The following is a 113,391-nucleotide window of genomic DNA, read 5'->3' as shown; positions in this document are numbered from 1 at the left end:
CGGCAAGTAAGTACACCGGACGGGGCTCCAGCAAAAGTAGAGTACCCACTACTCGTGACCCGCAAGCCCCCCGAACCTTGAATGGAACCATCGCCGGATCAGCGGCGGTGGTTCCGCAAGTTCTGGGGGTTTTTCCGTGTTTGGTGTATTCAGCAAAGGTGTCACCCGCAAGGCCCGGCCATGAGCCCGGGTATGGAGTCCGTCGCCGCGTTCAGCGTCTCAATGCCTGGCCAGATCCTCCTGGCCCTGGGGCAGGCCATCGTGGTGGTCTGCGTCTGCTTCGACATGGTCCGCGAACTGTCCGTCCCAAGGTCGCACCGCCGCTATGTGGCCAGCACCGTGTTCCGGACCCTGGCCATTCCGTCCATCGTCGCCAATGCCTTGACTGTCTTCGTCGCCCTGGTGATGTCGTCCTGGGTGGACGTGGTGATGGGCATGTTCGTCCTGGTGGCCATCGTTTTCCGGTTCCACTACAACCAGGATGAGGACAATTGGTGGAAAGGCAAGGGCAAGAAGCTGGCCCGCTGGGCCCGCCGGCAGTTCGCCGGCCGGACGTCCACCGCCCCGGCCCTGGGGTAACGCCGCCAAAGCTCCGGGAGCCCCGCGCCGGCACCTGCGCGCCGGGCTCCCGTATCAAAAGTCAGCCGTTGATGACCTGCGGTACGCCGAGCGACTTGAGGCCTTCGACGCCGAATTCAACGCCATAGCCGGACTGCTTGGCTCCGCCGAATGGGATGCGGGGGTCCACGGCGCCGTGCCGGTTGATCCAGACGGTACCGGCCTGGATCCGGGCGGCCACGTTGCGGGCGGCGGCCAGGTCCTGGGACCAGACCGAGGCGCCGAGGCCGACGTCGAGCCCGTTCGCCATGTCCACTGCCTCATCCACGGTGCTGTAGCGGATGATGGGCAGGGCCGGGCCGAACTGTTCTTCCGCGACCAGCGGGTTGTCGTTGTCGATGTCCGCCACCAGGGTGGTGGGGTAGAAGTATCCGGGCTGGTCCGTGTCCGGGTTCCCGCCCAGCAGGACACGTGCGCCGGAAGCCTTCGCCGCCTCCACGAGGTTCGCGACGACGTCGTACTGCGCCTTGTTCTGCAAGGGGCCCAGTACGTTGTTCTCGTCCAGGCCGTTCCCCATCGGCATCGCCTTCGCAACCACTGCAAGTTCTTCGCAGACGGCATCGTAAATGTCGTCGTGGACGTAGAGCCGCTTGAGGGCGGCGCAGGTCTGGCCGGTGTTGATGAACGCGCCCCAGAAGATGTCCTGGGCGATGGCCTTGGGGTCGGCGTCGGGCAGCACGATGCCGGCGTCGTTGCCACCCAGTTCCAGGGTGAGCCGCTTGACGGTGTCCGCGGAGGACTTGATGATGGCGCGGCCGGTGGCGGTGGAGCCGGTGAACATGATCTTGCCGATCGCCGGGTGTTCGGCCAGCCGGGCGCCGACCTCGCGGCCGCCGGAGACCACCGTCAGGATTCCTTCGGGCAGTTCTTCGTTGATGACCTTGACCAGCGCCAGGACGGAGAGCGGCGTGTATTCGGAGGGCTTCACCACGATGGCATTGCCCATGCGCAGGGCAGGGGCCAGCTGCCAGACGGTGATCATCATGGGCCAGTTCCAGGGCCCGATGGCGCCGACGACGCCGATGGGGCGGTAATGCAGTTCGGCGCGGGTTTCGCCGTCGTCCACGATGGTTTCCGGCTCCAGCGGCGTGGTGGCGGCGGTCCTTAGCCACGCCACGCAGGCGCCCACCTCGAACCGGGCGTTGGGGCCGTTCAACGGTTTGCCCTGCTCCCGGGAGAGCAGCCGGGCCAGTTCCTCCGCGGAGCGTTCGACGGCGTCGGCTGCTTTGAGGAGCGCGGCGGACCGGGCGTGGTGGCCCAGCGCCGCCCAGGCCGGCTGGGCGGCGACGGCTGCGGCCACAGCATTCTCCAGGTAGTCGAGGTCGTGGATGGGGGCTTCGCCCACGGCTTCCCCGGTGGCCGGGTCAAGGATGGTCCGGCCGGTGCCGTCACCGGAGGCAATGGACGCGAGGAGCGCATCGTAGGTTTCCAAGGGGTACTCCACTTCGAGTAGTCAAGGGCGCCAGCCGGGCGGCGTAGCGGGTTACTTCCAGTGTGGGTCAGGGCCGGTCCGCGACTCTTGTCTTTGTGCGCAAGACCCTTGGCATGGAGGGAACGGGATGAAACTACGCAGGCTTATTGTGAACTTGTCAGATTAACTCTAGAATCGGTGTCAGGCCGGCGCCGCCTCGAAAAACGCCGGGCAACTCCTCCCCGGATCCAGGCAAACGACCCCTCCAACCACCCCAGCAGCGGATACCACGGCTCTTACCGCGCCACCGCCGCTCAGGTGTCCGGGTTGCGCGCCGTCGCCCCCCACAAGCAGGAGAACATCATGACTTTAGAGGCCGAGCGCACTGAAGCCCCCGCACCAGCAGCTGCCGCTACCTCCCGAGGGGGCAGCTACGTTACGTTGCCCGCCGGCTCGGAAGTGCCGCCGCATACGGAGGGCAGCTACGTCACCCTGCCCGTTGGTCAGGAAGCGTCACCGGAGCTGAGGGGCAGCTACGTCTCGCTGCCCGGAGCCCTTCCCGGAAACGGCAGCAGGGCCCAGGGCACTTACGTAACACTTCCCGCGGCAGGCGAGGGAAACTAACGCCAGCTGCGCCCCCGTTGACCTGCCTGGGGGGCACCTGCAACGGATCAGGGTGGCAGGTGCCCTTCCCGGCTGTCAGCCTGCGTGGGGGTCGGCGATGCCGATGTATTGGGTGGTGGTGTATTCGGTGATGCCTTCGGATCCGCCTTCGCGTCCGAGGCCTGATTGTTTGACGCCGCCGAAGGGTGCTGCGGCGTTGGAGATGATGCCGGCGTTGAACCCGACCATGCCGAATTCGATCTGCTCTGCGACGCGGAGGAGCCGGTTGAAATCCTTGCTGTAGAGGTAGGACGCGAGCCCGTATTCGGTGTTGTTGGCGAGTGCGATGGCGTCTTGTTCGGTGGTGAAGGTGGTGATGGGGGCGACGGGCCCGAAGATTTCCTGGCCCAGGATCGCGGCGTTGTTGGGGACGTTGGCCAGGACGGTGGGCTGGTAGAAGTACCCGGGCCCGTCCACAGGGGCGCCGCCGGTGACCGCGGTCGCTCCGGCGTCGATGGCGGCGGTGACCAGGGCGTGGACGTCGTCCCGGGCGCCGGCATCAATGAGCGGGCCGACCTTGGTGTCCGGGTCGGTGCCGTGGCCGGTGGTGAGGGATGCCATGGCTTTGGCGAATTTGGTGGTGAACTCGGCCGCGACGGTTTCGTGGACGAGGAAGCGGTTGGCTGCGGTGCAGGCTTCGCCCATGTTCCGCATCTTCGCGGCCATCGCGCCGTCGACGGCGGCGTCGAGGTCGGCGTCTTCGAAGACGATGAAGGGGGCGTTCCCGCCGAGCTCCATGGAGGTCCGCAGCACGTTCTGCGCGGCATCGGCCATCAGGCGTTTGCCGACCGGGGTGGAGCCGGTGAAGGAGACTTTCCGGAGCCGGGAGTCCTTGAGCAGCGGCCCGGAGATCCCGGACGCGGAGGAGGAGGCGACGACGTTCAGCACGCCCGCGGGCAGGCCCGCGTCGAGCATGGTCTGCGCGAAGTACTGGGCCGTCAATGGTGTGAGTTTGGCGGGTTTGAGGACCATGGTGCAGCCGGCGGCGATGGCGGGGGCTACTTTGCGGGTGGCCATGGCGAGGGGGAAGTTCCACGGGGTGATGAGCAGGCAGGGTCCGACGGGTTTGTGCTGGACCAGGATCTTGTTCTTACCCTCGGGGGTGGTGAGGTAGCGGCCATAGTCGCGGACGGTTTCCTCGGCGAACCAGCGCAGGAATTCCGCACCGTAGGTCACCTCGCCGCGGGCTTCGGCCAAGGGTTTGCCCATTTCCAGGGTCATCAGCAACGCGAAGTCCTCCGCCCGCTCCGTCACCAGGTCAAAGGCCCGGCGCAGGATCTCCGCCCGCACCCTGGGCGCGGTCCGCGCCCAGGAGGCCTGGGCGGCGTCGGCCGCGTCCAACGCGGCAACAGCGTCCGCGCTCGTAGCGGAGGCGAGGGTGGCGAGCACCTCCCCGGTGGCCGGATCATGCACATCGAACGTACCGCCGTCGGACGCGCCCACCCACTCACCATCGATCAACAAACCCGTCGGCACCGACGCCAGCAGGGAAGCCTCACGCTCAGCGGAAACGGCAGGGGGCAGCGCAGAAGTTACTGTCATGGGGAGTCCTTAAGGGTCAGTAGCTGGCGGGGGTGTCGCCCGCGGAAGGCTGAATGTACTTGGCGGCGAGGGCTTCGGAGCCGCGGGCCAGGAGGGCGACGTCCGCGCCCACCAGGATGAAACCGGCGCCGTGGTCGAGGTAGTGCCGGGCGGTGTCCGGGTTGAAGGCGTTGACGCCGGCGGGCTTCCCGGCTGCTTTGGCCGCGGCCAGGCAGTGTTCGACGGCGGCGCGCACCTCGGGGTGTTCCTGCTGTCCCAGTAGGCCCATCGAGGCGGCGAGGTCGGACGGCCCGACGAACACAGCGTCCACGCCGTCGACTTTGAGGATGTCCTCCACGGCCTCGACGGCGGCGGTGGATTCGATCTGGACGGTGACGCTGATGGTGTCGTTGGCGCGGGCCAGGTAGTCCGGGACCCGGTTCCAGCGTGCGGCGCGGGCCAGGGCGGACCCTACCCCGCGGACGCCCTGCGGCGGGTAGCGGGTGGCCGCCACGGCTGCTTCGGCTTCGGCCAGCGAGTTGACCATGGGGATCAGCAGGTTCTGCACGCCAAGGTCCAGGTACTGCTTGATCACCACGGTGTCGTTCACGGGGGGCCGGACCATGGCGTGGACGGGGTAGCCGTGGACTGCCTGGAGTTGGGCGAGGATGGATTCGAGCCCGTTGGGGCTGTGTTCGGCGTCAATCAGCAGCCAGTCCAAGCCGGAGCCGGCGCAGAGCTCGGCGATCAGCGGGCTGCCGGAGCACACCCACATCCCGGCGAGCGGACGGTCCGCCTGGGCCAAGGCGGAGCGGAAGGTGTCCTCTACTCGAAACGGCATGTCACGCTCCCCAGGGGGCCATAGTCGGCGTGGACGGTGTCGCCCTTGTAGACCCACATGGGGCGGGTGAAGGACCCGGCCAGGATGATGTCCCCGGCTTTGAGTGAATCGCCGTGCGCGGCGATCTTGTTGGCCAGCCAGTGGACGCCGTTGGCGGGGTGGTCCAGGACGCCGGCGGCCACGCCGGTTTCCTCCACGGTCTGGTTCTTGTAGAGGATGGCGGAGACCCAGCGGAGGTCCACGGCGTCCGGCTTCACCGGGTTGCCGCCGATGACCATGGCGCCCATGGCGGCGTTGTCCGAGATGGTGTCCACGATGGTCCGGCCCTCCATCTCGATCCTGGAGTCCAGGATTTCGAGGGCCGGAACCACGTAGTCGGTGGCCTTCAGGACATCGAAGATGGTCACCCCGGGGCCCTTGAGCCCGTCCTTGAGCACGAACGCGAGTTCCACCTCCACCCGCGGGTGCGTGTACTTGTCCCACTCCACGGAGCAGCCGGTCTCCAGCACCATGTCATCGAAGATCGCGCCGTAGTCCGGTTCGGTGATGCCGGTGGCGGCCTGCATGGCCTTGGACGTGAGGCCGATCTTGCGCCCCACCAGGGTCCGGCCGGCGTCCTCGTTGCGGCGCCGCCACAGCTGCTGCACCGCGTAGGAGTCCTCCACCGTCATCTCCGGGTAGCGGGCGGTCAGGCGGGGGACAGGGGTGCGGGTCCGGCCTGCTTCCACCAGCTCGTCCGCGATGGCCTCAATCGTCGTCGGCTCCAGCATGGTTAGACCTGGACTCCCAGCTTGAAACCGGTCCGGTCGCCTTCCGGGGCGCCGTCCTTGCGGGTGTAGGAGAAGCCGTCGGCGCCCACGGTCACGGCCATCTCGGACTTTTCTTCCCGGACGATGACCGGTTGGGGGTTGCCGTCCAGGTCCAGGACCAGGGAGGCCTCGGTGTACCAGGACGGGACCACGGGGTTGCCCCACCAGTCGCGGCGCTGGTTGTCGTGGACGTCCCAGGTGATGGTGGGGTTGTCAGGGTCCCCGGTGTAGTAGTCCTGGGTGTAGATCTCGATGCGGTGGCCGTCCGGGTCCAGGATGTAGAGGTAGAAGGCGTTGGACACGCCGTGCCGGCCGGGGCCGCGTTCGATCCGGTCGCTGATGCGCAGGGCGCCCATTTTGTCGCAAATCTGAATGATGTTGTGCTTCTCGTGGGTGGCGAACGCGACGTGGTGCATGCGGGGGCCGTTGCCGCCGGTCAGGGCGGTGTCGTGCACGGTCTGCTTGCGGTGCATCCACGCGGCGTAGGTGACGCCGTCGGAGTCCTTGATGTCCTCGGAGACGCGGAAGCCCAGGTCCTCCAGGTACTTGCGGCCCTTGGGGACGTCCGGGGTCACCTGGTTGAAGTGGTCAAGGCGGACCAGTTCGCCGGCGGAGTAGAGGTCGTAGCGCTGGGTGAGGCGCTCCACGTGCTCCACGTCGTAGAAGAACTCGTAGGGGAAGCCCAGCGGGTCCTCCACGCGGACGGAATCCCCGACGCCCTTGGTGAAGCCTTCCTTGCGGCGTTCCACCCGGCAGCCGAGTTCCTTGTAGTAGGCCTCGGCGGCGTCCACCTCGGCGGGGGACTTCACGCGGTAGGCGAAGGCGGCGACGGCGGCGACGGGCCCTTTGCGCAGCACCAGGTTGTGGTGGATGAACTCCTCCAGGGAGCGCAGGTAGATGTTGTTTTCGTCTTCTTCGGTGACATGCAGGCCGAGGACGTCCACGTAGAACTCACGGGATTTGGCAAGGTCCGTGACCACGATTTCCATGTAGGCGCAGCGGACGATGTCCGGAGCCGGGACGGTGGGGGTGGGAACGAAGTTGGTCATTAGAGTCTCTCTTCTTTGAAAGGGTTCTTGGGAGGTACGACGGCGGCCGGCTTGCTTAGGCGCCGAACTTGGGGGTGTGGACGGTGCCGAGCGTGATGTGCACGGCCTGCTGGTCGGTGTAGAAGTCGATCGAGCGGTACCCGCCCTCGTGGCCGAGGCCCGAGGCCTTGACGCCGCCGAACGGGGTACGCAGGTCGCGGACGTTGTGGCTGTTCAGCCACACCATCCCGGCCTCGACGTTCTGGGAGAAGTTGTGGGCCCGGGTGAGGTTCTGGGTCCAGATGTAGGCGGCCAGGCCGTACTTGGTGTTGTTGGCCAGGGCGAGGGCCTCGTCGTCGTTCTCGAACGGGGTGATGGCCACGACGGGTCCGAAGATTTCCTCCTGGAAGATCCGGGCGTCAGGGGCGACGTCGGCAAACACCGTGGGTGCGATGTAGTTGCCTTCGGGCAGGTGGTCGGGGCGCCCGCCGCCGGCCAGGAGGCGGCCTTCGGACTTGCCGATCTCCACGTAGGAGGCCACTTTCTCGTAGTGCTCGGGGTGGACCAGGGCACCAACCTGGGTCTTGGGATCGTGGGGATCGCCCACCACGATGTTCTTGGCCCGGGCGGCGTACTTTTCGCAGAATTCGTCGTAGATGGCGCGCTCAACGAGGATGCGGGAGCCGGCGGTGCAGCGTTCTCCGTTGAGGGAGAAGACGCCGAACAGGGCCGAATCGATGGCGGCGTCCAGGTCGGCGTCCGCGAAGACGACGCAGGGGGACTTGCCGCCGAGTTCCATGGACAGGCCCTTGAGGTTAGTGGCGGCGTTCCGGAAGATCGTCTGCCCGGTGGTGGTCTCGCCGGTGAAGGAGATCAGCGGGACTTCCGGGTGCTTGACGAGTGCGTCGCCGGCTTCCTCGCCCAGGCCGTTGACCAGGTTGAAGACGCCGTCCGGCAGGCCGGCTTCCTTGAAGATGGTAGCCCAGAGGGAGGCCGAGAGCGGGGTGAACTCGGCCGGCTTGAGGACCACGGTGTTGCCGGTGGCCAGCGCCGGAGCCAGCTTCCAGGACTCAAGCATGAACGGGGTGTTCCAGGGGGTGATGAGGCCGGCGACGCCGATGGGCTTGCGGTTCACGTAGTTGATCTGTGAGCCGGGGACCTTCATGGCGTCGTCGAACTGGGCCACGATCAGGTCCGCGAAGAAGCGGAAATTCTCGGCGGCGCGGAGGGCCTGGCCCTTGGCCTGGGTGATGGGCAGGCCGGTGTCGAAGGTTTCCAGTTCGGCGAGGCGTGCTTCCTGGGCTTCGACCGCGTCGGCGATCCTGTTCAGGACGCGGGCGCGTTCGCGGGGCTTCATCCTCGGCCAGGGGCCGTTGGTGAAGGCTTCGCGGGCGGCGGCGACGGCGAGGTCGATGTCCTCTTTCTGGCCGGCGGCGGCCGTGGCGTAGTTGCGGTTGGACACCGGATCCAGGACGTCGAAGGTCTTGCCGCCCACGGAGTCGACGAACTGGCCGTTGATGTAGTGCTGGATATGGGTGGGCAGGTCCTCGGGAACGTAGTGCTTCGAGGTTTCTACAGAGGTCGTCATCGTTGAAGTCCTAACTGGGTGTCAGTGGTTGGTCTGGGCCAGGTACGCGTCCAGGGTGGCGGAGCGGTGGAGCCTGGCGGCTTTTTCGATCTGTTCCGCGTCGGCTCCGGTTTCGATGAGCTTCAGCAGGTTTTCGTGTTCCTCGACCGAGTCGCGGGCGCGGCCCGGGACGAAGCGGAAGGTGGAGGACCGGATGGCCGCGAGCCGGTTCCAGCCGCGGTGCACCAGGTCCAGGATGTGCGGGTTGGGGCAGTGCTCGAACAAGACGGAATGGAAGTCCTGGTTGAGCCGGGTGAACCGTACGGGATCGAAGTGGTCCAGGCAGTCGCGCATCTCTTCGTTCACGGCGCGGGCCCGGGCCACATCCGCGGCGCCGATGAGCGGGGCGGACATCGCCGTCGCGGCACCTTCCACGATGCTGAGGGTCTGCATGGTGTACAGATACTCGGTGGGATCGATCCCGGCGACGGTGGCGCCGACGTTGCGTTCGAACGTCACCAGGCCCTCGGCCTCAAGCCGCCGGATGGCTTCACGGACCGGGACCACGCTGAAACCCAGGTCCTTGGCGATAGAGCCCAGCACCAGCCGGTAGCCGGGGGTGTAGGTGCCTTCCACGATCCGGGCCTTGACGGCCTGGTAGGCCTGTTCGGATTTGCTGCCGGCAACCATGGTGGCCTCAGTCATTGGTCTTGCCCGCCCATTCGTTCCCACTCTGCGTAGCGGCTCTGCCACTCCGCGTTCATGGGGTAGAGGCCGTCCACGCTGTTGCCCTGCTTGACCATCTCGAAGATGAAGGTCTCTTCCTTTTCCTGCTGGATGCAGTCCGCCACCAGTTCTTCGGCGATGGCCGGCGGGATCACCAGGATGCCATCGGAATCGGCCACGATGATGTCGCCGGGCTGCACGGTGGCTCCGCCGCAAGCGATGGTAATGTCCGTGTCCCAAGGGATGTGGCGGCGGCCCAGCACGGCGGGGTGCGGGTTGGCGAAGTACGTGGGCATCTCCAGGTCCGCCACTGCGGAATAGTCGCGGACACCGCCGTCGGTGATGATCGCTGCCGCGCCGCGCACCTGGGCGCGGAGGGCCAGGATGTCACCCACAGTGCCGGTGCCCTTTTCGCCCCGGGCCTCCATCACCAGGATCTCGCCCTCATTCACGGAGTCGATGGCACGCTTTTGGGCGTTGAAGCCGCCGCCGTGGGTCTTGAAAAGATCCTCGCGGTTGGGGACATAGCGCAGGGTCCGGGCCAGGCCCACCACCCGGCGGTCCGGGCGGGTGGCCTGCAGTCCGTCGATGCTGACGTTGTTAAGGCCGCGCTTGCGCATCTGGGAAGACAGCGTGGCGGTGGCGACGGACTCGAGCTTGGCCTTCAGCTCCGGGGTCAGGACAGGCCCGACGGCGGCAAGCCCCGCGGCTTCCCGGGAACCGTAGGCTTCCTCCCGCTGCAGGTCATCCACCTTGGGCCGGGCACCAAAGTCGGCGAACGCCGTCGTGCCTTCCTCCACCGTGGTGACCAGCCGCCCCGTGGTGAGGCCGCCGTCCACCGTCTCCACTTCCACTTCCAGGACGTCGCCCGGCGTCGCGACCGAGGCGCCGGCCGGGGTGCCCGTGAGGATAATGTCGCCCTCTTCAAGGGTGAGCAGCTGGGACAGGTCTGCGACGAGCCGCGCGAACGGGAAGAGCAGGTCTTCGGTGGTGTCGTCCTGGACCAGCTCACCGTTGTGCCAGGTACGGATGCGCAGTTTGGAAGGGTCGACGGCGTCTGCCGGGATCAGTGCCGGGCCCACCGGGGTGAACCCGTCGCCGCCCTTGGACCGGAGGTTGGAGCCCTTGTCCGCCCAGCGCAGGTCGTAGACGCCGAGGTCGTTGCTGGCGGTAATGGCGGCAACGTGGCTCCACGCGTCCTCGATGCTCACGCGGCGGGCGGCCTTGCCGATCACCAAGGCGATCTCGCCCTCGTACCCGAGCAGCTCGCAGCCGGCCGGGCGCTCCACGGGGCTTCCGCCCAGTGCCAGGGAGCTGGAAGGCTTGAGGAAGTAGGACGGCTGGGCCGGGGTGCGGCCGCGTTGCGCCGCGCGGCTGGGGTAGTTGATGTGCACCGCGATCACCTTGCGTGCTGCTGCCAGGGTGTCGCCGTTGACCTGCTCCAAAACCTTCTCCTCATCAGGTACGAAATCGTATACGATCACTATCACCCATCCCCGCAAGATCGTCAACCCCTTGATTTGCGCGGATCTTGAGGGCCGGAGAAGCGGTACTTGTCGCCCGGATCACATCGGGCGTACAGTGGAAGCCAGATTTATAGTTTCGATTATCGAATCGTGTGTTCTTATATAGAACGAAAACTCAGTCGATAATCATCCACAACGAAGTGAGGAAAGCCCGTGCAGTTCCACCATCACGGATACGTATCCGGTGACCCCCGTGTCCAGCCGGCAGTCGGCGTCGGCCTTAACCGCCCCGAGGAACTTCCGGACGAAGTAGACGTGCTCATCGTGGGCACCGGCCCGGCGGGTATGCTCGCCGCCGCGCAGTTGTCCATGTTCCCCAGCGTCACCACCCGCATCATCGAGCGGCGCCCCGGCAGGCTGGCCATCGGCCAGGCGGACGGCATTCAGGCCCGCAGCGTGGAGACGTTCCAGGCCTTCGGTTTCGCGGAAAGGATCATCGCCGAGGCGTACCGCATCACCGAAATGGCCTTCTGGAAGCCGGATCCCGCCAACCACGCGAACATCATCCGGACTGCCCGCGCCGTCGACGACGAAATGGGTATTAGCGAATTCCCGCACCTGATTGTCAACCAGGCCCGCGTCCTGGACTATTTCGCGGAATTTGCCGCCAACTCGCCCACGCGCCTTAAGCCCGACTACGGCTACGACTTCGAAGGCCTCACAGTTGCCGGCGAGGGCGATTACCCTGTCACCGTGACCCTCCGCCATACGGCCGGACCCAACGAAGGCCAGGAGCGGATTGTCCGGGCCAAGTACGTGGTGGGGGCCGACGGCGCCCGCAGCAAAGTGCGCCAGGCGATCGGCTGTACGCTGGCCGGCGACCAGGCCAACCACGCCTGGGGAGTGATGGACACCCTCGCCGTCACCGACTTCCCGGACATCCGCACTAAGTGCGCCATCCAGGCCGAAAAGGGCAGCATCCTGCTCATTCCCCGCGAAGGCGGCCACCTGTTCCGCATGTACGTGGACCTGGGCGAGGTCGACCCCAACAGCCACCACTCGGTCCGCGACACCTCCATTGAGGAGATCATCGCCAAGGCCAACGAGATCCTCCATCCCTACACCCTGGACGTGCGGAACATTGCCTGGCACAGCGTGTACGAGGTGGGACACCGGTTGACGGACAGGTTCGACGACGTCCTGCCGGAGGAGCGCGGCACCCGGACCCCGCGGGTCTTCATTACCGGCGATGCTTGCCACACCCACAGCGCCAAGGCAGGCCAGGGCATGAACGTCTCCATGCAGGACGGCTTCAACATCGCCTGGAAGCTGGGGCACGTGCTCGAAGGCCGCAGCCCGGAGAGCCTGCTGACCACCTACTCGGAGGAGCGGCAGGTGGTGGCCAAGAACCTGATCGACTTCGACAAGGAATGGTCAACCATGATGGCCAAGAAGCCGGAGGAGTTCGAGCACCCTTCCGACCTTGAAGATTTCTACGTGCAGACCGCCGAGTTCCCGGCCGGGTTCATGACCCAGTACACGCCGTCCCTGATCGTTGGCAGCACGGACCACCAGGACCTGGCCACCGGCTTCCCCGTGGGGAAGCGCTTCAAGTCGGCACCCGTGGTGCGGGTGGGGGACACCAACCCCATCCACCTGGGGCACCATGCCACCGCTGACGGCCGCTGGCGGATCTACGTCTTCGCCGATGCCGCGCTGCCCGGCACCAGCTCCGCCACGGACATGCTCGCGGAGTGGTTCGCCAACTCCCCGGAGTCCCCGCTGGCCGCCACCCCTGCCGGCGCCGACCCGGATGCGTGGTTCGACCTGAAGGTCATCTACCAGCAGCCGCACACCGCCGTCGACATCAATGCCGTGCCTGCTGTCTTCAAGCCGCTGGTGGGCCCCTTCAAGCTGACCGACTACGAAAAGGTGTACGCCACGGATCCTACGGCGGACATTTTCGACCTCCGCGGCCTGGACCGCAACGGCGCCGTGGTGGTGGTCCGCCCGGACCAGTACGTGGCCAATGTCCTGCCGCTGACCGCAACCGCGGAGCTGGGCGCGTTCTTCACGCCGCTGTTGCAGGCCGCCCCCGCGGCACCCCCTCAGGCGGTGGCTGCCGCCGCCCGGTAGTCCGCCGCGGGGTACACGCCGAGGATCCGCACCTCGGTGGTGAAGAAGTCCAGTTCCTCGAGGGCCAGCTTCAGCGGCAGGTCCTCGGGGTGGGCTTCAACATCCGCCATGAACATGGTGGCCGCGAACTCGTCGCCCACCATGTAGCTTTCCAGCCGGGTCATGTTCACACCGTTGGTGGCAAAGCCGCCCAGCGCCTTGTAGAGGGCCGAGGGGACGTTGCGGACGCGGAACACAAAGCTGGTGACTGCCGGTCCGGGGAGTTCCTCCCGGGCCGGCAGCGCCGTTTCCCGGGCCAGGACCACGAACCGGGTGGTGTTGGAGGGGTCGTCCTCGACCCGGGAGGCCAGCACGTCCAAGCCGTAGATCTGCGCCGCCAGCGGGGGAGCGAGGGAGAGCTTGCGGGGATCGTTCCACTCGGCCACTTCCCGTGCGGACCCGGCGGTGTCGCCGGCGATGACGGGCTTGAGTCCGTGCTCGCGGATCAGCTTCCGGCACTGGCCCAGCGCGTGGATGTGGCTGTGGACCTCCGTGGCGCCGTCAATGGTGCTCCCCGGAATGCCCAGCAGGTCGAAATGGATGGGCAGGAAGAATTCGCCCACGATCTGCAGGTTGGACTGCGGCAGCAGGATGTGGATGTCCGCCACCCGGCCCGCGATGGAGTTCTCGATGGGGATCATCGCCAGTTCCGCCTCGCCGCTGGCCACCAGCTCGAAGGCATCCTCGAAGCTGGCGCACGGGACGCTTTCCATGTCCGGGAACATCTGCTGACACGCGATATTGGAGTTGGCGCCGGGCTCACCCTGGTACGCAATCTTGGAGGCCATGATCCGTATGGTTTCATGCCCCGGCGCCAGCTCCAATTACTGCGGCGTAACGCGCAGCCAGAGATACTGCCGGGGGAGGAGGGTGACGCCGTCGTCCAGTTGCAGGGCTGCTTCGGAGAGAAGGTCGACGGCGGCAGGGGAGTACCCGCCGAACGTCTCCGCGGGCACGGTCTGGGGTGAGTCGCTGAAATTGGCGAGCGCGAGGATAGTGCTGCCGCCTTCCGCGTCCCCCGGCCGCTGGTACCCGAGCACGGAGCGGTTGTGGGTGCCGAAGTCGATCAACGTGGTCCCGGCAAATTCGGGGGTGTTGGCCCGCACCTCGATCATCCGCTTCAGGCCCGCATGCACCGCGCCCTCCGGGGTAGCAGGGTCCAGGCGGCGCGCGTACTGGTCCTTCGGGAAATGGGGCCGGTGCACCCAGCGGCTGTCCTCCCCGTGGCCCGGTTCGGAGGCGTAGCCGTAGTCGTTGAGCTGGCCCACCTCGTCGCCAAGGTACAGCAGCGGGACGCCGCCGGTGCTGAACGGCACCGAGTGGGCCAGGAGGATCCGTTCCACCGCCTCGGCCGGGTCAACCTCCATGCCGCACAGCGACGCCGTCGTGCCTGAAATCCGGCAGTCACCGGTCTTGGGGTTGTCCTGGAACGGGACCCCGCGGGCGAAGCTGCCGGGGAAACGGTTGACGTAGAAGGAGTTCAGGAAGCGGCGGTGGTCGAAGCCGTTGATGCCCAGTTCGGCGGCGTCCTCGTCCGCGAAGGTCCAGCCGATATCGTCATGGCTGCGGACGTAGTTCACCCAGGCTGTGCCGTCCGGGATGTTGTGGCGCCGGTGCAGTGCCTGGGCCAGGAGCGAGGCATCCCGGGTGGCCAGGGATTCCCAGATGAGTGCCATCTGCAGCGGGTTGTAGGAAAGCTGGCATTCCTTGGGGTCGATGTAAAGCGCCACCTCGTCCGGGTGCACGATGGCCTCGGACTTGAACAGCAGGGCCGGCGCTGCCAGCCGGCACACGGCGTTGAAAGCCCGCAGCAGCGTGTGCGCCTGGGGCAGGTTCTCGCACGGGGTGCCCAACTGCTTCCAGATGAACGCCACCGCATCCATGCGCAGGATGTCCACGCCCTGGTTGGCCAGGAACAGCATCTCGCCGGCCATGGCCCGGAACACCTCAGGATTGGAGTAGTTCAGGTCCCACTGGTAGGTGTGGAAGGTGGCCCAGACCCAGCGGCCGTCCTCCATCGGGATAAAGGAACCCGCGTGGTTCTCGGGGAAGATCTCGCGCACGTTCGCCTCGAACGCGTCCGGCATGGTGCGGTCAGGGAAGATCCAGTAGTAGTCGCTGTATTCCGGATCCCCCGCGGCTGCCTTGCGCGCCCACTCGTGCTCGTCGGAGGTGTGGTTGAAGATGAAGTCCACCACCAGGCTGATGCCGTTGTCCCTCAGTTCGGCTGCCAGGGAGCGCAGCTGCTCCATAGTGCCCAGCCTCGGGTTGACTTCCCGGTAGCTGGACACCGCGTACCCGCCGTCCGATTGCGGCTCCGGTGCCAGGAACAACGGCATGAGGTGCAGGTAGGTCAGGCCCAGTTCCTTAAAGTACGGGATGCGGGTCCGGACTCCTTCGAGGCGTTCGGCGTAGCGGTCCACGTAGCAGACGCCGCCGAGCATCCGGTTGGACTGGAACCAGTCCGGGTCCGCCTCCCGTTCGGAGTCCAGGGCCTTCAGTTCCGGGGAGCGCTCCTGCCAGGACCGGGCGCATTGCAGGACCAGCTCCGTCAGCTGGTCCAGCCAGTCATTCCTGTCGCCGTACAAGGAGTGGAACAGGCTGCGGAGGGTGGGAAAATGCCCCGCCATCCTCCGGTCGAAGTCCGGATCCGTTGCGAGGCCGAGGCCATGTTCCCGTGCCAAGGCGGACAGCACATACTGGCGCGCTTCCTCGTCCTCGTTGACGTACTTCTGCATGTGACCGGCCCTTCCGCAATCCCGTTCGCCGTCCCGGCGCATCTTTACGGAAGTATTCCACGTCACATCGAGGAGTGTCGGTGTGGCGTTGGCGGCGGACTTACAGCACGTTGCGGATGGCCTGCTCGAAACTCGTGACGTGCTCCAGCGCGAGCTTGCCCGCCCGCTCGGAATCGCCGTCGGCCACTGCCTCCAGCAGTTCCACGTGCTCGGCAATATGGGACGCGACGGACGGAACCTTTTCCAGCACCATGCACCAGATGCGCGTGGCCAGGTTGTCGTAGCGGATCAGGACGTCCTCGAGGTGCGCGTTGGCGGCGGCCCGGTAGATCAGCCGGTGGACCTTGATGTCGTACCGCATGAGGTCGTAGGGGTCGTCGTCGTCGCCCATGGTGGAAATCGCGGCCGCGGTCTCACGGATTTCCGCCCGCAGCGCCGCCGTTGCCAGCTTGGCGGCGCGGCGTGCGGCCAGGGGTTCGAGGGATTCGCGCAGCTCCGAAACATCAGCCAGTTCGGTGATGTCGACGACGGTGGCGAACGTTCCGCGGCGGGGATAGGACACCACCAGGTGGTCGCTTTCCAGGCGCTTGAGTGCTTCCCGGACCGGCGTCCGGCCGATCCCGAGTTCGGCGGCCAGCTTGCCGTCGTTGATTGCCTCGCCCGGCCGGATGTCCAGCATGATAAGCCGGTCGCGGAGGTGCCGGTAGGCCTGTTCGGAGAGTGAGAGGTCCTCGTCGCCGGCCAGGTGGTTCCCTAATATGACGCTCATTTCGAGCCTTCCCAGGAGTGCTATTGACGTCCAAGTGATCTGGAACATACTATTACGACAGTTCTAATATATCAGTTACAGATCAGTTATGGATCAGTGACGCCGAAGGGTTTAGAAGGAGAACAATGCAGGACGTACTGAACGCCTCGCTCGCCACGGTTGACGCCGACGTCGCCGCCGCTGTGGCACTGGAACTGCACCGCCAGCAGTCCACCCTGGAAATGATCGCGTCGGAGAACTTCGCGCCGGCGTCCGTGATGGAAGCCCAGGGCTCGGTGCTCACCAACAAGTACGCCGAGGGCTACCCGGGCAAGCGCTACTACGGCGGCTGCGAGCACGTGGACGTCATCGAGCAGCTGGCCATCGACCGCGTGAAGGCACTCTTCGGCGCCGAGTTCGCCAACGTCCAGCCGCACTCCGGCGCGCAGGCCAACGCCGCCGCCATGTTCGCCCTGCTGAACCCGGGCGACACCATCCTGGGGCTCTCCCTGGCGCACGGCGGACACCTCACGCACGGCATGAAGATCAACTTCTCCGGCAAGCTCTACAACGTGGTTCCGTACCACGTCCGTGAATCCGACCTCCGCATCGATATGGCCGAGGTGGAAGCACTGGCCCTGGAACACAAGCCCAAGCTGATCGTGGCCGGCTGGTCCGCCTACTCCCGCCAGCTGGACTTCGCTGAGTTCCGCCGCATCGCCGACCTCGTGGGTGCCTACCTCATGGTGGACATGGCGCACTTCGCCGGACTCGTCGCCGCCGGCCTGCACCCCAACCCCGTCCCCTACGCGGACGTGGTCACCACCACCACGCACAAGACCCTGGGCGGTCCCCGCGGCGGCGTCATCCTGGCCAAGGAGGAGTACGCCAAGAAGATCAACAGCGCAGTCTTCCCCGGGCAGCAGGGCGGCCCGCTGGAGCACGTGGTGGCCGCCAAGGCCGTGGCGTTCAAGCTCGCTGCCGCCCCCGAATTCAAGGAACGCCAGGAGCGGGTGCTGCAGGGCGCCAAGCTGCTGGCCGAGCGCCTCCTCAAGGAAGACGTCGCAGCCGCGGGCATCTCCGTGGTCAACGGCGGCACCGACGTCCACCTGGTCCTGGTTGACCTCCGCAACTCCGAACTCGACGGCCAGCAGGGGGAGGACGCGCTCCACCAGATCGGCATCACGGTCAACCGCAACGCCGTCCCCTTCGACCCCCGTCCGCCGATGGTCTCCTCCGGCCTCCGGATCGGCACCCCCGCCCTGGCCGCCCGCGGTTTTGGGGCTGCCGAGTTCACCGAGGTCGCGGACATCATCGCGACTGCCCTGATTGCGGCTGCCGCTTCCGGCACAAACAGCACGGGCACCCTCCCCGGGGACACCGCCGTCGAACTCCGGGACCGCGTGACGGCCCTGGCCGGCAAGTTCCCCCTCTACCCGCACCTCTCCGCCGACGCCAACCTGGCCGGCATCGAGTCAGACCTGATTGGAGCCGCCCAGTGAGCACCCAGCACCTTCCGGAGCACCCGGACTTCCTCTGGCGGAACCCGGAACCCAAGTCCTCCTACGACGCCGTGATCGTTGGCGGCGGCGGGCACGGCCTGGCCACCGCCTACTTCCTTGCCAAGAACCACGGGATGACCAACATCGCCGTCCTGGAAAAGGGCTGGCTGGCCGGTGGCAACATGGCCCGGAACACCACCATCATCCGCTCCAACTACCTCTGGGACGAGAGCGCGGCCATCTACGAGCACGCGCTCAAGCTCTGGGAAATCTTGCCCGAGGAACTCGAGTACGACTTCCTGTTCAGCCAGCGTGGCGTGATGAACCTGGCCCACACCCTGGGCGACGTCCGCGAAAGCATCCGCCGCGTGGGCGCCAACAAGCTCAACGGTGTGGACGCCGAATGGCTGGACCCGCAGCAGGTCAAGGAACTCTGCCCCATCCTGAACATCCGGGACAACATCCGCTACCCCGTCATGGGCGCCACCTACCAGCCCCGCGCCGGCATCGCCAAGCACGACCACGTGGCCTGGGCCTTCGCCCGCAAGTGCGACGAAATGGGCGTGGACATCATCCAGAACTGCGAAGTCACCGGCTTCCTCAAGGACGGCGACCGCGTGGTGGGCGTCAAGACCAACCGCGGCACCATCAACACCGAAAAGGTGGGCCTCTGCGCCGCCGGCCACAGCTCGGTCCTGGCAGAGATGGCGGGCTTCCAGCTCCCCATCCAGTCCCACCCGCTGCAGGCGCTCGTTTCAGAACTGCACGAGCCCGTCCACCCCACCGTGGTCATGTCCAACCACGTCCACGTCTACGTTTCGCAGGCGCACAAGGGCGAACTGGTCATGGGCGCCGGCGTGGACTCCTACAACGGCTACGGCCAGCGCGGCTCCTTCCACGTGATCGAACAGCAGATGGCGGCCGCCGTCGAGCTCTTCCCCATCTTTGCCCGCGCCCACGTGCTCCGGACCTGGGGCGGGATCGTGGACACCACCCTGGACGCCTCGCCGATCGTGGGCACCACCCCGGTGGAGAACATGTTCGTGAACTGCGGCTGGGGAACCGGCGGATTCAAGGGCACGCCCGCAGCGGGCATGACCTTCGCGCACACCATCGCCACCGGCGCTCCGCACAAGCTGAACGCGCCGTTCTCGCTGGAACGCTTCGAAACCGGTGCCCTCATCGACGAACACGGCGCCGCCGCCGTGGCCCACTAGCCGCCGCCACCAGAAAAGGACTAACGCACATGCTGCTGATCCCATGCCCCAACTGCGGCCCGCGGGACGAAACCGAATTCCACTACGGCGGACAGGCCCACGTGCCCTACCCGGAGAACCCGAATGAACTGACCGACACCGAGTGGTCCCGCTACCTCTTCTACCGGGAGAACCCCAAAGGCATCTTCGCCGAACGCTGGGTCCACAGCACCGGCTGCCGCCAGTGGTTCAACATGCTCCGCGACACCGTCAGCTACGACATCAAGTCTGTCTACCCGATGGGGTCGAAGCGTCCAGACCGCTCCCCGGACGGCGCACCCGAATCCGGGACCGCCAGCACCGGCCCTGACAGCACCACCACCGGAAGCGCCGCCCCCAGCACCTCCAGCACGAGCTTCCCCAGCACCACCGCCCCGGAAGGAGCGACCAAGTGACTTCCCAGAACGCCCGCCTGGCTACCGGCGGCCGCATCGACCGCACCATCTCCTGGCGCTTCACAGTGGACGGCGAGGAGTTCACCGGCCACTCCGGTGACACCCTTGCCTCCGCGCTGCTGGCCAACGGCCGCATCGCCGCCGGCAACTCCCTCTACGAGGACCGCCCCCGCGGCATCATGTCCGCCGGCGTGGAAGAGTCCAACGCCCTGGTCCGCATCGAGGCCCGCTTCCCCGGCCATGTTGCCGAATCCATGCTCCCCGCCACCACCGTCTCCCTGGTGGACGGACTCCAGGCCACCATGCTCAACGGCCTGGGCAAGCTGGACCCGGAGGACGACCGCGCCGAATACGACAAGAAATACGTCCACACCGACGTCCTGGTGATCGGCGGCGGCCCCGCCGGCCTCGCCGCAGCCCGCGAAGCTGTCCGCACCGGAGCCCGGGTCATGCTGCTCGATGACCAGCCCGAACTCGGCGGTTCGCTGCTCTCCGGTTCCACGGCTCCCGGCGTTGCCGAGACCATCGAAGGAAAACCCGCCCTGGAATGGGTGGCCGACGTCGAAGCCGAGCTAGTATCCGGCGCCGAGTCCACGGTCCTGAACCGCACCACCGCATTCGGCGCCTACGACGCCAACTACGTCATCGCCGTCCAGAACCGCACCGACCACCTCACCAGCCCCGCAGCCGCAGGGGTGTCCCGCCAGCGGATTTGGCACATCCGTGCCAGCCAGGTGGTGGTCGCCCCGGGCGCCCACGAACGGCCCCTGGTGTTCGAAAACAACGACCGTCCCGGCATCATGCTCGCCTCCGCCGTGCGCAGCTACCTGAACCGCTACGGCGTGGCCGCCGGCAAGCGCGTGGTCATCAGCACCACCAATGACAGCGCCTACGCCGTCGCAGCCGACCTCGCCGCCGCAGGCGTCAAGGTCGCCGCCGTGGTGGACGCCCGTCCGGCGCTCACCGCAGTGGCGACTGCCGCCGTCGAATCCGGGATCCGGGTGCTGATCGGCAGCGCGGTGGCCAACACCTCCGCCGGCGCCGACGGCCGGCTGGACGGCGTGACCGTCCGCAGCATCAACGACGACGGCGAGCTCACCTCCGGCGTCGAACAGATCGCAGCAGACCTGCTGGCTGTGTCCGGCGGCTGGAGCCCGCTGGTCCACCTGCACTCACAGCGCCAGGGCAAGCTGCGCTGGGACGACGAGCTGGCGGCCTTCGTGCCCAGCACCGAGGTCCCCGACCAGCAGACCATTGGCGCCGGCCGCGGCTCCTTCGCCACCGAAGACTGCATCGCGGAGGGCATCTCCGCCGGCGCCAGGGCGGCCATCGCCGCCGGCTTCGAATCCGCCGTCGAACCGTCAGTGTTCGGCGACCCGAAGGCCTCCGCCCCCACCCGCCAGCTGTGGCTGGTGCCGGGCGAGAGCGGCACCCCGGATGACTGGCACCACCACTTCGTGGACTTCCAGCGCGACCAGTCCGTGGCGGACGTCCTCCGCTCCACCGGAGCCGGCATGCGCTCGGTGGAACACATCAAGCGGTACACCTCCATCAGCACCGCCAACGACCAGGGCAAGACCTCGGGCGTCAACGCCATCGGCGTCATCGCCGCGGCCCTGCGCACCGCCGGGGAAGCCTCCCGCGGCATCGGCGACATCGGCACCACCACCTACCGCGCCCCCTTCACCCCGGTGGCCTTCGCCGCGCTGGCCGGACGCCAGCGCGGGGAACTGTTCGACCCCGCCCGTGTCACTTCCATCCACCCCTGGCACGTGGCCAAGGGCGCACTGTTTGAGGACGTCGGACAGTGGAAGCGGCCCTGGTACTACCCGCAGGCCGGGGAAGACATGGACGCTGCCGTGCTGCGCGAATGCGCCGCCGTCCGCGAATCCGTTGGCTTCATGGACGCCACCACCCTGGGCAAGATCGAAATCCGCGGCAAGGACGCGGGGGAGTTCCTGAACCGGATGTACACCAACGCGTTCAAGAAGCTCGCCCCGGGTTCGGCTCGCTACGGCGTTATGTGCACCCCTGACGGCATGATCTTCGACGACGGCGTGACCCTCCGCGTGGACGAAGAGACCTTCTTCATGACCACCACCACCGGCGGTGCGGCGAAGGTGCTGGACTGGCTTGAGGAGTGGCTGCAGACCGAGTGGCCGGAACTGGACGTGCAGTGCACCTCCGTGACGGAACAGTGGAGCACCATCGCCGTGGTCGGGCCCAAGTCCCGTGAGGTCATCGCCAAGGTGGCACCCGAATTGGCTGCCAACGGCGGCCTGGACGCGGAAGCCTTCCCGTTCATGACCTTCCGCGAAACCACCCTCGCCTCCGGCGTACGCGCCCGGATCTGCCGGATCTCGTTCTCCGGTGAACTCGCCTACGAAATCAACGTCCCGGCCTGGTACGGGCTGAACACGTGGGAAGCCGTGGCTGCCGCCGGGGCCGAGTTCAACATCACCCCCTACGGCACCGAAACCATGCACGTGCTGCGCGCCGAAAAGGGCTACCCGATCGTTGGGCAGGACACCGACGGCACGGTCACCCCGCAGGACGCGGGCATGGAATGGATCGTCTCCAAGGCCAAGGATTTCATCGGCAAGCGTTCCTACACCCGGTCGGACGCCCAGCGTGAGGACCGCAAGCACCTGGTCAGCGTCCTCCCCGTGGACGGCACGCTGCGCCTGCCGGAAGGCACCCAGCTCGTGGAAAAGGGCCGCTCCACCAACCCCGCCTACGGCCCCGTGCCGATGGAAGGGTTCGTTACCTCCAGCTACCACAGCGCAGCGCTGGGCCGCTCGTTCGGCCTTGCTTTGATCAAGAACGGACGCAACCGCATCGGCGAAACGCTGGTGGCAGCCGCCGGCGACCAGCTGGTGGACGTGGTTGTCGCAGAAACAGTGCTTTTTGACTCTGAAGGGACCCGTAAAGATGGCTGAAACAGCAGCATCCCCGACCTCCGCCAAGCCCAACGCCGAAAAGAACCTCGCCGCCCGCGTCAGCCCGGCGCGCCAGCTGGCGGACGAATTCGCTGCGGGCTCCCTGGCCGGCACCGTTGAAATCTCCGAGGTGCCCTTCCTGACCATGGTGGGGCTCCGCGCCCTCGCAGGTTCCGCCGCGGCGGAGCGCCTGGCCGGTGTCACCGGCGGCCTCCCCGCCGGCTCCGGTGCCGTGGCCGGCCACGGCGAGGTGTCCGTGCTGTGGCTCGGTCCTGCAGAGTTCCTGGTGGTGGCACCCACCGAAGCGCACGAATCCCTCGGCGGAGACCTCATCCCCGCGCTCCGGGACGCGCTGGGCGGCGACGCGGGCCAGGTGGTGGACCTGTCCGCCAACCGGACCACGTTCGAACTCACGGGCCCCCGGGCCCGCGCCGTCCTGGAAAAAGGCTGCTCGCTGGACCTGCATCCGCGGGTCTTCAAGGCCGGCACCGCGTTCTCCACGGAAATTGCGAACATCCCCGCCATCCTGTGGAAGACCGGTGACGAGTCCTTCCGGATCTTCCCCCGCGCCTCTTTCGCCGAATTCCTGGGCCGGTGGCTCCTGGACGCCATGCGGGAGTACGCCTCGCCAGAGGTTCCCTGATGGCGCTCAGCGTCCTTGACCTCTTTTCTGTCGGCATCGGGCCCTCGTCGTCACACACGGTGGGCCCGATGCGGGCGGCAAAGCTCTTCGCGGACGGACTGAAGGGCGACGGGCAGCTGGCCTCCACGGTGCGCGTCCAGTCGGAACTCTTCGGGTCCCTGGGCGCTACGGGGCGCGGCCACGGCTCGGACAAGGCAGTGGTCCTGGGACTGCAGGGCCTGGAACCCGAAACCGTCAACACGTTCACGGCGGACGACCAGGTGGCCGCCGCCGCGCTCAACGCAGAGCTGCAGATCGCGGGCACCCACCGGGTGGACTTCAACTGGGAAGAAGATGTGGTGCTTCACCGCCGCAAATCCCTTCCCGCCCACCCCAACGGCATGACGTTCCGGGCCTTCGACCACACCGGCGCCGTCCTGAGCGAGCGGAGCTTCTACTCGATCGGCGGCGGCTTCGTGGTGGATGGCGACGCGCAGGGAGCGGACAAGGTGGTGGCCGACGACACGGTCCTGCCCTACCCGTTCTCCACGGGGGACGAGCTGCTGGATATCTGCCGCCGCGAAGGCATGTCCATCTCCGAGGTCATGCTGGCCAACGAGTTGACCTGGCGCAGCGAAGCCGAACTCCGGGAGCAGCTGCTGGGGCTCTGGGCGGTCATGCGTGAATGTGTCGAGAACGGCTGCAACGCCGAGGGCATCCTGCCCGGCGGGCTGAAGGTCACCCGCCGGGCGCCCGCCCTGTTCCGCACCCTGACGGCGTCCGCCGCCTCCGCCGAAGCCGCGGCAGCGTTGCCGTCGCCCGTCCAGGCGCCGGCGGATCCGCTGCTGGCGATGGAATGGGTCAACCTCTTCGCGCTGGCCGTGAACGAGGAAAACGCCGCCGGCGGGCGGATCGTCACCGCTCCCACCAACGGGGCAGCCGGCATTGTGCCGGCGGTCCTGCACTACTACGTGAAGTTTGTTCCGGGGGCCGACGACGACGGTGTGGTCCGCTTCCTGCTGGCGGCGGCCGCCGTCGGAATACTGTTCAAAACGAACGCCTCCATCTCCGGCGCCGAAGTGGGCTGCCAGGGTGAGGTGGGTTCCGCCTGCTCGATGGCTGCGGCCGGGCTCTGCGAAGTGCTCGGCGGAACGCCCGCACAGGTGGAAAACGCCGCCGAGGTGGGGATTGAGCACAACCTTGGCCTCACCTGCGACCCCGTGGGCGGGCTGGTGCAGATCCCCTGCATTGAACGGAACGCGATCGCCAGCGTCAAGGCGATCAACGCGGCCCGGCTGGCCCTGCACGGGGACGGCAGCCACAAGGTCTCGCTGGACAAGGCGATCAAGACCATGCGCGATACCGGAGCCGACATGAAAACCAAATACAAGGAAACCTCCCGAGGAGGACTCGCCGTGAATGTGATCGAGTGCTGAGCCATGACTGTTACTGAAACCCACGTGCCCGCGCCCAAGGCACCCACCACGGTGGAACACGTGCTGACCCTTGACTGCCCGGAAGGGCCCGGGATTGTGCACGCCGTGTCCGGCTTCCTGCTGGAGCATGGCTGCGACATCATCGACAACAAGCAGTTCGGTGAGCGGTCCGAAGGCCACTTCTTCATGCGCGTGCACTTCGTCTCCGAAGGCGACGATTCCACGTTGGAGGCTTTACGGAATTCCTTCGCTCCCGTAGCGGAGAAGTTCGGTATGCGCTGGCAGTTGGAACGCCAGGGCTCCAAGCGCAGGGTGCTGATCATGGTGTCCAAGTTCGGGCACTGCCTCAACGACCTGCTGTTCCGGGCCCGGATCGGCGAACTGCCGGTGGAAATCGTTGCCGTGGTATCCAACCACCGGGACCACGAGGCACTGGTGGAGTGGCACGGCATCCCGTTCCACCACGTCCCCGTCACCGCCGAGACCAAGCCTGCCGCCGAGGCTGCGCTGATGGCACTGGTGGATGGGCTTGACGTTGAACTGGTGGTGCTGGCCCGCTACATGCAGGTGCTCAGCGATGACCTGACCCGTCAGCTGGATGGCCGGGCCATCAACATCCACCATTCGTTCCTGCCCAGCTTCAAGGGCGCCAAGCCGTACCACCAGGCCTATGCCCGCGGCGTCAAGACCGTCGGGGCCACCGCGCACTACGTCAACGCGGAACTGGACGAGGGGCCCATCATCTCCCAGCAGGTGGTGGACGTGGACCACACCTACGGGCCCGAGGACCTGGTGGCCGCCGGCCGCGACACCGAATGCAAGGCCCTCTCGAACGCTGTGAAGTGGCATTGCGAAGGCCGGGTCATCCTGCAGGGCAACCGCACCGTGGTGCTCCGGTAACAAACAACAACTTCATATCGAAAGCGCGGCTGGCTGCCTGGGGGTGGCCGGCCGCGCTTTTCTGCGCCCGGATATCTTTGCCGCTCAGCCCCCGTCGCGCCGCAGGAGAACCACCTGGTGCACTTCCTCGAGGGCGGCCGCGAGCTCCTCCCGGCCCACACCGGCAAGATACTGCATGACCAGTCCGTCCAAGGCAGCGAACAAAGTGCGGGCAACGACTCGGACGTTATCCCGGATGCCGAAGGCCTCCAGGCCCCCGGACAGGGCGTCCACGTAGCTTTCATAGAGCGCGGCCACGGGCCCCGCCAGTTCAGGCCGGCGCCGGGCTTCGAGGATCATCTCGTACTGGAAAACCTGCAGGCCCGGGTCCTCGAGGAGCAGGTCCAGGAGCGCCTCGGTGAATGTGCCGCCGTTCTCCGCCGCTTCCCGCAGCCGTGAGGACGCGATTGACTGTTCCGAGGACCACTCCATGGCTGCGGCGATCAGGGAATCCCGGGTCCCGAAATGGTGTGCAACCAGGCTGTTGTTGACCCCAGCGGCCTCCGCGACGGCACGGTATGTCAGCCCCCGGAGTCCTTTGTGCGCCACCACATCCACCGCCGCCCGCAGCAGTGCTTCGCGGCCCTCGCCGTATTTCGGCGTGGCGGTTGGGACGGTGGAAGCGGTCATGTTTCCGATTCTAGCCAGACGCCACCGGGCGGGAACCACCTCTTGACTTAAAACTAAGCAATTGCTTAGATTGCATTCACGCGGTGATGCCCGTCACAGGAACGCCGCCGTTCCATCCATCTCCCGCGGCATGACCCTTTCCCGCCGCCCTTTCCCTTGGAGCACTCATGGCCAGCACCCCTGCCTTCAGCACCTCTTCCTCCCTTGACCCCGCCAAAAACGAGCCCTTCGAACTCGGCCAGGTGCAGTGGGTCCGCCGCTTCGGCGAGGGCGGCAGGCCCGCGCTCGCCTGCGGATACTGGCACGTCCACCCCGCAGAGGCCCCGGAGCCCTTCGATCTGGTGATGGAAGCGGACGAAACGATCCACATCATCGAGGGCCACCTGCGGATCGAGGTGGAGGGCGGCGACGTGTACGACCTCACCGCCGGGGGTGCGGCGTCCTTCAACAAAAGTGCCCGCACCCGGTGGGAGGTCCTGGCCCCCACCGTTGAATTCTTCGTCTACTCGTAGGAAGCTGCGCCATGGAACAGGAAAACAGCGCCGCGGAACAGGACGTTGACGTCGTCGTCATTGGTGCCGGTTTTGCCGGTCTCACCGCAGCACGTGAGCTCACCCGCCAGGGCCTCACGGTTCGCATCGTCGAAGCCCGGGACCGCATTGGCGGAAGGACCTGGCTGGACCATCGGCTGGGACGGGACCTTGAAATTGGCGGAACCTGGGTGCACTGGACACAGCCGTATGTCTGGGCAGAGCTGAAACGGTACGGCATCGGAACGGTCCCCAGCCCCGAGCCGCAACGGGCGTTCTGGTGGGCCGACGGCGGGCCGCAGCATGGTTCACCGGATGCCCTGCTGGAACTGATCGGCCACCACAACGGCGAATTCACCAAGGAGTCCCGGACCTACTTCCCCGAACCGTTCAGGCCGTTGGCCACGGATGCCTTCAAGGGGATCGACCACATCTCGGTGCAGGACCGGATCCGGGAGCAGTTTCCCGCCGGCGACGCCCGCGACATCCTCGAATCCTTCTGGACCCTGAACTTCAACGGCCCACTGCAGGACGCGGCGCTGACGCAGGCCCTGCGCTGGGTGGCCCTCACCAACGGTGACTGGGCCGTCAACTTCGAAGCCTGCGCCACCTACAAGATCCAGGGCGGAACCGCGGCTCTTGCCGGGGCCATCCTCAAGGACTCGGGTGCCGCCGTCGACTTTGGTTTTACCGTAGGCAGCATCACGGACGACGGCGGAGCGGTTACCGTCCGCAGCACCACCGGCCGGACCTTCCGGGCAAAGACCGCCATTATCACCGTTCCGATCCACGTGCTGGAGAAGATCGCCTTCGAGCCGCCGCTGCCACCGGCGAAGGCAGAGGGAGCCCGGGGCGGCCAGGTCTCCAAAGGCGTCAAGGTCTGGATCAGGCTCCGCGGCGAACACCCGCCCTTCGTGGCGCTGGGACTAGCGGACTGGCCGCTGAACTTCTTCCAGGCTGAGTACACGCTCGACGGCGACACGATCGTGGTCGGTTTTGGCCCGGACGCAACACGCATCAATGCCTCCGATGCGGCGGCGGTGCAGGACCAGTTGGCCCGCCTGGTGCCGGGCATGGAAGTGCTGGACGTGGCCACGCACGACTGGGTGGCGGATCCGCTCGCGGGGGAGACCTGGCCCATGCACCGGACGGGCTTCCTGGCCAACCACCTGGCGGCGATGCGGGCGCGGCATGGCAACGTGCTCTTCGCAGGCTCGGACCTTGCCAACGGCTGGGGCGGGTTCATCGACGGTGCCATTGAAAGCGGTATGGAAGCTGCCTTGGAGGCGGCGTCGCTGGCCTCAAGGCCCGGCCGGCAGGAACGTGCGGCGCAGGAACCTGCACTGCCGGAACCTGCACTGCGCTGACGAACAACAACCGGTCGCTGGTGGACAAAGCGCATCAGCGTTCCGCTGCCAAGCTGGATTCCACAGCAATCTTCCCCAACTCATGACCGTTAAGAAGGATCAAATGAGTATTTCGAATTCCGAGACCCGGACCGCTGACGCTCCGGCCAAGGAGCATTCCACCGCCCTCCGAACCGGCAGCATCGGCGTGCTCGGCATCCTGTTCTTCGTCCTGTCCGCGCAGGCGCCCCTGACGGGGATCGTGGGTGCTTCGCCGCTGGCGGCGGCCCTGGGCAACGGCGCGGGCGCCCCGGGCGCGTACCTGATCGTAGGCATCGTGATCGTAATCTTCGCCGTGGGTTTTGTGGCCATGAGCCGCAGGATCCAGGCCAACGGCGCCTTCTATGCCTATGTGACGGCGGCCTTCGGCAGGCACACCGGAGCCGGGGCGGCCTGGCTGGCCCTGCTGGCCTACAGCACCGTCCAGGCGGCCATGTACGGCCTGTACGGTGCGGCCTTCTCCGGGCTCCTGGCGTCGATCGGCCTGGACATTCCCTGGTGGCTGCTGGCCCTGGCCACCATGGCAGGAGTCCAGGTGCTGGGCTCCCTCAACATCGAACTCGGCGCCCGCGTCCTGGCCGTGCTGGTGGGCCTTGAAGTGGCCGTCCTGCTGATGTTCGGCTTCACCGTACTGTTCCGCGGCGGCGGCCCGGAGGGCATCAGCGTTGCGGCGTCCTTCTCCCCGGAAGCCATCGGCGCGGGCGCCCCCGGCGTTGCCATCATGTTCGCCGTGGCGTCCATGTTCGGCTTCGAATCCACGGCCATCTACTCCGCAGAGGCCAAGGACCCGCACCGCACCGTGGCCAGGGCCACCTACCTCTCCGTCGGGGTGATCTCGGTGTTCTTCGCCTTCATTTCCTGGATGCTGGTCAGCTACTACGGGCCCTCGAAGGTGATGGATGCCGCCGGCGCCGCCCTCGAATCAGGGGATGCCACCTCCTTCGTGCTGGGTCCGCTGGTGGACCTGTTCGGGCCGTGGGCGGGCATCGTGGCCGGCATCCTGCTGGTCACGTCGCTACTCGCCGGGATCATCGCCTTCCACAACGGCATCAACCGCTACCTCCACTCCCTGGCCCTGCGCGGATCCATGCCCGCCGTCCTGGCCCGGACCAACCGGCACCGGGCACCCGCGGTGGCCGCCTGGGTCCAGACCGCCACCGCCGTCGTCCTGGTGGTGCCGTTCGCCATCCTGGCAATGGACCCCGTCCTGACCCTGTTCTCGTGGTTCAGCGGCCTGGCCGTGGCGGCGCTGCTGGTGCTGTACATGCTCTGCTCGGCGGCCGTCGTCGCGTTCTTCCGCCGGGAGCGTGCCGGTGCCCGGCTGTGGCAAACCCGGATGGCCCCGGCCCTGGCGGTGGTCCTGCTGGCGTGGGTCCTGTTCCTGGTGCTCAGCAATTTCACTGCCCTCATTGGCGGCAGCGCCGAGACGGCCACGGCGCTGCTCGCAGCGGTCCCGGTGGTCTTCGTGGCCGGGGTACTGGTGGAGTGGATCATCCAGCGCCGCCACCACGCTGCCTCGCTGGGCCACGTGATCACCTAGCAGGCGCGGGATCTCCGGTATTGGCCCGGCGCGGAACTTTTGGTCCGCGCCGGGCCATTGCGCGTGCGGCGGCGAACAGGGTGGCCCCGAGCAGGGCGGCGGCCCAAGCCGCGGTGGGGGAGTCGGGCCAGAATCCCGCCAGGCCCAAGAGGGCGGGAACCGTGGCCGACGCCGGAGCGGCCAGCACCAAGGCCCATCCCGTGAATTGTTCAAGCCGCACGGCGCCGAGGGCCAGGCAGGCGAACAGCAGACCCCACAGCACGGACCAGCACACCCACAGCACGGCGAGCAGTGGGTCGGTGCCCAGCCAGGCGGCGGCCAGCAGCGCGCCGCAGAAAGCCACCAGCCCGCAGAACCAGCCCAGGCCGCGGGACCCGAGCGCCAACAGCACGTCCAGCCCCGAGTACAGGTAGGTGGCTCCGAACAGGAACATGCCGGCCGCCGTGAGGAGCGGTGCCGGAGCGTTCCCGGCCGCGGCGACGTAGACGACGCCGAGCAGCAGTTGGGTGCCGCCCACCAGCAGGTTGAGGGCCGCGGCGTCACGGCGGGGAACGTGCCCGAGGGTCGCCAGCCCGTTGGCCAGCAAGGCGGCACCGGAGAGCAGGAGGCAAATGTAAGGCATCAGCGGCCCTCTTCCCGAATAACTGCCGCAGGGTGAAACTTCTCTGTCACCTGACGGACGTTAGCGGAAGCGGGGGCGTGGTGCCCAGTGAGGCCCGGTCGTAATTGGTACGGAGGGCCGGGCGCGGGCTAGGAACCTTTGCGCCACTCGCTGGGTGAGACGCCGAAGGCATCGCGGAAGGTGCGGCTGAAGTGGGCTGCGTCCAGGAAGCCCCAGCGGGCGGCAACCGCGCCGACTGGCTGCCCGGCGTGCAGCGGGTCCCGAAGGTCGCGGCGGGCGCCCTCCAGCCGCTGGGTCCGGATCCAGCTGGCCACCGTGGTTCCGGACTCGTGAAAGACGTTGTGCAGGTGCCGGGTGGAGATGAAATGCGCCGCCGCTATGCTCGCCGGGGACAGGAGCGGGTCCGAGAGGTTCGCCTCGATGTATTCGCGGACCGAGACGGCCAGCAGCGCCTGCGGCTTCATCCGGTCCGGCTTAATGTCCATTTCGGCGTGCAGCATGGTGGACACCAGGTCCAGGGCATTCGTTGCCAGCCGTGACCCGCTGGGTCCGGCCAGGACGTCCAGGTCTTCCGACAACTGGCGGATGAACTGGCCCACGAGGCCGCTCAGCCCTCCGCTGCCCATCCGCACCGCGGCCAACTGCCCCACATAGTCCGTGGGCAGTGACACCGCGTCGCAGGGGAACATCAGCACCATGATCCGGGTCGCTTCCTCGAACGCGAGGGTGTACGGCCGGTTGGTGTCGTAGATGGCCAGATCCCCGGGCTGAAGCACGGCTTCGCGGTTGTCCTGGATCAGGAGTCCCGTGCCCTCCAGTTGCAGGTTGAGCTTGAAATAGCGTTCATGGGCCTGGGCGATCAGGGCCGGGGTGCGGTGGACCTCGTGCGAGGTGGCAGTCACCTCAACAATGGACATCCGGTCCAGTACGCGGGAGCGCATCCGGCCCCGGAAGCCGTCCACGTCCGCCGTGTGCGCGGTGAGGGGCACGAAGGACTCCGCCACCAGGTGCTTCCAGTGGTCGAAGGATGCGGCGTCGCTCGAGCTGATTCCCTGGCGTTCGGGCCGGGAGGCTGTTAAGACTGTAGCTGTTGCTGACATGGATGTTCCTTGCGACGGATGGCCACCTGATGTTCCCCCGGCCTGTGTCCTGCGGCACAGTAAGTTCAGGTTAACGCCGGCCAAATCTTTTTTCAACGGTTGGCGAAAAAAGAAGCGTGCAGACTGCTGTCAGGCGTTTCCAAGCTTTCCGTGGCATGATCCGCGAATGAACGCCGTCGCCGCTTCCCAGGACCGCCACCGCAACTTCAATTCCCCGGCGCACCATTCCCGGCTGCGCCTGCTGGTAATGCTCGGCGTCGGCGTGGTGGTGGGGGTGGCCGTGGGAGCCCTCGGCCACTGGACGTATGCACCCGCCCTGGGGTGGGCCGCAGCCTCCGCCACGTACCTGATCTGGGTGTGGAGCGTCATCCGGCACCTGGGCCCGGGCGCAACGGCCGCCCATGCCCGGCGCGAGGATCCGGGCCGGATCTTCTCGGACACGCTGGTCCTCAGTGCCACGGTGGCCAGCTTTGCCGGGGTGGCCCTGATCCTGCTGGATGCCTCCAATTCGCAGGGCATGAGCAAGGATGCCACGGTGGCCATGGCCCTGGGCAGCATTGCCCTGTCCTGGTTCCTGGTCCATACGCTGTTCACGCTCCGCTACGCGGCCATCTACTACCGCGACGGGACCGGCGTCGATTTCAATGAGGAGACCCAGCCCCGCTATGCGGACTTCGCGTACTTGGCCTTCACTGTAGGCATGACTTTCCAGGTGTCGGATACGGACCTGAAGACCAACGCCATCCGCTCCACTGTCCTGCGGCAGGCCCTCTTGTCCTACCTGCTGGGTGCCATCGTCCTGGCAACCACCATTAACCTGGTGTCGGGCCTCATCCACTAAGCGCCGGCGTTAGCGCGGATTGGCTCCTTAAACGCCAATGGGTGCAGCTCCTGCTGGAGCTGCACCCATGTTGTGAGGCGTCAATTAGTGCTTGAAGGCATCCTTGACCTTCTCGCCGGCCTGCTTCACGTCGGCCTTGGCCTGGTCGCCCTGGCCTTCAGCTTTCAGGCTTTCGTCGCCCGTAGCGTTGCCGGCAGCTTCCTTGCCCTTGCCGCCAAGCTTCTCTGCAGCGTTGCCGATCTTGTCATCCAAACCCATGGGAATGCTCCTAACAGTTCGTGCTCGCTCCGGCCTGAGCCGGAACCTGACCACACAATAGTAAGCATACTTTCGAGTTTGGGCCTCATTTCCCGCCGGGAATTTTGCCCAGCAGTGCGAGGTAGCCCTCCAGTTGCGCGGCGTGGCCGAACTCCAGGTGGCCCTCCGGCGCTAGGGCGGCCTCGATCTGGGCCCCCAACAGCATGTTCAGCAGCTGGCCGGCGAGGACGGAATCGGCGACGCCGGCGCTGACGTCGCCGCTGGTCCTCGCCTCCCCGAGGTAGCGGCGGATTGCTGCCAGCCATTCCGCCATGGATTCCCGGTGGATATCCGCTTTCCGGGCATCGCTGACGGCTTTCTGCCAGAACGGGACGACTACCCGCGCTTCGTTGATGCGCTCCTCGTCCAAGGGGAGTACTTCCAGGCAGAAGGCCCGCAGCGCCTCGAGCCCGGCCTTGCCCTCCGTCACCCGGACGATGCGCTGGTTGGTCCGGTTGAAGACGTGGCTGAACGCGAACTCGAGCAGCGTGTCCTTGGTGGGGAAGTACGGCTTCAGGGCGCCGTTGGCAAAGCCTGCTTCCATGGCAATCTCGCGCATGGTGGCACTTTCAAGCCCCTGCCGGGCGATGATCCGCCAGGTGGCATCCACGAGTTCCAGGCGGCGCTCGTCATGGTCAACTATCTTCGGCACGGCGGCCACTCCCCGGAAATTTCTTTGCCCAACCTCTTGTGAGCCATGTTACGGACGTTTATTCTCTACAACTATAGAAAATAAAACGAGCGGCCGGCGACGGCCCGGACGAAGGTTCACCCCATGACGCTTGCACCAACCCACACCGCATCTGCCTTCCGCCTGGCCACGGCGCAGGAAATCCTGGACGTGCGCTCGATCCTGCAGTCGGAAGGCCACCTGGGCCCGCAGCACAGGATCGCTTACCTGGGCCTGCTGGATCCTGCGCGGGGCGCCGATCCCGCGGCGGCGGACCGCCGCTTCCGTGTCTTTGTCCACGACGTCTCCGGGGCTGCGCCGCGGGACGTCGTCGTTTCCACCGCACAGCAGAAAGTGCTCTCCGCCGTCGAACTCGACACCGCGGTGACCGGCGAACTTCCGGTCCTGGAGGAGGAATTCGAAGTAGTGGAGTCCCTCCTGGCCACCGATGAGCGCTGGCTCAAGGCGCTCGCCGACAGGGGGCTCGCGGTGGGGAAAGTGCGGGTGGCACCCCTCTCCGCCGGTGTCTTCGAGTACGGCGAGGAGAAGGGCCGCCGGATCCTGCGTGGGCTCGCGTTCGTCCAGGACTTCCCGGAGGACAGTGCGTGGGCGCATCCGGTGGACGGCCTGGTGGCCTATGTGGATGTGGTCAGCAAGGAAGTCACCCAGGTGATCGACCTCGGCGCCATGCCCATCCCGGCCGAGCATGGCAACTACACCGATCCCGAACTGACCGGCCCGGTTCGCGAAACCCAGAGACCCATCAGCATCACCCAGCCAGAGGGGCCCAGCTTCACCGTGACCGGCGGCAACCATGTGGAGTGGGAAAAATGGAGCGTGGACGTGGGGTTCGATGTCCGCGAAGGCGTAGTCCTGCACAATCTGGCCTTCCAGGACGGCGACCGGAAGAGGCAGATCATCAACCGCGCCTCCATTGCCGAGATGGTGGTCCCGTACGGTGACCCGTCGCCCATCCGGTCCTGGCAGAACTACTTCGACACCGGCGAATACCTGGTGGGCCAGTACGCCAACTCGCTGGAACTGGGCTGCGACTGCCTGGGCGAGATCACGTACCTCAGCCCCGTCATCTCCGACGCGTTCGGCAACCCGCGGGAAATCCGCAACGGCATCTGCATGCACGAGGAGGACTGGAGCATCCTCTCCAAGCACTCCGACCTCTGGAGCGGCATCACCTATACCCGCCGCAACCGCCGCCTGGTGATCTCCTTCTTCACCACCGTCGGCAACTACGACTACGGCTTCTACTGGTACCTCTACCTGGACGGCACCATCGAATTCGAAGCGAAGGCCACCGGCATCGTCTTCACCTCCGCGTTCCCGGAGGGTGGCTCGGACAATATCTCCCAGCTGGCCCCTGGACTGGGCGCACCGTTCCACCAGCACCTCTTCAGCGCCCGGCTGGACATGGCGGTGGATGGCTTCACCAACAGGGTGGAGGAAGAGGACGTGGTCCGTCAGGCGATGGGTCCGGGCAACGAACGCGGCAACGCCTTTTCCCGCAAGCGCACCCTGCTGGCCCGGGAATCCGAGGCCGTCAGGGAAGCCGATGCCCGCGCCGGCCGGACGTGGATCATCTCCAACCCTGAGTCCCGCAACCGGCTGGGCGAGCCGGTCGGCTACAAGCTGCACGCCCACAACCAGCCCACGCTGCTGGCGGATCCGGAGTCCTCGATCGCCCGGCGGGCGGCGTTCGCCACGAAGGACCTGTGGGTCACCCGCTACGCCGAGGATGAGCGCTACCCCACAGGCGACTTCGTCAACCAGCACGCCGGCGGTGCAGGTCTTCCCGCGTACGTGGCCCATGACCGTGACATCGACGGCCAGGACATCGTGGTGTGGCACACCTTCGGCCTGACGCATTTCCCCCGGGTGGAGGACTGGCCCATCATGCCCGTGGACACCGTGGGCTTCAAGCTGCGGCCGGAAGGCTTCTTCGACCGCAGCCCGGTCCTGGACGTCCCGGCCAATCCGAACAAGCAGGAATCGTCCTGCCACACGGAGGGCAGCAGCGGTGGCTGCCACTAGCCTCGCTGCGCTGGCAACACGTACGACGGCGGCAGGGCGGGTGCGTGCCAACGGGCCCGTCCTGCATCCCCGGCTCGTCGCCGTGGTCACCGCGCTGTCCTGCGCAGCGCACCTGTGGGTGGCCCTCTCGGGCCACCACGGCGTATGGGTGTCTGTGCTGATGCTGGCCCTCGCCGCGGTCTGCCTCCCCTGCGCGGTCCACATCTGGCGGCGCAGCGGGCCGGCCGCGCTGCACCAGGTCACGGCTGCTGCTGTTGCCATGGCTGTACTGCATGCCGTCCTGTTGCTCGGCGGCGGGGCCGGGCATGTTCATGGCGGGGCGCCGCCGTCGTCCGTTGCTGACTCCGGCGGCCCCCAACTGTTGCTGCTGATCGCGCTGGAACTGTCGACGGCGCTGCTCGCCGCCACCCTCGTGGCACGGCTGCGGCGGCGGTAAGACCGCCGTAAAAAACAAGGCTGCGTGCCCCCATGGGGGCACGCAGCCTGGTCCCTGTGTCGTTGTGCCGTTGTCAGGCGGGCTTGGCGTACTCGGCTGCACTCATGACTTCGTAGCCAACAAACGTTTCGTCGTTCTCCACCCAGGCGTCGTGGCCGGCCGGAATGGAGTAGGCGTCGCCGGCGTGGATGGTAGTCCGGGTGCCGTCGTCCAGTTGCACGGTCAGGGTCCCGGCAGTGCAGAAGCCAAGATGGTTGTTCTGGCAGCTGTCCGTGTGGACCACGGTTTTAACCGTTTCGGACCAGCGCCAGCCGGGCTCGAAGGTGAACCGGCCCAGGGTGGCGCCGCCAATGCTGACCACGTCCACCTGGGTCTTGGGCGGGCGGCGCTTTTCGTCGGCGTCGTTGAAGGACTTGGTTTCAAGGTCCTTGACCGTTACTGCAGGCATTTCTGGCTCCTCGAAAGGGAGTGATTATGAAATTCACCCACGGGCGCTGAGCCGCTCAGGGAAAGGCGGTCCGGCGGGGCGGGAATTGCCCGTCCGGAACCCGCCGGACCTTTGCGTCGCAACGATTTCAATCTGCTCCCCGACGCAGGCGATGTCAATGCCGGCGGGCCTCCTCGAACCACTCCCGGGCCGGGTTGGCCACCGCAGGGGCCGAGCGGTCCAGCCCGGGCTGCGCCGCCCACTTCACGCCGTTGGCCAGCACCCGCTGGACCTGCGGATGGTGGTAGACCGGGTACTCCTGGTCGCCGGGGCTGAAGTAGAAGATCCTGCCCTTCCCCCGGGTGAACGTGACGCCGGACCGGAACACTTCGCCGCCGGCGAAGGAACTGATGAAGATCAGGTCGTCGGGGTCTGGGATGTCGAACAGTTCGCCGTACATTTCCTGTTCGGGGATGACGATGGGGCTCTCCACGCCCTCCGCGATGGGATGCGACGGCTTGACCGTCCACACCAGCTCGCGCTGGCCGTCGTTCCGCCAGGCCAGGGAGCAGCTGGTGCCAAGCAGCCTGGTGAAGATCTTGGCGAAATGCCCCGAGTGGAGCACGATCAGTCCCATTCCACCGAGCACGTGCCGGTGGACGCGTTCGACGACGGCGTCACTCACCTCGTGGTGGGCGATGTGGCCCCACCAGAGCAGGACGTCCGTTTCCGCGAGCACCTCCTCGTCCAGGCCGTGTTGGTCGTCGCTGGCGAGCACCGCCGTCGTAATGTCCGCGTCCGGGTAGTAGGTCCGGAGCCCCGCGGCGATGGCGCCGTGGATACCGTCCGGGTAGATCTCGCCGATGTGGGCAGGCTCGTTGTTGGCCTCGTGGACGCCCTCGTTCCAGACCCGGATCCTCAGTGTGCCGTTCATTAGAGCCGGACCTCCCGCTGTTCACGGGCCGACTGGTAGCACGCATCGATGATCTGTGCGCGGTAGAGCGCCAGGGAGCCATCATGTTCGGCCCAGGCCGCTTCGCCTGCACGGACTGCGGTCACGAAGTCTTCCACCACGGCGTCGTGGGCGCGGCCCGGCAGGACCGGTGGCACGTAATCGGCGGATCCGCCGTCCTTGTCCGTAAAAACCCGGAGCTGGCCAACGGGCGGGAACGGAGCGCCGTGCACCTTCAGTTCGGCGCCGCCGTCCGTGCCGTAGACCGTGAAGTCGAGGAGATCGTCCGTCTCCCGGTAGGTGGCCCAGCCTGCCTCGATCAGCAGCGTTCCGCCGCCCTCGAGCCGGAGGAACGCCGTCGCGAAGTCTTCAACCTCGAACGCGTGGCTTGTGGCCCGGGCTGAATACTGGCTTCCGCCGCCGCGTCCCTGCGGGCCCAGTTCGGAGTGGGTCGCGGCGGAGACGGCCACCACCTTCGGTTCGCCGAGCAGGTGAAGGGCGTAATCCAGCGCATGGACGCCGATGTCCGCCAGCGGACCGCCGCCGGCGAGCTCGGGGTTGGTGAACCAGCTGCCCAGGGTGGGGATGCCGGAGCGGCGGAGCCAAGAGGCCTTGGCGTAGTAGGGGCGGCCCAGGCCGCCGTCGTCGATGACGTCCTTGAGGGCTTTGATGTCGCCGCGGCGGCGGTGGTTGAAGGCAACATCCAGGACGCGGCCGGCTTTGCGTGCCGCGTCCACCATGGCCTGGCCCTCTACAGCGTTCCGAGCGATGGGCTTTTCGCTCAGTACGTGGATTCCCCGCTCCAGGGCCGCGATGGCAATGGGGGCGTGCAGGAAGGTGGGAACGGCCACGCTGATGGCGTCCAGGCCGCCGTGGTCCAGCATGTCCTTCCAGTCGGCGAAACCGTTGGGGATGGCGTAATCGGCTTGGAGGCTTTCCCGGAGTTCCTGCTCCATTCCCGCCAACGAGACGATCCGGACACCGTCCAGGTCGTTGTAGGCCTTCAGGTGCTGCTGGCCGGCCCAGCCGATCCCAACGACGCCGACGCGGAGCTCCCTGGCCGGGGCCTCTGCTGGTACCGGGGGCTGCGGGCCGGGGGAGTGCTGGTTGCTCAACGTAGGCTTCCTTTTCGGTGGGGGCTGGTGGGGGTGGGGTCTTTTGGAATCGATTCCAAAAGACCCCGCAAAGAGTGCGGGAAGTATTTGGAATCGATTCCAAATCTTGTCAGGAACGTCGCCGGGACGTCAACCCCCTTGTCAGTTCTTCGTGGAATCCCGGATGACCAGCTGGTGCGGAAGGAACATCCGGCCGCGGCGGTGCCTCCCCGGCTCCGTCATCCGTTCAAGGAGCGCCCCGAACGCCACGCGGCCCATCTCGTAGGCGGGCTGCCGGATGGTGGTCAGTTCGGGGACGCACATCTCGGCCTGGATGGAGTCATCAAAGCCCGCAACGGCCAGATCCTCCGGAACCCGGAGGCCGGCGTCAGTGATTTCGCGAACGCAGCCGGCCGCCACCGTGTCGCTGCCGCAGAATACGGCGTCGGGAAGCTGATCCCCGGCGAGGAGGTCGCGGGTGAGCTGCCGGCCGGCGTGGAAATCAAAATCACCGGCGGCGAACAGGCACCGTGCCGCATCCAGGCCCGCTTCAGCCAGCGCTTCCCGGAACCCTTGTTCGCGCAGCCGTCCGGACCGCGCCGCGCGGTTGCCGATCATGGAAAGCCGCCGGGCGCCGGTCGCGATGAGGTGCCGGGTGATGTCACGGGCTGCCTGGCGGTCATCAATCGAGACTCCAAAGGCTTCTTCCGACTCCGCTATTTCACACAACTGGACCACGCTCAGCTGGGTGGCGAGGGCTTCCACATCGTGATCGGGCATGGTGGGTGAAAACAGGACCAGCCCGTCCACGGACCCGTTCCGGAGCATGTCCACCAACTGCTGCTCCCGGTCCAGGCTCCCGGAGGTAGGGGCAATCAGGCTGACATAGCCGGACTGTGCCGCGGCGTCGCCCACCCCGCGGAAGGCCTCGCTGATGACCGGCGACTCAAGGTTCTTGGCGAGGGCAAGGATGCGCATGGTCCGGTCGCGGCGCAGGTCCCTGGCGGAGGCGAGCGGCCGGTAGTTGAGCTCCCGGATGGCCCCGGCCACCTTTTCCCTGCTGGAAGCACTCACTGCGGGGCTGCCGTTGAGGACGCGGGACACCGTGCCGACGGATACCCCCGCCGTTTTGGCGACGTCCTGCACGGTCGCTCGAGCCATTCCGATGTGTCCTTCCGCGGGCCGGGCCCAGCAGTGTTCCGGTGTTTTTTCAGCTTAGCCGCCGCCGTCGGGCCTTCCCGCAAAGCATGCCGGGGGTGACGCCCCGGCATGTTCCGGGATCCGAAACATGCAATTAACACAACGGCCCGACGCCCGAAACGTCCACTTGGCTAATCTGATGCAACAAGGTTTAATCTTAGCAAACACCGACCCGGACAGGAATGTTTCGATGACCAGTGTCGCAACCCCTGCTGTAACCCCAGCCCCCGCAGCCGCCCCCGCGGCCCGCGCGGATGCCGCCGGGATTTCCCTGGCGGACATCGCCCGCGCCCATGACGTCCGCTTCCTCCTTGCCACCTTCGTGGACATGACCGGCAAGCCCTGCGCCAAGCTGGTGCCCGTCGACGCCGCCGACGAACTCGAAGCAGGCGCCATGGGCTTCGCCGGCTACGCCGCCGGCCTCATCGGCCAGAAGCCCCAGGACGGGGACCTCATCGCGGTCCCGGACCTCGCCTCCTTCACCCCGGTTCCCTTCATCAGGGAGGGCCTGGCCATCATCCACTGCGACCCGCACGTGGACGGCAAACCATGGCCCTACGCCCCGCGCGTCATCCTCAAGAATGCGCTGGCCCGCCTCGCGGACCAGGACATGCAGGCCAAGGTCGGCGCCGAGGTGGAGTACTTCCTGGTGAAGAAGAACGACGACGGGACGCTGAGTACCGCCGATGCCCGCGACGATTCGCCCCGCCCCTGCTATGACGCCCGCGGCGTCACCCGGATGTACGAACACCTCACCTCCATCAGCGACGCGATGAACTCGCTGGGATGGGGCAACTACGCCAACGACCACGAGGACGCCGCCGGCCAGTTCGAGCAGAACTTCAACTACGCGGACGCGCTCACCACCGCGGACCGGGTTGTCTCCCTCCGCTACATCCTGAACATCCTGGCCGAGCAGCGCGGCATGACCGCCACCTTCATGCCCAAACCGTTCACGGACCGCACCGGCACGGGGCTGCACTTCCACCTCTCGCTGTGGTCCGGTGCGGAGGCGCTGTTCCCGGCGGGGGAGGGGAGCCCGGAACCGGGAGAACCAGGCGGCCGCGGCCTGGGGCTCTCCGGCCTCGCCTATTCCTTCATCGGCGGCATCCTGGACCACGCCCCGGCGCTTCAGGCCTTCCTGGCCCCGACGGTCAACTCTTACAAGCGCTCCGGCGCCACCACCAGCTCCTCCGGCGCCACCTGGTCGCCGCGGAAGGCATCCTTCGGCGGCAACGACCGCACCCACATGATCCGGGTGCCGGACAACAAGCGGATCGAGCTGCGCTCCGGCGACGGCTCTGCCAACCCTTACCTGGCCATCGCCACCGCCATCGCGGCGGGGCTGGACGGGGTGGAGAAGTCCCTCGATCCGGGGACGCCGTCCGGGCCTGGGGAGTCCAAGCCGGACGCCCACCTGCTGCCCGCCACCCTGCTCCACGCCGTGGAAGCGCTCCGGAAGGACCCCGTGATCCTGGCCAGCCTCAGCGGTAATCCGGAGATCGGGACCTACTACGCGGACGCCAAGGAAGAGGAATTCCTCAGCTGGCACAACCAGGTCAGCGACTGGGAAATCCGAACCTATTTGACCTCCATCTGATCCCTACGAAGTAAAGGACTCCCACCATGTGCGGAATCGCCGCGCTGCAGCTGCGCAATCCCTCGCTGCACCCCCAGATGGGCAGCCTGCTGTCCTCGATGCTCTGCCAGATCGTGGACCGCGGACCGGACTCCGCCGGCCTCGCCGTCTACAACACCCCCGGCCTGGTCGCCCCCGGCACGTCCACCCTGAGCCTGCTCGGCAGGAACCAGGGCATGGCGACGGCGGACATCACCGCAGGTGTCGCGGCGCTCCTGGCGTCCGATGCGGCACCCTCAGTGCAGGTGGTGGGCGACACCACCCTGGTAAGCGCCGCCGTCGGCACGGACCTCCTGGTGAAGGCCGTCAGCGAAACCCTTCCCGCCGCCACCATCATCGGCCGCGGCGAACACGTGGCCGTAATGAAGAGCGTGGGCCACCCAATGGAGATCGCCGCCGAGCACGGGCTGGAAGCGATGGCCGGAAGCCAGGGCCTCTCCCACACCCGGATGGCCACCGAATCAGCCGTCACCGCCGGCGGCTCGCACCCCTTTTCCGTCGCCGACGACCTCTGCCTGGTGCACAACGGCTCCTTCTCCAACCACGCCACCGTCCGCCGTGAGCTCAAGCGCGAAGGCATGGTGTTCGATTCCGAGAACGACACCGAAGTGGGCGCCCGCTACGTCGCCTCCAGGCTCAAGCAGGGCGACACCCTCGAAGAGGCCCTGGTGAACCTGGGCAAGGTCCTGGACGGCTTCTACACCCTGGTGGTCACCACCGCCGACAGCATGGCCGTGGTCCGCGATCCCATCGCCTGCAAGCCCGCCATCATCGCTGAAACCGGCGACTACGTGGCCATGGCCTCCGAATACCGTGCCCTGGCTGCCCTGCCCGGCATCGACAACGCCCGCATCTTTGAACCGGAACCCGGAAAGGTCTACACATGGTCACTCTGACAGCCCCCGAAGCCACTGCCCCCGCACTGGACGGCCCCACCGTCGTGGACCTCGCCGGAGCCCCGGTCCGCGACCTGAACCAGGCCCTGCACCAGGGCGCCGGCGGACAGTCCTGGACCATCACCAACCCCGGCGGAAAGCACAGCCTGGCCGTGGGCATCAACGCCGACGTCTCGGTCACCATCGAAGGCCATGCCGGCTATTACGCAGCCGGGATGCACCAAAAGGGGACAGTGGAGATCACCGGCAACGCCGGCGTCGGGCTCGCCGAGAACATCATGTCCGGCACCGTCCACGTCAAGGGCGACGCCTCCCAGTCCGCGGCCGCCACCGGCCACGGCGGCCTGGTGGTCATCGACGGCAACGCCGGGGCCCGCTGCGGGATCTCCATGAAGGGCGTGGACATCGTGGTGGGCGGCAACATCGGCCACATGTCAGCGTTCATGGCCCAGGCCGGGCGGCTGGTGGTCTGCGGCGACGCCGGAGATGCCCTGGGCGACTCCATCTACGAGGCCCGGATCTACGTCAAGGGCACCGTGGCCTCGCTCGGTGCGGACTGCATCGAAAAGCCCCTGAGGGCCGAGCACCTCGAAGAGCTCGCGGACCTGCTGGCCGCCGCCGGCCGCACCGACAACCCGGCAGATTTCAAGCGCTATGGCTCCGCCCGGAACCTCTACCACTTCCACGTCGACAACTCGACTGCCTACTAGGAGGCCCCCAATGACCATTACCTCCGTCCCCACTCCCGCCGTAGCACCCGTCCAGGACATCGCTGAGCTGGGCCTGCGCGAGTCCGCGACGTTCGACCGCGCCACCATCGCCGACATCCAGCGCGCCGCGGCCACCGGCGTCTACGACATCCGCGGCTGGGGCGCAAAGCGCAAGGTCCCGCACTTCGACGACCTGCTCTTCCTCGGCGCCTCCATGTCCCGCTACCCGCTGGAGGGCTACCGCGAAAAGTGCGATACCGACGTGGTCCTCGGCGACCGGTACGCCAGCCGTCCGCTGCACCTGGCCACCCCGGTGACCATTGCGGGCATGAGTTTCGGCGCCCTGTCCGCCAACGCCAAGGAGGCGCTGGGCCGCGGCGCGTCCGAGGTGGGCACCTCCACCACCACGGGCGACGGCGGTATGACCCCTGAGGAGCGCGGCCAGTCCAAGCACCTGGTGTACCAGTACCTGCCTTCCCGCTACGGCATGAACCCGGACGATCTCCGCAAGGCCGACGCCATTGAGATCGTGCTGGGCCAGGGCGCCAAGCCCGGTGGCGGCGGCATGCTGCTCGGCCAGAAAATCACCGAACGGGTGGCCGGGATGCGCACCCTGCCGGTGGGCATCGACCAGCGCTCCGCCAGCCGGCACCCGGACTGGACCGGCCCGGACGACCTCGAGATCAAGATCGGCGAACTGCGCGAGATCACCGACTGGAAGACCCCCATCTACGTCAAGATCGGCGCGTCCCGGCCGTACTACGACACCGCTCTCGCCGTGAAGTCCGGTGCGGACGTGGTGGTGCTGGACGGCATGCAGGGCGGCACCGCGGCCACGCAGCAGGTGTTCATCGAGAACGTCGGCATCCCCACCCTCGCCGCCATCCCGCAGGCCGTCCAGGCGCTGCAGGAACTGGGCATGCACCGCAAGGTCCAGCTGATCGTCTCCGGCGGCATCCGCACCGGCGCCGACGTCGCCAAGGCCATGGCCCTGGGCGCGGACGCCGTCGCCATCGGAACCGCCGCGCTGATCGCCCTGGGCGACAACGACCCCCGCTACGCCGCCGAATACTCGGCCCTGGGCTCCGCCGCCGGGTTCTACGACGACTTCCAGGACGGCCGCGACCCCGCCGGCATCACCACCCAGGACCCGGAGCTGTCCTCCCGCCTGGACCCCGTGGCCGCCGGTAAGCGGCTGGCCAACTACCTCCGCGTCCTCACCATGGAAGCCCAGACCATCGCCCGCGCCTGCGGAAAGTCGCACCTGCACAACCTGGAACCGGAAGACCTGGTGGCGCTGACCATCGAAGCCTCCGCCATGGCCCGGGTGCCGCTGGCCGGGACCAGCTGGATCCCCGGAGTCCAGGGGAGCTTCTGATGCCTGGCTACTTTTCCGGCGCGTCGGATTACGTGGTGGTGGGCGCCGGTCTGGCCGGTGCCGCCACCGCCTGGCAGCTCGCCGCCCGCGGCCACCAGGTCACCCTCCTGGAACGCGACATCCCGGCAGCGCACGACGGCAGCTCGCACGGCTCCGCCCGGATCTTCCGCTACGCCTACCCGGACCCCTTCTACACGCAGGCGGTCCAGGATTCGAAGGCGCTCTGGGACGGGCTCACCCTGGAGGCCGGCACCGAGCTGATCACCCCCTTCGGTGCCGTGGACTACGGCCCCAAGCGCAACCCGGCGCAGCTCGCTGACGTGTTGGCCGGCGCCGGCGTGGAGCACGAGCTGCTGTCCGCCGCCGAAGCCCGGTCCCGCTGGCCGCAGATCGCCTTCGACACCGAGGTCCTCTGGCACCCCGGCGCCGGCGTGATCGACGCCGAAACGTCCGTCAATGCCATGGTGGCGCTCGCCGTCGGCCGCGGCGCCCGGCTGCTGACGGGCTGGGAGCTGCAAAGCGTGGAAGCACGGGACGCCGGCTACCGGCTGCACTCCGCGGCAGGGGAAACGCTCGACGCCGGCAACCTGGTGGTCAGCGCCGGCGGCTGGCTGCCGCGGCTGCTGGAGTCCCTGCCGCTCCCGGCCGGGTTCGTTGCGGGCCTGCCGGAATTCTCCGTCCGCCAGGAGCAGGCCTTCCACTTCCGGTACAGGGAGGATGACGGCGGCTCGGGCACGGGTGCCCCGGGCTGGCCCACCTTCATCCACAAAGCCGCGGACATCCAGGCCTACGGGCTTCCCGGCGGCCGGGACGCGGGCTTTGCCGGCCAGAAGGTGGCCGAATACAACGGCGGCCCGCGGATCCGGTCCGCGGCAGCCCAAACCGGTGTGGTGGACCCGGCCAACCGCACCCGCGTGGTGGACTACGTCCGCCGCTATCTGCCAGGACTGGACCCGGAACCCTACGCCGAAACCACGTGCCTGTTCACCAACACCCCCAACGAGGACTTCCTCATCGACCGGGCCGACAACCTCACCATCGTCTCGCCGTGCTCAGGGCACGGGGCCAAGTTTGCGCCGCTGATCGGACAGTGGGCCGCGGACCTGGCCACTGGCACCGGGACTGTTCCCGCCCGGTTCCGCAGCGCATCGACCACAGCATTGACCTCATAGAACGGATCCCCGTGAGCTTTCCCCAGACAGCACGCGTGCTGCCCGCGGTGCCCGCCGAAACTGCCGGCGCACCAACTGTTGCCGGCCTCCTCAAGGACATTTCCGGCGTCGGCCGCGACACCACCCGGGGCGGCTACTCCCGCCCGGTGTTCTCCACGGCCGAAACCGACCTGCGCGCCTGGTTCATCGAACAGGCCGTCCGGCGCGGGCTGGATGTGCACACGGACGCCAACGGGATCATCTGGGCATGGTGGGACACCGCCGCCGGTGTGCGGACAGACGCCGTGGCCACCGGCAGCCACCTCGATTCCGTCCCCGGCGGCGGCGAGTACGACGGCCCGCTCGGCGTCGCCTCGGCGCTTGTCGCCGTCGACCTCCTCAAGGCCCGGAACTTCCGGCCGCGCCGGCCCCTGGCGCTCGCCGTCTTCCCGGAGGAGGAGGGTTCGCGGTTCGGCGTCGCCTGCCTCGGCTCCAGGCTCCTGACCGGGGAACTGGACGCCAGCAAGGCCCGGAACCTCAAGGATCCGGATGGCAACACTTACGCGGACGTCGCCGCCGCGACCGGCCAGGACCCCCGGTTCATCGGGCCTGACTTTATGGCCCTGCAGCAGCTGGGGATGTTCGTGGAACTGCACGTGGAACAGGGGCGGGGGCTCATTGACCTCAACCAGCCGGTGGCCATCGGCTCGTCCATCCTGGGCCACGGCCGGTGGAAGCTGAGCATCGCGGGGGAGGGAAACCACGCCGGCACCACGCTCATGAAGGACCGAAAAGACCCGATGATCGCCGCCGCCAAGGTGATGGTTTCCATCCGGGATGCGGCCCGAAAGTACAAGGACGCCCGCGCGACGGTGGGCCGCGTGAAGCCCGTCCCCGGCGGCACCAACGTAATCGCCTCCCGGGTGGACCTGTGGATCGACGTCCGGCACCCGGAAGACTCCGTCACGGCCGCACTGGTGGAGGCCATCGGGCTGAACGCCCGGGTCCTCGCCGCCGAGGAAGGCTGCACGGCGGTCCTGGGCACGGAGTCGCTCAGCCCCACCGTGCATTTCGACGGCGTACTGCGGGACCGGCTGCGGGAACTGCTGCCGGCCGCACCTGTACTGGACACCGGTGCCGGACACGACGCTGGAGTGCTCGCGGCACACCTGCCCGCCGCCATGTTGTTCGTCCGCAACCCCACCGGCATCTCGCACTCGCCGGACGAACTCGTCGAGGACCGGGACGCCGAAGCCGGCGCACTCGCCCTGGCGGACTCCCTCGCCGGGCTGCTCGGTGAGGCCCGCGCCATTGCCTAGCGCCGGCGTCGTACACGGGACCTCCCGCGGCCCGCCTAAGATGGCTGACATGACCGAACAGGCCGGAGACCGCGGCGACGACGTGAGCCGCGACCAGGAAGCCGGGCAGCCTGCCGGCCGGCTGGAGCAGGTCATCGCGGCGCAGGTGCGTCACTACCGCACCACGCAGGGTCTTTCCTCGGCCGAACTCGCGGCACGCACCGGCATCTCCAAAGCGATGATTTCCCGCGTCGAGACCGCCACCACCTCCTGTTCCCTGACCACCCTGCAGCGGCTCGTCGACGGGCTGAACGTCCCCGTCACGGCACTGTTCCGCGGCGCGGACACCGACCGGGACGCCACCTTCACCAAAAGCGGGCAGGGCAGCCTGACCGTCCGCAGCGGCACCCAGCATGGCCACGAATACCGCGTCCTGGGCACGCTCAAAGGCCGCACGGATGCGCTGGAACCCACGCTGGTGACCCTCACGGACGCCAGCGATGTGTTTCCGCTGTTCCAGCACCCCGGCACCGAATTCATCTACATGCTCGCCGGGAAGATGGTCTACGGCCACGGCTCCTACGAGTACGCAATGGAGCCGGGAGACTCCCTGCTGCTCGACGGCGAAGGCCCGCACGGCCCGCTGGAACTCCTTGACCTGCCCATCCAGTTCCTGGCCATCTCCGCTAAATAGCGCCGCCCGCAACGGGTGGCTTTGCAGTAACTCCTGCGCTCTGCGGGACGCCTGAAACCCGGGTGTAGATGACTGAAACGATCATTTAACACACCGGAAACCCACCCAAAAATCACCGCCATACATTGGTATCAGACGGCAACAGCCGCCCCTCCCGCTGAACGTGGTTTCTCCGGCCACGTCCCTCCGCAGAGCGGCTCTGACGGCAATAGACCGTTCTCTCTTCGCATCACGAAAGGGGTTTCCCATGGATTCGGGAAATGTCGCTTGGATTTTGGCCAGCTCGGCGCTGGTGTGCATGATGATACCCGCCCTGGCCCTGTTTTACGGGGGCATGGTGGGGTCGCGCCGCATTCTCAACATGATGATGATGTGCTTCGGCGGCGCCAGCCTGGTGGCCGTCCTCTGGGCACTGTTCGGCTACTCCATGGCCTTCGGCAACTCGGTGGGCGGCCTGGGCCTGATCGGTGACGTCACCGAATTCCCCGGCATGGGGCAGCTGCTGGCCAAGGATGATTCGGCGTCCATCCCGGTCATCCTGTTCGCAGCATTCCAGCTGTTCTTCGCCTGCGTCACCACGGCACTGGTTGCCGGAGCTGCCGCAGGGCGCATGAAGTTCGGCGCCTGGATGGTGTTCGCAGGTATCTGGGCCACCGTGGTCTACTTCCCCATCGCGCACTGGGTGTTCGCGTTCGACTCAGCGGACGGCAGCACGGTGGGCGGCTGGATCGCCAACGGCATCAAGGCCATCGACTTCGCCGGCGGCACCGCGGTGCATATGAACGCCGGCGCCGCAGCCCTGGCCCTGGCCCTCGTCCTGGGCAAGAGCTCCGGCTGGCCCAAGGTTGAACACGCCAAGCCGCACAGCCGTCCCCTGGTACTGCTGGGCGCAGGCCTGCTGTGGGTGGGCTGGTTCGGCTTCAACGCCGGCTCCGCGCTCGCCGCCGGCCAGTCCGCGGCCGTTGTCTTCCTCAACACCGCCGTCGCCGCCGCGGCCGGCCTGCTCGCCTGGGCCCTTGTGGAGCGGTTCCGCCACGGCGCAGCCACCAGCATGGGCGCCGCATCCGGCCTGATCGCCGCGCTGGTGGCCATCACCCCCGCCTGCGGCGCCGTCAGCCCGCTGGGTGCCCTGGCCATCGGCGCCATCGCCGGCGCCGTCTGCTCGCTGGCCATCGAATGGAAGTTCCGGCTGGGCTTCGACGATTCGCTCGACGTCGTGGGCGTCCACCTCGTGGGTGGCATCCTCGGCACCCTGCTGATCGGCCTCTTCGCCACGGACAAGGCCCCGAACGGCGTCAGCGGCCTCTTCTACGGCGGCGGCTTCGATCTGCTGGGAGTCCAGGCGATCGCCACCGTCAGCGTCCTGGCCTACTCCTTCGGCGTCACCTGGATCCTGGCCAAGGTCCTGGACAAGGCCATGGGCGGCCTGCGCATCAAGCCTGAGGACGAGCTCCGCGGCATCGACCTCGCAGCCCACTCCGAGCTTGCCTACCTTACCGACGAGGACCCGGTGGAACTGGGCTCGCCGCAGCGGGTCTAGCTCCGGACCTCCGGTGCAACGCTGCCGGGCGCCCACCTGCTGGGGGCGGCGCCCGGCGGACGCGTCCGCGTCAAAAGTCCCAGCGCACGAGTCAGGGCCAAACCTTGGACCGGTGCCGGCAACCGCCGGCTTATAGTTCCAGGGTTTGGCCCTTCGCCGTGCCTAGTGTTCCGTGCACACCAGGACCCCGTCACGCACTTCCAGTACGGCGGCGCGGACGTGGCTGAGGCGCGTGCGCGGGCCCGGTGCCATGGTGCCGATGTCCTCGCCGCCCCAACAGGGATGCGTGAAGTAGACCAACAGTGCACGGTCCGCGCCGGCGTCGGACGTTTCACCGTCCCGGAGGGGCACCACGTCCGCGTGGCGCCCGACGACGGGCCTTCCGTCCCAGGATTCCGGCGCCGTGAGGAGCAACCCGCCCAGATGGTCCTGCCGGGCCCAGTTCCCGTTACCGCCGGCCGACCGGTACACCGCCTGGCCGCGCCATTCGTCCACGATCATCCAATAACTGCCGCCCAGCGCGAAGACCTTGGGCCCCTCGTGTGGCCGGCCTGGCATGGCGACGCCCTCCAGGCTCCATGACGCCGGATCGTCAGGGGTATCCGTGACGGCGCTGTGCGTGGTGGAACCGCGGGCTTCATCCTTATACCAGAGCCGGTACCGGCCGTCGCCGCACCGGGCAACGGCGGCATCAATCACCCGGGGCGAGTCCAGGCCGATGCCGCCCAGGTACTCCCAGGACCGCAGGTCAACACTGGCGAACTGGACGATTTCCGCCCTGCCGGTCCAATCCGTCCGCCGGCCACCCAACACTGTCAGGTACATGATCCACCGGTTGCCGATGCGTACGACGTCGGGCGCCCAGAGGGTTGCCGGGAGTTCCGTTCCCGGTGGGATGAGTCCCTCAACGGTGCCCTGGTAGCGCCAGGTGGCGCCGCCGTCGGACGACCTCGCAACGCCGATCCCGGTTCCGTGCACCCACTCCACGCCGGTCAGTCCCGGAGCTGTGGCGCGCCGCTGGGTGTAGAAGAGGACCCACTCGCCGCTGGAATGGTCGGCCACCAGGACGGGGTCCGTGGGTCCGTCCCATATCGGATCGCGGTACGGGACGGTGAAGGCGTCCGCGCGCAGCGGCAGTGCTGCCGGGGCAACGGTTTCCTGGGCGGCCTGCTGCTGGGGCACAGTATTCTCCAACGTTGTAGTTTTGCGGTGGAGAACAGCATATGCGGGAACGGGCGGCGAGCCAACGCGGTTCGCTACTCCTTGAACAACCCCGCCAGGTCCTCGGCCGTGATGGCGCCGCCGGACAGGGCATCGCCCTCCATGACGTCCGCGAACAGCTGCGACTTCCGGGTCTTCAGCGCCATGACCTTCTCCTCGATGGTGTCCTTGGCCACGAGCCGGTACACCATCACGTTCCGGGCCTGCCCAATGCGGTGCGTCCGGTCCACGGCCTGCGCCTCCGAGGCCGGGTTCCACCAGGGATCCAGGAGGAAGACGTAGTCCGCCTCGGTGAGGTTGAGCCCGAAGCCGCCGGCCTTGAGCGAAATCAGGAACACCGGGGCGCTGCCGTTCTTGAATTCGCTGACCACGTCGGCACGGTTCCGGGTGCCGCCGTCCAGGTAGCAGTATTCGATCTTTTCCTCGTCCAGCCGCTCCCGCACCTTCCCCAGGAACCCGGTGAACTGGCTGAAGATCAGTGCGCGGTGCCCCTCGGCCACCAGGTCCTCCAGCTGCTCGAACAGCACATCGAGCTTGGAGGACCTTACTGCGGACAAGGACGGATCCACCAGTGACACGTCCAGGCTGAGCTGCCGCAGCAGCGTCAGCGACTGGAAAATGGTGAAGCGGTTCTTGTTGACGTCCTCGATCAGCCCCAGGATCTTTTGCCGTTCGCGCTGCAGGTGCGTCTGGTACACCTTCTGGTGCCGCGGATTCAGTACCACTTCCAGGATTTGCTCCTGCTTCGGTGGCAGGTCCTTGATCACCTGGTCCTTGGTGCGCCGCATCATCAGCGGCCGGACCCGGCGCCTGAGCTTCTCGAGCTGCCCCTTGTCGCCGTTCTTTTCCACCGGCTTCTGGTAGTACTCGGCAAAACGCTTGGGGCTGGAGAACAAGCCGGGAGCCACGATGGACGTCAGGGCCCAGAACTCCATCAGGTTGTTCTCCAGCGGGGTGCCGGTGATGGCCAGCTTGAACGCCGCCGGCAGCTTCCGGGCGCACTGGTAGGCCTTGGACTGGTGGTTCTTGACGAACTGCGCCTCGTCCAGGACCAGCCCGGCCCACGTGCGGGAGGCGTAGGCCTCATAGTCGATGCGGAACAAAGCGTAGGAGGTGATGACGACGTCGGCCCCGCCCAGGGCCTCGGCCACGTCCTGGCCGCTCTTGCCGAATGTCTCGCCCACCGTGCGGACGGTCAGGCCGGGGGCGAAGCGCGCGGCCTCAAGCGCCCAGTTGCCCACCACGCTGGTGGGTGCCACCACCAGGAAGGGTGCGCCCGCGGCCGGCCGGCCTTCAGCGCCGGCGGCAGCACCGGCGTCGGGCGTTTCCAGGGACGAAGCTGCCGTGTCGGCCTGGTCCTTCGCGGCGCACATCAGTGCCAGCGCCTGCACGGTCTTGCCCAGGCCCATGTCGTCGGCCAGGACGCCTCCCAGCCCATGCTTGTAGAGGAAGCTGAGCCAGTTGTAGCCCTCCAGCTGGTACGGGCGCAGCTCCGCGTTCAGGGACGCAGGCAGCGGCAGCCCGTCCACGCCACCTTCCAGGAGGCCGCCAACGGCCGAGCGCCACGCGGCAGCCTGCTGGTCCACGATGCCCAGCTGCGCCAGCTCGTCCCAGAGCCCTGCCTGGAAGCGGCTGATCTGCAGCGGCGCATCCTTGTTGTCCTGCAGCGAGCGGGCTTCCTCGATCAGCGCCCGCAACTGGTGCAGTTCCGGCAGGTCCAGCGAGAAGTAGGCGCCGCTGGGCAGCAGCATCTTGGTCTGCCCGGCGGCGAGCGCGGAGAACACGGCGGCGAAGGAAACGGGCTGGCCCTCGAGGGAAATCTGGATGCCGAGGTCGAACCAGTCCCGCTGTTCGGTGGCCTTGGTGGAGATGGACACCACCGGCGCTTCCTCCGCTTCGCGGTAGTCGGCGATCTCGCCGACGGTTTCCACGTCCACATCCGGTGCTTCCCGCAGCCGGGGCAGCACTTCCTCGGTGAACGCCAGCGTGTCCAGGCCTTTGAGTTCCACAGACGCCGCCAGGCGCGGAGTGCCCCAGCCGCCGGTGGCGGACTCGCCGAGGGCGGATACGGTGTCCCAGGGCTGGCCGATTCCTTCAAGGATGCGGGACTCGGCGGTGTCGTCCCGGTACCCCTGGTCGCCAGGGTGCCGCCACAGCGGCTGTGCGGTGACCAGTTTCCCGGTGCGGTAGTGCCACTCCCAGTGCAGCCGCACCCGGTGGTCCGCCCCGTAGTTGGCCAGCAGGGACAGCGTGGGAACTGCGAGCTCGGGGAGTTCCACCGACTCATCCCGTGCCGTGACCCTGGCGGCCTGCTTGAGTTTCGGGTAGAAGCCCGTGAGGAAGCGCGACTCGTCCTTGGCAGGAATGTGGAGGGTGCTGCCGGCCGTGACGAACGCCAGGAGCTCCTCGCTCAGCCCGGTCTCCAGGGGTGCCAGCGTAATGGCGCCGTCCGGGTCCGGGACGCCCGGCAGTGCAGCCTCGCCGGAGGTGAAGAAGAGGCCGTGGGCGGGCCGGCCGATGGTTCCCACCGCCGCCGGATCAACCTCTTCCCCCTCCACGGCGATGGTGGGCGACAACTCCAGCCCGGCGTCGGAGACCGCACTGCCGGACGCTTCCGGGCGGGCCGGTGCGCCGTCCGCCGGTGCCCCGAACCTGCTCAGGGAAAGTCCGACGGCGGCGGGGGACTCCGCGACCCGGACCGGCTCAGTGCCACGCGAGTGGACAAGTGCGAGCCCGATCTTCCTGGCATCGGAGAGCAGGCTCCACAGGTTCTTCCCGGCGTAGGAGTTCAGGCCCAGCCACAGGCCCGCTGAATTGTGCGTCCTGCTGGCGGAGGAAGAATGGCCGGCCAGGAACTCCTGCATCCACTCCACATGCGCCTGGTTCGATTCGCGCCGGAAATTCAGGTAGCTCAGGGTGTTCCAGGAAACGTCTCCGCGGATCCACTTACCCTTGGCCCCCATGATCACCGGCCGGACCTTGAGCTGGCGCACACCCCGCACCGGGTCGCGGCGGCCGGTGTAGGAGAAATGCGGCGGCGGCTCTTCAATCTCGAACTGCAGCGCCAGGGGGATACCACTGGTGGACGGGGCGGCGCCGGGCTGGGAAATCAGCGGGCTGAGGGCCTGTTCCCAGTCCGAGAGGGCTGCCGAGGGGGCGCGGGACACCTGCGTGGCCGTGGACGGGGCCAGCAGCTGCATCCGGATGGCCGGGTTGTCCTCCGCCGCGAAGAGCAGGGCAGCCACATGCTTGCAGTCCTTGCGGACAGGGCAGCTGCACACGCCTACGGTGCAGCTCCACCCGCCTGCCTTGCGGACCAGCTTGGCGGTGGTGGAGTACGGAACTTCCGCGCCGCCCCGGACCTTGCCCAGCATGAGCCCGGTGCCGGCGTCGAACGACATGCCCGAAACCCTGCTGGCCATGGCATACGCCAGCCCGGCCGCGAGGGAGCGGTCGTTGATGGCGGGTGTCTGTATTGCCAGTGCCGCACTTTCGTCCGGTTGGGATGGCATGGTGCGCGCTACTTTCAGCAGGCCACGGCGGAGCCGGGTCCGGTGGGTGGTTATCTGATCCATCTTAGTTCGCCCGCCGGCAAGGCCATGCCCGCCGTCTTTCCGGGCCGCCTCGGAAACTTCGCTTGACGTTCACTTCCTCCTCGACGCTGCCGTGAACTGGCCCCCGTAGCGTGAAAAGCGTCCGGAGCACCACCATGCCAGCAGCGAGGATTTCCATGATCACCACGCCCCAGCCCGTCGTCCTGACCAGCAGCAGTATCGAAGCGAGCGATGAGGAGGCGGTGCAGGCCAACGTCACCGTCGTCGACGCCATGCATACGGCACTGCTCCACACGGAGGAAATGTCTCCGGTGGCCGTCCGCAGCTATTACGTCGATTTCTACCTGACGCAGGCGCTGGAGGGCGGCTTCGCGCAGTACGCCTTCCTGGCGGTCGACCGTGCCGCGACGGACACCCTCATCCGCGAGGGCATGGCGGGCATGGGCGCCACCGCACACCTGGAACTGTTCAACCGGTCCGTCGAATGCTACGACGCGTTGTCCGAGGAGGACACCGAGCACTACCTGGACGGCAGCGTCGATGACAGCGGGGACGTTCCCGACGCCGTCCTCCGGATGGAGGAGCTGGACGGCGAATTCGAGGAACTGCTGGAGCAGGAGAACATTACGGCGCTCAACGCCGCCTGGCTGCGCCGCCAGGCAGACCTTGTGGTGCTCGATGACGAAGAGGTGGGCCCCTACATCCAGGGCCTGGTTGCGCACATCCCGGACCTTCCCGAACGCCGCGCCCAGGCCGACGCCGAAGCCCTGGAGGATGCCCCGGACTTCGAAGTGATCATCCGCGAACTGTGCGGTATTGCCGGCTACGAGCTCACGAAGATCACCATGGGCGACCCCAACTACATTCACGACGGTGAGAAGACGCTGGCGTGGCACTTCAGCACCGACAACGGCGACTTCCTCATGGTGGAAGAGGACGAGGAGGCGTTCATGATCAACCCCGAGACGCAGGAAATCGTGGCCGCCGTGGAATTCGAGGACGCAGACCTGATCGAGGCCTAGCAGCGCGGGCGGCATCCCCGGGGCCGGCGCGGCCCCAGGGTTTCCGCATAAACGAAGAGGCGCGGGGCGGGAGTGGATCAGCTGTCCCGCGCCTTCGCCCGGGGAGACCGGAAAAATAAAAACCGGACACCCGTAACCTCCGCGCGGGCTCCGGCGATGTAGTCAGTGATGGGTCCGCCAGCCGGGCCCAATCGGACTTGTTGTCTAGGTTTGGAGAAGTTAAATGTCTGTGTTCACCGTGCTCGCCACCAGCAAAGTCGCCGCCGGAGTCCTGGCTGCAGGAACCCTGGCCGTTGGAGGAACCGGCGCCGCTGCCATCTCGGGCGTCCTGCCCGCCCAGGCCCAGCAGACGGCCCACGAAGTCTTCGGCGCACCGGCCCCCAAGCTCGGCACCGACGCCGCAGCCAACGGCCAGGCCACCCCGGCGCCCACCGCCACCGCCGCCGTTTCCGACGCCCTGAAGACCGCTGACGCTTCCGAGGATGCCACCGCCAAGGCCACCGCCACCGCCAAGGCCGATGACGACAAGGTTTCCGCCAACACCACCGCTTCCGCGGAAGCCAAGACCGCTGTTGACGCTGCCGGTCCGGCAGCCCTGGGCCTCTGCACCGCCTTCACCCACGGCGGACTCAACGCTTCCTCGCAGGCGTTCTCCTCGCTGTCCATCGCCGCCAAGGGTGACGCGAACATCAAGAGCTACTGCGCCGACGTCGTAGCCAAGGCCGACGTTGCCGCCAAGGCTGCCGCCGCTGCCAAGGGATCCGCCTCGGTTGAGGCCGAAAAGCCCGAGGTTCCGTCCGCGCCTGCCGTGCCGGCTGTCCCTGCCGTTCCGGGCACCGAGGGCAACACCACCGTTCCCGCCGTTCCGGCCGTTCCCGCAGTGGGCGGCAACACTGCCCACGCGCCTTCAGTTTCGGTCCGCTAAGGCAGTTGGCTAGTCTGGACTGCGGCTGCGGCCGCAGTCCGGGCAGCCGGGCGGGGTGCGCATGCCGGGGACAGCACCCCTGAACAACCCGCACGAAGGCAGCCGAAAGACCACGTGAACTGGCAGTCCGTACCGGAAACCGGGAAAAGGCGCGAGCCGGGCCCCGGGATGGAGGAGCCGCTGGTGCTAGACACTTTGGCCCAAGAAGAGTTCGACATATTCGACAACGCAGCCGGAACGGATCCGGCGGCGTTCTTCGCTGCTGCCTACAAGACCTTCGCAGGGCCGGTGCAGGGCTACCTCAAAGCACGCGGACTTGATGACCCCGAAGCTGTCACCCAGGACGTCTTCATGGCGTTCTATCCCAGGATCGGCACCCTCACCGGGGGCCTGCAGGGCGCTAAGTCGCTGATCTTTTCCATCGCCCACGCCCGCATGGTGGACCACTACCGCCGGCTGGAGCGACGCCCGCGGCTGACACCATACGACCCCCAGCACGACGGCAGGACAACCCCGTCCGCGGAGGACCACGCCGTTGAACTAACCGGCGGAGCCGCCGCCATGCTGGAAGGGCTCAGCGAAGAACACCAGGAGGTCCTGGCCCTTCGCGTCGTGGCGGACCTGTCCATCGAACAGGTGGCCGCCATCATGGGCAAGAGCGCCGGAGCCATCAAACAGCTTCAGCGCCGCGCCCTGCAGAACCTTAAGGCACAAACGCTCAAGAGAAACCAGGCGAATCATGAGTGATACCGCAGGATCCCGCAACGACGGGATGGTTGACCGGCTTCTGCTGGAGGCAGGCGTCGACGACGACGGACAGCTCCGTGACGCCCTGCTCGACCTGCGTTCGCTGGCAGCCGGAGCCCCGGCGCCTTCAGCCGACATCGCCGCACTGATGGCAGGTGCGCCCACTGGCGCCACCGCCACGGCGGTTCTTCCCGCCACTTCTTCCCCGGTCACGTCGGTGCTTCCCGCGGCGGAACCGGCGGATGAACTCGCCGCGCGCCGGAGGGCCAAGCGCCGCATCACGCTCACCACGCTCTCCGTGGCCGCCTCCCTCGCAGCCGGCGGCGCCGTCGCCGCTGCCTCCGATCAAAGTTTCCGTGATTCGTTCAGCCAGCTGAACCATGCGGTCACCTCGTTCGTGACCGGTACCACCGCCGCCCCCGCAGGCACCAAGGGCGGGGAAGCACCGTTGCCGGGTCCCGCGGCGACCCGGCCCTCAGGGGCCAGCCCGGAAGCTGTCCCGGCGGCATCCGCAACCGCTCCGGCACCCGCCGGCGGGGCGTCGTCGTCCGCTGCCGTGCGGCCGGGCAGCACCCCCACCCACGGATCCACCGCTGCCCCGGCACAGAAACCGGCCGGGGTCCCGGCGGAACCGTCACTTCCCACGGACGTCCCCGGGGAGGTCAGGAAGGGCGTGGAGCAGGCACCGAAACTGCCGGTCCCCATCCCCACCGGGGTCCCGCTCCCCGGCAAAGCCACGGACGTTCCCCTGAAGTAGTCCGGACCGCATTCGAGGGAGGTCAGTAGGCCTGCCCCGGAGCCTTGGCCATGGCCCCCGACGGATCGGACAGGAACCACACGCCACCGATGCCCTGCCCCAGGGTGTCACCGGGTTTGGTGTCCTTGGCGAAGTAGTACAGGGGCATGCCGTTCAGCGTCACCTGCTTCTTTCCGTCCGCGCCGGTGATGGTCCCCAGCTTGCCGGTGACCCCCTCCGCTGTGGGTGTCCCCGATGTAGTGGTCAGCGGCGGCCACTGGACGGCGCAAGAGCCGGTGCACGCGCTGGTGCCGGAATCCTTGGTGTCCTTGGTGAAGAAGTAGAGGCTCATTCCCTTTCCGTCCACCACGATGCTGCCCGCCGCCGAGGAGGACGCCGTCTTAAGCTCGACGGCGGCACCCGCCTGCGGAGATGACACTGCGGGCGAAGCGGACGAGGCGGGGGATGGGGAAGCCGCGGTGCCCGTGGCGGGGCTGTTGGCAGCGGGTGCGGTGCCGGAGCTGCTGCCGCAGCCGGCGAGGGCTGTGGCGAGGGCCAGGATCGCCAGGCCCGGGCCGAGATGGTGCTTCATGGTGTGCTCCCTTGGCTGGATTCTTTCCTAGGTAGGGCCCGGCGTCGGATCACCGGACGCTAACCCCTACGACGCCTCCGGGTGAAGAATGGTTCACACACCGGCAGAATGCACGGACCGGGGAATTCACGGGCCTGCCTGAGGCCGGCCGGCAGGGCCCGCAGCAGCCGATTGAACCGTTTCCGCCCCGCCGGCGTCGTAACAGCCGGAAGCGGAGTGTTTCGGCTCCACGCCAGGTGACGGGAGGAGTGGGATGCCGCTCGATGACAGCGTGGTGGAGGCAATCTACCGCGAGCACGGCAGCGCCCTGCGCCGCTTTGTGCTCAGCGCCACCCGGGATCCGCAGCTGGCGGAGGACGTGGTCCAGGAAACCGTGCTCCGCGTCTGGCAGCACGCCCCGGACATCAACGGCAGTTTCCGCAGCTACCTGTACCGCACAGCCAGGAACGTGATGATCGACAACTATCGCCGGAGCCAACGCCGGCCGGCCGAGGCCCTTGGAAGCGGCCTCGCAGATCCCGTCGAGGTGGTGGGGCGCGTCGACGAAATGCTTAATCGGGTTTTGATGGAGGAAGCGCTGTTGAGGCTGAGCAAGGAACACCGCGAGGTCCTGGTGGCCCTGCACTACCGCCGGTTCACGGTCAACGAGGCAGCAGTCCAGCTCAATATCCCCAGCGGAACGGTCAAGTCCCGTGCCTACTACGGGCTCCGGGCCCTGCGCACCATCCTGGACGAGATGGGGGTGGAACGGTGAGCCCCAACCCGCACCACCTGCTCGGGGCCTACGTCCTGGGCGGCCTCGATCCCCAGGACCTCGCCCTCTTCGAAACCCACCTCCAGGACTGCGCCACTTGCCGCAAGGAACTGGCCTCGCTGGAAAAGGTGCCCGTGCTCCTGGACGCCCTCCCCGTCCCCGACGCCCTGGCGCTCACCGCCGCCCCCGGAGGCAACGAGGACGTCGGGAACAGCGTTCCCGCCCGCCTTTTCGCCGAACTGTCCCGCCGGCGTCGGACCGTACGACGGCGGTGGGTGGCTTTGGCGGGCGCCGTTGCGGCGGCATGCCTGGCAGTGGGCCTGGCGGTGGGGCCCTTGCTGGTCAGGCCGCCGCAGCCGGATGCAACCTACTCCGTGGCCCTGGGGGACGGGCTGCAGGTCCACATCGACATGGCACGCAAAGCCTGGGGGACCGAGCTCGCGGTGAGCGGCAGCAGTCTTCCCCCGGACGGAACTCTCTCGCTGTGGGTCCGCGACCGTGCCGGCGGAGAGGACCGTGCCTGCGCCTGGTCCGCCACCGCCACGGGGAAGGTCAAGGTCACCGGGGCAACGCCCATCCAGCTGGCCAGCATCTCCAGCGTTGAACTGCGCGACGGCGCCCAGCATGCGGTGGCCGTAATCACCGTTCCCTAGGCCCCTCCGCCCTCTGCTGCATCGCCCGGAACTCTGCCACCAGCGCCTCGTCCTCGCAGGCGCGGGCGAAGGCCTCGATCCGCCGTTCGATCTCGTACCCCAGAAGCCGGCTGCCGATCCGCTCCATTGCTGCCCGGAGGACGGCGGGCCGGCAAGAAAAGGTGTACTTCCAGACTGCCCGTGTGCCGTCGCCGTCCCCGGTAAAGCGCCAGCCGCCGCCGAAATTATCGAAGAACCACGGACCGGACACCATGGTCATCCCGACGCTGCGCGGCGGGGCGAAGGAGACGTACCGGCTGACCATGGTCAGGCCCAGCCGCGACCTGGTGCGGGTCCGGACGCCCTTCGCCGGCGCCTTGGCGCCGTCAAGGAAGGACTGAGCGGAAATGAAGGGGTCCCACCGGAGCCGGAAGGCCCCTGTGGTCTGGGAAAGGGCGAAGGCCGTCTCGGGGTCGACGCGGATCAAACGCTCGGCACGGACTTGTGGCATCCTTCAACCCTAGCCACACCCGGGCCGGTTACTTGCTCATTTTGGCCAACCGGGCGCGCATCACCATGTACGCGCCGTAGCAAATCAATCCCGCTCCCACCGCGGCCAGGAGGTACGGGCCCATGGGTTGGTCGCGGAGTGCGCGCAGTCCGCCGTCCAGGCCAGTGGAGTCTTCCGGGTGCTGTTTCACCGTGGCCACGACGATCAGCAGGCCTGCGAGCAGGAGCACGGTGCCCTTCGCGAGGTAGCCGGTCACGCCCAAGGCGGTCACGGCCGTCCGGGCCGGGCCGGGGGAGGGCATCCGCAGTTGCTTCTGGAAGGATTTCTTGGGTCCCCTGATGCCGTAGACCACGCCGGTGACAGCCACCGCCAGGCCGATCACCACCAGCAGAACCACGCCGCCGGGGGCCACCATCACGGAAACAGTGAAGTCGCTGGTGGCCTTGCGATTGTCGCCGCCGGAGCCGGTGCCCGTGACGAAGTGCCACAGCGTCAAGGCCAGCACGGCATAGACAATTGCCTGCAGCACGGCCTTGGCCTTGTTCTTGGCTTTTGTTTTGGTGGGCTGGTGGTTGAAATCGAAGATCGCATCGCTGGTCTGCCACAACGACAAGGCGGCGCAGGCCGCGAAACTGCCCCACAACAGGAAGGGGCCAACAGGCATGGTGGCCAACTCGGCCACGGCGCCGCTGAAATCGGCACTGCCGGTGCCGCCCACGGCCAGCCGGATAGCAATCGCACCCACCAGCAGGTGCAGGATGCCGCTGACCGCAAAACCCAGCCGGGCAAGAATCTCCAGGACACGCGAATTCGTGACGTCTTCGGCCTTATCAACGGCCTGTTGCAATTCTTTTTTGATCGTCGTTCCTTTTGGACAAGCGCGGTAGTGCGCTGGTGTGCGTGCCCTTCTTACAATGGCAATCGTGCCACGCCGGCCCGGTCCGGAACAGCCGGGCCCACAGCTGGGGGCCCGGCTCACCGCGGGCCGCCGCGCGGCCCACCCGGGTTCCCGGGTGACGGGGGATGGGGAGGGATCCCCATCGCCGGGGCCGGCCACCTGTGCAACCATAAGGACCAGCGATTCACACGCACCGCACACTTCCCGGGGGAAACGATGACTTTTTACGGCGCTGACATCAGCCAGTTGCGGGCTCTGGCCAAGGCAGCGGACCAGGCCGCGTCCCTGTTGAGCAGCCGCGCCGGCACCCTGCACAGCCAGATCCAGTCCGCCCCCTGGAAGGGGCGCGACGGTGAGCGCTTCCGCCAGGAGTGGAGCGGCAGCCACAGGCCCAGCCTGGACAAGGTGGTGGCCAGCCTGCGGGAAAACTCAAAGATCCTCATGCGGCAGGCCGACGAACAGGAGAAGGCCTCCACCGCAGGTTCCGGCGGTTCCGGGACCAGCACCTGGGACCGGCTCACTTCGCTGGCCGCACAGGCCCGGGAATGGCTGAAGGAGAAGGGCGAGGCGGCCAAGGCCGCAGCCGAACACCGCCAGGAACTCGAGACCGCGCTGGACCGCATGGTCAACGCCAGCCCGGAAGAACAGGCCAAATGGTGGGACAGCCTGTCAGAGGCGGACCGCAAGTACCTGATTGAGGGCGCAGGCAGCAACGGGCCCTTCGCGGAGGACCTGATGCGCATGGACGGCGGCATCCCCGCCGCCGCCCAGGAATTGGCCAAGCACCACCTCCAGGAACTGGCCAAGGCGGATATTCCGATCTACTCGGAGACGGGCAAGGCCTCCATCGAGGCCCGGGTGGCGTGGGTCCACGGTGGCGCCGAAGTGGGCACGGAAGTGGTGGAGAACGCGGACGGCTCCGCCACCATGAAGGTGTACGGAAACATGGGCCTGGGCGTCAACGACACCTCCGGCACGGCGGGCGCCACCCTGACCGGCGAAGTCTCCCGGGAGTACAAGTTCGCCACCGTCGAGGAGGCCATGGCGGCCCGTGCGCAGATGTACAAGGACCTGCCTCCGGACAGCATCGGAGACATCAAGGACGTGGCCGGCAACCCGCCCGGATACATCCTGGACAGGATCAACCATGCCGCCAGCGACAACGGGTCAACCGGCCAGACGGACAAGGCAAAGGGAACGTTCTCGCTGGAAGCCTCGGGCGAATCCGGCACGGCGTCCGGCTCGGCGAAACTCGACCTTGCCTATGAGCGCAACCTGACCGATGGGACGTCGACGGCCAGCGGCGAGGTCTCGGCGCAAGGCAAGCTCAACCTGGACGGACGGGTGTTCGAAGCATCCGGCAAGGGTGGACTGCAGGTCAACATGGACAAGAGCAACAACATCGATTCGGTGTCCGTGTCCATGGATGGGACCGTGGCGCAGGGGGCAACCGAAGGCGTGGATGCGAAGGCCGCAAAGTTTGACTCCACCGTCACAGCAGGCACGCAGGGCACGGTCAAGATCGATGTGGATTACTCCCCGGAAAACCGGCCCGTCATTGACAGCTACTTGCGCAACGTTGCCCTCGGCGATGAAGCCGGCGCTGCCCGGGATGCCGCCAAGCTTTACGAGGCCGGCTCCGCCACCGTCCAGGTGAACTCCGTGGTAACCGCCAAGAACGAGGCCGGATTCGATGTGAAGTTGGGCGAAGTGGAAGTGAAAACCGAGAACCAGTCCACCACCAATATCTCCACGTACTATAAAGTCCCCAACGACACCAAGCTCGAGAGGCTCTGAACCATGTCAGTGCACATCGAATCCCCGCTGGGCTTCACCGCAGACTTCCCCGAGCACACCCAGGTCCTGGACGACTCTACGGCCGGCCCCAACAGCGAACAATACGGGCTGCTCGGCGGCGTCCTGGTCACCGTGATCAAGGACGACACCTCCGTGCAGGACGCGCCGCAGGCCAACGGATGGGCACACCTGATGTCGGATTTCTATCGCGAGGAGCGCGGCGGCACACTGCTGGCCGAGGGCGAGCTGAACCTTCCCGGCAAGTCCGCGTACGGCGTGGTGGTGGGTTATGACGACGCCGAAGGGTCGGCAAAGGTGGCAGCCACCGTCGGCGTATGGGAAAGCGGCCGGTTCATCGGCGTGGTGGTGATCTGGCCGTACCTGAACCCGGAGGCGGAGCCCAGGCTGGACATGCTCAAGGAAATCGTGGCCGCGATCAACGTGGGCTAGCGCCCCCCGCTCGCACCGCTAGAACCGCTCGCGCGGTCCCGCGGTTCAGCGGCGGCGGTAGCAGAGATCGAAGATCAGCCGGCCGGCCTCGTGTGCCTTCGCCTCGAAGCTGGTCCGGATCCTGCCTTCGAACCGGGGCGCCCAGCCGCCGGTTTCGTCAACGCCCTCATTGGGACCGGTGTGCCCCGTGCTTACGGGTGCCCGTCCCTCCCTGACAGGTGCACCGCCCACCAGCGATTCGACGCCGGACTGCCACACCTGGGTCAGCGGGCTTTCGGGGCCGCGGCGTTCGCCGGTGTGCAGGTTTTCGAAGTCCGCTGAGCCGGCCATGACGTCCCGGACATGAATGGCGTAGTTGGACCAGTCGGTAGCGATCCGGAACAGGCCGCCGGGTTTCAACGCCTTTGCCGCCAGGCCGGCGAACTCGGGCTGGATGAGGCGGCGCTTGTGGTGCCGCGACTTATGCCAAGGATCCGGGAAGAAGACCCACAGTTCGCTGACGGAACCGGAGGGAAGCATGGTGGCCAATACCTCGGGGGCATTCGCCTCCACCACGCGGACGTTGGTCAGGCCCCGGCTGTTGATCTTGATGATCGTGTTGGCGAGCCCGGGCGTGTAGACCTCCACGGCCAGGAAGTCCGTGTCCGGATTCTGTTCCGCCGCATGGCAGATGGCATCGCCCAGGCCGGACCCGATCTCGACGACCAGCGGGGCCTCCCGGCCAAATTCGGCCGCGGCGTCGAAGGTGTAGTCGGGATGGACCGAGGTGTTGGCAACGTGCCGGGGAACGTCCACAGCCCACCGCTCCGCGTGCTCGGCCCAGGCGGCCTGCCGCCGGCCCTGAAGCCGGGTGCCGCGGCGCACGAAACTGACGGGCCGGCCGCCGTAAGTACCGAAGGAAGCTTGGGTTCCGGGCGTAACGGGCCTGGGGACATGCGGCTGCTGGGGGTTTTCAGGGGATTCGCTCATCCCTTCCAGAATAGCGCCGCGGGGACAGCGGACGATCGGAGCCCCGCGAATGCCCTGCGCCCGAAGCACTCCGATGCTCAGAACACGCCTACGAGGTCCAGGGCGGGACCGAGTGCCAGGGCGAAGACCACACCGCAGATGCAGAGGGCAACTGCGGCCGCGGACCGGCTTCCGGATCCCCGCGGCAACTGTTTCAGCGCTGGGAGTGCCAGCCGGAGACCGAGGAAGGCAAAGAGGAGAGGCAGGCTGAACAGCACGAAGGGAGCTACCCAGGGTGTGCGGGAGTAGCCGTTGTCCGAATACGTCAGGAGCATGGCCAACCCGGCGAACGGTCCCGTCAGGAGCATGCTGAGCGGGGCAAGGATCGCCAGGACCAGGCTGTTGGTCGCTTTATGGCCGGGCATTCCCGGCGGCTGGACAGGGCCGCCGTGGACGGGAGGCGGCCCTGTCCCGTCCGCCAGTGCGTTCTCCGGCGATGTGCCCTCCAGTGGTCCACCCTTCCGCGCCCGACTCTCGGGCGCGGAAGGGTGTGATTCCGGCTGCGGTGTGGTTTCCATGGTGTTCCCCTTGCTAGGTGCCGCCAAGTGCGTGGCGGCTGGTAACAACCTACGAATCTGCCTGGAGCGCCGGGAGGTGCGCGCATCCGTATGTGGAAAACTCCACGCCGGTGGCCGCCTGCAAGAATGGGCGGATGACGGACGCAACGAATGCCGAGGCAATGAGGCAACGGCAACGGGCTGTTTCCGGGGACCCCCAGGTGCGGGCCCGGACGGGCAGCAGCCGGGTGGACCCGGGTACCTTGGTGGACGCTGAAATTGATGAGCTGCCCGCGGCGGGTCCTACGCGGGTGGGCGGCCGGCGCGCCCTGGTCTACCTGGGCGTGTGCCTGGTCCTGATCGGCCTGAACCTGCGCAGCGTCTTCTCCAGCCTGTCCGCGGTCCTGCCGGAAGTGACGTCGCAGGCCGGGTTGCCCGGCTGGTCCGTGGTGGTGTTGACCACGGTCCCCGTGACGCTGCTGGGTGTGTTCGCGCCGCTGGCCCCGGTGCTGGCCCGGCGGTTCGGCGCGGAACGGGTGCTGCTGGGCGCCATGGCCCTGCTGACAGCGGGACTGCTCCTGCGGCCCGTTGATACCGGGGCAATCGTGGGCGGGGCCGGCCACCTGCCCGCGCTCCTGGCCGGGACGGCCGCCTGCGGCGCAGCGATCGCCCTGTGCAACGTGCTCCTCCCGGGCCTGGTCAAGCGGGACTTCCCGCACCGTCTGGGACTCATGGGCGGCCTCTACACCACCGCCATCTGTGCCTCTGCGGCGCTCGGGGCCGGCTTCACCTACCCGGTCTACACGGCGACGGGGGAGTGGACCAAGGCGCTGTGGGTCTGGTCGGTGCCCGCCGCCGTCGTCCTGGTGCTGTTCCTTCCCGTGGCCGTGCGGCAGGGCTCTGTGCGGCACCAGGCGGTCCGGGACGGCGTCAACGTCTGGCGCTCCTCCGTCGCCTGGCAGGTGACCATCTTCATGGTGCTGCAGGCCATGATGTCCTTCAGCGGTTTCGCCTGGCTGGCGCCCATCCTCCGCGAGCGGGGCGTGGACGGGGCCACGGCAGGGCTGATCGTGGCCGTCTGCATCGGCCTGCAGATGCTGGGCTCCCTGTTCGCACCGGCATTGGCCGCGAAGTTCCGCGACCAGCGCACCATCAATGCCGTGGTGGCGCTGATGACCGGCGCGGGATTCGTGCTGAGCATCCTGGGCCCGCTGGACCTGATCTGGTTCTGGGCAGGCCTGCTGGGCCTGGGCCAGGGCAGCCTCACGGCCTGTGCGCTCACCTTGATTATGCTCCGCACGCGGGAAGGGCACACCGCCGCGCACCTGTCGGGCATGATGCAGGGCGTGGGCTATGGGGTGGGCTCCACCGGCACCCTCATGGTGGGCCAGCTCCACCAGGCCACCGGATCCTTCGTGCCTGCCGGCATCCTGTTCACGGTGGTGGGCCTGCTCGCGGCCGTCTTCGGCTACCGTTCCGGCCGGAACGGGTACGTGGGCGAGGAACCGTAATGCAGGACCCCACGCTTCCCGCCGTCCACCACGCCACGGGGATCTTCCGGCCCCCGTACATTTGGGTGACGGTGGGTACCTGCGCCCTGGTGTTCCTCGCTGCGTTCGAATCCCTGGCCGTGACCACCATCATGCCGCTCGCCAGCCGGGAACTGAACGGCGGGAGCCTCTACGCGCTGGCATTCGCAGGACCGCTGGCCACCGGTGTCATCGGCATGGTGGGCGCCGGCAACTGGTCGGACAGGCGCGGTCCCGCGCTTCCGCTGTATGCCTCCGTCGCGTTGTTCGTGGCCGGCCTGCTCGTTGCGGGCACGTCGGTTTCCATGCCCATGCTGGTCGCCGGACGCCTGGTCCAAGGCCTCGGCGGGGGCGCCCTCACCGTGGCCCTGTATGTCCTGGTGGCGCGGTTCTACCCGGGCACGCTGCATCCCAAAATCTTCGCCGCGTTTTCGGCCGCCTGGGTGGTGCCCTCCCTGGTGGGGCCCTTCGCGGCCGGTGTGGTGGCGCAGGTCTTCAGCTGGCACTGGGTGTTCCTGGGCGTCGTGGGACTGGTCGTTCCGGCGCTCGCCATGATCGTTCCGGTCCTGCGCGGACTGGACCCGGCAGAATCGCCAGGCGAAGCGGAAGAAACCATCCCGCCGTGGGCTCTCGCCCGGCTCGGGTGGGCGGTCCTGGCCGCGCTGGCCGTACTGGGGCTCAACCTCTCCGCCGGCCTCAGCATCCCCGCTTTTCCGCCGGCCAAGGCACTCCTGGCCGTTGCCGCCGTCGTCCTTGCCCTGGCCGCGGTCCGGCCGCTGGTGCCCGCCGGGACCCTTCGCGCACGGCGCGGCCTGCCCAGCGTGATCCTGGCCCGCGGCCTCGCTTCGGCGGCCTTCTTCGGGGCGGAGGTCTACCTTCCCTACCTGCTGATCGACCAGTATGGCTTCCCGCCCACCTTGGCGGGCGTCACCCTCACCAGCGGGGCGCTCGCGTGGGCCGGTGCCGCCGCGGTCCAGGGCCGCATGGGCCCGCGGCTGCAGCACCGGAGTGCTGTCCGGGCGGGGTCGCTGATGGTGCTGGTTGCCATCGTCCTGGCGCTGGCCACCGCGGGCCTCCACTGGCCGGCCGCCGTCGCCATCGCCGGTTGGGTGTTGGCAGGCGGCGGGATGGGCCTGGTCTATCCCCGGCTGAGCGTGATGACACTGGCTCTGTCCAGCAAGGACAACGAGGGTTTCAACAGTTCCGCCATGTCCATTGCGGACTCGCTGGGCGGGGCGCTGTCGCTGGCCGCCACCGGGATCGTCTTCGCGGCATTTTCGACGACGGTCCAGTCTTTTGCGGGCGTCTTCGCCTTCACCGCGGCCCTGGGGGTGGCCGCGGTGCTGGTGGCACCGCGTGTCACCGGGAAGAAGGGCCAGTCCGGCTAGGGAAGGCGGGTGGCGCGCAGGACAACGTCCGCAAGGGTGGCCTCCTGCCCGTCCGGCCCGGTTGCCGGGCGCTCGCGGCTGGTGAGTACCTCCAGCTGCCAGCCCGGGCCGTCCAGCGCCAGTTCCCGGACCAGCTGGTCTCCGGTGTAGAACATCTCCAGGTGCTGGTGGTGGTCGTTGCCCCACGGCGGCAGCCGGTCCGGGTGGTGCCCCACCACCAGCAGGGTCCCCCCGGGCTTGACGGCTGAGGTGGCGGCCCGGAGCGGGACCCGCCAATCGAGCTCCTGGGAGTGCAGGAACTGCGAGGTTACGAGGTCGTAGGAACCTTCAGGCTGCCACTGCGTCAGGTCTGCCTGCTGCCAGGTGATCCGGCGGCGGATGTCCCCGTTGGCGGCGTTGACGCTTTCGCGTGCCAGCTCGGCCAGTTCGTGCGAGCGGGCCCGTTCCAGCGCCACGGCGGAAACGTCCACGGCGGTCACGGACCAGCCTTGCCGGGCGAGCCAGATCGCGTCGGCGCCTTCGCCGCACCCCAGTTCAAGTGCCTTGCCGGGGCGCAGGCCGCCGGCCTCATGGACCAGCTGGGGGTTCGGCTTTCCGCTCCAGAGCCGGGCTTTGCTCCGGTACCGCTCGTCCCAAACCGCCCCGGGGCTGACGCCGCCGCCCGTTTCCGGCACCTCGCCGGCGTGGTGCGCGTGGTGCTGGTGCGCTTCGTTTTGGTGCGTGTCCTGGCCGTGCCCCGGGTGTTCGCTCATGCTCCAACACTGCCCCGCCATGCCTCCGATGGCAACGCCGCGGACGGGCTCCCTGCGGCGGGATGGTAGACTGGAGGAACTTGATGTGCAGTGATGCCGCCTGCTCCGGATCTGGAGTTCCTTCCAGGGAGTGGGCTTTCTTCATGTGAGAGGCACATCCTGCGTCGATGAACGCGTTCCATTTGGTCCCGGCCGGCTGTCCTATTTACAGCGCCCGGTTGATCACCTGACTTTTCTTCGGCGAAACCCCTGGTCCAACCGGCATCGGGGGCCGATATCCGCCCGGATACCGCCAGAAAGACCGTAAAAAACTACATGACTACTTTTGCTGCCCTCGGTACTCCCAAGGCCCTTGCAGACACACTCACCGCGCAGGGAATCGTTGAACCGTTCCCCATCCAGGTGAAGACCCTCCCGGACACCCTTTCCGGCCGTGACGTCCTTGGCCGCGGCCGGACCGGATCCGGTAAAACCATTGCTTTCGCCATCCCGCTTGTAGCAAGACTCGCTGAGCGGGAAGCCAAGCACTTCCGCAAGCCCGGCCGCCCCATGGGCCTGGTCCTGGCACCCACCCGTGAACTGGCAACCCAGATCAACGCCACCATCGAGCCGCTGGCCAAGGCCGCAGGCTTGAACACCACCGTGATCTACGGCGGCATCTCCCAGGCCCGGCAGGAGAAGGCGCTGCGCGCCGGCGTCGACATCGTCATCGCCTGCCCCGGCCGCCTGGAGGACCTGATCCGCCAGCGCATCCTCACCCTCGAAGGCGTGGAAATCACCGTCCTGGACGAGGCCGACCACATGGCCGACCTCGGCTTCCTGCCCGTGGTGAAGAAGCTCATGGACATGACCCCCAGCCAGGGCCAGCGGCTGCTCTTCTCCGCCACCTTGGATAACGGCGTGGACAAGATCGTCCAGCGCTACCTGTCCAACCCGCTGACCCACTCCGTGGACGACCCCCAGGCGGCCGTGACCACCATGGAGCACCACGTGCTGGTGGTCAACGACCAGACCGTCAAGAAGCAGCTGATCGTGGAGCTCGCCTCCGGCGCCGGCCGCCGCGTCCTCTTCATGCGCACCAAGCACCACGCCCGCAAGCTGGCCAAGACCCTGACCGACGCCGGGATCCCCGCCGTGGACCTGCACGGCAACCTTTCGCAGAACGCCCGTGACCGCAACCTCGCCGAGTTCTCCAACGGCGACGTCCGCGTCCTGGTGGCCACCGACGTCGCAGCCCGCGGTGTGCACGTCGACGACGTCGAACTGGTCATCCACGTGGATCCGCCCACCGAGCACAAGGCGTACCTGCACCGTTCCGGCCGCACCGCGCGTGCCGGCTCCGACGGCACCGTGGTTACCCTGACCCTGCCGGAGCAGCAGTCCGACGTGAAGAAGCTCATGAAGGCTGCCGGCGTGGACGTCAGCTTCGAGCGCGTCACCGCCAGCTCTCCGATCGTGGCAGAACTGGTCGGCGACATCGCCGAGAAGGTCGACCCGCGCACCCGCGCCGCGCTGCTGGCGGCCAAAGCCCCCAAGCAGGGTGCCGGTACCTCCACCGGTGCCAATGCCGAGCGCAAGCGTGCACGCCGCCAGGCTGCGCCCAGCGCCGGTGGCCGTGGCGGTCGCGGCGGACGCGGCAAGGTTTCGGCCGAGCCCGCCCGCAGTGACTCCCCCCGCGCAGAACGCCGCGCAGCAGCCTTCGAAGGCCGGACCGAAGCCCGCGCCGCCTTCGACCGCAACGCAGAGCAGAACGAGGACCGCGCTGTTGCAGCGGCGGCCGCCCGCCGCAATGCCCGTGGCCGCGGCACCGCTTCGACCCACCGCAACGACGTCCCCGCAGCAGGTGGCCGCTCATCGGCCGGCCGCGGTTCCGACGGCCGTGCAGCAGAGGGCCGGGGCGATTCCCGGATCACCCGCAGCGACGCTCCGCGCGGCGGCTCCGGCCGTCCGGCCTCGGGCGGGCGCCCGGCGTCCGGCGGTGGCCAGCGCAGCGGGCGGCCGGCAACCGGCCAGCGTGCAGCGGCAGGCGCCTCCGGCCAGCGTTCGTCAGGCGCCGGCGGAAGCAAGGCTGTCTGGTCCTCGAACACCGGCGGAACCTCCGGCGGCTCCTACGGTTCCGCCAGCGGTGGCAACGGCGGCTCGGGCCGTCCCGCCCGCAGCGGCCCCAGGCGCGCATCGGCTCCGGCGTCGAACGAGCGCCGCGGCCGCTGATCCCCACCGGCCCCCTCGCCTCGCAGGCTCGGCCAGGGAACCCTGCCGGCGTGGGCCCAGAGCCAACCCATCGAGTGCTCCGTAGTTGTCGTTATGACGCGTCTAAACGACAACTGCGGAGCACTCGATGCGTTTTAAGGGGCTGCTACCAGCCGCGGGCGCGCCACTCTTCGAGGTGCGGCCGTTCGGCCCCCAGCGTGGTGGGCTTGCCGTGGCCGGGATGCACGACGGCGGTGTCCGGGTAGGCGTCGAACAACCGCTCCGTGACGTCGGACAGGAGCTGGGCGAATCGTTCCGGGTCCTTCTGCGTGTTGCCCACCCCGCCGGGGAACAGCGAGTCACCGGAGAAGATGTGCGCCGGCCCTTCCGGGTCCTGGTACACCAACGCGATCGAGCCGGGCGTGTGGCCCCGCAGGTGCACGGCGGTCACGTCGAAGCCGTCGAAATTCCCGACGTCCCCGTGGCTTAGCCGCACGTCCACGGGAACCGGCAACGCATCGGCGTCGTCCGTTCCCGCCGCTGTCCGGGCCCCCGTGGCGTCCACCAGCTCCTTCAGCGCCCGCACGTGGTCCCAATGCTGGTGCGTGGTGGCGATCAGGGCCAGCCGCGTCTCCACAGCAGTGTCCCGGGCACCGTCCGCCAGCAACTGCTGGATGGCGGGAAGGTCATCCGCGGCGTCAATGAGCAGCTGCGCCCCGCTGTCCTTGGCGGTCAGCAGGTACACGTTGTTGTCCATCTGGCTGACGGAGATGCTGCGGATGGTGATGGCCGGCAGGTCGTAGAGAAGTGAGTCCATGGGCTTCAGTCTAGGGACGGGCTACAGGGCCAGCGGCAACGTGGTGGAGTAGACCTGCTTGGACGGCGGGCCTGCCAGTATTTCGTGCAGCGCGTTTTTGCCTTCCGGCGTGGTCCGCCAGGCCGCGTAGTCGTCGTGGTCCTGCGTGGTGGCCCACGTTTCCACCACCAGGATGTGGCAGGGGTCCGCGTCATCAACCAGCGCCTCGATGCCCTGGTTTCCGGGCCAGGCGCGGGTGGCAGCGAGCGTTTCGGAAAGGTACTTCGCGGCGTCGTCGAGGCGGGCGGGGTCGATCCGGACTTCGAAGTGGACGATGGCAGGCATGGGGCTCCTTAGAATTGCTGGCAATTGCACGGTTTGGTTGGAAACAAAAAGGCCTTATTCGCGCCCTTCCGACACCCAGGCGGGGTTAGCGGAGCGGGACCCGACGACGGCGTCCGAGGCCGCGGCGAGGACCTCCAGGTGCGCGGGGGTGAGGTCCAGGGCGAGGGCGCCAAGGTTTTCATCGATCCGGGCAGCCTTCCGGGTGCCGGGGATGGGGACGACGGGCAGGCCGAGCCGCTTGCCCTGTGCGAACAGCCAGGCCAGGGCCACCTGCGCCGGTGTGGCGTTGAGCTGGTCCGCCACGGACCTGATGGCATCCACCACCGCCTGGTTGGCGCTGGCGGCATCCGTGGCGAAGCGCGGGATGTTCCGGCGGAAGTCATTTTCGCCCAGGCTTGAGGTGTCCACGGTGCCGGTGAGGAAGCCACGGCCCAGCGGGGAGTAGGGGACAAAACCCACCCCAAGCTCTGCTGCGGCGGGAACCACGTTGCGCTCCACATCCCGGCTCCAGATGGACCACTCGCTCTGGACCGCGGAGATCGGGTGGACGGCGGATGCGTCCCGGAGTTCCTGCGCCGTCACCTCGGACAGGCCCAGGTGCTTGACCTTGCCCTGCTTCACCAGATCCGCCATGGCGCCCACGGTTTGCTCGATGGGGACTCTGAGGTCGCGGCGGTGCATGTAGTACAGATCGATGACGTCGGTGCCCAGCCGCTGCAGGCTCCGGTCCACAGCCTGGCGAACGTACTCCGCATCGCCCCTGATGTCCGTGTAGCCGTCCGCGGGGTTGCCCACCAGCGCGAACTTGGTGGCCAGCTGGACTTCGTCCCGCCGGTCCTTGAGCAGCTGGGAAATGAGCTCCTCGTTGCTGCCCCCGCCGTAGATGTCGGCCGTGTCGATGAAGCTGACCCCGGCGTCGAGGGCGTGGTGCAGGGTCTGCAGTGCCTCAGCAGGGTCCACCTCGCCGTAGACCGGCGTGAGGGCCATCCCGCCGAAGCCCAGGGGGCTGACGGCCAGGCCGTCGCCGAGCCGGATCTTTCGGCCGTGGTCAGTGGGGTTATGTGCCATGGTGCTCCTGTTCGGTTCCTGCGGTGGGGAAGGGGGACGTTTACAGCCAGGGTATGACGCGGTCCGCCGCCGGGCGGGCGGCCTGGATCAGCCGGGCATTGGCTTCATCGGGTCCGGTGGCCCAGGCAACCGCTGCGTCCCGGTCCATTCCGAACGACACGTGCCGGTCCACCAGCCGTTGCAGCCGGAGGTCGTGCGGGGTTTCGAGGAACCAGACCTCGTCCAGCTGCGCCCGCACTTCCTTCCACGGTTCCTGGTCCGCCAGCAGGTAGTTCCCCTCGGTGATCACCAGCGGAACCTCGGCCGGGACGGCGATCGAGGCGGCCACCGGCTCGTCCAGGCTGCGGCGGAACTCCGGCGCGTACACCACTGCCTCGTCCCGGAGCGTCAGGCGGCGCAGCAGCGAAAGGTAGCCACCGGCGTCGAACGTATCCATGGCGCCTTTACGCTGCCGGAGCGGGGTCCCGTCAATGATCGCGTTGCCCAGGTGGAAGCCGTCCATCGGCACCACCACCGACGTGCCCGGGCTGAACTGCTCCTGCAGCCAGGCTGCAAACGTGGACTTGCCGCACCCGGGCGCCCCGGCTATGCCCAGGATGGTCCGCGTTCCGGGCAGCAGCCGGCGCCGCAGGGAATCCACGGCCACGGCGATCTCGGGGGAGTGCATGGCAAAAGCCTAGTCACCGCTGCGGACCCGTGGTGCATCTTTTGGTGCCGGCAACGCCTTCAGGCCAGCGGCGCAGCCCACGATGCCGGCAATGAACAGGAGCTTCAGGAGGCTGAAGGGCTCAACGCCGGTGGCCATCGCCCAGCCCACCGTCAACGATGCGCCGATGCCCACCCAGATCGCGTAGGCCGTGCCCAGCGGAATGCTCCGGATGGCCATGCCCAGGCCCAGCATGCTCAAGGCCGCCGTGACGGCGAAAACAACGGTGGGAAGCGGCTTGCTGAAGCCGTCGGACAGGCCCAGGGCCGTGGCCCAGACAGCTTCCAGGACGGCGGAGGCCAGCAGTACCAGCCAGGGAACTGAACGTTTCACCGTTACGCCACCACCTTCAGGCCAACCACGCAGGCGGCGATGCCGGACAGCAGCATCAGCCGGGCCGCCGTCGGGCGTTCAACCTTGGCGGCCATTGCGTAGGCGGAGGTCAGGACGACGCCGACCCCCACCCATACGGCATACGCCGTTCCGGTGGGAATGGACTGCATCGCGATGGCAAGCCCGCCGGTGCTCGCCGCGACGGCCACCAGGAACAGGGCCGCCGGCGCGAGGCGGCGGCGGCCGGAAACCTGGGCGGATCGGTGCAGGGCGGCTGCCCAGACGGCCTCCAGCGCACCGGAAAGAAGAAGAATTATCCACGACATGACCAGATCCTTTGGCCAGTCTTGTCGCGTGCCGGGTACTGAACCGTCGTCCGGAGGCTCGAGGGGCGGAGCCTTGGATTCCAGCGTAACAACGCACGACGCCGGGCGGCCACCGATGGTGCCCAACCTCACCACACGCGCTGCTACGAGGCGGACTCCAGCGGGTCGATCGATACAACTGCCAGGAAGCCGCGGCCCAGGATCGCGGGGCTGTTGGCGTCTGAGCCTGCCACGGCGTCGTAGCGGCCCAGTTCCACCGGCTCGCCGTCCGCCTGTCCGCCTTCACTGACCACAGCCTGGCCCTGCAGCAGCACCGCCAATTGTCCGTCGAAGACCGGGTGGGACCGCTTCTTGGACAGCTCAATGATGGAGGTGTACCCCTTGTAGGCCGCGGAACGGGTGATGACGTTCAGGTCCCGGATGTCTCCGGTGGGCAGCGACCCCGTGGTGGCGGCCCCGCCGTCGAACCTGAAGGGACGGTACTTCTCCACTGGTTGCTCCGCGCCGTCGACGGTGAGCAGGAGCAGTTCACCGTCGATGACCGTCAGGACCCGTTCCATGCCGGGGAACCCGGAAAAGTCGCCTGCCTTGGTGACGTCCGCGATGCTCACCCGCCAATCCCAGCCGCCTTCGGCTGAATCCAGGCGGGCGATTTCCCTGGTCACCCCGCCCCCATTGCGCCATGGTTCGGCCTTGAGCCCTGCGAAGCGGATGATCTGCATGAGCCCAGCCTAGTTCCCCTGCCCGGCCCCGGAGTGGTCCGGCATCGCAGGTGCGCCCCGTCCCTGCTAATCTCCTGCGGGGGGTCAACGCGAAAACAGCCTGAAGGAGCCGGGAATGTTCGTCAAAGTGTGTGGTCTCAGTACGCCCGAATCGGTCCGCGCGGCGGTGGAAGCAGGGGCCGACGCCGTAGGTTTCGTACTCACCGCCAGCCCCCGGGTTGTCTCGCCCTCCCAGGCCGCCTCCCTCTTGTCGGAGGTGCCCGCTGGAGTTCGCCCGATCGGTGTGTTCCGCGACGAACCCGTGGTCGACGCCGTCGCCATCGCCCGGGCGGCGGGCCTTGAATGGATCCAGCTGCACGGGGACCGTTCCCGGGCGGACGTGGCAACGGTGCATAACGCCGGCATGAAGCTGGTCCGGGCCATCACCATGGGTGCATCCGAGGATGAATTCGAAGACTGGGGCGAGGACCTGCTCCTGATTGATGCGGCGGCGCCGGGCTCGGGAGAGTCCTGGGACTACGCCTCCGTGGCGGCGTTGCCGGTGCTGCAGGGCCGGGACTGGCTGCTTGCCGGCGGCCTGGACGCGGCCAACGTGGGCCAGGCGTCAGCCGCTGCCCAGGCCTGGGGCGTGGACGTCTCCTCGGGCGTCGAGGTGTCCCGCGGCGTGAAGAACCTGGCAAAGATCCGCGCCTTCGTGCAGGCCGCCAAGGCAACAGCGGCGGTATAGCGCTGCGCTCAGGGCAAGATCAGGGGAGTCCCCTACCTTCTTGCGGGAGGCGCGGGGGCAGAATGGGTTCATGAAGACACTTCTGAACATCATCTGGCTTGTTTTCGGCGGCTTCTGGCTTGCCCTGGGCTATTTCCTGGCGGGCGTAGTCTGCTGCCTGCTGATTGTCACCATCCCGTGGGGCATCGCGTCCTTCCGGATCGCGGCCTACACGCTCTGGCCGTTTGGCCGGATGGTGGTTGACCGGCCCGGCGGCAATGGTGTCTTTTCGCTGCTGGGCAACGTGATCTGGTTGCTTGTTGCCGGCATCTGGATTGCCATTGGCCACGTGCTGACGGCGTTCGCCATGGCGATGACCATTGTGGGCATCCCGCTGGCCATCGCCAACCTCAAGCTGATCCCGGTGTCCCTGATGCCGCTGGGCAAGCAGATCGTGCCTTCCAGCAGGCCGTTTGCCAGCAACTACCGCTAAGGGTCAGCGCGCCGGCGGCAGCGGGCGGAACACGCCGTCCTGCAGGATGGCCACGGATCCGCTGCCGTCCAGTTCGGCCGCGATGTCCACGTCCTCCGCGTAGCCGGCGCCACTCAGCTCGCGGCCGCTGGAGCACCGCAACAGCACCTCGCGCAGGCGCGGCTCGGCGGCTTCGAAAACGGCCATCGCCGCCACGGCTTCCGGAGCATAGCCGTGCCTGCCGTCGCCGGCTTCATAGCCGCCCTTCCCGGCGGCTGCCAACCCTGCGATGAAAGCACCGGCCCCGATCTGGTCTTCCACGGCGGCCCGGAAGGTACCGTCCTGCCAGCGCTCGCCGGCCGCAACCACGGCCACCACAGCGTCGCCGGGAAGGTTGGCCGCGATCCAGTCCGCCGTTGCGGCGGCGTTGCGGAGGCACACCGAGGCCACCAGTGGAACGTCGCCTGCCAGCTCCTGGCAGAGTTCAGAGCCGTTGGGGGACGGCAGGACGATCCGTTCCAGCGTTTCTGCGCCGCGGATGCTTGCCGGGGAGAGGCTCAGGCCGCCGCCGTCGCGGGGGCCCGCCAGCTGGGCGTGGTGGTGGGCGGCAAAGTCTTCCGCCGTGGTGTCCCGCCACGGGAAGGGGAAGACCTCCGCGTTCCGGTCCAGTGCCACGCTGACGCAGGTGCTGAAGGACAGGACGTCCACCACCACCGCGATGTCCGCGCCGGGGGCGACGGTCCTGGCGCCGTTCAGTCCCCAGTCAAGCCGCACCTCGAACGGGAGTTGGCGGTGCGCGGCGTTTGCTGAGTGGGTGTGGCGCGGAGTGGAACGGGGAGCGTTCATGCCAGTTCGCCTTTCAGGTTGCGGTGCGCGGCGGCCTGCCACAGTTCCTTGGCTCGGCGGTGGTGGAAGAGCGGGTCCAGTTCCAGGAGTTGGCGCACGACGGCGGCCCGGCCGGCGGCGAAGTCGGCATCGCCGATGTGCGCGTAGTCCTTCCGGACGGCCGCGAGGTAGCGGGCGTACTCCTCCGGTTCCCCGCCCAGGATGGACAGGTCCGCGTCGGAGAGGAGGGCGCCGTCGTCGTCACCGGGTTCGGGCCGGTGGTCGGATGTCAACAGGACCAGCCGGACCACCTCTGCCACATCCGCCTCGGGCAGGCCGGCCGCGGTGAGCCGGTCTTCGGCCAGACGGGCGGATTCTTCCTCGTCCTGGCCCGCCGTGCCCCGGTAGACGGCGTCGTGGAACCACGCCGCCAGCAGCACGGTCCGTGGTGCCTCGGCCGGTTCGGTGAGCAGGTCCAGCGCCTCCAGGACGGAAAGCAGGTGGGTGCAGCTGTGGTAGTGGCGGTGGGGCTCGCTCCAGCGGTCCAGCAGGTCCAGGAAAAGGGCATCGTGCCCGGGCATGATCGCTTCCCAGCGGTTCAGCAGGGGAACTTTCAACGATTTGTTCCGCCGGCGGGCCGGTATCCGCAGTCCGCTGGCGATCAGCTTGCGGACCAGGAGCCGGGCTTCCACCGGAACCGCTCCCGCCGCCACCAGTTCATCGAACCGGCGCTCCGGGACGTCGTAGTGGTCGCCGTCGAACGCCCGCTCGGGAATCCCCGCCGCAGCCGCGAACACATGCAGCTCCTCCAGCGATGTATCGGAGACCAGGTGTGAGAAGTGCGTTCCGTGTGCAGGCCACAATGGCGGGTCAATGTAGATGGCCATGGAAGGAGTCTAGTGCTGCCGCCGGGCCCTTAGCCGTGCGACCGGCGCCGCGGTCAAATTCCTCATGTGCGTTGTGATGGCATCAAAGTAATCGCATTTGCGGATTAGTATTGCGACATGGCCCTTATTCGCGTTTCCGAAGCCGCCCGTTTCCTGGGCGTGAGCGACGATACCGTCCGCCGGTGGACGGACCACGGAACCCTCACGCCATTCCGGGACGACTCGGGCCGGCTTGCCGTCGACGGACTGGAACTTGCCACGCACGCCCGGAAGCTGGCCCAGCTCCCGGATGATCCGCAACGCGGCGGCAGTTCTGCCCGCAACCGGTTCGTCGGCCTGGTCACGAACGTCATCGCCGACAAAGTGATGGCCCAGGTGGAGCTGCAGTGCGGGCCGTTCCGGGTGGTATCCCTCATGAGCAGCGAGGCGGTACGGGACCTGGGCCTGGAACCGGGTTCCGTCGCCACCGCAGTGGTCAAGGCAACCACAGTCATCATCGAATCCCCGAAAGGCCGGCCCACCGCGTGAGCAAGCAACCTGTCCGCCCAGCCGCGGCCGCCGTGCGGGCCGCCGTCCTTCCGCTGGCGGCACTTTTACTGGCAGTCCTCTCCGGCTGCGCCGCCGGGGGCGGCCCGGCCGCCGTCAGCACGTCCGATCCGGCCCCCGGCTCAGGTGCGCCATCAGGCACCATCGCGGTCTACGCGGCAGCCTCCCTGAAGGGCACCTTCACCGAGCTGGCACGCACCTTCGAAACGGAGAACCCCGGAACCAAGGTCACCTTGAGCTTCGCGGGTTCCTCGGACCTTGCCAGCCAGATCAACCAGGGCGCGCCTGCTGATGTTTTCGCCTCGGCGGACACGGCCAACATGAAGAAACTGCAGGACGCCGGCCTCGCTGACGGCACGCCCCGCAATTTCGCCACCAACACCCTTGCCATCGCCGTTCCGCCGGGCAACCCGGCGGGAATTTCGGCGCTGAAGGACCTGGCACGGCCGGGCGTCAAGCTGGTGGTCTGCGCCAAGCAGGTCCCGTGCGGGGCGGCTGCGGCGAAAGTGGCAGACGCGGCCGGGATTGCGCTGTCTCCCGTCAGCGAGGAAAACGCCGTGACTGACGTCCTGGGCAAAGTCACGTCGGGGGAGGCCGATGCCGGTTTGGTATATGGCACGGACGTCAAGGCGGCCGGAGCCAAGGTGGACGGCATCGAATTTCCTGAGTCCCAGGGCGCCGTCAACACCTACCCCATCGCGGGCGTGGCCAGTGGCCGGAACAAGGCCGCAGCGCAGGCCTTCATCAGCCTGGTGACCGGCGCTGAAGGGCAAAAGATCGTCGCTTCTGCCGGATTCGGGCCCGGCGGACAGTAATGCCGGGCGGCCCAATTGTCCAAGCTCAGGCAGGTCCCCGAAAGCCAATGAGCCAGGTAAACACGAAAGGTGCCAAGGTGGTCGGGCAAGGCTATTCCGGCGTTCCCGGCTGGGTGCGCGCCCTGGCGGTTGTCGCCGCCGTCGTGGTGGTCCTCCCGCTGCTTGCCATGGTGCTCCGGGTGGACTGGGCGCAGTTCATCCCGCTCGTGACCTCGGAATCGTCGCTGACGGCGCTGGGCCTGAGCCTGCGGACTTCCGCGGCGAGCACCGTGCTGTGCATTGTGCTGGGCGTCCCCCTTGCGCTGGTCCTCGCCCGGGATACCTTCCGGCTGCAGGGCCTGCTGCGTTCGCTGGTGCTCCTGCCGCTGGTCCTTCCCCCCGTGGTGGGCGGCATCGCGCTGCTCTACACGTTTGGCCGCCAAGGCCTGCTGGGGCAAACCCTGGAGGTGCTCGGCCTGAGGATCGCCTTCTCCACCACCGCTGTGGTGCTGGCGCAGACGTTTGTGGCGCTGCCGTTCCTGGTGGTCAGCCTGGAGGGTGCCCTGCGGACCTCGGGCTCCCGTTACGAGGCGGTGGCAGCAACCCTGGGCGCACGCCCGGGCACCGTCTTCCGGCGGGTCACGCTTCCCCTGGTCCTGCCCGGACTGGCGTCCGGCGTAGTCCTGTCCTTCGCCCGCAGCCTGGGCGAGTTCGGTGCCACGCTGACGTTCGCCGGCAGCCTGCAGGGGGTCACCCGCACCCTGCCGCTGGAGATCTACCTGCAGCGCGAAACCGACCCGGACGCCGCCGTCGCCCTGTCGCTGGTGCTGGTGGCCGTCGCCGTGGCGGTGGTGGCGCTCGCCTACGGCCGGCCTGTGGCCCGCAGCGGGGCGGGAAAACGGGCGACGACGCCGGCACCGGCAGGAGGGAACCGTCAATGACGTTGTCCTTCCAGGCAGCCCTGGCCAAGCGAGGATTCGACGTGTCCTTGACGGTAGGGCCGGGCGAAACCGTGGCCGTCATGGGCCCCAACGGTGCCGGAAAGTCCACTTTGCTGTCCAGTATTGCCGGGCTGCTGCGGCCGGACAGCGGCGTGGCGAAACTCAACGGAAAAACCTTGTTCGACCTCGACGGCGGCAAGCACACCTGGGTGCCCCCGCACCACCGCGGAACCGCCCTGCTCGCCCAGGAACCGCTGCTCTTTCCGCACCTGAACGCGGTGGACAATGTCTCCTTCGGGCCCCGCAGTGCCGGGATTCCCAAACGGGACGCCCGGGAGGGTGCCCTGCGCTGGCTCGCTGAGGTCGAAGCGGAAGGCCTGGCCGGCCGCCGGCCCGCTGAGCTCTCGGGCGGCCAGGCCCAGCGCGTCGCCGTGGCACGCGCGCTGGCCGCGGATCCCGCGCTCCTCCTGCTGGACGAGCCGCTCGCCGCCTTGGACATCCACTCCGCTCCGCTGCTGCGCCGCCTGTTCAAGCGCGTCCTGGCGGGACGGCAGGCCATCATCGTCACGCACGATGTCCTCGATGCGCTCATCCTCGCGGACAGGGTGGTCATCCTGGAGAACGGCAGGATTGCCGAGGAAGGCCCAACGCGGGAGGTGCTGGAACGCCCGCGCAGTGCGTTTGCTGCCGGCCTGGCCGGGCTGAACTTTGTCCCCGGAACCTTGGACGGGACGGGGGTGCTCACCGTGGAAGGCCTGCGGATCGCCGGCCATGGTGACGAACAGGTGCCTTCCGGGCAGGCCGGGGTGGCGGTGTTCCCGCCGTCTGCCGTTTCCGTGTTCCTTACCGACGCGCACGGCAGCCCGCGCAACTCCTTCTCGGTGACCATCACCGAACTGGAACCGCACGGCGACCAGATCCGCGTCCGGGCCGGCGGCCTGGCTGCCGACATCACGCCGGCGGCGTCCGCGGACCTCGGCCTGGTGCCGGGAATCACGGTGCACTTCGTGGTCAAGGCGGCCGCAGTCTCGGTGTACGGGACCTAGCGCGACCGGGCGGGACCTCCGGCTCTGGACAGCAGTTTCGCCGTGGGCAAACATGGCTTGAGAGCGTCGTTCTGCAAAGTTGAGCGTAGTACACTCAACTTAGTTATCAAGCCCCCGAAAGGAGCCCTCTTTGGACGTCAAATTCACCACCAAGAGCCAGGAGGCTCTTTCCGCTGCGGCAATGAATGCCTCAACCGCCGGCAACCCGCAGGTCGAACCGGCCCACCTTCTCAAGGCGCTGATGGACCAGCGGGAAGGTGTCGCCGTCGCACTGCTCCGCGCCACCGGCGCTGATCCCGATTCTGTCAGCGTGCAGGCGAGCAGCGCCATCAAGGCCCTTCCTGCCACGTCGGGCGGCTCCAGCCAGCAAGCCCAGCTCAGCCGGCCCGCCCTGCAGGCCATCCAGACTGCCAAGGAGGACGCGGAGCGGCTGGGTGACACGTTCGTGTCCACCGAAGTCCTGCTGCTGGGCCTCTCCGCCGCCAGCGACGCCACCGGCCGGTTGTTGCGTGACGCCGGCGCCTCCCATGAAGCGCTGCTCGCCGCAATGACGGGTGTCCGGGGCGACCGCAAAGTCACCAGCCCCGACCCGGAAAACACCTTCCAGTCCCTCGAGAAGTTCGGCACGGACCTCACCGCCATGGCCCGCGCCGGCAAACTGGATCCCGTCATTGGCCGTGACACCGAAATCCGCCGCATCGTCCAGGTGCTGAGCCGCCGCACCAAGAACAACCCCGTCATCATCGGCGAACCCGGCGTCGGCAAGACGGCTGTCGTCGAAGGCCTCGCCCAGCGCATCGTGGCCGGTGACGTGCCGGAAAGCCTCCGCGGCAAGACCCTGATCGCACTGGACCTCGCGTCCATGGTGGCAGGTGCAAAATACCGCGGCGAGTTCGAGGAGCGGCTCAAGGCTGTGCTGGAGGAGATCAAGAACTCCGAGGGGCAGATCGTCACCTTTATCGACGAGATCCACACCGTGGTGGGCGCCGGTGCCACCGGCGAGTCCTCCATGGATGCCGGCAACATGCTCAAGCCCATGCTGGCCCGCGGGGAACTGCGCCTCATCGGTGCCACCACGCTGGACGAGTACCGGGAAAACATCGAAAAGGATCCGGCCCTGGAACGCCGCTTCCAGCAGGTCTACGTGGGCGAGCCCAGCGTGGAGGACACCATCGGCATCCTCCGCGGCCTGAAGGAGCGCTACGAGGCGCACCACAAGGTGGCCATCGCGGACTCCGCGCTGGTTGCAGCCGCCACGCTGTCCAACCGCTACATCTCCGGGCGCCAATTGCCGGACAAAGCCATCGACCTGGTGGACGAGGCCGCGTCCCGGCTCCGCATGGAGATCGATTCCGCGCCGGAAGAAATCGACCAGCTCCAGCGGCTGGTGGACCGGCTCACCATGGAAGAACTGGCACTGCAGGACGAAAAGGACGCCGCCTCCCTGGAACGCCTGGACGCGCTCCGGGCGGACAAGGCCGACAAGGAAGAGGAGCTCAACGGGCTCAAGGCCCGCTGGGAGGCCGAGAAGGCCGGGCTCAACCGCGTGGGCGACCTCAAGGCAAAGCTGGACGAACTCCGCAGCGCGTACGAGAAGGCAGCCCGCGAAGGTGACCTGGAAACTGCCTCCCGCGTGCTCTACGGCGAAATTCCGGCCCTTGAACGCGAACTGAATGCCGCGGCCGAAGCCGAAGCGGCCGTTACGGACAAATCCGCGCAGATGGTGGCCGAACAGGTGACCGCCGACGATATCGCCGAGGTCATCTCCGCCTGGACCGGCATCCCCGCCGGCCGCATGCTGCAGGGCGAAAGCCAGAAGCTGCTGCACATGGAAGAGGAGCTGGGAACCCGCCTGATCGGCCAGTCCAAGGCCGTGACCGCAGTGTCCGACGCCGTCCGCCGCGCCCGTGCCGGGATCAGCGACCCCAACCGCCCCACCGGCTCCTTCCTGTTCCTCGGTCCTACCGGCGTCGGCAAGACCGAGCTGGCCAAGGCCCTGGCGGACTTCCTGTTCGACGACGAACGCGCCATGGTGCGAATCGACATGTCCGAGTACGGGGAAAAGCACTCGGTGGCCCGTCTGGTGGGGGCGCCTCCCGGATATGTCGGCTACGAGGAAGGCGGGCAGCTGACCGAGGCCGTCCGCCGGCGCCCGTACTCGGTGGTGCTCCTGGACGAGGTGGAGAAGGCCCACCCCGAAGTCTTCGACATCCTCCTTCAGGTGCTCGACGACGGCCGCCTCACCGACGGCCAGGGGCGCACCGTGGATTTCCGCAACGTCATCCTGGTGCTGACGTCCAACCTGGGCAGCCAGTTCCTGGTGGACCAGACCCTGGACGCCGCCGCCAAGCGCAACGCCGTCATGGCCACCGTCAATGCGTCCTTCAAGCCGGAGTTCCTCAACCGCCTCGATGAAGTGGTGCTGTTCGACGCCCTCACCGTGGAAGAACTGGCGCACATCGTGGAACTGCACGTGGCCGAACTGGGCCGCCGGCTCCACGAACGCCGGCTCACCCTCGAGGTCACCGAGGGCGCCAAGGCGTGGCTGGCCCTGTCCGGCTACGATCCCGCTTACGGTGCCCGTCCGCTGCGCCGCCTGGTGCAGCGCGAGATCGGCGACCGGCTGGCCAAGGCCATCCTGGCGGGGGACATCAGCGACGGCGACACCGTCCTGGTTGATACCGCGGCGGACCTCGGCGAACTCACCGAAGGCGCCGTGGACACGCTGACGGGCGCCCCCAGCTCGGGTTTGTCCGTCCGGCGGAAAGACTAGCCGGCAGGCTCACGCAGCAGCGTGCCGCCCGGACGGATGGACCGTCAGGGCAGCACGCTGGCGGTGATTACGTTGCCGGTATCGGAGGTGACGTAGCAATCCACCCTGCGGTCGCCCGAATCCCAGCTGGTGCTGCTGGGGAAGCTGCGCTGGTAGCTCAGGTGGAACTGGTTGGCTGCCGGTCCGAGCGTGGCCGCCTGGCAGGCCTCCAGGGCCTTGGCCTTGAGCGGGTCGGCCCCGGGGTACGCGGCTGCGTCGGGGTAGCGGTACGTTGCCACCAGCTGTGCCGAATGGCCGGTATCGCAGGCGACGACGGTGGAGGCCAGCGCTTCCGGATCGAAGTCCTTGAAGCAGTCGCCCACCGCGTAGGCGGCCGGTGCCACTCCGTCGCGCGGAAGAGGCTGGGGAGTGGCCGGCGCAGTGGGGGTGGTCTGCAGCACCCCAGGCGCGTCGGCGGCGGACTTGTCCGTGCCGGAGGATGAGTTCAACCACACGGCAAGCCACGTCAACGAGCCTGCGACTGCCACGATCACGACGGCGAGGAATACCTTCCAGAAGGTTGCCCTGTTGGGTGCGCGGCGCTCCGGGGATTCCGGGGCCGGATGGGACCATGTGACAGCTTCCGGGGCAGGCGCTGAACCGTTGCTCCCGCTTGGGACCGCCGGCAGGCTTCCGGTAGGCGGCGGCGAGGCAGGCTTGGGCGGGATGTCCTGGTGGTTCACGGGTGCGCATCCTCCTGGGTTCTGTTCCGCGGCTCGCCTGCAGCCGGCCAAAATCGGTAGTTCCCAAGTGACTCTACCGAAGAAAAATGCCGTGATCCTGCGGGCCGAAGTGGGCCATGTTACCCCACGCCCCATCACGGGGCCGCTGGCGGCAAGCAGGGGCAGCCGAAAGCATGTAATCTAGGTGTACGACAAATTGACCAAACATTCCGGGGCCTCACCGATCGCCATGGTGACCACCTCCGGTCCAAGTACAAAAGGGGGTCACGCCATGGGGCGCGGCCGTCAAAAGGCAAAAGCTACCAAGCAGGCTCGGGATATCAAGTACTACTCCCCGAACACTGACTACTCGGCACTTCAGCGTGAGCTGACGGGCCCGGGCAGTCGTTCAACGAGCCATTACTCGAATGAACCGGTTGAGCCGGACTATTCGGCTTATGTGGATAAGTACGCGGATGATTTGGATGACGATGACGACGAGGTTGACAACCGTCGCATCGGCTAGCTGTCGTAAAGCCGCCAAGGCCCCAGATCTTCCTGGCCGCGGCGCTGCTACGCGCTAACAAGCTCCGCAGGTGGTGTCCCGCAATATAGGGATAGCACAGGACCTCCTTTTTAGTACCCGCTTTCGGGTGACCGCTGACATGAGGAAGCCCGCTGCCCACCCGGACACCCGGTGGCAGCGGGCTTTCCGGCGTTGGTAACCTGACCGGATGACTGTTCGGACCAACTATGCCCACGGCGAGCCCTGCTGGGCGGATCTGCAGACTCCCGATGTTGCCGCCGCCAAGGACTTCTATGCCCGGGTTTTCGGCTGGACCTACCAGGACTTTCCCACCCCGGACGGCCGCAGCTACGCTCAGGCCTTCATGAACGGACGGCTGGTGGCCACCATCGCGCCGCAGGGCCCCCTGCAGCCATCCGGCACGCCGGCCCGGTGGAACATATACTTTGCGGCCGCAGACGCCCCAGCCCTCCTTGACGATGCCGCTTATGCCGGCGGAACTGTCCAGTTTGGGCCGGAGCAGTTGGGCGATGCCGGTGTATTGGCTTTCCTCGCCCCGCCCGGGGGCGGAATCACGGGGGTCTGGCAGGCCGGCACCCATTACGGAAGCCATCTGTTCAACGAGCCGGGTGCGCTGGCATGGGCCGAACTCTCGACGCCGGAGCCGCAGGCCGCCGTCGGCTTCTTCCAGCAGCTTTTCGGACACGAGGTCACCGAATATCCCCAGGACGACGGCGGCAGTTACACCACGCTGCTCATCGACGGCGGCGAGGTGGCCGGCGTCGTTCCTGCCGAAGAAGGCGGGGAAGCAGCCTGGCAGGTCTACTTTGGCGCGGCGGACGTGCGCGGCGCTGCGGCCGCCGCCGCCCAGGCCGGGGGAGGGATCGTCGTGGAGCCGGATGAGCATCCTGCCGACGGGTCCCTGACCACCATCAGGGACCCGCAGGGCGGCATCCTCAGCCTGATCCAGGTCAATCAACAACAATGGGGTCCCCACCGTGCGGTGCGGGACCCCAAATGTTGGTGGCTTTACGCGTAGGCGTTGACCATGCGGACCGCGCCGCCGTCCACGCCCTTGGCGCCCTGGACGTAGTCGGGGCCAACCTTGGAAATGGAATCCGAGTCTTCGGTGACCGCGCCCATGACCCAGGACGGCAGGCCCCGGTCGTTCAGGCGAGCCACCGCGGCGTCGGCAGCGTCGGGGGACACGATGGCCACCATGCCGACGCCGAGGTTGAGGGTCCGCTCGAGATCGGGCAGCGGGACGTTGCCCAGTTCAGACACCAGCTTGAAGATCGCCGGCAGTTCCCAGGTGGCGCGGTCCACCGTGGCCACCAGGCCCTGCGGCAGGACCCGGGCCAGGTTGGCGGCCAGGCCGCCGCCGGTGACGTGGCTGAAGCCGTGGACGGCGGCGCCGGCGCTGACGGGGAAGGTGCGGGCCAGGTCCAGGCAGTCGGCTGCGTAGACGCGGGTGGGCTCCAGGAGTTCTTCGCCCAGCGTGCGTCCCAGCTCCGATACCTGGCGGTCCAGCGCCCAGCCGGCGTGGTTGATCACGCGGCGGACCAGCGAGTAGCCGTTGGAGTGCAGGCCTGAGGACGCCATGCCGATCACCACGTCTCCGGCGCGGACACGGTCCGGGCCAAGGAGGGCGTCGGCTTCCACCACGCCGGTGGCTGCGCCGGCGACGTCGTATTCGTGCTCGCCCAGCAGGCCGGGGTGCTCTGCGGTCTCACCGCCCACCAGTGCGGTGCCGGCCACGGAGCAGGCTGCGGCAATGCCGCGGACGATGTCCGCGATGCGTTCGGGGACCACTTTGCCGCAGGCGATGTAGTCGGTCATGTACAGCGGCTCGGCGCCTACCACCACGATGTCGTCAACCACCATGCCCACCAGGTCGAAGCCGATGGTGTCGTGGATGTCCATTGCCTGGGCGATGGCCACCTTGGTGCCCACACCGTCCGTGGACGTGGCCAGCAGCGGCTTTTTGTAGGTCAGGAGCCTGGAGACGTCGTAGAGGCCGGCGAAGCCGCCCACCCCGCCGATCACCGAGGAGTTGTGGGTTGCCTTGACGGCATCCTTCATGAGCTCGACGGCGCGGTCCCCGGCTTCAACGTCCACGCCGGCGGAGGCGTAGGTGATGCCGGAGTTCTCTGCGGCGGTGTTGGCGGAAGTCATACGGAGTCCTTCTTGTCGGCGCTGGTGGCGGCGTGTACGTCGGGCACGAGGTCGGCTTCGGTCAGCAGGTTTTCGAATTCGGCATCCGGTCCGGGATCGCAGCCGGTGGCACCGGCCTTCTCCGCCGGGTCCTCCGCTGCGTCAACGGCCAGGGCAGCCGTTTCGCCGGGAAGTGCGGACGGGGACGGCTTGAGGCCACCGAGGTCTGTGCGCTCGAGCAGGTTCTTGCCCAGCTTGTCCGCGTCCGGAAGTTTGATGGGGTACTTGCCGGTGAAGCAGGCGGTGCAGAGCTTTTCGCGGGGCTGCCGGGTTGCCCCGATCATGCCGTCCTCGGAGATGTAGGCCAGTGAGTCCGCGCCGATGGCCTGGGAGATTTCCTCGATGGTGGCGCCGTTGGCGATGAGTTCCGCGCGGGACGCGAAGTCGATGCCGTAGAAGCAGGGCCACTGCACCGGCGGGGAGGAGATCTTGACGTGGACAGCGGCGGCGCCGGCTTCCCGAAGCATCCGCACAATGGCGCGCTGGGTGTTGCCGCGGACGATCGAGTCATCCACCACCACCACGCGCTTGCCGCGGATCACGGATTCAAGGGCATTGAGCTTGAGCCGGATGCCGAGCTGGCGCAGCGTCTGCGAGGGCTGGATGAACGTCCGGCCCACATAGGAGTTCTTGACGAACCCGTGCGCGAAGGGGATGCCGGACTCTTCGGCGTAGCCGACGGCGGCGGGGGTGCCGGATTCCGGCACGGGAATGACGATGTCCGCCTGCTGCGTGTTTTCCCGGGCCAGCTGGCGGCCCATCTCCACGCGGGACTCGTAGACGGAGCGGCCGGCGATGGCGGCGTCAGGGCGGGCGAGGTACACGTATTCGAAAACGCAACCGGCCGGCGTCGGCTCCGCGAACCGCTTGGACCGCACCCCGTCCTCGTCGATGGCGATGAACTCGCCGGGCTCGATTTCGCGGATGAAGCTTGCGCCTACGGTGGCCAGGGCGGACTGCTCGGAAGCCACCACCCAGCCGCGCTCCAGCCGGCCGAGGACCAGCGGTCGGATGCCAAAGGTGTCGCGTGCGGCGTAGAGGGTGCCCTCGTCCATGAAGACGAAGCAGAAGCCGCCCTTGATCTTGGGCAGGAGTTCCGTGGCGGTTTCTTCGAGGGTCTTGCCCGGCTCGCCTTCAAGCAGTGCGGTGACCAGCGCGGTGTCGGAGGTGTTGCCCTGCTTCATTTCGCCGGTGAGCTGGCCGCCGTTGCGCTCATTGATCATGGCGTTGAGCTCGGCGGTGTTGGTCAGGTTGCCGTTGTGTGCCAGGGCAACCGTGCCTGTGGAGGTGGCACCGAGGGTGGGCTGCGCGTTGGCCCAGTGGCTGGCGCCCGTGGTGGAGTAACGGCAGTGGCCTACGGCCAGGTGCCCGGTCAGGGTGTTCAGGGTGGTCTCGTCGAAGACCTGGGAGACGAGTCCCATATCCTTGTAGACGTTGATCCGCTTGCCGTCGCTGGTGGCTATGCCAGCCGACTCCTGACCGCGGTGCTGCAGTGCATACAGCCCGTAATAAGTTAGTTTTGCTACTTCTTCACCTGGTGCCCAGACGCCGAAGACGCCGCAAGCGTCCTGCGGGCCTTTTTCGCCGGGGAGAAGATCATGGGAAAGTTTTCCATCGCCGCGTGCCACTGATCGATTATCGCACGAGATGGGGTAGGACTTTTCCGGCTGCCCGTTTGTGACCTGCTAGCCCTGGGGGTCGGTGTCAGGTTCGGAATCCGGGACGGCCTCCACCACTGCCCGCTGCTGGCGCTTGACGCTCCGGCGGTCCAGCACGAGTGCCAGTCCGGCGCCCAGGATGGCGCCTGCGGCCGCGAACATCACCAGGAAGAATCCGAACACGCCCCCGGGGTCGAACGTGGTGTCTCCCGGGACCCCGTAGGCAACCACCGCGGCTGCGGCAACTCCCAGCAGCGCTCCGACCACCAGGAAGGGAACGTACTTGGGGGCCCGGCGGACGGTAACGTCGCGCCGCTCGGCAGGGGTTTCTTCAAAAGACATGCCATCCAGCCTACTGCCCGCTGTTTTGCTTGGCGTAACGGGGGTGCGGGGGAGCCGGGGTACTCCCGGGTGCGGTGAAACGTGGGACGACGCACTGGTCGCCAACTACCCGCTGACTGATATATCTATTGACAGGGGATGTGACCACTGTCATATTTTGCTATAAGCGCTATGTGAACCTTGTTGTTTATTATGCAACCAGATGGCCTCCCGGGATCTGAGTCGACGTGGTCTCCCGGGCATGGCATGTCAGCTAGATTGGCACTTGGTGCCGCCTCACGGATCCGGCCGGATCCAGGAAAGGAACGCAAGAACCATGGTCCACAAAGTACAAGCTGTCGTTGTCCGCGAAAAGAACGCCCCTGTGTCGCTGGAGACCATCCTGGTCCCGGATCCCGGACCAGGAGAGGCGCTGGTGGACATCCTGACCTGCGGTGTCTGCCACACCGACCTGCACTACAAGCAGGGCGGCATCGGCGATGACTTCCCTTACCTGCTGGGCCACGAGGCCACAGGTGTTGTCAGTGCCGTTGGCCCCGATGTGACCCAGGTGGCACCGGGTGACCGGGTGATCCTGAACTGGCGCGCGGTGTGCGGGGAGTGCCGAGCCTGCGCCAAGGGCCAGCCGCAGTACTGCTTCAACACGCACAACGCCACCCAGAAGATGACCCTCGAAGACGGGACCGAGCTGTCGGCCGCCCTGGGCATCGGTGCCTTCGCGGAAAAGACCCTGGTGGCCGCCGGCCAGTGCACCAAGGTGGACCCGGAGGCTGACGCTGCCGCGGTTGGCCTGCTGGGCTGCGGCATCATGGCCGGCATCGGCGCAGCGATCAACACCGGCGAGGTCAAGCGCGGGGAGTCCGTGGCGGTGATCGGCTGCGGCGGCGTGGGCATTGCCGCGATCGCGGGCGCGAAGCTCGCGGGGGCGACGACGATCGTCGCCGTGGACATCGACGACAACAAGATCGCGATGGCCAAGTCCCTCGGCGCAACCCACGGCGTGAACTCCAAGCAGGAGGACGCGGTGGAAGCCATCCGGGCCCTGACCGGAGGCAACGGGGCCGACGTGGTGATTGACGCCGTCGGCCGCCCTGAAACGTACAAGCAGGCGTTCTACGCCCGCGACCTTGCCGGCCGCGTGGTCCTGGTGGGCGTCCCTACGCCGGAGATGACGCTGGAACTGCCGCTGCTGGATGTCTTTGGCCGCGGCGGGTCGCTGAAGTCCTCCTGGTACGGCGACTGCCTGCCGTCCCGCGACTTCCCCATGCTCGTCTCGCACTACAAGCAGGGAAACCTGGACCTGGACGCGTTCGTCTCCGAGCGCATCTCGATCGACCAGGTGGAGGCGGCCTTTGAACGGATGCACGAGGGCAAGGTGCTGCGTTCCGTCGTCGAGGTCCAGCCGGCGGGGGCGTCCGCATGAGCGTCACCATCGAGAACCTGGTCACCTCCGGCACGTTTTCGCTCGACGGCGGCACCTGGGATGTGGACAACAACGTCTGGATCGTGGGCAATGACGAGGAATGCATCATCATCGACGCCCCGCATGACGCCGCGGCGATCATCAACCAGGTCCGCAGCCGGAAGGTCAAAGCCATCCTGCTCACGCACGCGCACAACGACCACATCGGTGCCGCACGCGAAGTCGCCGACGCCCTGGGCGCACCGATCTACCTGAACAAGGAGGACCTGGTGCTGTGGGAGCAGGTGTACCCGGACGCAGCACCGGACCGCTACCACTCCGACGGGGACGTGTTCGAGGTTGGCGGGACGGCGCTGAAGGCGATCCACACACCCGGCCACTCACCGGGGTCCACCTGCTTCCACCTTGAAAGCGAGGGGACCGTGTTCACCGGGGACACCCTGTTCAATGGTGGACCGGGCGCCACCGGCAGGTCCTACAGCGACTACCCCACCATCCTTAAATCCATCCGCGAACGGCTGCTGACGCTGCCGGCGGATACCGTGGTCCGCACCGGCCACGGGGACAACACCACCATCGCCGCGGAGCAGGAAACGCTGGCGAAGGTCCCGCAGTAGCACAGAAGCCAAGCGCCGGAGGAGGCGCGCCGGGAGGTCCCGGCGTGCCTCCGCCGGCGCTCCATCAGCACGAGCCTTGAAGGACGTTGGAACGATGAAGTTCGGTAAGCAGCCCGCCCCCGTTGCGGACATCAATGAGGACGATCTTTCGGTCCACAAGCCGAAGACGGAGGCGGCCGGGGTCAAGGCCGTCATGGTTGCGCTGGAGCGTGCGGTGGCGCAGGCGGGTGTGGCCCGGACGGCGCAGTCGCTGCTGCGGCTGAACCAGCGGGGCGGCTTTGACTGCCCGGGCTGCGCCTGGCCGGAATCGGACAAGAAGCGCAAGGCGGCCGAGTTCTGCGAGAACGGTGCCAAGGCCGTGGCCGAGGAAAACACCCTGCGGACCGTCGGGGCGGAATTCTGGGCCAAACACTCCATCGCCGAACTCTCGGAGAAGACCGAGTACTGGCTGGGCAACCAGGGCCGGCTGAGTGAACCGGTGGTGATCCGCGAGGGGGAGACGCATTACTCGCCGATCTCCTGGGCTGAGGCCTTCGAGTTGATCGGTGAGCACCTCAGGGCGACCACGCCGGACCGCAGCGTCTTCTATACCTCAGGGCGAACCGCGAACGAGACGGCGTTCCTGTACCAGTTGTTCGCGCGGTCACTGGGCACCAACAACCTGCCGGACTGCTCCAACATGTGCCACGAGTCCTCCGGATCGGCGCTGAACCCGACCATCGGCATTGGCAAGGGCACCGTCTCCCTGGACGACATCCATGACGCCGAGCTTATTTTCGTTGTAGGCCAGAATCCCGGCACCAACCACCCCCGCATGCTCTCCGCGCTGAAGGAATGCAAGGACAAGGGCGGCAAGGTGGTGGCCGTTAACCCGCTGCCCGAGGCCGGCCTGTTCAACTTCAAGGACCCCCAGACCGTTTCGGGCGTGGTGGGCGGCGGCACCCCGCTCGCCGACGAATACCTTCAGATCAAGGTGGGCGGCGACCTCGCGCTGTTCCAGGCGCTCGGCCACCTGCTCCTGGAGGCCGAGGAACAAAACCCGGGTACCGTCGTCGACCATTCCTTCATCGCCGCGCAGACGGACGGCTTCGATGCCTACCGCGACGCCCGCCGCACCCTCGACTGGGACGAGACCGAAAAGGCCACCGGCCTGACCCGCGCCCAAATCGAGAAGGTTGCGGCGATGCTGGTGGCGTCCAAGGCCTCCATCTTCTGCTGGGCGCTGGGCGTTACGCAGCAACCGCACTCGGTGGACACCATTAAGGAGATGGTCAACGTCCTGCTGCTGCAGGGCAACTTCGGCAAGCCCGGGGCCGGCGCGTGCCCGGTCCGCGGACACTCCAATGTCCAGGGCGACCGGACCATGGGTATCTGGGAAAAGCCCAGCGAAAAGCTACTCTCCGCCATCGACGCCGAATTTGGCATCACGTCCCCGCGGCACCACGGCTTTGATGCCGTGGAATCGATGGAGGCGTTCGAACGGGACGAAGTGGACGTGTTCGTGTCCATGGGTGGCAACTTCTCCTTGGCCTGCTCGGACACAGAAGCCCTGGAAGCCGGGATGCAGCGGATCGGGCTGACCGTGCACATCAGCACCAAACCCAACCGCTCCCACGTGGTGCATGGCCGCACCTCGCTGATCCTGCCCACCCTGGGCCGCACCGACAAGGACGACAAGCACCCCAAGGGCGCGCAGTTCCTGTCCGTGGAAGACTCCATGTCCGTGGTCCACTCCACCCAAGGCCGGCTCACCCCGGTGTCCGAACACCTGCTGGCAGAGCCCGTGATCGTGGCAAGGATGGCCGAGGCCACCTTTGGCCCGGACCACTGCGTGGACTGGAGAGGAATGGCCGAGGATTACGACGTGATCCGCGACCATATCGCCCGCGTGCTGCCGGGTTTTGAGGACTTCAACGCCCGGGTCCGGACCAAGAACGGCTTTGTGCTGCCCAATCCGCCGCGGGACACCCGTTCCTTCGCCACCGACATCGGCAGGGGCAGGTTCACCGTGAGCCCGCTGGAATACCTCACCCCGCCGCCGGGGCACCTGGTGCTGCAGACCATCCGCAGCCACGACCAGTACAACACCACGTTCTACGGTTTGGACGACCGCTACCGCGGCATTTCCGGCGGCCGGCGCGTCATCCTGATCCACCCCGACGACCTCGCCGAATCAGGCTTCCAGGACCGGGAACTGGTGGACGTCATCAGTACCTTCCAGGGTGTGGACCGCAGGGCGGACAAGTTCCGCCTGGTGGCTTACCCCACCGCGAAGGGCTGCGCCGCCGCGTACTTCCCGGAGGCCAACGCACTGGTCCACAAGGAGAATGTGGCCCGTGTGTCCAATACCCCAGGCTTCAAGGCCATGTTCGTCCGCTTTGAGCCGCACCGGGGAGAGGTTGCGGAGGCCCAGGCGTCTGCAGCGGAGTTGGCAGGGACGCCGGCTTAACCGCGCTGTTGCATCCACAGCACAAGGCCCGTGACGGCGGCACACCGGCAACCCGGTGTGCCGCCGTTTCGGTTCTGGCGGACGGCGGTTCTTGCGGGACAGGGCGCCTCTGGTCCGACGCTTTTTCGTCATATCCGAAATTGATTGACACTCGGCGTGGCAAGAGTCACACTGTTGCATATGGTGATCGGTGTTGCGTTAGGTGCTTCCAGATTTCTTCTGGAGTCATCGCTTCTGTTCCCGATGGACCTCCCCACATTCACGAACAGGATGTCTTGGACACCCCTGTTGCCCCACCTGCTCCGTAATCACCGCATATCGCTCACGACCCAGCCCTAATCGGGAGGAAACACATGACTACTTCAGTGAACGCGCCCCTCAGCGCACGCGGAAAGCTCGCCTCAGCAATGCCTGCCGAGCAGCTGGCTGAAATTACGGAGCTGTTCGCCCTGCGGCGCACAGGCTACTCCCTCGACGCCCCGTTCTACACCGATCCCACGATCTTCAAGCTCGACATGGAGGCCATCTTCGGCCAGCACTGGATCTTTGCCGGCAGCGTTGCCGAGCTTCCGGAGCCGGGCGACTACATCACGGTGGACTACGGCCCCTACTCCCTGATCGTGCTGCGCACCGACGAAGGTGAGGTCAACGTCCTGCACAACGTCTGCCGCCACCGCGGTGCGCGCGTCCTGACCGAGGCTGCCGGTTCCACCGGAAACCTGGTCTGCGGCTACCACTCCTGGACCTATTCGCCCGAAGGCAACCTGATCCACGCCTCCGCCCCCGGCGAAGCCAAGTTCGACAAGAACTGCTTTGCCCTCAAGCGCGCCCACAGCCGCGAAGTTGCGGGGCTCATCTTCGTCTGCATCGCAGACGTTCCGCCCGCAGACTTCGACGAGACCGCCAAGATCTTCGAGCCCTACCTCGCGCCCCACGACCTCTCCAAGACGAAGATTGCCTACCAGCAGAACATCATCGAAGAGGGCAACTGGAAGCTCGTCATGGAAAACAACCGTGAGTGCTACCACTGCGACGGACACCCGGAGCTGGCCTGCTCGCTCTTCCCCACGTGGGGCCTGACCGAGGGACTGATCCCGACCCACCTCGAAGAGGTCTGGGACCGCAACAAGCAGGCCCAGTCCTCCCTCGAGGAGCGTTGCCGCCGCTACGGTCTGCCCTACGAGGTGGTTGAGGAACTCGATACCCGTATTGCCGGTATCCGCATCTCCCGCGAATCCCTTGACGGCGAAGGCGAATCGTTCTCGACCGACGGCCGCCGGCTCTCCAAGAAGCTGCTCGGGGACCTGCGCGACTTCCGCCTGGGCCGCTGCTCCATGCACCTGCAGCCCAACAGCTGGTTCCACTTCCTGGGCGACCACGTCATCACCTTCGGCGTCTTCCCCATCAACGAGCACCAGTCCCTGGTCCGCACCACCTGGCTGGTGGCCGACGACGCCGTGGAAGGCGTTGACTACGACCTCGACAAGCTCACCTACACCTGGAAGCAGACCAACATCCAGGACAAGGCGTTCGTGGAGCTGTGCCAGCAGGGTGCCGCCAGCCCCGCCTACGAACCCGGCCCCTACATGAAGAGCGAGTACCAGGTGGAGGCCTTTATCAACTGGTACGTCCAGCGTGTGCAGGAGCACTTGGCATGATTGAGGTCCTCTCTGAGACGGCCGTCCAGGAACCACAGCGCATCCGCGGCCTTGAGATGCCGTGGAACCGGGTGATGGGCAGCATCGAAGGACCGGCCAGCGCTGCCAAGGCGCTGGGCCCGTGGCATCCGCAGGAGTTCATGGCCGAATGCGTCGAGACGGTTCCCGAAGCGGGCGGCATGATGACGTTCGTGTTCCGCCGCTCCGACGGCGCCCCGCTGGCGTTCCGTCCGGGCCAGTACGTCAACATCGCCTTCCCGGTGAACGGCGAGGACCAGGATCCGGTGGACCGCAGCTACTCGCTGTCCAGTTCGCCCACCGAACCGTGGACCTTCAGCGTCACCGTCAAGCGCGACGCCGGCGGACTGGTTTCACCCTGGGTGCACCAGAATGTCAGGCCCGGCACGGTCCTGGACATGCTGGGCCCTGTGGGGGCGTTCCACCTGCCAGATGCGGACCGGCGCGCCCGGTACCTGTTCCTGGCAGCCGGGGCCGGCATCACGCCCATCATGTCGATGGTGCGGACCATCCATTCCTTGCCGGGAACGGCCGATGTGGTGGTGCTGTACCACGGTGCGGAAGCCGGCGGTTTCGCTTTCCACAGGGAGCTGGCCTACATCGCTTCCGTGAACTCCCGGGTCAAGGTCTTCTACGCCCTGGGCGACCGCGGCCGGCCCGATGACTGGGAAGGCTTCAGCGGACGGCTGACCGCCGCCATGATCGATGAAGTGGCACCGGACGCCAACGGCCGGCAGGTGTACGCCTGTGGACCCGAGGGGTACCTGAACACCGCCACGGAGTTGCTCAAAAACGTCGGCGTCGACGACACCTCCATCTACATGGAGTTCTTCTCCGGCGACCGGCAGACCCTCCTGGAATACCAGGCCGAACTCGCCCTTGCCGCGGATATCGCCGAGGAGATCGCCGAGGAAATCGCGGAGTCCGCCGAGGACTACTTCGAAGGCCAGCCGGCAGCGTTCGGGATGTACGAACCCGGCTATGACGACGATGGAACCCTGCAGGCCACGGGAATGGCACTGGAAGCGGCCTCGGCGGAAGCCGCCGGACCAGCGGCCGAAGCCGCGACCCCCGACGCCTCAAGCTTCGACACGGTCGGAACCGGCAGCCTCACGCTGTCCTTCATGCGCACCGGAATCAATGTGCGGATCGACCCGGAGGAGCACATCCTCGGGGTGGCACAGCGTGCGGGTGTCCGGATCGGCGCCAACTGCAAGGAGGGCATGTGCGGCTCCTGCAAGGTGGTCAAGCTGTCCGGGGAGATCGACATGAACCACCAGGGCGGAATCCGCAAGCGGGAAATCGATGCCGGTAAGTTCCTTCCCTGCTGCTCCACTGCGCGCACCGACATGGTGATCGACGCCTAGCCGTGCCCCGACGCGGCGGGAGCCGTGCGCACCCCAAGATTCACCGCAAGTGAAAAGTAAGACCACACGGAAGGTCTGATGCAGCCGGCGTCAGGCCTTCCGTGGCAATGGAACGCCAACGATAGGAGCATGCCCATGTCAGGTAACAAAGCTGTTGCGTACAAGGAGCCCGGAGTCGTCGAGGTCATCGACACCCCGTATCCCTCGTTTGAACTGAAAGCCGGCCCCGGCGTCAATCCCGCCAATATTGGGCGGAAGGTACCGCACGGCGTCATCCTGCGCACCGTGAGCACCAACATCTGCGGGTCGGACCAGCACATGGTCCGCGGCCGGACCACCGCTCCCGCCGGCCTCGTCCTCGGGCACGAGATCACCGGCGAAGTCATCGAGACCGGGCCCGACGTCGAGTTCATCAAGGTGGGGGACATCGTCTCGGTCCCCTTCAACATCTCCTGCGGGCGGTGCCGGAACTGCAAAGAGGGCAAGACCGGGATCTGCCTGAACGTGAACCCGGACCGCCCCGGGTCTGCCTACGGCTATGTGGACATGGGCGGCTGGGTCGGCGGGCAGGCTGAATACGTCCTGGTTCCGTATGCCGACTGGAACCTGCTGCGGTTCCCGGACCGGGACCAAGCGCTGGAGAAGATCATGGACCTGACCATGCTCTCGGACATCCTGCCCACCGGCTTCCACGGTGCCGTCACGGCCGGCGTTGGCGTCGGATCCACCGTGTACGTCGCCGGAGCCGGCCCGGTGGGCCTTGCCGCGGCCGCCAGCGCCCAGCTGCTGGGAGCCGCTGTGGTGATCGTGGGCGACCTCAACGAGGACCGTCTGGCCCGGGCCAGGTCCTTTGGCTGTGAAACCGTCAATGTGGCCAACGGTGACCCCGCCGACCAGATCGAGCAGATCCTCGGCGTCCGGGAAGTCGACTCCGGCATCGACGCGGTCGGTTTCGAGGCCCGCGGACACGGCCACGGCGCCCAGGAAGCGCCGGCCACGGTGCTTAACTCCCTGATGGACCTCACCGCTGCCGGTGGCTCCGTCGGCATCCCGGGCCTCTACGTCACCGGCGACCCGGGAGCCGCGGACGAGGCCGCCCGAAAGGGAAGCCTGTCCCTGTCCCTGGGTACCGGCTGGGCCAAGTCCCTGTCCTTCACCACGGGCCAGTGCCCGGTGATGAAGTACAACCGCCAGCTGATGATGGCGATCCTGCACGACAGGATCCAGATCGCCAAGGCGGTCAACGCTACGGCCATTTCGCTCGACGATGCCCCTCGCGGGTACGCGGAGTTCGATGCCGGAGCTGCCACGAAGTATGTCCTGGACCCGAACGGCTACCTCAGCAACTGATGCCAGGTTGCCGCTGTTGACAAGCGGCAACGTCCAATGGCGGCACCCCGCTCAGCAGGGTGCCGCCATTGCCATGCCCGGGCCTGTCCGGCGGTTCGGGATGGGGGTGTTCGCGGGCAACAAAAAGGTGGTTGGGCCTGCCGGTCTCCAGCAGGCCCAACCACCTCGCGTGGCCGGGGCAGGTCAGCCGCGGAGGCGCTCCATGCCCGGGTCAAACAGCGGCTCGGCGCTGACGGTGGCCGCCACGCGCCGGCCGAAGTACTCGATCTCCACGGCGTCCCCTTCGGACACCGTGGAGGGCAGCCAGGCGTAGGCGAGGGGCTTGCGGACGGTGTAGCCGTACGCGGCGCTGGTGACGTAGCCAACGGGTTCCCCGGCCACGTACACCGGTTCCTTGCCCAGCACTACGGACGTGCCGTCGTCGACCGTCAGGCAGCGCAGAATCTTCTCCGCCGGCTGCTCGCGGAGCGACGCCAGCGCCTCGGCGCCGACGAACCCGGTCTTGTCCTTGGCCACCGAGAAGCCCAGGCCTGCCTGGTAGGGGTGGTGCTCGGACGTCATGTCGGTGCCCCAGAGCCGGTAGCCCTTCTCAAGCCGCATGCTGTTGAACGCGCCGCGGCCGGCAGCGACGATGCCGTGTTCCCGGCCCGCCTCAAACAAGAGGTCCCAGAGCTTCAGGCCGTACTCTGCAGTGGTGTACAGCTCCCAGCCGAGTTCGCCCACGTAGGACAGCCGCATGGCTGTGACGGGGATACCGCCCACCGAGATTTCCTTGGTCCGGAAGTACTTCAGGCCGTCGTTGGTGAGGTCGTCGGTGCTGACTTTGCCAATCACTTCGCGGGCCAGTGGGCCCCAGAGCCCGATGCAGCAGGTGCTGCCCGTGATGTCGGTGACGTGCGCCCACTGGCTGGGGTCTGCGGCGGACTGCCTGCGGGCCTCGGCCCGGAGGTAGTCGAAGTCGACGTTGCTGTTGACGCCCAGCTGGAACTCTTCCTCCGCGAGCCGTGCGATCGTCACGTCAGAGCGGATGCCGCCGTCGTCCGCCAGCAGCAGGCAGTACGTCACGGCACCCGGCTTCTTGGCGATGTTGCCGGTGCTGAGCCGGTGCAACAGCGCCTGCGCGCCCGGGCCCACTACGGAGAGCCGCTTCAGCGGCGTCATGTCGTAAAGTCCGACGGCGGTGCGGGTCTTCCACGCTTCGGCTGCGGAAATGGGGGAGGAGAACATGGCGGACCAGGAGTCCCGCTCCGGGGCCTGCCATTCGGCGGGCAGTTCTTCGAGGAGCCCGCGGTTGGCTTCGAACCAGTGCGGGCGCTCCCAGGCCGCGGATTCCAGGAAGAAAGCCCCGAGTTCCTTCTGGCGGACGTTGAACGGGCTGACCCGCAGGTCCCGCGGCGATTCGCGGGGCTGCAGCGGGTGCATGACATCGTAGATCTCCACGAAGTTCTGCTGTGAAGTCTCGCTGACGTAGGCGTCGGAGGTCTGCACCTTCTCGAAGCGGGTCAGCTCGCAGCCGTGCAGGTCGGTCTGCGGCTGGCCGTCGATGATCAGTTCTGCCATGGCCTTGGCAACGCCGGCCGAGTGCGTGACCCAGACGGCTTCGGCCACGAAGAAGCCCTCAAGGTCCGGCGCTTCGCCCATGAGCGGGCCGCCGTCCGGGGTGAAGGAGAAGATGCCGTTGAATCCGTCCTGGATTTCGGTGCTCCGCAGTGCCGGGAGCAGGTCCTGGCTGTCCTCCCAGGCGGGAACGAAGTCTTCGAGGGTGAAGTCCAGGCGGGAGGGCATGCGGTGGTCGGACATGTCCTCGGCGGAAACCTTGGGCAGCGCGGACATGTCCACCGGCAGGGGGCGGTGGGCGTAGCTGCCGATGCCGATCCGGTCGCCCCATTCGCGGTAGTACAGGTCCTTGTCCTGGTAGCGAAGAATGGGCTTGCCGGCGCCGTTGGGAAGCTCGTTGGCGTTCTCTAGTTCGGCAAGGGGAGTAGTGATGGCGTACTGGTGGGCCAGCGGCAGCAGAGGCACCTCCAGGCCCACCATCTTGCCGAGTTCACGGCCCCAGAACCCTGCGCAGGACACCACGATGTCGGCAGGGATCACGCCGGAGGAGGTCTCGACGCCGGTGACCTTGCCGCCCTCCCGGGCGATGCCGGTGACGGTGGTGGACCCACGGTAGGTGACACCCTGTTCGCGCGTGCGCTCGATCAGCAGCTGCACGGCCCGGGCCGCAAGGGCGAGTCCGTCGGTGGGGATGAGCAGGCCGCCCAGGACCTCGCGGCCGCCGGAAAGCTTGCCGGTGTTCAACAGCGGGTAGATCTTTTCGCATTCGTCGGCGTCGATGATCCGGCTTTCGACACCCCAGGAGGTCATCACGCCCATCTTGCGCTTGAGGTCCGCCAGGCGCTCCGGAGTGGTTGCCAGTTCCAGGCCGCCCACCTGGTTGAAGCACGATTGGCCGTCGTTGCTCAGAGCGAGCAGCTTGTTGACCGTGTAGGTTGCGAATTCCGTCATGGTCCTGGACTGGTTGTTCTGGAACACGAGGCCCGGAGCGTGCGACGTGGAGCCGCCGGCCAGTTCCAGCGGGCCCTGCTCGACGACGGTGATGTCCTTCCAGCCGCGGCTTGCCAGCTCGTCGGCGAGGTTGGTGCCGACGATGCCGGCTCCGATGATGACGACGCGGGGTGATGCGCTCATAATTCGTGGTTCTCCTGGTTGGTGCTGGGCTACGCGCTTCGCTATAAGCAACGCGCATCACTATATGCAACACGGTGGCGCAGCTCACAGGGAATGTCAAGGGTTTCCTGCATTGTTGCGAGGGCTGGCGGCACTGTGTCGGAAGGCGCAAAAGAGGCCTCCGCCGCTGTCGCGGCGAAGGCCTCTTGGAGTGACTTTGCGGTCCCGGTGTCAGTGGGAGACGTTTGCCGAGATCTCGGCCAGGGTCCGCCCCTTCGTCTCAGGCGCGAGCCATTGCGAAAGGATTGCTCCAAGCAACGCAACGATGGCGGCCACGACCATGCTTGGGCCCAGGCCGATGTTGCTGATTGCCCACGGCAGGGCGAAGGTGCCGAGGGCGGCTCCGATGCGGCTGAAGGCCGCGGCGAAGCCCATGCCGATCCCGCGCAGGGGAGCCGGGAATACCTCGGCCGGATAGACCTGGGTCAATGTGGTGTAGCCGGCATTGAAGAAGGAGAACGCCAGGAACAGGGCGAGCACGAGGATCGCCGGCGCGTCTGCCCAGACGCCGATGACCAGCAGGATGCCTGCACAGAGCCACTGCCCGGGCACGGTGAGGATTCGGCGGCCCAGCTTGTCAATCAGCAGCACGGTGGTGACAACGCCCGCGGCTGCAAGGGCGGACAGGCCGACGCCTCCGGCCCAGCCGCCGCCGAAGCCGAATTGGCTGAGCACGTCGTCGGCGAAGGTCGCGATCGCGAAGTACGGAGTGACTGCGCAGAACCAGAAACCCGCGGTGAAGAGGGTGGTGCGCCAGTGCTCCTTCGAGAACAACATTCCGAAGGAGGCGTTCTTGATTTTGGTCCTGCCCTGCGCGGCTTGGGCCTCCTGGATCATCCTCAGGTCGATCTCCTCCGTGATGCTGTTGTGCATCTGTGGCGATTCGACGTATTTGTGGGCGATCGCGAGTGCTTCTTCGCGCCGTCCCTTCGTGATGAGCCAGCTCGGCGATTCAGGGAGGCCTATGCGGGCGATGAACAGAACGAATGCCAGTACGGTGCTCGTGCCGATGACAAGGCGCCAGGGGGTGCCGGCATCGTGCAGGAGCGTGCCAATGATGAATGCCATCATGAAACCGACGTACCAGGCGATCAGGGTCAGCCCGAGCAGGCGCCCGCGGAGCTTCGGAGGGGAGAATTCGGACAGCAGTGGGCCGCCGATCGAGTACTCGCCGCCGATCGCGACGCCCATCATGAATCGGATGATGGCCAGTTGGAGCACGGCGCCGTCTCCGGAGGTTACGAAGAACTGGGCCGCTGAGGCAATCAGGAACAGGCCCATGTCCACGAGGAACATGGGCTTGCGTCCGAACTTGTCGGTGGCCCAGCCAGCCAGCGGGGAGCCGATGAAAATACCAGCCAGGGGGCCTGCGGCGATCATGCCCAGCGACAGTGCGTCGAGCTGGAGATCTGACCGCATGGGTCCGGTGACGGGGCCGATGATTCCGAGGATGTAGCCGTCGAGGAACATCCCGCCGATGAAGACCGCGACAAGCCGCACCATGAAGCGGCGTTTGAACTTGGAGCTGGTCTCTTTGGATGTGGAGGTGTCGACGGAGGCCGTCGTCCTGGTCGGATTGGTCATTGAGATTCGTTCCCTCCTGGCTTCAGCGCAAACCGCTGACGGCGCCAGATTTAGCGCTGCCGCATGGGTGCTGGCAACGTTGTGCGGCCGATGGGGGAGCCGAGGCTCCTTTTCGGATCGGCCATCATGAATTCGTTCGTCTGTTTCCCGAGGCCACCGCGGGTGGAGCCGGGGGGCGAAGCGCATACACGGCTAAACATAGTTCCGTGATGATCAACAAATTTCGCTGTATGCAACAAAATCGTGCGCCAGCTCACATTCAATGTCAAGAGCGGGCCCCGTTTTCCGAAAACGGTGCTTCGATGAGGAATACCTCCCCAGGTCTTAGGCCCACCGAAGCACCTTTCACGGAAAACGGGACACCCATAGCTGGCATTGCGCCTTTCCTAGCCCGCGGTTTCCAGGACCTGGCCGTCCACAGCCCCAGCGGGCATTGGCAGGGCCAACGCTTGAAGTCGCGCAGCCTCCACGGTGTGAAGGAGCAGCAAAGCTGTGGTCACTGAGCCGACGCCGCCGGGAACCGGGGTGAGCGCTGCCGCCGTCCCGGTGACAGTTGCTGCGTCCACGTCACCCACCAGCGAGCCGTCCGGAAGGACGTTCGTGCCGACGTCGACCACCACTGTTCGGGAGGAGACATGGCTGCCGGCCAGCAGCCCGGCGCGCCCGGCGGCGACCACCACGACGTCGGCGTCCTTCGTGTAGCGCTCCAGCGGACCCGATCTTGAATGGCACACCGTCACCGCGGCGTCCCGTGCCAGCAGCAGGAGGGACAGTGGTTTGCCCACGACGGCGGACCGGCCCACCACCACGACGCCCTTGCCGGCCAGGGGAATCCGGTAGTGCTCCAGGATGTCGACCACGGAGCGCGCGGTGGCGGGTGCAAAGGCAGGCTGACCGACGGCCAGCCGTCCCAGGCTTAGCGGATTGGCGCCGTCAATGTCCTTTTCCGGGCTGATGAGGCCCACCAGGTTGTCAGTCCGGACGCCGGCCGGCAGCGGGGTTTGCAGGATGATGCCGTTCACGGACGGTTCGGCGCTCAGCTCCCGCAGGACGCCGGCCAGCGCCGGCTCCGTTGCATCGTGCCCCAGATCGATGACCCGGCAGCCGACACCTGCACGCTCCGCTGCCTTCCCAATCGAACGGACATACCAGCGCGTTGACTCGTCGGCGGTGGCCATGACCACCGCAACAACAGGGCGGACGCCGTCCAGTTCAAGGGACCGGACCAGTTCCTGGACCTCCTGTTGCAATAGACCGGCCAACGGCTTTCCGGAAAGTACTCTGGCGCTCACCCCAGGATCCTTTCCCGCACCCGGGCCGAGAGGGCATCTGCCGCCAGGACCACTTTTTCTTCAATGCCGTCCGTCTGTTGGGCAAGCAGCGCGCGTGCCTCGGGATCCTTGACCGCCACCACGTTGATGTCAATGTTGACGCGCGCCGTGGTGGCAGCTGCCCGGGCCGCATCGGCGGCCGCCGCCACGTCGCTGATGACGTTGGCGTTGGCAACGTCGAACAGCTCGGTGGCGAGGTCCACGACGTCGCCCGAGACCTTGATGAGCTTGGCGGGTATTTGTGCAGCCTGGATCAGTGCGGACTGGATCCCGGCCGCGCGGGTGGCCTTGGACTCATCCGTGTCGGACGGGAGCTTGTAGGAGTCGATGACACCCTGGAAGGCCTCTTCGTCCGCGTCGGCCAGGCGCAGCGCCTCACCGACGAGGCCGCCGGCCGCCGCGGTAATGCGCTGCACCAGGGGTGCGTGCTGTTCGTACTTGGCGCCGGTGGTGTACCGCGCCACCATGGCCACCAGCGCTGCACCTTGTGCCGCGTGCAGCGCCGCGGCAGCACCGCCGCCCGGCGTCGGCTGCCGGGCGGCCAACCGGGTGAGGTAGCCGGTGATTGTCTCTGAGCTGATCATGGCCTTACCCGCGGAGCCGGGTCATGGTGGGGTCGTACAGCGGGTCCTGGGTGACCGTGGCCACGATCCGGCGGCCGAAGTACTCGATTTCCACGGAGTCGCCGATCGAGACCTCGGCGGGCAGGTAGGAGTAGGCAATGGGCTTGCGGACGGTGTAGCCGTAGGCGGCGCTGGTCACGTAGCCAACTGCCTGGTCCTTGTAGAACACCGGTTCCTTGCCCAGCACCAGGCTGCGGCCGTCGTCGACCGTGAGGCAGCGCAGGCGCCGCGCGGAGTTCTCCTCGGTGCGTCCCTCCAGCGCGGCCTTGCCGACGAAGTTGTCCTTGGCCATCTTCACCGCGAAGCCCAGGCCGGCTTCGAACGGGTCGTGCTCGGTGGTCATGTCGGTGCCCCAGGAGCGGTAGCCCTTTTCCAGGCGGAGCGAGCTGAACGCTGCGCGGCCGGCGGCGATGATGCCGAACGGCTGGCCGGCCTTCCACAGTGCGTCCCAGAGGCGTTGTCCGTTGTCGGCGCTGGTGTACAGCTCCCAGCCCAGCTCCCCGACGTAGGACAGGCGCATGGCGGTAACGGGGACGCCGCCGATGACCACCTGCTTGGACCGGAAGTACTTCAGGCCGTCGTTGGAGAAATCGTCGCTGCTGACTGCGCCGACCACCTCACGGGCCAGCGGGCCCCAGAGGCCGATGCAGCAGGTGCCGCCGGTGGTGTCGCGGACCTGGACCCAGTCTTCGGCGCCGCCGCTTGCTGTCTGGTGCCGGGCTGCGCGATCGAAGTAGGCAGTGTCGATGTTGCCGTTGGCGCCGAGCTGGAAGGTCTGCTCGTCCAGGCGGGCCACGGTGATGTCGCTTCGGACCCCGCCCTGCTCGTCCAGCAGGAGCGTGTAGGTGACGGCTCCGGGCTTCTTGTTCATTTCCGCGGTGGTCAGTTCCTGCAGCAGCGTCAAGGCGCCGGGTCCGGAGATTTCGAGGCGCTTAAGCGGGGTCATGTCGTACATGGCGACGGCGGTGCGCGTCTTCCATGCCTCGGCCGCGGCAATGGGGGAGCTGAACATGCCGGACCAGGAGTCGCGGGCCGGCGGCTGCCAGTCCGCGGGCATCTCCTTGAGCAGCTCGGCGTTGGCCTCGAACCAGTAGGGGCGTTCCCAGCCGGCGCCTTCGAGGAAGTAGCCGCCCAGCTGCTTGTGCCGGGCGTGGAAGGGAGACACTCGCAGGTTGCGCGGGGAGAGCTTGGGCTGCAACGGGTGCAGGACGTCATAGATCTCCACGAAGTTCTGCTGCGAGGTTTCGCTGACGTACTCGGGGGTCAGCTGGACATCCTCGAAGCGGTGGATGTCGCAGTCACCCAGGTCGATGGAGGACTTGCCGTCCACCAGGAGCTCGGCTACGGCGCGGGCGATGCCCGCCGAGTGGGTGACCCACACGGCTTCGGCCACGAAGAAGCCGTCCAGTTCCTTGGACTCGCCCACCAGCGAGCCGCCGTCCGGGGTGAAGGAGAAGATTCCGTTGAAGCCGTCCTCGATCTCGCTTTCGCGCAGGGCGGGCAGGATCTGCTTGGTGGCCTCCCACGCCGGGAGGAAGTCCTCCAGGGTGAAGTCCAGGCGGGAGGGCATGTTGTGCTCGCTGATCTCGTCCGGTTTGAAGCTGCCGAGTTCGTCAAGGTCCACGGGCATGGGCTTGTGGGCATAGGAGCCAATGCCATAGCGGTCGCCGTGTTCGCGGTAGTAGAGGTCCTGGTCCTGGTGCCGGAGGATGGGCAGCCGGGCGCCGTTGGGCAGTTCGTTCTTGCCCTGCTGCGCCGGGACCGGGGTGGTCTTGACGTACTGGTGCGCCAGCGGCAGCAGCGGTACGGACATGCCAATCATCTCGCCGACCTTTGCACCCCAGAAGCCGGCGCAGGAGACCACGATGTCTGCCGGGATCACGCCGTCGGGCGTCTGGACCCCGGTGACCTGCCGGCCGGACTGTTCAATGCCGGTCACTTCGGTGTTGCCGATGTACTTTACGCCGGCGGCCTCGGTGCGCTTGATCAGCAGCTGGACGGCGCGGGCGGCCAAAGCCAGGCCGTCGCTGGGAACGTGGAGTCCGCCCAGGATGTCCTCGTCGTTGATGAGGGGGTAGAGCTCCTTGCACTCGGCCGGGGAAAGGATGGAGCCCTCGATGCCCCACGCCTGTGCGTAGCCGAGCTTGCGCTTCAGGTCCGCGAGGCGCGTCTCGGTGGTGGCAACCTCCAGGCCGCCCACCTGGTTGAAGCAGCTGGTTCCGTCTTCGGTGAGGGACAGCAGCTTCTCCACGGTGTACTTGGCAAACAGGGCCATGGACTTGGAGGGGTTGGTCTGGAAGACCAGTCCCGGGGCGTGTGAAGTGGAGCCGCCCGGCATGTTGAGGGGTCCCTGGTCCAGGACGGTGATGTTGCTCCAGCCGCGGGTGACAAGTTCATCCGCGAGGTTGGTGCCGACGATGCCGGCTCCGATGATGACGATGCGTGGTGACGATTCCAAGGGAGTCTCTCCTGCTGCTTTACGGGTTATGTCTGCGGACGGTGGCGGCTTACCGGAACACCACGGTGCTGGTCTGGTCCAGCAGCACGCGGTGCTGGCAGTGCCAGCGGACGGCGCGGGAAAGGGCGAGGGCTTCGGCGTCCTGGCCCACGGTGGACAGCTGGGACGGGCCGTAGGTGTGGTCCACGCGGATGACTTCCTGCTCGATGATCGGCCCCTCGTCCAGGTCGGCGGTGACGTAGTGGGCAGTGGCGCCCACAAGCTTGACCCCGCGGTCGTAAGCCTGGTGGTAGGGGCGTGCGCCCTTGAACCCGGGGAGGAAGGAATGGTGGATGTTGATGGCACGGCCTTCCAGGGCCCGGCACAGGTCGTTTGAGAGAACCTGCATGTACCGGGCCAGCACCACGAGGTCTGCCTTGTACTCATCCACCAGCTCCAGGAGCCGGCTCTCGGCGTCGGCCTTCGTCTCAGGGGTGACGGGGACGTAGATGAAGGGCAGCCCCGCGGCTTCCGCCATGGCGCGGTGGGTCTCGTGGTTGGAAACCACCGCTACCAGCTCTCCGCCCAGGCTTCCGCCGCGCCAGCGGAAGATGAGGTCGTTCAGGCAGTGGCCGAACTTGGACACCATGACCAGGACGCGCTTGGCGGTCTGGTCGTGGAAGCTGAACTTCATGTCGAAGCGGCTGGCGATGCCTGCGAACTCTTCTTCGAGCATCGCCGGCGTGTAGCTGGGGGAGCCGGAGAACGCTGTGCGCAGGTGGAGCGTCTCGCGCAGGCTGTCATCGAACTGCTGGTGTTCGTCGATGTTGAAGCCCCGCTCGAAGAGGAACGTGGTCACGGCCTGCACAATTCCGGCCTGCTCACGGCAGGACAGGGTCAGCACGAACTTCTGCGCCTGCTCTTCCTTGAGCGCCGGCAGGGTGGCGGTTGCTGAAGCTGTTTCGATGAGGGTCATGTCCCTCCTCCTTCTAGATATATTCAAAAGCTGCGGACTGATATATTAGATTGAATGCCAGCGTATACTGGGCCGTGGGTGAGGTCAATAGGTTTTTTACGGTTTCCCGGGAAGGCGATCAGCATGGCATTCGAAGCTTTGGCGGTGGCGGACGACGCCGGGAGGAAGTCGCTGGCGGATATCGCCTACGAGGGCATCCGTGACTGGTTGCTGACCTTGGAAATCAAACCCGGCGAGCTGCTCAACGACGAACTCCTGGCCAAAAACCTGGGCATGGGGCGGACTCCGGTGCGCGAAGCCCTGAAGCGGCTGGAGCTGGACCGGCTGGTGAAGACCTACCCGCGGCGGGGCACCTTCGCCACCAGGGTGGACGTGACGGACCTTTCCTTCATTTCGGAGATCCGGGCCCAGCTTGAGCCCCTCGCGGCCGCACGGGCCGCGCGGGTGGCTTCCCCCGCGGTTCGGGCCGGGCTGCGTGCCACGCTCGAGCAGGTTGAAGCGTTCGATGTCGCCGCGGCAACCGTGACGGAGACGCTGCGGCTGGATGCCCGGGTACACCAGGGAATCTACGCCGCCGCTGCCAATCCGCACCTGGAAGACATCCTGATCCGGTACGACAACCTGGCAACGCGGATCTGGTGCATGGTGATCGACCGCCTGCCGGACCTGTCCCATCATGTGCACGAACACCTCGATCTGCTCCGCGCCGTCATCGACGGGGATGAGGAGCGGGCTTCCGAGCTCGCCAAGGTCCACGTGAGCGGATTCGAGCATGCGGTCCGCGAGGCGCTCTTCAACGCCTAGGCCCGCCGCATTGCCCGCCTGTTGGCATCGGGTGCGCTCCGGTCACCAAGCGTTCGGCCAAAAACCAAGGGAAGCAGTCCCGGGGCCTGAAACCTCCGGACTGCTTCCCTTGGTATGGAAACAGGAATTGGCTGTCAGCTAAGCCAACCGTCCACCACGCTTTGGTGGGCATCCACCCACTTCTTGGCCGCCGCTTCGGGGGTCATTCCGCCTTGGATATCGGTGGCTACCGAGTTCTGGTCCTCGTTGGTCCACGTGAACCCCTTGGCCAGCTTTGCTGCGGGCGAACCGCTGTCGTCAAGCTTCTTGGAGATGATTTTGTTCAGCTTGTACGTCGGGTAGTCGCAGGCGACCTTTTCCGGGTTGGCGTCGCAGCCCTCGGTCCATTTCGGGAGGTTGACCTTCTTCAACGGAACCTCGGAGAGGAACCATTGCGGCTCGTAGAAGTAGCCAAGGAGGGGCGTCTTGTTCTGCTGCGCCGTCCGGAACGACTGGATCAGCGCCGCTTCCGAGCCGGCGAAGACCACCTTGTAGTCCAGGTTCAGGTTCTTCACCAGCGCCTCGTCATTGGTGACGAAGGCGGGGTCGCCGTCAAGGACCTGGCCCTTTCCGCCGGACTCCGACGTGGTGAACATCGACGCGTATTTGTTGAGGTTCTGGCCGTCGGTGATGTCCGGGTACTTTTCTGCCATCCATGGCGGCACGTACCAGCCGATGTGCCCTTCGTTGCCGGTAGGCCCGGCGTCAACGGCCACCTTCTGGTCCGTGATGTACTGCTTGGCCAGGTCGGCGTGGCCCCAGTTTTCCATGATGAGGTCCACTTCGCCGGATGCGAACCCCTGCCAGGAGACCTGCTCATTGAGGTCCTTCTGCACCACGGTGCAGCCGAGCTTGTTCTTCGCCACGTAGCTGTAAACGGCGGCGTCCGCGGTGTAGCCCACCCAGGCGTTCATGGCTACATTCACGGTGCCGCAGGGGGCTCCTGTGGCACCGCCCGCGGCGGCAGTCTGGTTTACCGATGCACCGCCGCAGCCTGCGAGGAGCAGGGCGGCGGCAGCAGCTCCAGCCACTGCCGGCATGGTGCGTTTTATCAGCCTTTCAGCTTTTCTCATGTTGGGTCTCCTTGATGGGGCGTACGGGTCTTCATGCCGCGTGGACGGCAAGCTGTGGGGGTGGAATTTCCTGGCGTGTGCCAGAGCGGGCGGGTCACTTGACGGGCGAGGGGATCCTGCGGGCCGGGGCGGCTGCGGCAGCCTGGGTCATCCGGTCCAGCATGATTCCGAGGAACACGATGGCAAGGCCGGCGGCGAGGCCCTTACCGAAGATGGAACTCTGGACGAACCCTGCCACAACGTCGTATCCGAGGCCGCCTGCGCCGACAAGGGCGCCGACCACCACCATTGCCAGGACGTAGATCAGCCCTTGGTTGGCGGCGAGCGCGAGGGATTGCCTGGCCATGGGAAGCTGCACCTTCGTGATCACCTGCCAGGGGGTTGAACCGCTGGCGACGGCGGATTCGACCACGGTGGGGGAGATGCCGGCGATCCCGTCAGCGGTGATCTTGATGGCCACCGGGGCGGCGTAAATGATGCCGGCGACGATCGCTGTGAAGCGGGTAGCGCCGAAGAGGCCGAGGAAGGGCACGAGGTAGACGAACGAGGGCATCGTCTGACCCGCATCCAGCAGGGGCCGCATGAGCTGGTCGATACGGCTGGACCGGCCCATGGCCACTCCGAAAACGATGCCCAGGACCATCACCACGGCCGTGGCGACGAGGGTTCCGGCCAGGGTGACCATGGAGTCGCTCCAGAGGCCAAGGTAAATGATGACCCCAAGGCAAGCGGTGGTTAGAACTGCGAGCTTCCAGCCTCCGAGAGCGTATGCCACCAGGGCGATCACGATGACGAGGATGTAGAAAGGCGTATCGGTCAGCAGCGACTGGAACGGGTTCAGGATCCCGTTGGTGACGCCTTCCCGGAGGGACACAGTGAAGAGGGACAGGTTGGATTGCAGCCAATGGCTGGCGGCGTTCACTGCCTGGACAATCGCCGGTCCGACGTTGAGGTCCTGCGGGAAGGCTGCTGCCCAGAGCATGGTCCTGGACAACTGCACCATCACCAGGACCACTGCCAGGGAAACCGCCAGGAAAATGGAGCGGGTTTTGCGGCTCGCACTGCGCTTGCGGGCGGAGCCGGGCTCCGCGCGGCGGCTTGCTGCCGTGGTCACCCTGTCCAGCACGATGGCCAGCAGGACGATCGAGAGTCCGGCGTTGACCGCCGTGCCCACGTCCAGGGACTGCAGTGCCCTGACCACCGTCTGGCCAAGTCCCGGGGCTGCAATCAGGGCCGCGATGGTCACCATGGACAGGGCGGCCATGGTCCCTTGGTTGATTCCCATCACGATGGTCCGCCGCGCCATGGGCAACTGCAGGGTGATGAGCCTTTGCAGCCCCGTGGTGCCGAGCGAGTCGGATGCTTCGCGGGTGTTCTCGGGAATGCGGCGGATACCGTGGGCGGTCAGGCGGATCACGGGCGGCGCTGCGTAAATAACCGTGGCGATTACAGCTGACGCCGGTCCGATGAGGAAGACCAGGGCAAGCGGGGCAAGGTACACAAACGTGGGCAGCGTCTGCATGAAGTCCAGTACGGGGGTGATGATCCTGGCCACCCTGCCGTAGATCCCCGCCAGCACGCCCAGCGGGATTCCCACCAGCAATGTCAGCAGGACGGAGGTGAGGACCAGCGCGAACGTGTAGGTGGCCTCGACGAACAGGCCCTGGATTCCGAAGAAGACAAAGACGGCGGCCGTCAACAGTGCCACCCGGATGTTGCCGACCGCAAAGGCGATCCAGGTCAACAGGGCAACCGTTCCCAGCCAGCCGATTTCCGGCAGGCGGAGCCCGGTGGTGGTCGCGGCGAACGTGGTGGTGAAAAGGTTTGCGACTGCGTCCACAGCCGACCGCAGGGGCGTGAAGATGTACAGGAATACAGGGTTGTCCGCGCGGTTTGCCGCGACCCAGGCGTTGAACTGGTTCAGGGAGCGGTGCAGGTCCGTCAGCTCTGAGGCCGGCAGGGCCAGGGTTGATGTGCCGTTCAGGATCAGGAAACCGAGGATCCAGACGACGGCGGCGCTGACCAGCAGGACCGTGCGGCGGCTGGGCCTGCGGCGGGGTTCGGAGGCGATGGCTTGGGTTGGCTGGGCTGTTGCCCGTTCCTGGACTAGGGCAGACATCAGGCCGCCGCTTCTGCAGGCTGCAGCACGGAAAGGATGCTGTCCCGGTCAATCTGGCCGGTGATCCTGCCGCCTTCTTCGACCAGGACAGGGCACGGGGAATGCATTACCGCCGGGATGGCCTCCCGGATGATCATCCGGGAGTTGAGGACCGCCGCGTCCCTCGGTGTCGTGTCTGCCAGGGGGCGGGTAATCCATTTGAGGGTCAGGACGTCGGCGCGGGGGACTTCGGAGACGAAGTCCTCGATGTATTTGTCTGCCGGAGACCCTACGAGATCGTCACCCGTGCCGCACTGGACCGGCTCGCCGTTGCGCATGATCAGGATGCGGTCTCCGAGTTTGAGTGCCTCCGAGAGGTCGTGGGTCACGAACACCATGGTCTTGCCCATGTCCTTGTGCAGCCGGATGACTTCTGCCTGCATGTCGCGGCGGATCAGTGGGTCCAGTGCTGAGAAGGGCTCATCGAAGAGGATGGTGTCCGGGTCACCGGCCAGCGCGCGGCCCAGGCCCACGCGCTGCTGCATGCCGCCTGAAAGCTGGTCCGGATAGTGCTGTTCGTACCCCTTGAGCCCAACAAGTTCGATGATCTCCCGGGCTTTGGTGTGGCGTTCGTTCTTGCCCGTTCCCCGGATTTGCAGACCGTAGGAGACGTTGTCCAGCACCGTGCGGTGCGGGAGCAGGCCGAAGTGCTGGAAAACCATGGATACCTTGCGCCGGCGGAGCTCGCGAAGTTCGGCGACGCCCGCCTGCAGGACATCATTGCCGTCCACCAGGACCTGTCCCGAGGTGGGTTCGATGAGCCTTGTCAGGCAGCGGATCAGGGTGGATTTTCCCGATCCGGACAGGCCCATGACCACGAAGACTTCGCCTTTTGCGACGTCGAAGCTCAAATTGCGGACCGCGGCAACACAGTTGGTGCGTTCAAGCAATTCTGCAGAGCTTAGGGCGGAAAGCTCCCGGTTACCCGGGATCTTATCTCCGCCCGGTCCGAAGACCTTCCACAGGTCGCGAACTGAAATGGCGGGGTTGTTCATGGCTGGACTCCTGCTTGTGTGGAGGTTGGAACCGTGCGCTTCGGCGGAGTGGTGACTTTGCTGGGCGGGGGCCAGCGCAGGGGACTTCCGCTGTGGCTCTGGAGCCAATGTCGGGGAACGTTGTGGATTGTGCGTGCCGCACAGAGTCAAAGCGGGTTAGGGCAGCCGAGCTGCGATCGACGTTCTGCATTCCGGGTGACCAAGCGAGTTGTGTAAGCGGCAACTCACTTCGTCCTACGCAACAGAGTGATTTACGCCACTCCCTTTGTCAAGGATTCTTTATTGAAGGCCGCGATGTTACGTGCGGGCAGCCTGCGCCGTCCCCGCCAGAAACGCCAAATGGCCCCCCGGGATGCATATCCCGGGGGGGCCATTCGATGTTCTTAGTGCCTGTTGTAACCCATGTTGGCGCTGACCTTGAGTCCGGCTTCCTTGAGCGCGTCCAGCAGGCCTGGAATCTTCTCCGGGTCGAACCGGAACGCCGGCCCCGAAATACTGATGGCGCCAATCACGGTGCCCTGGTGGTTGTAGACCGGAACGGCGACAGCATTCAGGCCGATCTCGAATTCCTCGCGCACCACCGCATACCCCTTGGCAGCCGCGTCGAGGAGTTGGGCATCCAGTTCCTTGCGGCTGGTAATCGTGCGGGCAGTCCGGGCGTCCAGGCCGGTCTCCTTCAGGATGCGTCCGCGTTCGTCGGCATCCAGCGCGGCCAGGAGGACCTTGCCGCTGGACGTGGCATGGAGCGGCGTCAGGCTCCCCACCCAGTCATACGTGGCCAGCGTGGAGGGCCCCATGGCCTGGTCCACGTTGACGGCGTAATTGGACCGCAGCACCGCAAGGTTGACGGTTTCCTTGAAGTCCTCGGCCAGGGCTTCCAGGACGGAGCGTGCCTCGTGGACCAGGCTCAACCGCCCCGGGATGGAGCTGGCCAGGCGCAGGATCCCGAACCCGAGCTGATACTTGCCGCGCTCGCTGTTCTGGTGGACCATCTCCCGGGTGACGAGGGACCCCATGAGCCGGGAGACGGTGGACTTGTGGATGCCCATTTCCTCGGCAATTTCGCTCACGCCCGCGCGCCCGTCCCGGGCCAGGATCTCCAGGACGGTGAGGGCGCGCTCGACGGACTGCACCCCGCCGGACTGGCCGCCTTCGGCGTCGGTATCGGGTTCAGGGTCTCTATTCGAAGCCATACTTCCTGATCCTATGCCGGAAACTGTGACGGCCGTGACATCCGGGTAACGTGCTTGACGCATAGGCGCTGACCGGCCGCTAGCTGTAATTCCCACTGAGGTTGTGAACGCGGCTGATGGGGGTTGTGCCTCCGATGCC

At 67.0% G+C, this 113,391-nt stretch carries 103 protein-coding genes and 1 riboswitch (1 of these 104 only partly in view); of the genes, 52 read left to right on the top strand and 51 right to left on the bottom strand.

Going from position 1 to position 113,391, the window contains the following annotated elements:
- Nucleotides 1-10: the 3' end of a heat shock protein transcriptional repressor HspR gene (locus QRN53_RS09750; RefSeq protein ID WP_285243815.1), read on the top strand. 416 nt of this gene lie to the left of the window's left edge; the window shows 10 of its 426 coding nt (coding positions 417-426); the start codon falls outside the window, past its left edge; the stop codon is at nt 8-10.
- Between the two features lie 182 nt (nt 11-192).
- Nucleotides 193-579, top strand: coding sequence for a hypothetical protein (locus QRN53_RS09745; protein WP_285243907.1), 387 nt, complete (start codon nt 193-195; stop codon nt 577-579).
- Nucleotides 580-640: 61 nt separating this feature from the next.
- Here QRN53_RS09745 and QRN53_RS09740 read toward each other — a convergent pair whose 3' ends face one another.
- Nucleotides 641-2,050, bottom strand: coding sequence for an aldehyde dehydrogenase family protein (locus QRN53_RS09740; protein WP_285243814.1), 1,410 nt, complete (start codon nt 2,048-2,050; stop codon nt 641-643).
- A gap of 342 nt (nt 2,051-2,392) precedes the next feature.
- Here QRN53_RS09740 and QRN53_RS09735 point away from each other — a divergent pair, with 342 nt between their 5' ends.
- A complete protein-coding gene (locus QRN53_RS09735; RefSeq protein WP_285243813.1) occupies nt 2,393-2,653 on the top strand; it encodes a hypothetical protein in 261 nt (86 codons plus the stop codon).
- Nucleotides 2,654-2,728: 75 nt separating this feature from the next.
- On the opposite strand, the gene QRN53_RS09730 is transcribed toward QRN53_RS09735, so the two are convergent.
- Genes QRN53_RS09730 through QRN53_RS09700 form a run of 7 tightly spaced genes read right to left on the bottom strand, consistent with a single transcriptional unit; the run spans nt 2,729 to nt 10,629 of the window.
- On the bottom strand, nt 2,729-4,234 hold the full coding sequence (locus QRN53_RS09730; RefSeq protein ID WP_285243812.1) for an NAD-dependent succinate-semialdehyde dehydrogenase: 1,506 nt from the start codon (nt 4,232-4,234) through the stop codon (nt 2,729-2,731).
- Between the two features lie 16 nt (nt 4,235-4,250).
- Complete coding sequence (locus QRN53_RS09725; RefSeq protein ID WP_285243811.1) at nt 4,251-5,054, bottom strand: HpcH/HpaI aldolase family protein; 804 nt, start codon at nt 5,052-5,054, stop codon at nt 4,251-4,253.
- Nucleotides 5,039-5,824, bottom strand: coding sequence for a 2-oxo-hept-4-ene-1,7-dioate hydratase (hpaH, locus tag QRN53_RS09720; RefSeq protein ID WP_285243810.1), 786 nt, complete (start codon nt 5,822-5,824; stop codon nt 5,039-5,041). The genes QRN53_RS09725 and hpaH overlap by 16 nt, the downstream gene beginning before the upstream one ends.
- Nucleotides 5,825-5,826: 2 nt before the next feature.
- The gene (gene hpaD, locus QRN53_RS09715) at nt 5,827-6,912 is read right to left on the bottom strand and encodes a 3,4-dihydroxyphenylacetate 2,3-dioxygenase (RefSeq protein ID WP_285243809.1); all 1,086 of its coding nucleotides are present in this window, start codon (nt 6,910-6,912) and stop codon (nt 5,827-5,829) included.
- A gap of 55 nt (nt 6,913-6,967) precedes the next feature.
- Nucleotides 6,968-8,479: a 5-carboxymethyl-2-hydroxymuconate semialdehyde dehydrogenase gene (gene hpaE / locus QRN53_RS09710; protein WP_285243808.1), complete on the bottom strand. Its 1,512-nt coding sequence runs from the start codon at nt 8,477-8,479 to the stop codon at nt 6,968-6,970.
- A gap of 21 nt (nt 8,480-8,500) precedes the next feature.
- A complete protein-coding gene (locus QRN53_RS09705; RefSeq protein ID WP_285243807.1) occupies nt 8,501-9,163 on the bottom strand; it encodes a GntR family transcriptional regulator in 663 nt (220 codons plus the stop codon).
- On the bottom strand, nt 9,160-10,629 hold the full coding sequence (locus QRN53_RS09700) for a fumarylacetoacetate hydrolase family protein (RefSeq protein WP_285243906.1): 1,470 nt from the start codon (nt 10,627-10,629) through the stop codon (nt 9,160-9,162). Before QRN53_RS09700 ends, QRN53_RS09705 begins: the two co-directional genes overlap by 4 nt.
- A gap of 234 nt (nt 10,630-10,863) precedes the next feature.
- Between QRN53_RS09700 and QRN53_RS09695 the strand changes: the two genes are divergently transcribed.
- The gene (locus tag QRN53_RS09695) at nt 10,864-12,786 is read left to right on the top strand and encodes an FAD-binding monooxygenase (protein WP_285243806.1); all 1,923 of its coding nucleotides are present in this window, start codon (nt 10,864-10,866) and stop codon (nt 12,784-12,786) included.
- On the opposite strand, the gene QRN53_RS09690 is transcribed toward QRN53_RS09695, so the two are convergent.
- The 3 genes from QRN53_RS09690 to QRN53_RS09680 form a co-directional block, all read right to left on the bottom strand.
- Nucleotides 12,759-13,613, bottom strand: a complete 855-nt coding sequence (locus QRN53_RS09690) for a prephenate dehydratase (protein WP_285243805.1) — start codon at nt 13,611-13,613, stop codon at nt 12,759-12,761. The genes QRN53_RS09695 and QRN53_RS09690 overlap by 28 nt on opposite strands.
- A gap of 36 nt (nt 13,614-13,649) precedes the next feature.
- Entirely contained in the window at nt 13,650-15,563 is a 1,914-nt protein-coding gene (locus QRN53_RS09685) for an amylosucrase (RefSeq protein WP_285243804.1), read from the bottom strand.
- A 100-nt stretch (nt 15,564-15,663) separates the two neighbouring features.
- On the bottom strand, nt 15,664-16,332 hold the full coding sequence (locus QRN53_RS09680; protein ID WP_285243803.1) for a GntR family transcriptional regulator: 669 nt from the start codon (nt 16,330-16,332) through the stop codon (nt 15,664-15,666).
- 125 nt (nt 16,333-16,457) lie between these two features.
- Here QRN53_RS09680 and glyA point away from each other — a divergent pair, with 125 nt between their 5' ends.
- From glyA to purU (QRN53_RS09645), 7 genes are read left to right on the top strand one after another with little or no spacing between them, the layout of a single operon-like run.
- Nucleotides 16,458-17,813 (top strand): serine hydroxymethyltransferase, encoded by a 1,356-nt coding sequence (glyA, locus tag QRN53_RS09675; protein WP_285243802.1) that lies wholly within the window; start codon nt 16,458-16,460, stop codon nt 17,811-17,813.
- Nucleotides 17,810-19,030, top strand: coding sequence for a sarcosine oxidase subunit beta family protein (locus QRN53_RS09670; protein WP_285243801.1), 1,221 nt, complete (start codon nt 17,810-17,812; stop codon nt 19,028-19,030). The genes glyA and QRN53_RS09670 overlap by 4 nt, the downstream gene beginning before the upstream one ends.
- Before the next feature lie 29 nt (nt 19,031-19,059).
- Entirely contained in the window at nt 19,060-19,464 is a 405-nt protein-coding gene (locus tag QRN53_RS09665; RefSeq protein WP_285243800.1) for a sarcosine oxidase subunit delta, read from the top strand.
- Nucleotides 19,461-22,403, top strand: coding sequence for a sarcosine oxidase subunit alpha family protein (locus QRN53_RS09660; RefSeq protein WP_285243799.1), 2,943 nt, complete (start codon nt 19,461-19,463; stop codon nt 22,401-22,403). The genes QRN53_RS09665 and QRN53_RS09660 overlap by 4 nt, the downstream gene beginning before the upstream one ends.
- The gene (locus QRN53_RS09655; protein ID WP_285243798.1) at nt 22,396-23,046 is read left to right on the top strand and encodes a sarcosine oxidase subunit gamma; all 651 of its coding nucleotides are present in this window, start codon (nt 22,396-22,398) and stop codon (nt 23,044-23,046) included. The genes QRN53_RS09660 and QRN53_RS09655 overlap by 8 nt, the downstream gene beginning before the upstream one ends.
- Nucleotides 23,046-24,461: an L-serine ammonia-lyase gene (locus QRN53_RS09650; protein ID WP_285243797.1), complete on the top strand. Its 1,416-nt coding sequence runs from the start codon at nt 23,046-23,048 to the stop codon at nt 24,459-24,461. The genes QRN53_RS09655 and QRN53_RS09650 overlap by 1 nt, the downstream gene beginning before the upstream one ends.
- Nucleotides 24,462-24,464: 3 nt before the next feature.
- Nucleotides 24,465-25,361: a formyltetrahydrofolate deformylase gene (gene purU, locus QRN53_RS09645; protein WP_285243796.1), complete on the top strand. Its 897-nt coding sequence runs from the start codon at nt 24,465-24,467 to the stop codon at nt 25,359-25,361.
- 84 nt (nt 25,362-25,445) lie between these two features.
- Here purU (QRN53_RS09645) and QRN53_RS09640 read toward each other — a convergent pair whose 3' ends face one another.
- Entirely contained in the window at nt 25,446-26,030 is a 585-nt protein-coding gene (locus QRN53_RS09640) for a TetR/AcrR family transcriptional regulator (RefSeq protein ID WP_285243795.1), read from the bottom strand.
- A 167-nt stretch (nt 26,031-26,197) separates the two neighbouring features.
- Between QRN53_RS09640 and QRN53_RS09635 the strand changes: the two genes are divergently transcribed.
- The 3 genes from QRN53_RS09635 to QRN53_RS09625 all read left to right on the top strand — a co-directional run bounded on the left by QRN53_RS09635 (nt 26,198) and on the right by QRN53_RS09625 (nt 29,506).
- Entirely contained in the window at nt 26,198-26,542 is a 345-nt protein-coding gene (locus QRN53_RS09635) for a cupin domain-containing protein (protein ID WP_285243794.1), read from the top strand.
- A gap of 11 nt (nt 26,543-26,553) precedes the next feature.
- Nucleotides 26,554-27,927 carry a flavin monoamine oxidase family protein gene (locus QRN53_RS09630; RefSeq protein ID WP_285243793.1) on the top strand — a complete coding sequence of 458 codons (1,374 nt, stop codon included), beginning with the start codon at nt 26,554-26,556 and terminating at the stop codon, nt 27,925-27,927.
- Nucleotides 27,928-28,030: 103 nt separating this feature from the next.
- Entirely contained in the window at nt 28,031-29,506 is a 1,476-nt protein-coding gene (locus QRN53_RS09625) for an APC family permease (protein ID WP_285243792.1), read from the top strand.
- On the opposite strand, the gene QRN53_RS09620 is transcribed toward QRN53_RS09625, so the two are convergent.
- Nucleotides 29,499-30,128 (bottom strand): AmiS/UreI family transporter, encoded by a 630-nt coding sequence (locus QRN53_RS09620; protein WP_285243791.1) that lies wholly within the window; start codon nt 30,126-30,128, stop codon nt 29,499-29,501. The two genes, QRN53_RS09625 and QRN53_RS09620, sit on opposite strands and share 8 nt — an antisense overlap.
- A 128-nt stretch (nt 30,129-30,256) precedes the next feature.
- Complete coding sequence (locus QRN53_RS09615; RefSeq protein WP_285243790.1) at nt 30,257-31,228, bottom strand: AraC-like ligand-binding domain-containing protein; 972 nt, start codon at nt 31,226-31,228, stop codon at nt 30,257-30,259.
- Between the two features lie 166 nt (nt 31,229-31,394).
- Between QRN53_RS09615 and QRN53_RS09610 the strand changes: the two genes are divergently transcribed.
- Entirely contained in the window at nt 31,395-32,069 is a 675-nt protein-coding gene (locus QRN53_RS09610) for a DUF1345 domain-containing protein (RefSeq protein WP_285243789.1), read from the top strand.
- A gap of 84 nt (nt 32,070-32,153) precedes the next feature.
- Here QRN53_RS09610 and QRN53_RS09605 read toward each other — a convergent pair whose 3' ends face one another.
- Both QRN53_RS09605 and QRN53_RS09600 read right to left on the bottom strand, forming a co-directional pair.
- Nucleotides 32,154-32,327, bottom strand: a complete 174-nt coding sequence (locus tag QRN53_RS09605) for a CsbD family protein (protein WP_285243788.1) — start codon at nt 32,325-32,327, stop codon at nt 32,154-32,156.
- Between the two features lie 85 nt (nt 32,328-32,412).
- On the bottom strand, nt 32,413-33,018 hold the full coding sequence (locus tag QRN53_RS09600; RefSeq protein ID WP_285243787.1) for a TetR/AcrR family transcriptional regulator: 606 nt from the start codon (nt 33,016-33,018) through the stop codon (nt 32,413-32,415).
- A 123-nt stretch (nt 33,019-33,141) separates the two neighbouring features.
- Between QRN53_RS09600 and QRN53_RS09595 the strand changes: the two genes are divergently transcribed.
- Together QRN53_RS09595 and QRN53_RS09590 are read left to right on the top strand one after the other, a co-directional pair.
- Nucleotides 33,142-35,082, top strand: coding sequence for a primary-amine oxidase (locus tag QRN53_RS09595; RefSeq protein ID WP_285243786.1), 1,941 nt, complete (start codon nt 33,142-33,144; stop codon nt 35,080-35,082).
- Nucleotides 35,069-35,518, top strand: a complete 450-nt coding sequence (locus tag QRN53_RS09590; protein ID WP_285243785.1) for a hypothetical protein — start codon at nt 35,069-35,071, stop codon at nt 35,516-35,518. Before QRN53_RS09595 ends, QRN53_RS09590 begins: the two co-directional genes overlap by 14 nt.
- A 73-nt stretch (nt 35,519-35,591) precedes the next feature.
- Here the strand turns inward: QRN53_RS09590 and QRN53_RS09585 are convergent, their stop codons facing one another.
- From QRN53_RS09585 to QRN53_RS09570, 4 genes are all read right to left on the bottom strand, one after another.
- Nucleotides 35,592-35,966 carry a cupin domain-containing protein gene (locus QRN53_RS09585; RefSeq protein ID WP_285243784.1) on the bottom strand — a complete coding sequence of 125 codons (375 nt, stop codon included), beginning with the start codon at nt 35,964-35,966 and terminating at the stop codon, nt 35,592-35,594.
- Between the two features lie 154 nt (nt 35,967-36,120).
- A complete protein-coding gene (locus QRN53_RS09580; protein WP_285243783.1) occupies nt 36,121-36,879 on the bottom strand; it encodes a ThuA domain-containing protein in 759 nt (252 codons plus the stop codon).
- Nucleotides 36,879-38,012 (bottom strand): Gfo/Idh/MocA family protein, encoded by a 1,134-nt coding sequence (locus QRN53_RS09575; RefSeq protein ID WP_285243782.1) that lies wholly within the window; start codon nt 38,010-38,012, stop codon nt 36,879-36,881. Before QRN53_RS09575 ends, QRN53_RS09580 begins: the two co-directional genes overlap by 1 nt.
- 141 nt (nt 38,013-38,153) lie before the next feature.
- Complete coding sequence (locus QRN53_RS09570) at nt 38,154-39,152, bottom strand: LacI family DNA-binding transcriptional regulator (protein WP_285243781.1); 999 nt, start codon at nt 39,150-39,152, stop codon at nt 38,154-38,156.
- 229 nt (nt 39,153-39,381) lie between these two features.
- Between QRN53_RS09570 and glnT the strand changes: the two genes are divergently transcribed.
- From glnT to QRN53_RS09530, 8 genes are all read left to right on the top strand, one after another.
- Nucleotides 39,382-40,791: a type III glutamate--ammonia ligase gene (gene glnT, locus QRN53_RS09565; RefSeq protein WP_285243780.1), complete on the top strand. Its 1,410-nt coding sequence runs from the start codon at nt 39,382-39,384 to the stop codon at nt 40,789-40,791.
- A gap of 26 nt (nt 40,792-40,817) precedes the next feature.
- Nucleotides 40,818-41,726, top strand: a complete 909-nt coding sequence (locus tag QRN53_RS09560) for a class II glutamine amidotransferase domain-containing protein (RefSeq protein WP_285243779.1) — start codon at nt 40,818-40,820, stop codon at nt 41,724-41,726.
- Complete coding sequence (locus tag QRN53_RS09555; protein ID WP_285243778.1) at nt 41,714-42,436, top strand: GltB/FmdC/FwdC-like GXGXG domain-containing protein; 723 nt, start codon at nt 41,714-41,716, stop codon at nt 42,434-42,436. Before QRN53_RS09560 ends, QRN53_RS09555 begins: the two co-directional genes overlap by 13 nt.
- Before the next feature lie 10 nt (nt 42,437-42,446).
- Nucleotides 42,447-43,814, top strand: coding sequence for an FMN-binding glutamate synthase family protein (locus tag QRN53_RS09550; protein WP_285243777.1), 1,368 nt, complete (start codon nt 42,447-42,449; stop codon nt 43,812-43,814).
- Nucleotides 43,814-44,986 (top strand): FAD-dependent oxidoreductase, encoded by a 1,173-nt coding sequence (locus QRN53_RS09545; RefSeq protein ID WP_285243776.1) that lies wholly within the window; start codon nt 43,814-43,816, stop codon nt 44,984-44,986. Before QRN53_RS09550 ends, QRN53_RS09545 begins: the two co-directional genes overlap by 1 nt.
- Before the next feature lie 11 nt (nt 44,987-44,997).
- Nucleotides 44,998-46,284, top strand: coding sequence for an allantoate amidohydrolase (locus QRN53_RS09540; protein ID WP_285243775.1), 1,287 nt, complete (start codon nt 44,998-45,000; stop codon nt 46,282-46,284).
- Between the two features lie 49 nt (nt 46,285-46,333).
- On the top strand, nt 46,334-46,957 hold the full coding sequence (locus QRN53_RS09535) for a helix-turn-helix domain-containing protein (RefSeq protein ID WP_285243774.1): 624 nt from the start codon (nt 46,334-46,336) through the stop codon (nt 46,955-46,957).
- Between the two features lie 247 nt (nt 46,958-47,204).
- Nucleotides 47,205-48,497: an ammonium transporter gene (locus QRN53_RS09530; RefSeq protein ID WP_285243773.1), complete on the top strand. Its 1,293-nt coding sequence runs from the start codon at nt 47,205-47,207 to the stop codon at nt 48,495-48,497.
- Nucleotides 48,498-48,659: 162 nt separating this feature from the next.
- Here QRN53_RS09530 and QRN53_RS09525 read toward each other — a convergent pair whose 3' ends face one another.
- A complete protein-coding gene (locus tag QRN53_RS09525) occupies nt 48,660-49,679 on the bottom strand; it encodes a glycoside hydrolase family protein (protein ID WP_285243772.1) in 1,020 nt (339 codons plus the stop codon).
- A 74-nt stretch (nt 49,680-49,753) separates the two neighbouring features.
- Nucleotides 49,754-53,230 (bottom strand): DEAD/DEAH box helicase, encoded by a 3,477-nt coding sequence (locus tag QRN53_RS09520; RefSeq protein ID WP_285243905.1) that lies wholly within the window; start codon nt 53,228-53,230, stop codon nt 49,754-49,756.
- 218 nt (nt 53,231-53,448) lie between these two features.
- Between QRN53_RS09520 and QRN53_RS09515 the strand changes: the two genes are divergently transcribed.
- From QRN53_RS09515 to QRN53_RS09500, 4 genes are all read left to right on the top strand, one after another.
- Nucleotides 53,449-54,294 carry a DMP19 family protein gene (locus tag QRN53_RS09515; RefSeq protein ID WP_285243771.1) on the top strand — a complete coding sequence of 282 codons (846 nt, stop codon included), beginning with the start codon at nt 53,449-53,451 and terminating at the stop codon, nt 54,292-54,294.
- Between the two features lie 223 nt (nt 54,295-54,517).
- Entirely contained in the window at nt 54,518-55,219 is a 702-nt protein-coding gene (locus QRN53_RS09510; RefSeq protein ID WP_285243770.1) for a protein tyrosine phosphatase, read from the top strand.
- Nucleotides 55,220-55,387: 168 nt separating this feature from the next.
- Nucleotides 55,388-55,966 carry an RNA polymerase sigma factor gene (locus tag QRN53_RS09505; protein WP_285243904.1) on the top strand — a complete coding sequence of 193 codons (579 nt, stop codon included), beginning with the start codon at nt 55,388-55,390 and terminating at the stop codon, nt 55,964-55,966.
- A complete protein-coding gene (locus tag QRN53_RS09500) occupies nt 55,959-56,723 on the top strand; it encodes a hypothetical protein (protein ID WP_285243769.1) in 765 nt (254 codons plus the stop codon). Before QRN53_RS09505 ends, QRN53_RS09500 begins: the two co-directional genes overlap by 8 nt.
- Before the next feature lie 22 nt (nt 56,724-56,745).
- Here QRN53_RS09500 and QRN53_RS09495 read toward each other — a convergent pair whose 3' ends face one another.
- Entirely contained in the window at nt 56,746-57,294 is a 549-nt protein-coding gene (locus QRN53_RS09495) for a COG4315 family predicted lipoprotein (protein ID WP_285243768.1), read from the bottom strand.
- Between the two features lie 253 nt (nt 57,295-57,547).
- Between QRN53_RS09495 and QRN53_RS09490 the strand changes: the two genes are divergently transcribed.
- Together QRN53_RS09490 and QRN53_RS09485 are read left to right on the top strand one after the other, a co-directional pair.
- A complete protein-coding gene (locus tag QRN53_RS09490; RefSeq protein ID WP_285243767.1) occupies nt 57,548-58,048 on the top strand; it encodes a sigma-70 family RNA polymerase sigma factor in 501 nt (166 codons plus the stop codon).
- Nucleotides 58,045-58,701, top strand: coding sequence for an anti-sigma factor family protein (locus QRN53_RS09485; RefSeq protein ID WP_285243766.1), 657 nt, complete (start codon nt 58,045-58,047; stop codon nt 58,699-58,701). The genes QRN53_RS09490 and QRN53_RS09485 overlap by 4 nt, the downstream gene beginning before the upstream one ends.
- On the opposite strand, the gene QRN53_RS09480 is transcribed toward QRN53_RS09485, so the two are convergent.
- Together QRN53_RS09480 and QRN53_RS09475 are read right to left on the bottom strand one after the other, a co-directional pair.
- Nucleotides 58,688-59,191 (bottom strand): SRPBCC family protein, encoded by a 504-nt coding sequence (locus QRN53_RS09480; RefSeq protein WP_285243765.1) that lies wholly within the window; start codon nt 59,189-59,191, stop codon nt 58,688-58,690. The genes QRN53_RS09485 and QRN53_RS09480 overlap by 14 nt on opposite strands.
- Before the next feature lie 28 nt (nt 59,192-59,219).
- Nucleotides 59,220-60,038, bottom strand: coding sequence for a DUF1206 domain-containing protein (locus QRN53_RS09475; RefSeq protein ID WP_285243764.1), 819 nt, complete (start codon nt 60,036-60,038; stop codon nt 59,220-59,222).
- A gap of 267 nt (nt 60,039-60,305) precedes the next feature.
- On the opposite strand from QRN53_RS09475, the gene QRN53_RS09470 reads away from it, so the two are divergent.
- On the top strand, nt 60,306-61,886 hold the full coding sequence (locus QRN53_RS09470; protein ID WP_285243763.1) for a fimbrial protein: 1,581 nt from the start codon (nt 60,306-60,308) through the stop codon (nt 61,884-61,886).
- A gap of 3 nt (nt 61,887-61,889) precedes the next feature.
- Nucleotides 61,890-62,336 carry a hypothetical protein gene (locus QRN53_RS09465; protein WP_285243762.1) on the top strand — a complete coding sequence of 149 codons (447 nt, stop codon included), beginning with the start codon at nt 61,890-61,892 and terminating at the stop codon, nt 62,334-62,336.
- 45 nt (nt 62,337-62,381) lie between these two features.
- On the opposite strand, the gene trmB is transcribed toward QRN53_RS09465, so the two are convergent.
- Nucleotides 62,382-63,305, bottom strand: a complete 924-nt coding sequence (trmB, locus tag QRN53_RS09460) for a tRNA (guanosine(46)-N7)-methyltransferase TrmB (RefSeq protein WP_285243761.1) — start codon at nt 63,303-63,305, stop codon at nt 62,382-62,384.
- Between the two features lie 77 nt (nt 63,306-63,382).
- Nucleotides 63,383-63,862 carry a hypothetical protein gene (locus tag QRN53_RS09455; RefSeq protein WP_285243760.1) on the bottom strand — a complete coding sequence of 160 codons (480 nt, stop codon included), beginning with the start codon at nt 63,860-63,862 and terminating at the stop codon, nt 63,383-63,385.
- A 134-nt stretch (nt 63,863-63,996) separates the two neighbouring features.
- Here QRN53_RS09455 and QRN53_RS09450 point away from each other — a divergent pair, with 134 nt between their 5' ends.
- Both QRN53_RS09450 and QRN53_RS09445 read left to right on the top strand, forming a co-directional pair.
- Nucleotides 63,997-65,352, top strand: a complete 1,356-nt coding sequence (locus tag QRN53_RS09450) for an MFS transporter (RefSeq protein ID WP_285243759.1) — start codon at nt 63,997-63,999, stop codon at nt 65,350-65,352.
- Entirely contained in the window at nt 65,352-66,758 is a 1,407-nt protein-coding gene (locus QRN53_RS09445) for an MFS transporter (RefSeq protein WP_285243758.1), read from the top strand. The genes QRN53_RS09450 and QRN53_RS09445 overlap by 1 nt, the downstream gene beginning before the upstream one ends.
- Here QRN53_RS09445 and QRN53_RS09440 read toward each other — a convergent pair.
- Nucleotides 66,755-67,510, bottom strand: coding sequence for an SAM-dependent methyltransferase (locus QRN53_RS09440; RefSeq protein ID WP_285243757.1), 756 nt, complete (start codon nt 67,508-67,510; stop codon nt 66,755-66,757). The genes QRN53_RS09445 and QRN53_RS09440 overlap by 4 nt on opposite strands.
- Before the next feature lie 315 nt (nt 67,511-67,825).
- Between QRN53_RS09440 and QRN53_RS09435 the strand changes: the two genes are divergently transcribed.
- Nucleotides 67,826-69,721 carry a DEAD/DEAH box helicase gene (locus QRN53_RS09435; RefSeq protein ID WP_285243756.1) on the top strand — a complete coding sequence of 632 codons (1,896 nt, stop codon included), beginning with the start codon at nt 67,826-67,828 and terminating at the stop codon, nt 69,719-69,721.
- A gap of 145 nt (nt 69,722-69,866) precedes the next feature.
- On the opposite strand, the gene QRN53_RS09430 is transcribed toward QRN53_RS09435, so the two are convergent.
- The 7 genes from QRN53_RS09430 to QRN53_RS09400 form a co-directional block, all read right to left on the bottom strand.
- A complete protein-coding gene (locus QRN53_RS09430) occupies nt 69,867-70,517 on the bottom strand; it encodes an MBL fold metallo-hydrolase (protein WP_285243755.1) in 651 nt (216 codons plus the stop codon).
- Between the two features lie 21 nt (nt 70,518-70,538).
- Nucleotides 70,539-70,841 (bottom strand): putative quinol monooxygenase, encoded by a 303-nt coding sequence (locus QRN53_RS09425; protein ID WP_285243754.1) that lies wholly within the window; start codon nt 70,839-70,841, stop codon nt 70,539-70,541.
- 54 nt (nt 70,842-70,895) lie between these two features.
- Nucleotides 70,896-71,909, bottom strand: a complete 1,014-nt coding sequence (locus tag QRN53_RS09420) for an aldo/keto reductase (RefSeq protein WP_285243753.1) — start codon at nt 71,907-71,909, stop codon at nt 70,896-70,898.
- A 40-nt stretch (nt 71,910-71,949) separates the two neighbouring features.
- Entirely contained in the window at nt 71,950-72,576 is a 627-nt protein-coding gene (locus tag QRN53_RS09415; protein WP_285243752.1) for a nucleoside/nucleotide kinase family protein, read from the bottom strand.
- A gap of 9 nt (nt 72,577-72,585) precedes the next feature.
- Nucleotides 72,586-72,948: a DMT family transporter gene (locus QRN53_RS09410; protein WP_285243751.1), complete on the bottom strand. Its 363-nt coding sequence runs from the start codon at nt 72,946-72,948 to the stop codon at nt 72,586-72,588.
- A gap of 2 nt (nt 72,949-72,950) precedes the next feature.
- Nucleotides 72,951-73,274 (bottom strand): DMT family transporter, encoded by a 324-nt coding sequence (locus QRN53_RS09405; RefSeq protein ID WP_285243750.1) that lies wholly within the window; start codon nt 73,272-73,274, stop codon nt 72,951-72,953.
- A gap of 10 nt (nt 73,275-73,284) precedes the next feature.
- A riboswitch (guanidine-III (ykkC-III) riboswitch) is annotated at nt 73,285-73,351 on the bottom strand.
- A gap of 66 nt (nt 73,352-73,417) precedes the next feature.
- Nucleotides 73,418-73,996, bottom strand: a complete 579-nt coding sequence (locus QRN53_RS09400) for a HutD/Ves family protein (RefSeq protein ID WP_285243749.1) — start codon at nt 73,994-73,996, stop codon at nt 73,418-73,420.
- A gap of 115 nt (nt 73,997-74,111) precedes the next feature.
- Between QRN53_RS09400 and QRN53_RS09395 the strand changes: the two genes are divergently transcribed.
- Together QRN53_RS09395 and QRN53_RS09390 are read left to right on the top strand one after the other, a co-directional pair.
- Nucleotides 74,112-74,723, top strand: a complete 612-nt coding sequence (locus tag QRN53_RS09395) for a phosphoribosylanthranilate isomerase (RefSeq protein WP_285243748.1) — start codon at nt 74,112-74,114, stop codon at nt 74,721-74,723.
- Nucleotides 74,724-74,793: 70 nt separating this feature from the next.
- Complete coding sequence (locus QRN53_RS09390) at nt 74,794-75,195, top strand: YccF domain-containing protein (protein WP_285243747.1); 402 nt, start codon at nt 74,794-74,796, stop codon at nt 75,193-75,195.
- A gap of 3 nt (nt 75,196-75,198) precedes the next feature.
- On the opposite strand, the gene QRN53_RS09385 is transcribed toward QRN53_RS09390, so the two are convergent.
- Together QRN53_RS09385 and QRN53_RS09380 are read right to left on the bottom strand one after the other, a co-directional pair.
- Nucleotides 75,199-76,020 carry a 2-phosphosulfolactate phosphatase gene (locus QRN53_RS09385; RefSeq protein WP_285243746.1) on the bottom strand — a complete coding sequence of 274 codons (822 nt, stop codon included), beginning with the start codon at nt 76,018-76,020 and terminating at the stop codon, nt 75,199-75,201.
- Complete coding sequence (locus QRN53_RS09380; RefSeq protein ID WP_285243745.1) at nt 76,017-76,886, bottom strand: DUF4031 domain-containing protein; 870 nt, start codon at nt 76,884-76,886, stop codon at nt 76,017-76,019. The genes QRN53_RS09385 and QRN53_RS09380 overlap by 4 nt, the downstream gene beginning before the upstream one ends.
- Nucleotides 76,887-77,003: 117 nt before the next feature.
- On the opposite strand from QRN53_RS09380, the gene QRN53_RS09375 reads away from it, so the two are divergent.
- The 5 genes from QRN53_RS09375 (at nt 77,004) to clpB (ending at nt 82,986) form a co-directional block, all read left to right on the top strand.
- Nucleotides 77,004-77,414 (top strand): TOBE domain-containing protein, encoded by a 411-nt coding sequence (locus QRN53_RS09375; protein ID WP_285243744.1) that lies wholly within the window; start codon nt 77,004-77,006, stop codon nt 77,412-77,414.
- Complete coding sequence (gene modA / locus QRN53_RS09370) at nt 77,411-78,247, top strand: molybdate ABC transporter substrate-binding protein (RefSeq protein ID WP_285243743.1); 837 nt, start codon at nt 77,411-77,413, stop codon at nt 78,245-78,247. Before QRN53_RS09375 ends, modA begins: the two co-directional genes overlap by 4 nt.
- Before the next feature lie 47 nt (nt 78,248-78,294).
- Complete coding sequence (locus QRN53_RS09365; protein ID WP_285243742.1) at nt 78,295-79,167, top strand: ABC transporter permease; 873 nt, start codon at nt 78,295-78,297, stop codon at nt 79,165-79,167.
- Nucleotides 79,164-80,213, top strand: coding sequence for a sulfate/molybdate ABC transporter ATP-binding protein (locus QRN53_RS09360; protein WP_285243741.1), 1,050 nt, complete (start codon nt 79,164-79,166; stop codon nt 80,211-80,213). Before QRN53_RS09365 ends, QRN53_RS09360 begins: the two co-directional genes overlap by 4 nt.
- 130 nt (nt 80,214-80,343) lie before the next feature.
- The gene (clpB, locus tag QRN53_RS09355) at nt 80,344-82,986 is read left to right on the top strand and encodes an ATP-dependent chaperone ClpB (protein WP_285243740.1); all 2,643 of its coding nucleotides are present in this window, start codon (nt 80,344-80,346) and stop codon (nt 82,984-82,986) included.
- 44 nt (nt 82,987-83,030) lie between these two features.
- On the opposite strand, the gene QRN53_RS09350 is transcribed toward clpB, so the two are convergent.
- Nucleotides 83,031-83,708, bottom strand: a complete 678-nt coding sequence (locus tag QRN53_RS09350) for a septum formation family protein (protein ID WP_285243739.1) — start codon at nt 83,706-83,708, stop codon at nt 83,031-83,033.
- Between the two features lie 271 nt (nt 83,709-83,979).
- Here QRN53_RS09350 and QRN53_RS09345 point away from each other — a divergent pair, with 271 nt between their 5' ends.
- Entirely contained in the window at nt 83,980-84,213 is a 234-nt protein-coding gene (locus QRN53_RS09345; protein WP_018772127.1) for a DUF3073 domain-containing protein, read from the top strand.
- A 208-nt stretch (nt 84,214-84,421) separates the two neighbouring features.
- On the top strand, nt 84,422-85,252 hold the full coding sequence (locus QRN53_RS09340; protein WP_285243738.1) for a VOC family protein: 831 nt from the start codon (nt 84,422-84,424) through the stop codon (nt 85,250-85,252).
- On the opposite strand, the gene purM is transcribed toward QRN53_RS09340, so the two are convergent.
- The 3 genes from purM to QRN53_RS09325 are packed head-to-tail and all read right to left on the bottom strand — an operon-like array spanning nt 85,243 to nt 88,427.
- Nucleotides 85,243-86,388, bottom strand: a complete 1,146-nt coding sequence (gene purM, locus QRN53_RS09335; protein ID WP_285243737.1) for a phosphoribosylformylglycinamidine cyclo-ligase — start codon at nt 86,386-86,388, stop codon at nt 85,243-85,245. The genes QRN53_RS09340 and purM overlap by 10 nt on opposite strands.
- Nucleotides 86,385-88,055 (bottom strand): amidophosphoribosyltransferase, encoded by a 1,671-nt coding sequence (gene purF / locus QRN53_RS09330; RefSeq protein ID WP_285243736.1) that lies wholly within the window; start codon nt 88,053-88,055, stop codon nt 86,385-86,387. The genes purM and purF overlap by 4 nt, the downstream gene beginning before the upstream one ends.
- Before the next feature lie 57 nt (nt 88,056-88,112).
- Nucleotides 88,113-88,427, bottom strand: a complete 315-nt coding sequence (locus tag QRN53_RS09325; protein WP_285243735.1) for a hypothetical protein — start codon at nt 88,425-88,427, stop codon at nt 88,113-88,115.
- 316 nt (nt 88,428-88,743) lie between these two features.
- Between QRN53_RS09325 and QRN53_RS09320 the strand changes: the two genes are divergently transcribed.
- From QRN53_RS09320 to fdhA, 6 genes are all read left to right on the top strand, one after another.
- Nucleotides 88,744-89,850, top strand: coding sequence for an S-(hydroxymethyl)mycothiol dehydrogenase (locus tag QRN53_RS09320; RefSeq protein WP_285243734.1), 1,107 nt, complete (start codon nt 88,744-88,746; stop codon nt 89,848-89,850).
- Complete coding sequence (locus QRN53_RS09315) at nt 89,847-90,467, top strand: MBL fold metallo-hydrolase (protein WP_285243733.1); 621 nt, start codon at nt 89,847-89,849, stop codon at nt 90,465-90,467. The genes QRN53_RS09320 and QRN53_RS09315 overlap by 4 nt, the downstream gene beginning before the upstream one ends.
- A gap of 94 nt (nt 90,468-90,561) precedes the next feature.
- A complete protein-coding gene (locus tag QRN53_RS09310) occupies nt 90,562-92,916 on the top strand; it encodes an FdhF/YdeP family oxidoreductase (RefSeq protein WP_285243732.1) in 2,355 nt (784 codons plus the stop codon).
- Between the two features lie 353 nt (nt 92,917-93,269).
- Nucleotides 93,270-94,574 (top strand): aromatic ring-hydroxylating oxygenase subunit alpha, encoded by a 1,305-nt coding sequence (locus QRN53_RS09305; RefSeq protein WP_285243731.1) that lies wholly within the window; start codon nt 93,270-93,272, stop codon nt 94,572-94,574.
- A complete protein-coding gene (locus tag QRN53_RS09300) occupies nt 94,571-95,959 on the top strand; it encodes a ferredoxin reductase (protein ID WP_285243730.1) in 1,389 nt (462 codons plus the stop codon). The genes QRN53_RS09305 and QRN53_RS09300 overlap by 4 nt, the downstream gene beginning before the upstream one ends.
- A gap of 135 nt (nt 95,960-96,094) precedes the next feature.
- Nucleotides 96,095-97,309: a formaldehyde dehydrogenase, glutathione-independent gene (fdhA, locus tag QRN53_RS09295; protein WP_285243729.1), complete on the top strand. Its 1,215-nt coding sequence runs from the start codon at nt 96,095-96,097 to the stop codon at nt 97,307-97,309.
- A 183-nt stretch (nt 97,310-97,492) separates the two neighbouring features.
- Here fdhA and QRN53_RS09290 read toward each other — a convergent pair whose 3' ends face one another.
- From QRN53_RS09290 to purU (QRN53_RS09265), 6 genes are all read right to left on the bottom strand, one after another.
- Nucleotides 97,493-100,000: a GcvT family protein gene (locus QRN53_RS09290; RefSeq protein WP_285243728.1), complete on the bottom strand. Its 2,508-nt coding sequence runs from the start codon at nt 99,998-100,000 to the stop codon at nt 97,493-97,495.
- A gap of 210 nt (nt 100,001-100,210) precedes the next feature.
- Nucleotides 100,211-101,623, bottom strand: a complete 1,413-nt coding sequence (locus QRN53_RS09285; RefSeq protein WP_285243727.1) for an MFS transporter — start codon at nt 101,621-101,623, stop codon at nt 100,211-100,213.
- 386 nt (nt 101,624-102,009) lie between these two features.
- Nucleotides 102,010-102,915 (bottom strand): bifunctional 5,10-methylenetetrahydrofolate dehydrogenase/5,10-methenyltetrahydrofolate cyclohydrolase, encoded by a 906-nt coding sequence (locus QRN53_RS09280; RefSeq protein WP_285243726.1) that lies wholly within the window; start codon nt 102,913-102,915, stop codon nt 102,010-102,012.
- The gene (locus tag QRN53_RS09275; protein ID WP_285243725.1) at nt 102,912-103,538 is read right to left on the bottom strand and encodes a cyclodeaminase/cyclohydrolase family protein; all 627 of its coding nucleotides are present in this window, start codon (nt 103,536-103,538) and stop codon (nt 102,912-102,914) included. The genes QRN53_RS09280 and QRN53_RS09275 overlap by 4 nt, the downstream gene beginning before the upstream one ends.
- A gap of 4 nt (nt 103,539-103,542) precedes the next feature.
- On the bottom strand, nt 103,543-106,035 hold the full coding sequence (locus tag QRN53_RS09270; RefSeq protein WP_285243724.1) for a GcvT family protein: 2,493 nt from the start codon (nt 106,033-106,035) through the stop codon (nt 103,543-103,545).
- Between the two features lie 49 nt (nt 106,036-106,084).
- The gene (gene purU / locus QRN53_RS09265; protein ID WP_285243723.1) at nt 106,085-106,990 is read right to left on the bottom strand and encodes a formyltetrahydrofolate deformylase; all 906 of its coding nucleotides are present in this window, start codon (nt 106,988-106,990) and stop codon (nt 106,085-106,087) included.
- 123 nt (nt 106,991-107,113) lie between these two features.
- Between purU (QRN53_RS09265) and QRN53_RS09260 the strand changes: the two genes are divergently transcribed.
- Nucleotides 107,114-107,794: a GntR family transcriptional regulator gene (locus tag QRN53_RS09260; RefSeq protein WP_285243722.1), complete on the top strand. Its 681-nt coding sequence runs from the start codon at nt 107,114-107,116 to the stop codon at nt 107,792-107,794.
- 134 nt (nt 107,795-107,928) lie between these two features.
- On the opposite strand, the gene QRN53_RS09255 is transcribed toward QRN53_RS09260, so the two are convergent.
- The 4 genes from QRN53_RS09255 to QRN53_RS09240 all read right to left on the bottom strand — a co-directional run bounded on the left by QRN53_RS09255 (nt 107,929) and on the right by QRN53_RS09240 (nt 113,252).
- The gene (locus tag QRN53_RS09255) at nt 107,929-108,906 is read right to left on the bottom strand and encodes an ABC transporter substrate-binding protein (RefSeq protein WP_285243721.1); all 978 of its coding nucleotides are present in this window, start codon (nt 108,904-108,906) and stop codon (nt 107,929-107,931) included.
- Between the two features lie 94 nt (nt 108,907-109,000).
- Nucleotides 109,001-111,025 (bottom strand): ABC transporter permease, encoded by a 2,025-nt coding sequence (locus QRN53_RS09250; protein WP_285243720.1) that lies wholly within the window; start codon nt 111,023-111,025, stop codon nt 109,001-109,003.
- Complete coding sequence (locus QRN53_RS09245; RefSeq protein WP_285243719.1) at nt 111,025-112,059, bottom strand: quaternary amine ABC transporter ATP-binding protein; 1,035 nt, start codon at nt 112,057-112,059, stop codon at nt 111,025-111,027. Before QRN53_RS09245 ends, QRN53_RS09250 begins: the two co-directional genes overlap by 1 nt.
- Before the next feature lie 383 nt (nt 112,060-112,442).
- The gene (locus tag QRN53_RS09240; protein ID WP_285243718.1) at nt 112,443-113,252 is read right to left on the bottom strand and encodes an IclR family transcriptional regulator; all 810 of its coding nucleotides are present in this window, start codon (nt 113,250-113,252) and stop codon (nt 112,443-112,445) included.
- Nucleotides 113,253-113,391 lie beyond the last annotated feature (139 nt).

Origin of the sequence: Pseudarthrobacter sp. fls2-241-R2A-127, from assembly GCF_030209355.1 — a bacterium.
Classification (GTDB): Bacteria; Actinomycetota; Actinomycetes; order Actinomycetales; family Micrococcaceae; genus Arthrobacter.
Note: the sequence above shows the minus strand (reverse complement) of the source record. Positions and strands in the feature narration are given on the sequence as shown.

Bases quoted from the DNA above. Each gene is read 5' to 3' on its own strand.
- QRN53_RS09745 (WP_285243907.1), top strand. From the start codon at position 193: ATGGAGTCCGTCGCCGCGTTCAGCGTCTCAATGCCTGGCCAGATCCTC.
- QRN53_RS09735 (WP_285243813.1), top strand. From the start codon at position 2,393: ATGACTTTAGAGGCCGAGCGCACTGAAGCCCCCGCACCAGCAGCTGCC.
- QRN53_RS09730 (WP_285243812.1), bottom strand. From the start codon at position 4,234: ATGACAGTAACTTCTGCGCTGCCCCCTGCCGTTTCCGCTGAGCGTGAG.
- QRN53_RS09725 (WP_285243811.1), bottom strand. From the start codon at position 5,054: ATGCCGTTTCGAGTAGAGGACACCTTCCGCTCCGCCTTGGCCCAGGCG.
- hpaH (WP_285243810.1), bottom strand. From the start codon at position 5,824: ATGCTGGAGCCGACGACGATTGAGGCCATCGCGGACGAGCTGGTGGAA.
- hpaD (WP_285243809.1), bottom strand. From the start codon at position 6,912: ATGACCAACTTCGTTCCCACCCCCACCGTCCCGGCTCCGGACATCGTC.
- hpaE (WP_285243808.1), bottom strand. From the start codon at position 8,479: ATGACGACCTCTGTAGAAACCTCGAAGCACTACGTTCCCGAGGACCTG.
- QRN53_RS09705 (WP_285243807.1), bottom strand. From the start codon at position 9,163: ATGACTGAGGCCACCATGGTTGCCGGCAGCAAATCCGAACAGGCCTAC.
- QRN53_RS09690 (WP_285243805.1), bottom strand. From the start codon at position 13,613: ATGGCCTCCAAGATTGCGTACCAGGGTGAGCCCGGCGCCAACTCCAAT.
- QRN53_RS09685 (WP_285243804.1), bottom strand. From the start codon at position 15,563: ATGCAGAAGTACGTCAACGAGGACGAGGAAGCGCGCCAGTATGTGCTG.
- QRN53_RS09680 (WP_285243803.1), bottom strand. From the start codon at position 16,332: ATGAGCGTCATATTAGGGAACCACCTGGCCGGCGACGAGGACCTCTCA.
- glyA (WP_285243802.1), top strand. From the start codon at position 16,458: ATGCAGGACGTACTGAACGCCTCGCTCGCCACGGTTGACGCCGACGTC.
- QRN53_RS09665 (WP_285243800.1), top strand. From the start codon at position 19,060: ATGCTGCTGATCCCATGCCCCAACTGCGGCCCGCGGGACGAAACCGAA.
- QRN53_RS09655 (WP_285243798.1), top strand. From the start codon at position 22,396: ATGGCTGAAACAGCAGCATCCCCGACCTCCGCCAAGCCCAACGCCGAA.
- QRN53_RS09650 (WP_285243797.1), top strand. From the start codon at position 23,046: ATGGCGCTCAGCGTCCTTGACCTCTTTTCTGTCGGCATCGGGCCCTCG.
- purU (WP_285243796.1), top strand. From the start codon at position 24,465: ATGACTGTTACTGAAACCCACGTGCCCGCGCCCAAGGCACCCACCACG.
- QRN53_RS09640 (WP_285243795.1), bottom strand. From the start codon at position 26,030: ATGACCGCTTCCACCGTCCCAACCGCCACGCCGAAATACGGCGAGGGC.
- QRN53_RS09635 (WP_285243794.1), top strand. From the start codon at position 26,198: ATGGCCAGCACCCCTGCCTTCAGCACCTCTTCCTCCCTTGACCCCGCC.
- QRN53_RS09630 (WP_285243793.1), top strand. From the start codon at position 26,554: ATGGAACAGGAAAACAGCGCCGCGGAACAGGACGTTGACGTCGTCGTC.
- QRN53_RS09625 (WP_285243792.1), top strand. From the start codon at position 28,031: ATGAGTATTTCGAATTCCGAGACCCGGACCGCTGACGCTCCGGCCAAG.
- QRN53_RS09620 (WP_285243791.1), bottom strand. From the start codon at position 30,128: ATGCCTTACATTTGCCTCCTGCTCTCCGGTGCCGCCTTGCTGGCCAAC.
- QRN53_RS09615 (WP_285243790.1), bottom strand. From the start codon at position 31,228: ATGTCAGCAACAGCTACAGTCTTAACAGCCTCCCGGCCCGAACGCCAG.
- QRN53_RS09610 (WP_285243789.1), top strand. From the start codon at position 31,395: ATGAACGCCGTCGCCGCTTCCCAGGACCGCCACCGCAACTTCAATTCC.
- QRN53_RS09605 (WP_285243788.1), bottom strand. From the start codon at position 32,327: ATGGGTTTGGATGACAAGATCGGCAACGCTGCAGAGAAGCTTGGCGGC.
- QRN53_RS09595 (WP_285243786.1), top strand. From the start codon at position 33,142: ATGACGCTTGCACCAACCCACACCGCATCTGCCTTCCGCCTGGCCACG.
- QRN53_RS09585 (WP_285243784.1), bottom strand. From the start codon at position 35,966: ATGCCTGCAGTAACGGTCAAGGACCTTGAAACCAAGTCCTTCAACGAC.
- QRN53_RS09580 (WP_285243783.1), bottom strand. From the start codon at position 36,879: ATGAACGGCACACTGAGGATCCGGGTCTGGAACGAGGGCGTCCACGAG.
- QRN53_RS09570 (WP_285243781.1), bottom strand. From the start codon at position 39,152: ATGGCTCGAGCGACCGTGCAGGACGTCGCCAAAACGGCGGGGGTATCC.
- glnT (WP_285243780.1), top strand. From the start codon at position 39,382: ATGACCAGTGTCGCAACCCCTGCTGTAACCCCAGCCCCCGCAGCCGCC.
- QRN53_RS09560 (WP_285243779.1), top strand. From the start codon at position 40,818: ATGTGCGGAATCGCCGCGCTGCAGCTGCGCAATCCCTCGCTGCACCCC.
- QRN53_RS09555 (WP_285243778.1), top strand. From the start codon at position 41,714: ATGGTCACTCTGACAGCCCCCGAAGCCACTGCCCCCGCACTGGACGGC.
- QRN53_RS09550 (WP_285243777.1), top strand. From the start codon at position 42,447: ATGACCATTACCTCCGTCCCCACTCCCGCCGTAGCACCCGTCCAGGAC.
- QRN53_RS09545 (WP_285243776.1), top strand. From the start codon at position 43,814: ATGCCTGGCTACTTTTCCGGCGCGTCGGATTACGTGGTGGTGGGCGCC.
- QRN53_RS09535 (WP_285243774.1), top strand. From the start codon at position 46,334: ATGACCGAACAGGCCGGAGACCGCGGCGACGACGTGAGCCGCGACCAG.
- QRN53_RS09530 (WP_285243773.1), top strand. From the start codon at position 47,205: ATGGATTCGGGAAATGTCGCTTGGATTTTGGCCAGCTCGGCGCTGGTG.
- QRN53_RS09520 (WP_285243905.1), bottom strand. From the start codon at position 53,230: ATGCCATCCCAACCGGACGAAAGTGCGGCACTGGCAATACAGACACCC.
- QRN53_RS09515 (WP_285243771.1), top strand. From the start codon at position 53,449: ATGATCACCACGCCCCAGCCCGTCGTCCTGACCAGCAGCAGTATCGAA.
- QRN53_RS09510 (WP_285243770.1), top strand. From the start codon at position 54,518: ATGTCTGTGTTCACCGTGCTCGCCACCAGCAAAGTCGCCGCCGGAGTC.
- QRN53_RS09505 (WP_285243904.1), top strand. From the start codon at position 55,388: ATGGAGGAGCCGCTGGTGCTAGACACTTTGGCCCAAGAAGAGTTCGAC.
- QRN53_RS09500 (WP_285243769.1), top strand. From the start codon at position 55,959: ATGAGTGATACCGCAGGATCCCGCAACGACGGGATGGTTGACCGGCTT.
- QRN53_RS09495 (WP_285243768.1), bottom strand. From the start codon at position 57,294: ATGAAGCACCATCTCGGCCCGGGCCTGGCGATCCTGGCCCTCGCCACA.
- QRN53_RS09490 (WP_285243767.1), top strand. From the start codon at position 57,548: ATGCCGCTCGATGACAGCGTGGTGGAGGCAATCTACCGCGAGCACGGC.
- QRN53_RS09480 (WP_285243765.1), bottom strand. From the start codon at position 59,191: ATGCCACAAGTCCGTGCCGAGCGTTTGATCCGCGTCGACCCCGAGACG.
- QRN53_RS09470 (WP_285243763.1), top strand. From the start codon at position 60,306: ATGACTTTTTACGGCGCTGACATCAGCCAGTTGCGGGCTCTGGCCAAG.
- QRN53_RS09465 (WP_285243762.1), top strand. From the start codon at position 61,890: ATGTCAGTGCACATCGAATCCCCGCTGGGCTTCACCGCAGACTTCCCC.
- trmB (WP_285243761.1), bottom strand. From the start codon at position 63,305: ATGAGCGAATCCCCTGAAAACCCCCAGCAGCCGCATGTCCCCAGGCCC.
- QRN53_RS09455 (WP_285243760.1), bottom strand. From the start codon at position 63,862: ATGGAAACCACACCGCAGCCGGAATCACACCCTTCCGCGCCCGAGAGT.
- QRN53_RS09450 (WP_285243759.1), top strand. From the start codon at position 63,997: ATGACGGACGCAACGAATGCCGAGGCAATGAGGCAACGGCAACGGGCT.
- QRN53_RS09445 (WP_285243758.1), top strand. From the start codon at position 65,352: ATGCAGGACCCCACGCTTCCCGCCGTCCACCACGCCACGGGGATCTTC.
- QRN53_RS09440 (WP_285243757.1), bottom strand. From the start codon at position 67,510: ATGAGCGAACACCCGGGGCACGGCCAGGACACGCACCAAAACGAAGCG.
- QRN53_RS09435 (WP_285243756.1), top strand. From the start codon at position 67,826: ATGACTACTTTTGCTGCCCTCGGTACTCCCAAGGCCCTTGCAGACACA.
- QRN53_RS09430 (WP_285243755.1), bottom strand. From the start codon at position 70,517: ATGGACTCACTTCTCTACGACCTGCCGGCCATCACCATCCGCAGCATC.
- QRN53_RS09425 (WP_285243754.1), bottom strand. From the start codon at position 70,841: ATGCCTGCCATCGTCCACTTCGAAGTCCGGATCGACCCCGCCCGCCTC.
- QRN53_RS09420 (WP_285243753.1), bottom strand. From the start codon at position 71,909: ATGGCACATAACCCCACTGACCACGGCCGAAAGATCCGGCTCGGCGAC.
- QRN53_RS09415 (WP_285243752.1), bottom strand. From the start codon at position 72,576: ATGCACTCCCCCGAGATCGCCGTGGCCGTGGATTCCCTGCGGCGCCGG.
- QRN53_RS09405 (WP_285243750.1), bottom strand. From the start codon at position 73,274: ATGTCGTGGATAATTCTTCTTCTTTCCGGTGCGCTGGAGGCCGTCTGG.
- QRN53_RS09400 (WP_285243749.1), bottom strand. From the start codon at position 73,996: ATGCAGATCATCCGCTTCGCAGGGCTCAAGGCCGAACCATGGCGCAAT.
- QRN53_RS09395 (WP_285243748.1), top strand. From the start codon at position 74,112: ATGTTCGTCAAAGTGTGTGGTCTCAGTACGCCCGAATCGGTCCGCGCG.
- QRN53_RS09390 (WP_285243747.1), top strand. From the start codon at position 74,794: ATGAAGACACTTCTGAACATCATCTGGCTTGTTTTCGGCGGCTTCTGG.
- QRN53_RS09385 (WP_285243746.1), bottom strand. From the start codon at position 76,020: ATGAACGCTCCCCGTTCCACTCCGCGCCACACCCACTCAGCAAACGCC.
- QRN53_RS09380 (WP_285243745.1), bottom strand. From the start codon at position 76,886: ATGGCCATCTACATTGACCCGCCATTGTGGCCTGCACACGGAACGCAC.
- QRN53_RS09375 (WP_285243744.1), top strand. From the start codon at position 77,004: ATGGCCCTTATTCGCGTTTCCGAAGCCGCCCGTTTCCTGGGCGTGAGC.
- QRN53_RS09365 (WP_285243742.1), top strand. From the start codon at position 78,295: ATGAGCCAGGTAAACACGAAAGGTGCCAAGGTGGTCGGGCAAGGCTAT.
- QRN53_RS09360 (WP_285243741.1), top strand. From the start codon at position 79,164: ATGACGTTGTCCTTCCAGGCAGCCCTGGCCAAGCGAGGATTCGACGTG.
- QRN53_RS09345 (WP_018772127.1), top strand. From the start codon at position 83,980: ATGGGGCGCGGCCGTCAAAAGGCAAAAGCTACCAAGCAGGCTCGGGAT.
- QRN53_RS09340 (WP_285243738.1), top strand. From the start codon at position 84,422: ATGACTGTTCGGACCAACTATGCCCACGGCGAGCCCTGCTGGGCGGAT.
- purM (WP_285243737.1), bottom strand. From the start codon at position 86,388: ATGACTTCCGCCAACACCGCCGCAGAGAACTCCGGCATCACCTACGCC.
- QRN53_RS09325 (WP_285243735.1), bottom strand. From the start codon at position 88,427: ATGTCTTTTGAAGAAACCCCTGCCGAGCGGCGCGACGTTACCGTCCGC.
- QRN53_RS09320 (WP_285243734.1), top strand. From the start codon at position 88,744: ATGGTCCACAAAGTACAAGCTGTCGTTGTCCGCGAAAAGAACGCCCCT.
- QRN53_RS09315 (WP_285243733.1), top strand. From the start codon at position 89,847: ATGAGCGTCACCATCGAGAACCTGGTCACCTCCGGCACGTTTTCGCTC.
- QRN53_RS09310 (WP_285243732.1), top strand. From the start codon at position 90,562: ATGAAGTTCGGTAAGCAGCCCGCCCCCGTTGCGGACATCAATGAGGAC.
- QRN53_RS09305 (WP_285243731.1), top strand. From the start codon at position 93,270: ATGACTACTTCAGTGAACGCGCCCCTCAGCGCACGCGGAAAGCTCGCC.
- QRN53_RS09300 (WP_285243730.1), top strand. From the start codon at position 94,571: ATGATTGAGGTCCTCTCTGAGACGGCCGTCCAGGAACCACAGCGCATC.
- fdhA (WP_285243729.1), top strand. From the start codon at position 96,095: ATGTCAGGTAACAAAGCTGTTGCGTACAAGGAGCCCGGAGTCGTCGAG.
- QRN53_RS09290 (WP_285243728.1), bottom strand. From the start codon at position 100,000: ATGAGCGCATCACCCCGCGTCGTCATCATCGGAGCCGGCATCGTCGGC.
- QRN53_RS09285 (WP_285243727.1), bottom strand. From the start codon at position 101,623: ATGACCAATCCGACCAGGACGACGGCCTCCGTCGACACCTCCACATCC.
- QRN53_RS09275 (WP_285243725.1), bottom strand. From the start codon at position 103,538: ATGATCAGCTCAGAGACAATCACCGGCTACCTCACCCGGTTGGCCGCC.
- purU (WP_285243723.1), bottom strand. From the start codon at position 106,990: ATGACCCTCATCGAAACAGCTTCAGCAACCGCCACCCTGCCGGCGCTC.
- QRN53_RS09260 (WP_285243722.1), top strand. From the start codon at position 107,114: ATGGCATTCGAAGCTTTGGCGGTGGCGGACGACGCCGGGAGGAAGTCG.
- QRN53_RS09255 (WP_285243721.1), bottom strand. From the start codon at position 108,906: ATGAGAAAAGCTGAAAGGCTGATAAAACGCACCATGCCGGCAGTGGCT.
- QRN53_RS09250 (WP_285243720.1), bottom strand. From the start codon at position 111,025: ATGTCTGCCCTAGTCCAGGAACGGGCAACAGCCCAGCCAACCCAAGCC.
- QRN53_RS09245 (WP_285243719.1), bottom strand. From the start codon at position 112,059: ATGAACAACCCCGCCATTTCAGTTCGCGACCTGTGGAAGGTCTTCGGA.
- QRN53_RS09240 (WP_285243718.1), bottom strand. From the start codon at position 113,252: ATGGCTTCGAATAGAGACCCTGAACCCGATACCGACGCCGAAGGCGGC.